At 65.2% G+C, this 109,775-nt stretch carries 116 protein-coding genes, 3 tRNA genes and 1 riboswitch (1 of these 120 running past the window's edge); of the genes, 61 read left to right on the top strand and 58 right to left on the bottom strand.

Annotated elements, in window-relative coordinates; all coding sequences use genetic code 11:
- Both X566_RS05460 and X566_RS05455 read left to right on the top strand, forming a co-directional pair.
- Positions 1 to 873, top strand: the 3' portion of a protein-coding gene (locus tag X566_RS05460) for a helix-turn-helix transcriptional regulator (protein ID WP_034464190.1). The gene continues 225 nt to the left of window position 1, outside the view; only the last 873 of its 1,098 coding nucleotides appear in the window; its start codon lies off the left edge, out of view; its stop codon occupies positions 871 to 873.
- Positions 874 to 985: 112 nt separating this feature from the next.
- Positions 986 to 1,192, top strand: a complete 207-nt coding sequence (locus tag X566_RS05455; protein ID WP_034464188.1) for a hypothetical protein — start codon at positions 986 to 988, stop codon at positions 1,190 to 1,192.
- A gap of 82 nt (positions 1,193 to 1,274) precedes the next feature.
- Here X566_RS05455 and X566_RS05450 read toward each other — a convergent pair.
- The 3 genes from X566_RS05450 to X566_RS05445 form a co-directional block, all read right to left on the bottom strand.
- Positions 1,275 to 1,349, bottom strand: a tRNA-Thr gene (locus X566_RS05450).
- Positions 1,340 to 1,564 carry a hypothetical protein gene (locus tag X566_RS24610; RefSeq protein WP_152539800.1) on the bottom strand — a complete coding sequence of 75 codons (225 nt, stop codon included), beginning with the start codon at positions 1,562 to 1,564 and terminating at the stop codon, positions 1,340 to 1,342. The genes X566_RS05450 and X566_RS24610 overlap by 10 nt, the downstream gene beginning before the upstream one ends.
- Positions 1,565 to 1,652: 88 nt before the next feature.
- Complete coding sequence (locus X566_RS05445) at positions 1,653 to 2,141, bottom strand: nuclear transport factor 2 family protein (protein WP_034464186.1); 489 nt, start codon at positions 2,139 to 2,141, stop codon at positions 1,653 to 1,655.
- Positions 2,142 to 2,210: 69 nt separating this feature from the next.
- Here X566_RS05445 and X566_RS23850 point away from each other — a divergent pair, with 69 nt between their 5' ends.
- The 7 genes from X566_RS23850 (at position 2,211) to murA (ending at position 6,757) form a co-directional block, all read left to right on the top strand.
- Positions 2,211 to 2,939: a GNAT family N-acetyltransferase gene (locus tag X566_RS23850; RefSeq protein WP_160170450.1), complete on the top strand. Its 729-nt coding sequence runs from the start codon at positions 2,211 to 2,213 to the stop codon at positions 2,937 to 2,939.
- Between the two features lie 121 nt (positions 2,940 to 3,060).
- A complete protein-coding gene (locus X566_RS05435) occupies positions 3,061 to 3,387 on the top strand; it encodes a helix-turn-helix transcriptional regulator (protein WP_034464184.1) in 327 nt (108 codons plus the stop codon).
- Complete coding sequence (locus tag X566_RS05430; RefSeq protein WP_034464182.1) at positions 3,384 to 3,815, top strand: SRPBCC domain-containing protein; 432 nt, start codon at positions 3,384 to 3,386, stop codon at positions 3,813 to 3,815. Before X566_RS05435 ends, X566_RS05430 begins: the two co-directional genes overlap by 4 nt.
- A 59-nt stretch (positions 3,816 to 3,874) precedes the next feature.
- Positions 3,875 to 4,096, top strand: a complete 222-nt coding sequence (locus X566_RS05425; protein WP_034464179.1) for a hypothetical protein — start codon at positions 3,875 to 3,877, stop codon at positions 4,094 to 4,096.
- A gap of 9 nt (positions 4,097 to 4,105) precedes the next feature.
- The gene (locus X566_RS05420) at positions 4,106 to 4,591 is read left to right on the top strand and encodes a DUF1801 domain-containing protein (protein WP_034464176.1); all 486 of its coding nucleotides are present in this window, start codon (positions 4,106 to 4,108) and stop codon (positions 4,589 to 4,591) included.
- A gap of 26 nt (positions 4,592 to 4,617) precedes the next feature.
- Positions 4,618 to 5,079 carry a DUF1801 domain-containing protein gene (locus X566_RS05415; protein ID WP_034464173.1) on the top strand — a complete coding sequence of 154 codons (462 nt, stop codon included), beginning with the start codon at positions 4,618 to 4,620 and terminating at the stop codon, positions 5,077 to 5,079.
- 388 nt (positions 5,080 to 5,467) lie between these two features.
- Entirely contained in the window at positions 5,468 to 6,757 is a 1,290-nt protein-coding gene (gene murA, locus X566_RS05410) for a UDP-N-acetylglucosamine 1-carboxyvinyltransferase (RefSeq protein WP_034464170.1), read from the top strand.
- A 232-nt stretch (positions 6,758 to 6,989) separates the two neighbouring features.
- Here murA and X566_RS05405 read toward each other — a convergent pair whose 3' ends face one another.
- A complete protein-coding gene (locus tag X566_RS05405) occupies positions 6,990 to 7,949 on the bottom strand; it encodes a hypothetical protein (RefSeq protein ID WP_034464167.1) in 960 nt (319 codons plus the stop codon).
- Positions 7,950 to 8,044: 95 nt separating this feature from the next.
- Between X566_RS05405 and hisD the strand changes: the two genes are divergently transcribed.
- The 3 genes from hisD (at position 8,045) to X566_RS05390 (ending at position 10,569) form a co-directional block, all read left to right on the top strand.
- Positions 8,045 to 9,340 carry a histidinol dehydrogenase gene (gene hisD / locus X566_RS05400; RefSeq protein WP_034464165.1) on the top strand — a complete coding sequence of 432 codons (1,296 nt, stop codon included), beginning with the start codon at positions 8,045 to 8,047 and terminating at the stop codon, positions 9,338 to 9,340.
- Positions 9,337 to 9,831, top strand: a complete 495-nt coding sequence (locus tag X566_RS05395; protein WP_034464163.1) for a UPF0262 family protein — start codon at positions 9,337 to 9,339, stop codon at positions 9,829 to 9,831. The genes hisD and X566_RS05395 overlap by 4 nt, the downstream gene beginning before the upstream one ends.
- Positions 9,832 to 10,110: 279 nt before the next feature.
- A complete protein-coding gene (locus X566_RS05390) occupies positions 10,111 to 10,569 on the top strand; it encodes an ArsC family transcriptional regulator (RefSeq protein WP_034467969.1) in 459 nt (152 codons plus the stop codon).
- 77 nt (positions 10,570 to 10,646) lie between these two features.
- Here the strand turns inward: X566_RS05390 and X566_RS05385 are convergent, their stop codons facing one another.
- Together X566_RS05385 and X566_RS05380 are read right to left on the bottom strand one after the other, a co-directional pair.
- Complete coding sequence (locus tag X566_RS05385; RefSeq protein ID WP_034464162.1) at positions 10,647 to 10,853, bottom strand: hypothetical protein; 207 nt, start codon at positions 10,851 to 10,853, stop codon at positions 10,647 to 10,649.
- A gap of 3 nt (positions 10,854 to 10,856) precedes the next feature.
- Positions 10,857 to 11,066, bottom strand: coding sequence for a hypothetical protein (locus X566_RS05380; RefSeq protein ID WP_034464160.1), 210 nt, complete (start codon positions 11,064 to 11,066; stop codon positions 10,857 to 10,859).
- Positions 11,067 to 11,409: 343 nt separating this feature from the next.
- Here X566_RS05380 and X566_RS05375 point away from each other — a divergent pair, with 343 nt between their 5' ends.
- Positions 11,410 to 11,619 (top strand): cold-shock protein, encoded by a 210-nt coding sequence (locus X566_RS05375; RefSeq protein ID WP_034464150.1) that lies wholly within the window; start codon positions 11,410 to 11,412, stop codon positions 11,617 to 11,619.
- A gap of 103 nt (positions 11,620 to 11,722) precedes the next feature.
- Here X566_RS05375 and X566_RS05370 read toward each other — a convergent pair whose 3' ends face one another.
- Complete coding sequence (locus X566_RS05370; RefSeq protein ID WP_244434683.1) at positions 11,723 to 11,917, bottom strand: hypothetical protein; 195 nt, start codon at positions 11,915 to 11,917, stop codon at positions 11,723 to 11,725.
- 384 nt (positions 11,918 to 12,301) lie between these two features.
- On the opposite strand from X566_RS05370, the gene X566_RS05365 reads away from it, so the two are divergent.
- Positions 12,302 to 12,655, top strand: a complete 354-nt coding sequence (locus tag X566_RS05365) for a hypothetical protein (protein WP_034467965.1) — start codon at positions 12,302 to 12,304, stop codon at positions 12,653 to 12,655.
- A gap of 178 nt (positions 12,656 to 12,833) precedes the next feature.
- Here X566_RS05365 and X566_RS05360 read toward each other — a convergent pair whose 3' ends face one another.
- Positions 12,834 to 13,115 (bottom strand): GIY-YIG nuclease family protein, encoded by a 282-nt coding sequence (locus X566_RS05360; protein WP_034464149.1) that lies wholly within the window; start codon positions 13,113 to 13,115, stop codon positions 12,834 to 12,836.
- 1,710 nt (positions 13,116 to 14,825) lie between these two features.
- Between X566_RS05360 and X566_RS05355 the strand changes: the two genes are divergently transcribed.
- From X566_RS05355 to X566_RS05300, 11 genes are all read left to right on the top strand, one after another.
- A complete protein-coding gene (locus tag X566_RS05355) occupies positions 14,826 to 15,458 on the top strand; it encodes a Maf-like protein (protein WP_034464148.1) in 633 nt (210 codons plus the stop codon).
- A gap of 117 nt (positions 15,459 to 15,575) precedes the next feature.
- Positions 15,576 to 15,767, top strand: coding sequence for a DNA gyrase inhibitor YacG (yacG, locus tag X566_RS05350; RefSeq protein ID WP_034467962.1), 192 nt, complete (start codon positions 15,576 to 15,578; stop codon positions 15,765 to 15,767).
- A 151-nt stretch (positions 15,768 to 15,918) separates the two neighbouring features.
- Positions 15,919 to 16,917 (top strand): tripartite tricarboxylate transporter substrate binding protein, encoded by a 999-nt coding sequence (locus tag X566_RS05345; RefSeq protein WP_160170449.1) that lies wholly within the window; start codon positions 15,919 to 15,921, stop codon positions 16,915 to 16,917.
- 118 nt (positions 16,918 to 17,035) lie between these two features.
- A complete protein-coding gene (locus tag X566_RS05340) occupies positions 17,036 to 18,019 on the top strand; it encodes a tripartite tricarboxylate transporter substrate binding protein (RefSeq protein ID WP_034464147.1) in 984 nt (327 codons plus the stop codon).
- Between the two features lie 204 nt (positions 18,020 to 18,223).
- A tRNA-Phe gene (locus X566_RS05335) sits at positions 18,224 to 18,299 on the top strand.
- Between the two features lie 856 nt (positions 18,300 to 19,155).
- Entirely contained in the window at positions 19,156 to 20,376 is a 1,221-nt protein-coding gene (locus X566_RS05325; RefSeq protein WP_206538689.1) for an ABC transporter substrate-binding protein, read from the top strand.
- A gap of 4 nt (positions 20,377 to 20,380) precedes the next feature.
- Positions 20,381 to 21,139: an ABC transporter ATP-binding protein gene (locus X566_RS05320; protein ID WP_034464138.1), complete on the top strand. Its 759-nt coding sequence runs from the start codon at positions 20,381 to 20,383 to the stop codon at positions 21,137 to 21,139.
- Positions 21,136 to 21,867, top strand: coding sequence for an ABC transporter ATP-binding protein (locus tag X566_RS05315; RefSeq protein WP_034464135.1), 732 nt, complete (start codon positions 21,136 to 21,138; stop codon positions 21,865 to 21,867). The genes X566_RS05320 and X566_RS05315 overlap by 4 nt, the downstream gene beginning before the upstream one ends.
- Positions 21,867 to 22,727: a branched-chain amino acid ABC transporter permease gene (locus tag X566_RS05310; RefSeq protein WP_034464133.1), complete on the top strand. Its 861-nt coding sequence runs from the start codon at positions 21,867 to 21,869 to the stop codon at positions 22,725 to 22,727. Before X566_RS05315 ends, X566_RS05310 begins: the two co-directional genes overlap by 1 nt.
- Complete coding sequence (locus tag X566_RS05305) at positions 22,724 to 23,638, top strand: branched-chain amino acid ABC transporter permease (protein WP_034464130.1); 915 nt, start codon at positions 22,724 to 22,726, stop codon at positions 23,636 to 23,638. The genes X566_RS05310 and X566_RS05305 overlap by 4 nt, the downstream gene beginning before the upstream one ends.
- Before the next feature lie 18 nt (positions 23,639 to 23,656).
- A complete protein-coding gene (locus tag X566_RS05300; protein WP_034464128.1) occupies positions 23,657 to 24,181 on the top strand; it encodes a carboxymuconolactone decarboxylase family protein in 525 nt (174 codons plus the stop codon).
- Positions 24,182 to 24,208: 27 nt separating this feature from the next.
- Here X566_RS05300 and X566_RS05295 read toward each other — a convergent pair whose 3' ends face one another.
- The 6 genes from X566_RS05295 to X566_RS05265 form a co-directional block, all read right to left on the bottom strand.
- The gene (locus tag X566_RS05295; RefSeq protein ID WP_034464126.1) at positions 24,209 to 25,582 is read right to left on the bottom strand and encodes an LLM class flavin-dependent oxidoreductase; all 1,374 of its coding nucleotides are present in this window, start codon (positions 25,580 to 25,582) and stop codon (positions 24,209 to 24,211) included.
- A gap of 213 nt (positions 25,583 to 25,795) precedes the next feature.
- Positions 25,796 to 25,993, bottom strand: a complete 198-nt coding sequence (locus X566_RS05290) for a hypothetical protein (RefSeq protein WP_034464125.1) — start codon at positions 25,991 to 25,993, stop codon at positions 25,796 to 25,798.
- A gap of 361 nt (positions 25,994 to 26,354) precedes the next feature.
- Entirely contained in the window at positions 26,355 to 28,571 is a 2,217-nt protein-coding gene (locus X566_RS05280; protein WP_034464120.1) for a xanthine dehydrogenase family protein molybdopterin-binding subunit, read from the bottom strand.
- Positions 28,572 to 28,573: 2 nt separating this feature from the next.
- Positions 28,574 to 29,584: a xanthine dehydrogenase family protein subunit M gene (locus X566_RS05275; protein ID WP_034464117.1), complete on the bottom strand. Its 1,011-nt coding sequence runs from the start codon at positions 29,582 to 29,584 to the stop codon at positions 28,574 to 28,576.
- A gap of 1 nt (position 29,585) precedes the next feature.
- Positions 29,586 to 30,083, bottom strand: a complete 498-nt coding sequence (locus tag X566_RS05270) for a (2Fe-2S)-binding protein (RefSeq protein ID WP_244434769.1) — start codon at positions 30,081 to 30,083, stop codon at positions 29,586 to 29,588.
- Between the two features lie 271 nt (positions 30,084 to 30,354).
- Positions 30,355 to 30,861: a ferritin-like domain-containing protein gene (locus X566_RS05265; protein WP_034464111.1), complete on the bottom strand. Its 507-nt coding sequence runs from the start codon at positions 30,859 to 30,861 to the stop codon at positions 30,355 to 30,357.
- Between the two features lie 172 nt (positions 30,862 to 31,033).
- On the opposite strand from X566_RS05265, the gene X566_RS05260 reads away from it, so the two are divergent.
- Positions 31,034 to 31,267 carry a hypothetical protein gene (locus tag X566_RS05260; protein ID WP_034464109.1) on the top strand — a complete coding sequence of 78 codons (234 nt, stop codon included), beginning with the start codon at positions 31,034 to 31,036 and terminating at the stop codon, positions 31,265 to 31,267.
- Positions 31,268 to 31,340: 73 nt separating this feature from the next.
- Here X566_RS05260 and X566_RS05255 read toward each other — a convergent pair whose 3' ends face one another.
- Entirely contained in the window at positions 31,341 to 31,949 is a 609-nt protein-coding gene (locus X566_RS05255; protein WP_034464106.1) for a phosphatase PAP2 family protein, read from the bottom strand.
- A 77-nt stretch (positions 31,950 to 32,026) separates the two neighbouring features.
- On the opposite strand from X566_RS05255, the gene X566_RS05250 reads away from it, so the two are divergent.
- The 4 genes from X566_RS05250 to X566_RS05235 all read left to right on the top strand — a co-directional run bounded on the left by X566_RS05250 (position 32,027) and on the right by X566_RS05235 (position 37,501).
- Positions 32,027 to 32,971 carry a DUF6328 family protein gene (locus X566_RS05250; RefSeq protein WP_051443890.1) on the top strand — a complete coding sequence of 315 codons (945 nt, stop codon included), beginning with the start codon at positions 32,027 to 32,029 and terminating at the stop codon, positions 32,969 to 32,971.
- Positions 32,972 to 33,125: 154 nt separating this feature from the next.
- Positions 33,126 to 34,412 (top strand): NAD(P)/FAD-dependent oxidoreductase, encoded by a 1,287-nt coding sequence (locus tag X566_RS05245; protein WP_034464104.1) that lies wholly within the window; start codon positions 33,126 to 33,128, stop codon positions 34,410 to 34,412.
- A 218-nt stretch (positions 34,413 to 34,630) separates the two neighbouring features.
- Positions 34,631 to 35,476, top strand: a complete 846-nt coding sequence (locus X566_RS05240) for a ParB/Srx family N-terminal domain-containing protein (protein ID WP_034467956.1) — start codon at positions 34,631 to 34,633, stop codon at positions 35,474 to 35,476.
- Positions 35,477 to 35,869: 393 nt separating this feature from the next.
- The gene (locus X566_RS05235) at positions 35,870 to 37,501 is read left to right on the top strand and encodes a glycosyltransferase family 39 protein (protein ID WP_034464101.1); all 1,632 of its coding nucleotides are present in this window, start codon (positions 35,870 to 35,872) and stop codon (positions 37,499 to 37,501) included.
- Between the two features lie 42 nt (positions 37,502 to 37,543).
- On the opposite strand, the gene X566_RS05230 is transcribed toward X566_RS05235, so the two are convergent.
- The gene (locus X566_RS05230; protein ID WP_244434682.1) at positions 37,544 to 38,617 is read right to left on the bottom strand and encodes a glycoside hydrolase family 5 protein; all 1,074 of its coding nucleotides are present in this window, start codon (positions 38,615 to 38,617) and stop codon (positions 37,544 to 37,546) included.
- Between the two features lie 244 nt (positions 38,618 to 38,861).
- Between X566_RS05230 and X566_RS05225 the strand changes: the two genes are divergently transcribed.
- Entirely contained in the window at positions 38,862 to 40,205 is a 1,344-nt protein-coding gene (locus X566_RS05225) for a GumC family protein (protein ID WP_160170448.1), read from the top strand.
- Between the two features lie 81 nt (positions 40,206 to 40,286).
- Here the strand turns inward: X566_RS05225 and X566_RS05220 are convergent, their stop codons facing one another.
- The 5 genes from X566_RS05220 to X566_RS05200 form a co-directional block, all read right to left on the bottom strand.
- A complete protein-coding gene (locus X566_RS05220; RefSeq protein WP_034464099.1) occupies positions 40,287 to 41,801 on the bottom strand; it encodes an NAD(P)/FAD-dependent oxidoreductase in 1,515 nt (504 codons plus the stop codon).
- 246 nt (positions 41,802 to 42,047) lie between these two features.
- Positions 42,048 to 43,457 carry an MFS transporter gene (locus X566_RS05215; protein WP_034464096.1) on the bottom strand — a complete coding sequence of 470 codons (1,410 nt, stop codon included), beginning with the start codon at positions 43,455 to 43,457 and terminating at the stop codon, positions 42,048 to 42,050.
- Between the two features lie 384 nt (positions 43,458 to 43,841).
- Positions 43,842 to 44,366 (bottom strand): carboxymuconolactone decarboxylase family protein, encoded by a 525-nt coding sequence (locus X566_RS05210; RefSeq protein ID WP_034464094.1) that lies wholly within the window; start codon positions 44,364 to 44,366, stop codon positions 43,842 to 43,844.
- 220 nt (positions 44,367 to 44,586) lie between these two features.
- On the bottom strand, positions 44,587 to 47,112 hold the full coding sequence (locus tag X566_RS05205; RefSeq protein ID WP_034467949.1) for a caspase domain-containing protein: 2,526 nt from the start codon (positions 47,110 to 47,112) through the stop codon (positions 44,587 to 44,589).
- A gap of 622 nt (positions 47,113 to 47,734) precedes the next feature.
- Positions 47,735 to 47,819, bottom strand: a tRNA-Leu gene (locus X566_RS05200).
- 222 nt (positions 47,820 to 48,041) lie between these two features.
- On the opposite strand from X566_RS05200, the gene X566_RS25425 reads away from it, so the two are divergent.
- Complete coding sequence (locus X566_RS25425) at positions 48,042 to 48,173, top strand: hypothetical protein (protein WP_275451013.1); 132 nt, start codon at positions 48,042 to 48,044, stop codon at positions 48,171 to 48,173.
- A gap of 139 nt (positions 48,174 to 48,312) precedes the next feature.
- Complete coding sequence (locus tag X566_RS05190) at positions 48,313 to 48,846, top strand: disulfide bond formation protein B (protein WP_034467946.1); 534 nt, start codon at positions 48,313 to 48,315, stop codon at positions 48,844 to 48,846.
- 2 nt (positions 48,847 to 48,848) lie between these two features.
- Here X566_RS05190 and X566_RS05185 read toward each other — a convergent pair whose 3' ends face one another.
- Together X566_RS05185 and X566_RS05175 are read right to left on the bottom strand one after the other, a co-directional pair.
- Positions 48,849 to 49,943 (bottom strand): AbrB family transcriptional regulator, encoded by a 1,095-nt coding sequence (locus X566_RS05185; RefSeq protein WP_051443888.1) that lies wholly within the window; start codon positions 49,941 to 49,943, stop codon positions 48,849 to 48,851.
- 718 nt (positions 49,944 to 50,661) lie between these two features.
- Positions 50,662 to 51,561 carry a LysR family transcriptional regulator gene (locus X566_RS05175; protein WP_034464086.1) on the bottom strand — a complete coding sequence of 300 codons (900 nt, stop codon included), beginning with the start codon at positions 51,559 to 51,561 and terminating at the stop codon, positions 50,662 to 50,664.
- Positions 51,562 to 51,819: 258 nt separating this feature from the next.
- On the opposite strand from X566_RS05175, the gene X566_RS05170 reads away from it, so the two are divergent.
- From X566_RS05170 to X566_RS05160, 3 genes are all read left to right on the top strand, one after another.
- A complete protein-coding gene (locus X566_RS05170) occupies positions 51,820 to 52,437 on the top strand; it encodes a GNAT family N-acetyltransferase (protein WP_081740215.1) in 618 nt (205 codons plus the stop codon).
- Position 52,438: 1 nt separating this feature from the next.
- On the top strand, positions 52,439 to 53,602 hold the full coding sequence (locus X566_RS05165) for an MFS transporter (protein ID WP_034464082.1): 1,164 nt from the start codon (positions 52,439 to 52,441) through the stop codon (positions 53,600 to 53,602).
- Positions 53,603 to 53,775: 173 nt separating this feature from the next.
- Positions 53,776 to 54,582, top strand: coding sequence for an alpha/beta fold hydrolase (locus X566_RS05160; RefSeq protein WP_051443887.1), 807 nt, complete (start codon positions 53,776 to 53,778; stop codon positions 54,580 to 54,582).
- Between the two features lie 275 nt (positions 54,583 to 54,857).
- On the opposite strand, the gene X566_RS05155 is transcribed toward X566_RS05160, so the two are convergent.
- From X566_RS05155 to X566_RS05145, 3 genes are all read right to left on the bottom strand, one after another.
- A complete protein-coding gene (locus X566_RS05155) occupies positions 54,858 to 55,430 on the bottom strand; it encodes an HNH endonuclease (RefSeq protein ID WP_034467935.1) in 573 nt (190 codons plus the stop codon).
- A 102-nt stretch (positions 55,431 to 55,532) separates the two neighbouring features.
- Positions 55,533 to 56,219 carry an alpha/beta hydrolase gene (locus tag X566_RS05150; protein WP_034464080.1) on the bottom strand — a complete coding sequence of 229 codons (687 nt, stop codon included), beginning with the start codon at positions 56,217 to 56,219 and terminating at the stop codon, positions 55,533 to 55,535.
- Positions 56,209 to 57,078, bottom strand: a complete 870-nt coding sequence (locus tag X566_RS05145; protein ID WP_409337812.1) for a DNA-3-methyladenine glycosylase family protein — start codon at positions 57,076 to 57,078, stop codon at positions 56,209 to 56,211. The genes X566_RS05150 and X566_RS05145 overlap by 11 nt, the downstream gene beginning before the upstream one ends.
- Before the next feature lie 93 nt (positions 57,079 to 57,171).
- Here X566_RS05145 and gluQRS point away from each other — a divergent pair, with 93 nt between their 5' ends.
- From gluQRS to X566_RS05130, 3 genes are all read left to right on the top strand, one after another.
- A complete protein-coding gene (gluQRS, locus tag X566_RS05140) occupies positions 57,172 to 58,047 on the top strand; it encodes a tRNA glutamyl-Q(34) synthetase GluQRS (RefSeq protein ID WP_034464077.1) in 876 nt (291 codons plus the stop codon).
- A 97-nt stretch (positions 58,048 to 58,144) separates the two neighbouring features.
- Positions 58,145 to 59,473 (top strand): ATP-binding protein, encoded by a 1,329-nt coding sequence (locus X566_RS05135; RefSeq protein WP_081740059.1) that lies wholly within the window; start codon positions 58,145 to 58,147, stop codon positions 59,471 to 59,473.
- Between the two features lie 175 nt (positions 59,474 to 59,648).
- Positions 59,649 to 61,439 carry a radical SAM protein gene (locus tag X566_RS05130; protein WP_034464075.1) on the top strand — a complete coding sequence of 597 codons (1,791 nt, stop codon included), beginning with the start codon at positions 59,649 to 59,651 and terminating at the stop codon, positions 61,437 to 61,439.
- A gap of 13 nt (positions 61,440 to 61,452) precedes the next feature.
- On the opposite strand, the gene X566_RS05125 is transcribed toward X566_RS05130, so the two are convergent.
- Positions 61,453 to 62,313, bottom strand: a complete 861-nt coding sequence (locus tag X566_RS05125; RefSeq protein ID WP_034464073.1) for a YihY/virulence factor BrkB family protein — start codon at positions 62,311 to 62,313, stop codon at positions 61,453 to 61,455.
- A gap of 214 nt (positions 62,314 to 62,527) precedes the next feature.
- Between X566_RS05125 and X566_RS05120 the strand changes: the two genes are divergently transcribed.
- From X566_RS05120 to X566_RS05090, 7 genes are all read left to right on the top strand, one after another.
- Entirely contained in the window at positions 62,528 to 62,722 is a 195-nt protein-coding gene (locus X566_RS05120; protein WP_034464071.1) for a twin transmembrane helix small protein, read from the top strand.
- Positions 62,723 to 62,780: 58 nt separating this feature from the next.
- Positions 62,781 to 63,353, top strand: a complete 573-nt coding sequence (locus tag X566_RS05115; protein WP_034464068.1) for a cob(I)yrinic acid a,c-diamide adenosyltransferase — start codon at positions 62,781 to 62,783, stop codon at positions 63,351 to 63,353.
- A 116-nt stretch (positions 63,354 to 63,469) separates the two neighbouring features.
- Complete coding sequence (locus X566_RS05110) at positions 63,470 to 64,219, top strand: electron transfer flavoprotein subunit beta/FixA family protein (RefSeq protein ID WP_034464065.1); 750 nt, start codon at positions 63,470 to 63,472, stop codon at positions 64,217 to 64,219.
- Positions 64,219 to 65,163: an electron transfer flavoprotein subunit alpha/FixB family protein gene (locus X566_RS05105; RefSeq protein ID WP_034464062.1), complete on the top strand. Its 945-nt coding sequence runs from the start codon at positions 64,219 to 64,221 to the stop codon at positions 65,161 to 65,163. The genes X566_RS05110 and X566_RS05105 overlap by 1 nt, the downstream gene beginning before the upstream one ends.
- A 189-nt stretch (positions 65,164 to 65,352) precedes the next feature.
- Complete coding sequence (locus X566_RS05100; protein WP_034464059.1) at positions 65,353 to 66,228, top strand: 3-hydroxybutyryl-CoA dehydrogenase; 876 nt, start codon at positions 65,353 to 65,355, stop codon at positions 66,226 to 66,228.
- A gap of 183 nt (positions 66,229 to 66,411) precedes the next feature.
- Complete coding sequence (locus X566_RS05095) at positions 66,412 to 66,609, top strand: putative motility protein (RefSeq protein WP_034464057.1); 198 nt, start codon at positions 66,412 to 66,414, stop codon at positions 66,607 to 66,609.
- A gap of 20 nt (positions 66,610 to 66,629) precedes the next feature.
- Positions 66,630 to 66,908: an acylphosphatase gene (locus tag X566_RS05090; RefSeq protein ID WP_034464055.1), complete on the top strand. Its 279-nt coding sequence runs from the start codon at positions 66,630 to 66,632 to the stop codon at positions 66,906 to 66,908.
- A 146-nt stretch (positions 66,909 to 67,054) separates the two neighbouring features.
- On the opposite strand, the gene X566_RS05085 is transcribed toward X566_RS05090, so the two are convergent.
- The 3 genes from X566_RS05085 to X566_RS05075 form a co-directional block, all read right to left on the bottom strand.
- On the bottom strand, positions 67,055 to 67,939 hold the full coding sequence (locus X566_RS05085) for a TauD/TfdA dioxygenase family protein (RefSeq protein ID WP_409337811.1): 885 nt from the start codon (positions 67,937 to 67,939) through the stop codon (positions 67,055 to 67,057).
- Between the two features lie 110 nt (positions 67,940 to 68,049).
- Complete coding sequence (locus X566_RS05080; RefSeq protein WP_034464051.1) at positions 68,050 to 68,703, bottom strand: glutathione S-transferase family protein; 654 nt, start codon at positions 68,701 to 68,703, stop codon at positions 68,050 to 68,052.
- A gap of 106 nt (positions 68,704 to 68,809) precedes the next feature.
- Entirely contained in the window at positions 68,810 to 69,352 is a 543-nt protein-coding gene (locus tag X566_RS05075; RefSeq protein WP_034464048.1) for a dihydrofolate reductase family protein, read from the bottom strand.
- A 118-nt stretch (positions 69,353 to 69,470) separates the two neighbouring features.
- On the opposite strand from X566_RS05075, the gene X566_RS05070 reads away from it, so the two are divergent.
- Complete coding sequence (locus X566_RS05070) at positions 69,471 to 69,980, top strand: helix-turn-helix domain-containing protein (protein ID WP_034464045.1); 510 nt, start codon at positions 69,471 to 69,473, stop codon at positions 69,978 to 69,980.
- A gap of 17 nt (positions 69,981 to 69,997) precedes the next feature.
- Here the strand turns inward: X566_RS05070 and X566_RS05065 are convergent, their stop codons facing one another.
- From X566_RS05065 to X566_RS05005, 13 genes are all read right to left on the bottom strand, one after another.
- Positions 69,998 to 70,477 (bottom strand): DUF1772 domain-containing protein, encoded by a 480-nt coding sequence (locus X566_RS05065; RefSeq protein ID WP_034464043.1) that lies wholly within the window; start codon positions 70,475 to 70,477, stop codon positions 69,998 to 70,000.
- A gap of 40 nt (positions 70,478 to 70,517) precedes the next feature.
- Positions 70,518 to 71,009, bottom strand: coding sequence for a DUF1579 domain-containing protein (locus X566_RS05060; protein WP_244434681.1), 492 nt, complete (start codon positions 71,007 to 71,009; stop codon positions 70,518 to 70,520).
- An 85-nt stretch (positions 71,010 to 71,094) separates the two neighbouring features.
- The gene (locus X566_RS05055; RefSeq protein WP_051443886.1) at positions 71,095 to 71,523 is read right to left on the bottom strand and encodes a DoxX family protein; all 429 of its coding nucleotides are present in this window, start codon (positions 71,521 to 71,523) and stop codon (positions 71,095 to 71,097) included.
- Positions 71,524 to 71,548: 25 nt separating this feature from the next.
- The gene (locus X566_RS05050) at positions 71,549 to 72,070 is read right to left on the bottom strand and encodes an SRPBCC domain-containing protein (RefSeq protein ID WP_034464042.1); all 522 of its coding nucleotides are present in this window, start codon (positions 72,068 to 72,070) and stop codon (positions 71,549 to 71,551) included.
- 91 nt (positions 72,071 to 72,161) lie between these two features.
- Positions 72,162 to 72,584 carry a VOC family protein gene (locus tag X566_RS05045; protein ID WP_034464040.1) on the bottom strand — a complete coding sequence of 141 codons (423 nt, stop codon included), beginning with the start codon at positions 72,582 to 72,584 and terminating at the stop codon, positions 72,162 to 72,164.
- A gap of 23 nt (positions 72,585 to 72,607) precedes the next feature.
- Positions 72,608 to 73,111: an SRPBCC family protein gene (locus X566_RS05040; protein WP_034464038.1), complete on the bottom strand. Its 504-nt coding sequence runs from the start codon at positions 73,109 to 73,111 to the stop codon at positions 72,608 to 72,610.
- The gene (locus X566_RS05035; RefSeq protein WP_409337810.1) at positions 73,095 to 73,484 is read right to left on the bottom strand and encodes an ArsR/SmtB family transcription factor; all 390 of its coding nucleotides are present in this window, start codon (positions 73,482 to 73,484) and stop codon (positions 73,095 to 73,097) included. Before X566_RS05035 ends, X566_RS05040 begins: the two co-directional genes overlap by 17 nt.
- A gap of 173 nt (positions 73,485 to 73,657) precedes the next feature.
- Complete coding sequence (locus tag X566_RS05030) at positions 73,658 to 74,017, bottom strand: DUF1428 domain-containing protein (protein WP_034464036.1); 360 nt, start codon at positions 74,015 to 74,017, stop codon at positions 73,658 to 73,660.
- A 35-nt stretch (positions 74,018 to 74,052) separates the two neighbouring features.
- Positions 74,053 to 74,781: a thioredoxin family protein gene (locus X566_RS05025; protein WP_034464033.1), complete on the bottom strand. Its 729-nt coding sequence runs from the start codon at positions 74,779 to 74,781 to the stop codon at positions 74,053 to 74,055.
- A 93-nt stretch (positions 74,782 to 74,874) separates the two neighbouring features.
- Complete coding sequence (locus X566_RS05020; protein WP_034464032.1) at positions 74,875 to 75,495, bottom strand: glutathione S-transferase family protein; 621 nt, start codon at positions 75,493 to 75,495, stop codon at positions 74,875 to 74,877.
- Positions 75,496 to 75,518: 23 nt separating this feature from the next.
- A complete protein-coding gene (locus tag X566_RS05015) occupies positions 75,519 to 75,866 on the bottom strand; it encodes an SRPBCC domain-containing protein (RefSeq protein WP_244434766.1) in 348 nt (115 codons plus the stop codon).
- On the bottom strand, positions 75,863 to 76,300 hold the full coding sequence (locus X566_RS05010; RefSeq protein WP_034464028.1) for a helix-turn-helix transcriptional regulator: 438 nt from the start codon (positions 76,298 to 76,300) through the stop codon (positions 75,863 to 75,865). Before X566_RS05010 ends, X566_RS05015 begins: the two co-directional genes overlap by 4 nt.
- A gap of 115 nt (positions 76,301 to 76,415) precedes the next feature.
- A complete protein-coding gene (locus X566_RS05005) occupies positions 76,416 to 77,027 on the bottom strand; it encodes a TetR/AcrR family transcriptional regulator (RefSeq protein WP_034464027.1) in 612 nt (203 codons plus the stop codon).
- 101 nt (positions 77,028 to 77,128) lie between these two features.
- On the opposite strand from X566_RS05005, the gene X566_RS05000 reads away from it, so the two are divergent.
- Both X566_RS05000 and X566_RS04995 read left to right on the top strand, forming a co-directional pair.
- Complete coding sequence (locus X566_RS05000; RefSeq protein ID WP_034464026.1) at positions 77,129 to 77,869, top strand: SDR family NAD(P)-dependent oxidoreductase; 741 nt, start codon at positions 77,129 to 77,131, stop codon at positions 77,867 to 77,869.
- Positions 77,866 to 79,086 carry an MFS transporter gene (locus X566_RS04995; protein WP_051443885.1) on the top strand — a complete coding sequence of 407 codons (1,221 nt, stop codon included), beginning with the start codon at positions 77,866 to 77,868 and terminating at the stop codon, positions 79,084 to 79,086. The genes X566_RS05000 and X566_RS04995 overlap by 4 nt, the downstream gene beginning before the upstream one ends.
- Here the strand turns inward: X566_RS04995 and tlpA are convergent.
- Positions 79,055 to 79,723, bottom strand: a complete 669-nt coding sequence (gene tlpA, locus X566_RS04990; RefSeq protein ID WP_051443884.1) for a thiol:disulfide interchange protein TlpA — start codon at positions 79,721 to 79,723, stop codon at positions 79,055 to 79,057. The genes X566_RS04995 and tlpA overlap by 32 nt on opposite strands.
- Positions 79,724 to 79,805: 82 nt before the next feature.
- Between tlpA and argH the strand changes: the two genes are divergently transcribed.
- The 3 genes from argH to lysA all read left to right on the top strand — a co-directional run bounded on the left by argH (position 79,806) and on the right by lysA (position 82,883).
- Positions 79,806 to 81,203, top strand: coding sequence for an argininosuccinate lyase (gene argH, locus X566_RS04985; protein ID WP_034464023.1), 1,398 nt, complete (start codon positions 79,806 to 79,808; stop codon positions 81,201 to 81,203).
- A 52-nt stretch (positions 81,204 to 81,255) separates the two neighbouring features.
- Complete coding sequence (locus tag X566_RS04980) at positions 81,256 to 81,546, top strand: lipoprotein (protein WP_034464020.1); 291 nt, start codon at positions 81,256 to 81,258, stop codon at positions 81,544 to 81,546.
- Positions 81,547 to 81,608: 62 nt separating this feature from the next.
- The gene (gene lysA / locus X566_RS04975) at positions 81,609 to 82,883 is read left to right on the top strand and encodes a diaminopimelate decarboxylase (protein WP_034464017.1); all 1,275 of its coding nucleotides are present in this window, start codon (positions 81,609 to 81,611) and stop codon (positions 82,881 to 82,883) included.
- A 15-nt stretch (positions 82,884 to 82,898) separates the two neighbouring features.
- On the opposite strand, the gene X566_RS04970 is transcribed toward lysA, so the two are convergent.
- The 4 genes from X566_RS04970 to X566_RS04955 all read right to left on the bottom strand — a co-directional run bounded on the left by X566_RS04970 (position 82,899) and on the right by X566_RS04955 (position 85,984).
- Positions 82,899 to 83,708 (bottom strand): SDR family NAD(P)-dependent oxidoreductase, encoded by an 810-nt coding sequence (locus X566_RS04970; protein WP_034464015.1) that lies wholly within the window; start codon positions 83,706 to 83,708, stop codon positions 82,899 to 82,901.
- Positions 83,709 to 83,812: 104 nt separating this feature from the next.
- Positions 83,813 to 84,610, bottom strand: a complete 798-nt coding sequence (locus X566_RS04965; protein WP_034464013.1) for an N-acyl homoserine lactonase family protein — start codon at positions 84,608 to 84,610, stop codon at positions 83,813 to 83,815.
- 18 nt (positions 84,611 to 84,628) lie between these two features.
- Positions 84,629 to 85,537, bottom strand: coding sequence for an NAD(P)-dependent oxidoreductase (locus X566_RS04960; RefSeq protein ID WP_034464011.1), 909 nt, complete (start codon positions 85,535 to 85,537; stop codon positions 84,629 to 84,631).
- A 66-nt stretch (positions 85,538 to 85,603) separates the two neighbouring features.
- The gene (locus X566_RS04955) at positions 85,604 to 85,984 is read right to left on the bottom strand and encodes a carboxymuconolactone decarboxylase family protein (RefSeq protein ID WP_034464009.1); all 381 of its coding nucleotides are present in this window, start codon (positions 85,982 to 85,984) and stop codon (positions 85,604 to 85,606) included.
- 302 nt (positions 85,985 to 86,286) lie between these two features.
- Here X566_RS04955 and X566_RS04950 point away from each other — a divergent pair, with 302 nt between their 5' ends.
- On the top strand, positions 86,287 to 88,878 hold the full coding sequence (locus X566_RS04950) for a TIGR02302 family protein (RefSeq protein WP_034464006.1): 2,592 nt from the start codon (positions 86,287 to 86,289) through the stop codon (positions 88,876 to 88,878).
- Between the two features lie 13 nt (positions 88,879 to 88,891).
- Here the strand turns inward: X566_RS04950 and X566_RS04945 are convergent, their stop codons facing one another.
- On the bottom strand, positions 88,892 to 89,269 hold the full coding sequence (locus X566_RS04945; protein ID WP_034464003.1) for a response regulator: 378 nt from the start codon (positions 89,267 to 89,269) through the stop codon (positions 88,892 to 88,894).
- Complete coding sequence (locus X566_RS04940; protein WP_034463999.1) at positions 89,270 to 90,100, bottom strand: MJ0042-type zinc finger domain-containing protein; 831 nt, start codon at positions 90,098 to 90,100, stop codon at positions 89,270 to 89,272. It abuts the gene before it with no gap.
- Positions 90,101 to 90,294: 194 nt separating this feature from the next.
- On the opposite strand from X566_RS04940, the gene ftsE reads away from it, so the two are divergent.
- The 4 genes from ftsE to X566_RS04920 all read left to right on the top strand — a co-directional run bounded on the left by ftsE (position 90,295) and on the right by X566_RS04920 (position 93,514).
- Complete coding sequence (ftsE, locus tag X566_RS04935; protein WP_034463997.1) at positions 90,295 to 90,954, top strand: cell division ATP-binding protein FtsE; 660 nt, start codon at positions 90,295 to 90,297, stop codon at positions 90,952 to 90,954.
- Between the two features lie 28 nt (positions 90,955 to 90,982).
- Entirely contained in the window at positions 90,983 to 91,930 is a 948-nt protein-coding gene (locus tag X566_RS04930) for an ABC transporter permease (protein ID WP_034463994.1), read from the top strand.
- A gap of 114 nt (positions 91,931 to 92,044) precedes the next feature.
- Positions 92,045 to 92,725, top strand: a complete 681-nt coding sequence (locus X566_RS04925; RefSeq protein ID WP_244434765.1) for a YdcF family protein — start codon at positions 92,045 to 92,047, stop codon at positions 92,723 to 92,725.
- Between the two features lie 9 nt (positions 92,726 to 92,734).
- Complete coding sequence (locus tag X566_RS04920) at positions 92,735 to 93,514, top strand: 1-acyl-sn-glycerol-3-phosphate acyltransferase (RefSeq protein ID WP_034463990.1); 780 nt, start codon at positions 92,735 to 92,737, stop codon at positions 93,512 to 93,514.
- On the opposite strand, the gene X566_RS04915 is transcribed toward X566_RS04920, so the two are convergent.
- Positions 93,501 to 94,097, bottom strand: a complete 597-nt coding sequence (locus X566_RS04915) for a gamma-glutamylcyclotransferase (RefSeq protein WP_034463989.1) — start codon at positions 94,095 to 94,097, stop codon at positions 93,501 to 93,503. The two genes, X566_RS04920 and X566_RS04915, sit on opposite strands and share 14 nt — an antisense overlap.
- A gap of 114 nt (positions 94,098 to 94,211) precedes the next feature.
- Here X566_RS04915 and X566_RS04910 point away from each other — a divergent pair, with 114 nt between their 5' ends.
- Positions 94,212 to 95,396: a DUF2125 domain-containing protein gene (locus X566_RS04910; protein ID WP_034463987.1), complete on the top strand. Its 1,185-nt coding sequence runs from the start codon at positions 94,212 to 94,214 to the stop codon at positions 95,394 to 95,396.
- 21 nt (positions 95,397 to 95,417) lie between these two features.
- On the opposite strand, the gene X566_RS04905 is transcribed toward X566_RS04910, so the two are convergent.
- The 3 genes from X566_RS04905 to X566_RS04895 form a co-directional block, all read right to left on the bottom strand.
- Complete coding sequence (locus X566_RS04905) at positions 95,418 to 96,368, bottom strand: prephenate/arogenate dehydrogenase family protein (RefSeq protein ID WP_173402565.1); 951 nt, start codon at positions 96,366 to 96,368, stop codon at positions 95,418 to 95,420.
- Entirely contained in the window at positions 96,369 to 97,460 is a 1,092-nt protein-coding gene (gene hisC, locus X566_RS04900) for a histidinol-phosphate transaminase (RefSeq protein WP_034463986.1), read from the bottom strand. It abuts the gene before it with no gap.
- 80 nt (positions 97,461 to 97,540) lie between these two features.
- A complete protein-coding gene (locus X566_RS04895; RefSeq protein ID WP_051443883.1) occupies positions 97,541 to 98,416 on the bottom strand; it encodes a chorismate mutase in 876 nt (291 codons plus the stop codon).
- A gap of 180 nt (positions 98,417 to 98,596) precedes the next feature.
- Positions 98,597 to 98,676: riboswitch (SAM riboswitch) on the top strand.
- A 102-nt stretch (positions 98,677 to 98,778) separates the two neighbouring features.
- Here X566_RS04895 and X566_RS04890 point away from each other — a divergent pair.
- Positions 98,779 to 99,969: a homoserine O-acetyltransferase gene (locus X566_RS04890; RefSeq protein WP_034463982.1), complete on the top strand. Its 1,191-nt coding sequence runs from the start codon at positions 98,779 to 98,781 to the stop codon at positions 99,967 to 99,969.
- A 4-nt stretch (positions 99,970 to 99,973) separates the two neighbouring features.
- Complete coding sequence (gene metW / locus X566_RS04885; protein ID WP_034463980.1) at positions 99,974 to 100,669, top strand: methionine biosynthesis protein MetW; 696 nt, start codon at positions 99,974 to 99,976, stop codon at positions 100,667 to 100,669.
- Between the two features lie 182 nt (positions 100,670 to 100,851).
- On the opposite strand, the gene X566_RS04880 is transcribed toward metW, so the two are convergent.
- Both X566_RS04880 and X566_RS04875 read right to left on the bottom strand, forming a co-directional pair.
- Positions 100,852 to 101,715 (bottom strand): alpha/beta fold hydrolase, encoded by an 864-nt coding sequence (locus X566_RS04880; RefSeq protein ID WP_034463978.1) that lies wholly within the window; start codon positions 101,713 to 101,715, stop codon positions 100,852 to 100,854.
- 146 nt (positions 101,716 to 101,861) lie between these two features.
- Positions 101,862 to 102,641 (bottom strand): MOSC domain-containing protein, encoded by a 780-nt coding sequence (locus X566_RS04875; protein ID WP_034463975.1) that lies wholly within the window; start codon positions 102,639 to 102,641, stop codon positions 101,862 to 101,864.
- A 283-nt stretch (positions 102,642 to 102,924) separates the two neighbouring features.
- Between X566_RS04875 and clpB the strand changes: the two genes are divergently transcribed.
- The gene (clpB, locus tag X566_RS04870; protein WP_051443882.1) at positions 102,925 to 105,585 is read left to right on the top strand and encodes an ATP-dependent chaperone ClpB; all 2,661 of its coding nucleotides are present in this window, start codon (positions 102,925 to 102,927) and stop codon (positions 105,583 to 105,585) included.
- A gap of 83 nt (positions 105,586 to 105,668) precedes the next feature.
- Here clpB and X566_RS04865 read toward each other — a convergent pair whose 3' ends face one another.
- A complete protein-coding gene (locus X566_RS04865) occupies positions 105,669 to 107,324 on the bottom strand; it encodes a PQQ-binding-like beta-propeller repeat protein (protein ID WP_244434680.1) in 1,656 nt (551 codons plus the stop codon).
- Between the two features lie 150 nt (positions 107,325 to 107,474).
- Positions 107,475 to 109,520 carry a M23 family metallopeptidase gene (locus tag X566_RS04860; protein ID WP_051443881.1) on the bottom strand — a complete coding sequence of 682 codons (2,046 nt, stop codon included), beginning with the start codon at positions 109,518 to 109,520 and terminating at the stop codon, positions 107,475 to 107,477.
- Positions 109,521 to 109,775 lie beyond the last annotated feature (255 nt).

Raw genomic sequence — 109,775 nt, 5'->3', positions numbered from 1 at the left:
CAGCACTTCCTGGCCAGGCAGCACGCCGGCTTCCTGCGCGACGTGGATATATTCCCCTCGTGCGAGGCGGTGCAGGAGGACCCGCAGATCAAGGAGTTCTTCCGCCCGCGCGGCCTCGGCTGGGGCGTCGGTACGACGATTCCGGTGCCGAGCGGCGATTTTCTCGTCGTCAGCATCGAGCGTGATTATGTGCGCGGCCCGATTGAGAACGAGGTCGTGCCGCGGCTGGATGCGTTGCGCCCGCACCTGGCGCGTGCGGCCTTGATGTCCGCGCGTCTGCACATGGAGCGCGCCAAGGCGGCGGTGGAGACGATCGGGGCGATCGGGTTGCCCGCGGCCGTGGTCCGGCGCGGTGGCGCGTTGCTGACGGCCAACGCGCAGATGCAGGCGCTGGTGCCGCATGTGCTGCAGGACGGGCGTGATCGCGCCCGGCTGGTCTCGAAACCTGCGGATGCCTTGCTGGCCCGGGCGTTCGCGGCAATCGAGGGCGATGCCTTGACGAGCGAGGTGACGTCGATTCCCGTCGCCGCCACCGAGCAGCAGCCGCCGATGATCGTTCATCTCGTCCCGGTGCGCGGGCTTGCCAACGATATCTTCTCGCAGGGGCGCGTTGTCATGGTCGTGACGCCGGTGATTCCTGCGCAGGTGCCGGGTGCGGAGGTGCTGCAGGGGCTGTTCGATCTGTCGCCCGCCGAGGCGCGGGTCGCGCGCGGGATTGGCGGGGGATCGACGGTGGAGGAGATCGCCGGTGCGCACGGCATCTCGCGCGAGACGGTGCGCACGCAATTGAAATCGGTGCTGTCGAAGACAGGACTCGGCCGCCAGGTTGAACTGGCGCAGCTGCTCGCGGGCAAATCGCTGCCGCAGGTGTAGCCGGCATCCGCATTCGTAACGTCATGATGCGGCGGCAGGGTGATGTTGGTCACGGTCCGAACCGCCGGCCCTGAGCGACATTCACCCCGAGACGCAGGCGATGATACGGACCATGACACAGAGCTACACGGTGATCTTGTTCGAACTGCGGGCGAACCGGCGTGAGGTGTTCGCGCCGGCCTTCGGGCGCTTCCAGTCGGTCCGTGAAGCCAGGACGATGGCTACGCTGCGGCTGGCGCTCGGCTGCCCGCGGGCCTATCCGGTCGGCTGGACGATCGTCGATGCCGACGGCCGCGCCATCGAGAGCTGGGTGCCGTGAGGCACGCCATGACGAAGCCTGGGGACCGACCGTGCGCGATTGATCATCGTGGAAGAGGCAATTCAGCCGACCGATGCGAGGCTGGTGCTGCTGGACAGGATTGAACTGTCGACCTCTTCATTACCAATGAAGTGCTCTACCACTGAGCTACAGCAGCGAAACCGCAAAATCTAAAAACCGATCGCGGGAATCAACGGCGGCTGGGTGCGCCGGACGCGGGCGATCCTTGCCATAAGGGGGCTGGAGACGCAAGCGCGGATCGCAGCCGTCGTGCGACGCCCGTCTTGCCGCGAACAGCTTGAAAGATCGGTTGAATTTCCCTTTTTCGGCTCTGGCTCCGCCGTTTTCTCTTTCCATGATGCTCAAAGCCATGGATGCGCGGCACAGGCCGGGCGTGACACCAGAGGTGAGAGCCCGTTTCCTTTGGCGTCCTCCCTGGCGTCCTTTTCCGTCGGCCGCCTCAGGAGGCGGCGACCGCGAGCCGCGCCAGATGCACCTTCGCCTCGGCGGTCGCGTTCTGCCGGGCGGCGAGCTTGAGCAGCACCTTCTTGATCCGCTCGGCGGAAAAATCCTGCTGCGCCAGCGCCATGCCGCGGTCGAACACCTCTGAGTAGCGCGCGATCAGGCCGTCGCGGAACTGGAAATGCCCGGTCCCCTCGAACACCACCGGCTTTCCCTCGGAGCCTGGCATGCGTGAGGTATAGCTGAAGCGGTAGCGGGCGTAGCCCTGGCGGGCATCGGCGAGGGCGCTGAAGAAGTCCCAGCGATAGTTCGTTCCGGTGTCGTGGAAGTGCTGCAGCATGGTGGCGATGGCGCCGCGGCCGGCAAATTCGCCGAAGAAGCCGTCGTCGTAGATGCCGTCGGCGGTGAACAGCGCGGTGAGGGCGCGGCCGTCATTGGCGGCGACGGCGGCGGCGAAGCGCTCAAGGATTTTCTCGAAAGCGGTCATGGTGATGGTCCTGGCTGGCTCTCGTACCCGGCGGCCAGATATCCTATCTAACGCCGCATGACGCCGATCATGGAACAGACCGACACGTCCGGCAATCCGGCCACCTTCATCATCCGCCCGGCGCGGCTGGAGGAGGCGGCGGCGATTTGTGCCGTGCTGCGCCGGTCCATCACCGAACTGTGCGTCGCCGACCACCAGAACAATCCGGACTGGCTCGATGAGTGGCTGGCCAACAAGCAGCCGGAGATCGTGGCGGGCTGGATCGCCGATCCGGAGAACTGCCTGCTGGTGGCGGTGGCGGGGGAGCGCGTGCTCGCCGCCGGCTGCATCAAGCGCTCCGGTGCCATCATGCTGAACTATGTCTCGCCGGATGCGCGCTTCCGCGGCGTCAGCCGGGCGATGCTGCGGGCGTTGGAGGCGGTGGCGCGGCGCAACGGCTGCCGGGAGGTGACGCTGACCTCCACGCTGACCGCCCATGATTTCTATCTCGCGGCGGGCTACACCGACCGCGACGATGCGCTGGCGCGCGGCGACTCGCCGCTGATGGGCAAGGTGCTTGAGCCGGACGACACGAACCGCCCCGCCGCTGGCGCTGCGCCGGCCCGCACGTCAGCTGCAAACGCGGCTCCCAAGCCCCCGGCACAATCCGATCGTCGCCAGCGGCTGGGTCAGGCGCTGCGGGAAAACCTGAAGCGGCGCAAGCAGCAGATTCGGGGCCGCGCCAGCCAAGGGGCAAGCCAGGAAGCCCGCGATGCTGCGGCGGAAGCCGCCGGGGTGGCGGTGCCGGAGCGCGACTGAGGCGGATGGACGGATCCCGTGGTCCGACAGCTTGACGAACCGATAACTCCAGGGTTATACGTCAATCAATAACCCGCTAGTTATTGATGTGGGTGGATGAAACCGAAGCAGAGCACCCTTTATGACGACGGAGGCCCACGATCGGCTGTTCAGGACGCTCGCCGATCCGACTCGGCGGGCGATCTTCGAGCGGCTGTGCCGCGGGGGCGAGCAGACCGTCGGTGCGCTGACGGCGCAGGCCGGGGTCTCGCAGCCAGCGGTGTCGAAGCATCTCGGCGTGCTGAAGCAGGCCGGCCTGGTGCGCGACCGTCATGAGGGCCGCCAGACCCATTACAGCGCACATCTTGGCGCCCTGGCGCCGCTGATCGATTGGACGACCCGGATGGCCGGTTTCTGGGAGAGCCGGTTCGACGATCTCGAGGATCTGCTGAAGAGGATGGATCAATGATCGAAGCTTCGACCGAAACCCGCGCCGTCGTGGTCGAGCGTGAGTTTGCTCATCCGCCGGAGAAGCTTTGGCGGGCGCTGACGCAGCCGCATCTGATCGAGGCGTGGCTGATGCAGAACGACTTCAAGCCGGCGGTCGGCCACCGCTTCAACCTGCGCGGCGAGTGGGGCGGCGTGCTCGATTGCGAGGTGCTGGCCATCGAGCCGCACAAGACGCTGGCCTACACATGGAATTTCACCCACGCCGACGCGGCTTACGATTTGCAGAGCGTGGTCACCTTCACGCTGACGCCGACGCGGACCGGCACGCATCTGCGCATGGAGCAGTCGGGCTTCCGGCCAACGCAGAAGCAGGCGTTCGGCGGCGCGAAGGCCGGTTGGCAGCAGTTCCTCGTCAAGCTCGACGCGTTGCTGGCGCGAACGGAATGAGCGCTGGCGCGTTGCGTGTCGGCAAGCGGTGAGAACGAGAAACGAGCAAGGAGGCTCGGTTGACCTGGACCCCATGGATTCGGCAAGTGCATCGCTGGTTGTCGATCGCCTTCACCCTGGCGGTGATCGCCAACGTCGTCGCGATGGCGCGGGGCGAGCCTCCCTTCTGGGTCGGTCTGCTGGCGCTGGCGCCGCTGGTGCTGCTGCTGCTCACGGGGCTCTACATGTTCGTGCTGCCGTATGCCGCCGCGTGGCGCGGCGCGCGGCATCGGGGCGGTTAGGGGCGCGCGATGGCAGGCAAGACACCGAAGGTTTCCACCAAGGGAGCTGGCAAAGTTGCTGGAAAGAAGACCGAGGTGAAGCCTGCGTCTGCCGCGCCGGTGCTGCTCTCCGGCGGCAATCCGCAGATCGCCAAGGGTGACGGCGACGCGCCGGTGCAGGCCTATATCGCGGCGATGCCGGGCTGGAAGCGCGATCTCGGCCGCCGTCTTGATGCGGTGATCGTGCGTGCGCTCCCGACCGTGCGCAAGGCGGTGAAGTGGAATTCGCCGTTCTATGGCGTGGATGGTGAAGGCTGGTTCCTCTCCTTTCACTGCTTCGCCAAGTACGTCAAAGTGGCGTTCTTCCGCGGCGCGCAGCTCAGTCCCGTTCCGCCCGGCACGTCGAAGCAGAAGGACGTGCGCTATCTCGACATTTACGAAGACGACGTGTTCGACGAAGCGCAGTTCGCGGCCTGGGTGAAGCAGGCGAGCCGCCTGCCCGGCGAGCGGATGTGAGCGCGCGAAGACGAGACAGGACGGCCATGACGAAAGCTGCGACCACGAGGGCGAGCGGCGCGAAGGCAAGCGGCGCCAAGGCAAAGACAAAGGTTAGCGCTGCGAAGGCGACGGGCGGACAGTCCGCATCGGCGCTGATCGATGCGCGGATCGCGGCGCTTGCGGACTGGCGCGGCGAGACACTGGCGCGCGTCCGCGCCATCATCCGGCGGGCCGATCCGGACGTGGTCGAGGAATGGAAGTGGCGCGGCATCCCGGTCTGGTCGCATGCGGGGATCATTTGCACCGGCGAGACCTACAAGGGCGCGGTGAAGCTGACGTTCGCCAAAGGCGCGTCGCTGCCGGACCCGACAGGCTTGTTCAATGCCAGCCTCGAGGGTAACACCCGCCGCGCCATCGATATCCATGAGGGCGAGACGATTAATGAAAAGGCGCTGACTGCGCTCATTCGCGCCGCCGTGACGCTGAACACGGTCAAGAAGGTCTGAGCCGCGCCCGGCCAGGTGCCCGCTGCTGGCGGAGGCCATCCGCTGCGCGGCGGGCCGGCAGCCTGAGAGGCGTTAACCCTTTTTTCGCCGTATTGCCCGGGAACCCTCTCCTCGGGTCTGAGGCGTGATCTGCGGCTCGCGGGGAACCGGGGCGGATCGGGCCAAAGATCAAGGGCCGTGAAGGGCGTTCGTCCGCTCCCTCGGCGCTCGGTGCGTTTTTCATCAAGAAAACGCGTCAAAACACATGTCAGAGCGCCGGTTCCGATTCCATCGGCAGCAGAAGGGCTCTAAGGCTTTCGCAACGCCTGTCGTGTAGACAAGCAGGCTCGTCTGGACCTCCCGGTGCGGGACGTCCAGGTTTGCTCTGGCGCAGATTTTTGGGGGCATCATGGACCGTATTCGCATCTCCGGCGGCAACCAGCTGAACGGGACCATCGTGATCTCCGGTGCGAAGAACGCCGCATTGCCGCTGATGACGGCGGCGCTCCTGACCGACGAGACCCTGATCCTCGACAACGTGCCGCGGCTTGCGGATGTCGCGCAGTTGCAGCGGATCCTCGGCAACCACGGCGTCGATATCATGACCAGCGGCAAGCGCCCTGGCGACAGCGAGTATCAGGGCCAGACCCTGCACATCTCGGCCAAGACCATCATCGACACCAAGGCGCCGTACGAACTGGTCTCGAAAATGCGCGCGAGCTTCTGGGTGATCGCGCCGCTGATCGCCCGCATGGGCGAGGCAACCGTGTCGTTGCCGGGCGGCTGCGCCATCGGCACGCGTCCGGTGGACCTTCTGATCATGGCGCTGGAGAAGCTCGGCGCGTCGATCCAGATCGATGGCGGCTATGTCATCTGCAAGGCGCCGCAAGGCTTGAAGGGTGCCGTCGTCGAATTTCCCAAGGTCACTGTCAGCGGCACCCACGTCGCGATGATGGCGGCGACGCTCGCCAAGGGCACGACGATTATCGAGAACGCCGCGCGCGAGCCGGAGATCGTCGATGTCGCCGACTGCCTGAACAAGATGGGCGCGAAGATTTCCGGCGCGGGCACCTCGCGCATCGTCATCGAAGGCGTGGCGAAGCTGCACGGCGCGCGTCACACCGTGCTGCCGGACCGGATCGAGACCGGCACCTATGCGATGGCGGTGGCGATGACCGGCGGCGACGTGCTGCTGTCCGGCGCGCGGCCTGAGCTGTTGCAGTCGGCGCTCGATGTGCTGGTGCAGGCGGGCGTGACCGTCACGCCGAACAACGAAGGCATCCGCGTCGCCCGCAACGGCGCCGGTATCAGTCCGGTGACCGTGACCACGGCGCCGTTCCCCGGCTTCCCGACCGACCTGCAGGCACAGCTGATGGCGCTGATGACCCGCGCCAAGGGCAAGTCGCGCATCACCGAGACGATCTTCGAGAACCGCTTCATGCATGTGCAGGAGCTGGCCCGGTTCGGCGCGCGCATCGCCCTCGATGGCGAGACGGCGATGATCGAGGGCACCGACCGGCTGCGCGGCGCGCCGGTGATGGCGACCGACCTGCGCGCCTCGGTGTCGCTGGTGATCGCGGCGTTGGCTGCGGAAGGCGAGACCATGGTCAACCGCATCTATCACCTCGACCGCGGCTTCGAGCGGCTGGAGGAGAAGCTGTCCGCCTGCGGCGCCGACATCGAGCGCATCAGCGGTTAACGCATCGGCTCGAAAAGTGAGCACCGGTTTTCGGACAAGCCGATGCGCGAGGAAAACGCATCGGCCCGAAAAGTGGACACCGGTTTTCGGATAAGCCGATGCGCAAGGAAAACGCATCGGCCCGAAAAGTGGACACCGGTTTTCGGATAAGCCGATGCGCGAGGAAAACACATCGGCCCGAAAAGTGGACACCGGTTCTCGGATAAGCCGATGCGCGAAGAGAACCTATATCTTAGCGCCGCGCGCGGCCCATCGCCTGCGCCATCCGGGTGAAGAAGTCCTGCAGCACCGCGATCGATTGGATCTGCAGGGTGGCGGCGAATTTCACGCCGGCGGCGTCGTTGCGCGCGGCCGCGTCGCGCAGCCCGCTCTGGATTTCGGAGAGCAGCACGCGCAGGTTGCCGTCGCGAAGGGTGCGGCGGGTGCCGATCCACGCTTTCTCCGCGTCCTTGGCGGTGGCGCGCACCGCCGCCCAGTCGATCTCCGTGGCGGACACGAGCACCGCGAGCCGCAACGCGGTGTAATGCAGCAGCGCCACATCGGACGGCATGCGGCGCATCTGCGGATCGATCGACGTCACCACGGTCTTGAAGGCCTCGGCGGCGGCTAGCCCGGTCGCGGTCAGGTCTTCCTTGGCGAGCGCGGTATCCATCGCGTTGCCGGCGCTGTCGAGGGCCGTATTGGCCTTGTCGTCGAGCAGTGGCCGCAGCCGCGGCTGCATCCGATGCGCCTCGGTCACGCCCGCCTGCACCGGAGCGATCTGCCCGCGCAGCGCCATCTCGATCACATGCCGGTAGGTTGCCGCCGCTTCGGCGATGGTATCGGCTGCGCGCATTGCCTCGCGATCGGGCCGGCCGCGGCCGCGCTGTTGCTGCTGCGCCAGTTGCGCGGCGTCGTCGGGCGCGAGGGCTGCGGTCTGCGCCCGAGTGGGCGCCGGCATCGCCAGCACCAAGAGGGCTGGCACGAGGATGGCCAGCGTCAAGGCTGCCGCCGACAGCCGCTTCATCGGTTCCTCCCGCATCTCCGCCTTCTGGCGCAGAAGACCGCGCCGGGCGATACCCGGGAGCAGAACGATCATAGGTATGCGCCGGTTCCCGGTCTGCGCGCCGTGCGCGGCTGCTCGCTCGCGGCGCAGCGCCCGGTGCGGCAGACTTGGGTCCGGATGCGGTCCGCTCTGGCCCGGCTCCTGCATGCGTGGCCGATGCCGCATGTGACGTTGAGAGGGTTGACGCCGTTTCCCGCGCACGCCATTGAGCGGTGAGCCGAATTTCCCCGGACCTTGAACGCATGCCGATCCGTCTCGACAGCCGCGCAGCGGATTTCCCAAGCCGTTTCGAAGACTTCCTGGGCCTCAAGCGCGAGGTCTCCGAGGATGTCGATACGGCCGTGCGGGCGATTGTCGCCGACGTGATGGCGCGCGGCGATGCCGCGCTGTTCGCGGCGACCGAAAAGTTCGACCGGCTGGCGCTGACGGCGGACACCGTACGGGTGCCGGCCGCCGAGATCGCCGCTGCCGTCACCGGCTGCGACCGGGCGACGCTGGACGCGCTGACGCTGGCGCGCGACCGCATCCAGGATTTCCACCGCCGGCAGTTGCCGAAGGACGATCGCATCACCGACGCGCTCGGGGTCGAGCTCGGCCATCGTTGGACGCCGATCGAGGCGGTCGGGTTGTATGTGCCGGGCGGCACCGCCGCCTATCCGTCGTCGGTGCTGATGAACGCGGTGCCGGCCGGGGTCGCCGGCGTGCCGCGCGTCGTCATGGTGGTGCCTGCGCCAGACGGCAAGCTCAACCCGTTGGTGCTGGCGGCGGCCCATCTGGGCGGCGTGTCCGAGATTTACCGCGTTGGCGGTGCGCAAGCGATTGCCGCCCTTGCCTACGGCACCGCGAGCATCAAGCCGGTGGCGAAGATCGTCGGTCCGGGCAATGCCTATGTCGCTGCCGCCAAGCGAATCGTCTTTGGCAAGGTCGGCATCGACATGATCGCCGGCCCCTCCGAGGTGCTGATCATCGCCGACAAGACCGCGAACGCCGAATGGATTGCCGCCGACCTGCTGGCGCAGGCCGAGCACGATACCGCGGCGCAGGCAATCCTGATCACCGACAGCGACGAACTCGCCGAAAGCGTCGTGGGCGCGGTCGCCGGCCAGCTCGCGACGCTGCCGCGCAAGGAGATCGCGACCGCCGCCTGGGACGGCTTCGGCGCCATTATCCGCGTCGCCGGCATGGACGAGGCGGCGCAGCTTGCCGATCGCATCGCCGCCGAGCATCTGGAGATCATGACCGCCGCGCCGGAGGCGCTGGCGGCCAAGATCCGCAACGCGGGCGCGATCTTCCTCGGCGGCCACACGCCGGAGGCGATCGGTGACTATGTCGGCGGCACCAACCATGTGCTGCCGACCGCGCGCTCGGCCCGCTTCTCCTCGGGGCTCGGCGTGTTGGATTTCATGAAGCGTACTTCGATCCTGAAGTGCGGGGCGGATCAGCTGCGCGCGCTCGGCCCTGCGGCCATTGCGCTCGGCCAGGCGGAAGGACTTCAGGCGCATGCGCGCTCGGTGTCGCTGCGTCTCAACATGCAATGAGCAAGCCCCCGCATAAGCAGGACAGCACCAGCCGCATCGTCGCGGTGACGCTCGACGAGGAGTCGATCGGCCGCTCCGGGCCGGACATCGAACACGAGCGCGCGATCGCGATCTACGACCTGATCGAGCAGAACCTGTTCCAGCCCGAGGGCGATCACGTCGGACCCTTCACGCTGCGTATCGGCATCACCGGCAACCGGCTGATGTTCGACATCCGCCGCCAGGATGGCCAGCCTGTGATCGTGCATCTGATGTCGCTGACGCCGTTCCGCCGCATCGTGAAGGATTACTTCATGATCTGCGACAGCTACTACCAGGCGATCCGCACCGCGACGCCGGATCGCATCGAGGCGCTCGACATGGGCCGCCGCGGCATTCACGACGAAGGCTCGCGCACGCTGATGGAGCGCCTCGACGGCAAGGTCCGGATCGACTTCGAGACCGCGCGCCGCCTGTTCACCTTGATCTCGGTGCTGCACTGGAAGGGGTAAGCGCATGCCCCCGAAAAGTGGGTACCGGTTTTCGGATCAGGGCATGCGCCCAGAAACCATGCCCCCGAAAAGTGGGTACCGGTTTTCGGATCAGGGCATGCGCAGAAGCGTCACGGCATTGCCTTTCGCTTCTCGTCATTCCGGGGCGCGAAGCGAGCCCGGAATCCATACCCCCTGTCTTCATGAAAGCAGGGAGTATGGATTCCGGACAGCCGCTGGCGCGGCTTCCGGAATGACGGCGATGGTCGGCGTATGCGCAAGCACGACAAGATAGACGACATGCCGTCGCGCGCGAAACATCCGCAAGCGGTGCTGTTCGCCTGTGGCCTGAACAGCGTGCGCTCGCCGATGGCGTCGGCGTTGATGCGCTCGATGTTTCCGGCGATCTACGCCGCCTCCGCCGGCGTGCGAAAGGGCGAGCTCGATCCCTTCGCCGTCGCGGTGATGGAGGAGATCGGCCGCGACATCGCCCGGCATCGGCCGATGACGTTCGAGGAGCTGGAGGACTGGGAGGGGATGAATTTCGACCTGATCGTCACGCTGTCGCCGGAGGCGCATCACAAGGCGCTGGAGCTGACGCGCACGCTCGCGGCCGACGTCGAATACTGGCCGACGCCCGATCCGGTCGGCCTCGACGGCTCGCGCGAGCAGCAGATGGAGGCCTACCGCGCCGTGCGCGATGGATTGATGGAGCGCATCCGCCATCGCTTCGGGGGCGGCGCCCGCGGCGGGGCGTAGTGCGCCGCGCTCCTATAACGCGCTTCCGACAAGACCGATAATCGTCGGCCGGCAGGGCGATACGCTGACGCCGGTGGTTACAGCGTATGCTGGGCCTGGCCGCATTCCTTGCAGGTGAATTTCACCCGCGTCTCGCCGCGCTCCGCGGCGACCCGGTTCGGCGCGCCGCACTTGCCGCACTTGGTCTCGATCCGGGTTTTGCCCTGCTTGATGGCGACGGTCTTCTTCTCGAGCGCCTCGCGGATCAGGCGTTCGGTCTCTTCGCGCATCGCTTGCTTGGACATCGGTTACACCAGCCGGCTGAGTTGGTCTTCCGTTACGATCCGCTCGATGTTTCCGGTCTTGCTCTTGATCCGATAGCGCAGCCGGCCGTCGGCTTCGATCGGCATGCACCGGACGATGGTATAGACCTCGGGCTCGCTGCCGCCGCCGGTGCGGCCTTGCGGTCCGCGGCTCTGGTGGTGGACTTCGTCGTCGATGGAATAGGTATGGGACATGAGCGTGCTTGTAGCCGGGAAGGGCGGGCGGAGCAATCGATGGAACGTGGATTCACCCACCCTGCCTGACCCGGCTGGCAGGATTGTGGTCGGAAGACGATACCAGGATGACAGCAGCCGCATTGCGGCGGACCGCCGCCGTTGTTCCGGCATTCGGCCGAGGCCCGCCCAAATGCCTTGCGTTTTCCGGCCCGGCGCGATACGGCCTTGGTATTCGATTTGTTAGCTCTGCCTTGTTGATTGCGCCTGAAGGCCCGTTCCCGAGACATCGCTGAGATTGAATGGGAACCTGCGCGGAAGTCGTGCAGGGGTGAAGACGCATCGCGTCAGGAGAGTGAGCAAAATGGCGACAGGTATCGTCAAGTGGTTCAATGCCACCAAGGGTTTCGGTTTCATTCAGCCGGTGGACGGCGGGGCCGACGTGTTCGTGCATATCAGCGCGGTTGAGCGCGCGGGCCTGAACGGGCTCGGCGAAGGACAGAAGGTGTCCTACGATCTGAAGACCGACAAAATGCGCGGAAAAACGAGCGCCGAGAATCTCGCCCTGGCCTGATCGGCGCGGGCGCATCTCAGCGATCGACTGACATCGTTGTCGATACACAAAACCCCGCCGGGCCCGGCGGGGTTTTTCGCATGCGCTTCTTGATGCTTCGGCTTTAGCCTTTGGCGGCGCGCTTTGCGGGTTTGGCCGGCGGTGGATTGTCCAGCCGTGCGGCGCGGTCGGCCGCTTCCTTCGCCAGTCGCAACGCCCGCAGACGAATGGTGTTCTGGGCAACGAAGGCTTCGCGGGCGGCGCGCTCCGCCATGGCGCTCTTGCCCTCAGCCGCCGCGCGCAGGCGCTTCTCCGTCACACTTTCTTTTGACGAACGTCCGGCGGGTGCCTTGTTCAAAGAGTTCAAAGAGGTCTCCTGCAACGATGTCTCGTTCAAAGGTGTCTTGCTCAAAATGAGTCCCTCCGCATCGCGCGTGGGTGCGCACCCTCGATATAGGAACGATTTCAGATATTTGTAGGGTTGACGGGCACATCCCCGCCGGGCCGCGGCGGTATCGTTGTCGGGAGCTTGTCCGACAAGTTCCTGCCTTGCGTTCCGGCTGTGCAGCCCTGCAGCGCTGCGGGCGCGGGAACTGGCACGAGACCTGCTTATTACATTCCGGTTGGGATGTTCGCCGCGTTGCTGCGCTGACGGATTCCTCGGCGGCGTGCAGGTCAACGCGTGCGGGGAAAGGTCAAACCGATGATGCTCAGATCCTTGACGCTGGTTTCGGTCTCGTTGCTGTGCGTGGGTATGGCGCTGGCGCGTGATGATGGCCGCTATGCCGGCACCAATCCCGAGCTGAAGAAGTGGTTCGACAGTCTGGCGAGCGGCCGCGGGCCGTGCTGCTCCGATGCCGACGGCTTTGCCGTCTCGGACGTCGATTGGGAGAGCAAGGATGGGCATTATCGGGTTCGTCTCGACGGGCAGTGGCTCGACATTCCCGACGACGCGGTGATCACGGCGCCGAACCGGGTCGGTCGCACCATGGTCTGGCCGATCAAGTATCCGGACGTGATCGTGATCCGCTGCTTCATGCCCGGCGCGATGATCTGATCAAGTGCAAGGATTCAGGTGCAAAGCATCAGGCGCAAGGATTCAGGTGCAAGGCTTCCACAATCTCCGCCGTCATTCCGGGGCGCGAGCAAAGCTCGCGAGCCCGGAATCCATAGCCCCGGTCTTGATGAGACCACAGACGCGCATGCCCTTCACGCGCATCGCCTTCAGGCGCACCTCAGCTTGCGATCCCTGGGTAAAGATCGTCCCAGTTCGGGTTGCTCTCCTCGATGAGCCGGACCTTCCAATCGCGCCGCCATTTCTTGAGCTCTTTCTCTCTTGCGATGGCAGTCGGCGCATCATCGTAGATTTCAAACCAGACAAGTTTGCTGACGCCATAGCGTTTGCTGAAACCGTCCGCATAGCCCGCCTTGTGCTCATATCCCCGCCGGACGAGATCGCTCGTCACGCCGAGATACAGCGTGCCGTGTTTTTTGCTCGCCAGGAGATAGACGTACATCGCAGGCACAGGGATATCGCAGACACAGGGGATATGGATTCCGGGCTCGCGCTACGCGCGCCCCGGAATGACGACTGAGCGTGCCGCTCTTTCTTACCACGACTTTGTTGGCCGGCACCAACCGGCGTCAACCTGTCGGCGCCGTTTCGCGTGAGCGGCCCGGATTGTTTGAGATGCGCGCGTGACGTCGCTGCACCTCCACAACCTCACCGTCATTCCGGGGCGCAGCACTCCGACCCCGCCGCCGTCATTCCGGGCTCGCTACGCGCGCCCCGGAATGACGGCTGAGCGTGTCGCTCTTTCTTACCACGACTTTGTTGGCCGGCACCAACCGGCGTCAACCTGTCGGCGCCGTTTCGCGTGAGCGGTCCGGATTGTTTGAGATGCGCGCGTGACGTCGCTGCACCTCCACAACCTCACCGTCATTCCGGGCAGCATTCCGACCCCGCCGCCGTCATTCCGGGGCGCGAGCAAAGCTCGCGAGCCCGGAATCCATAGCCCCGGTCTTGATGAGACCACAGACGCGCATGCCCTTCACACGCATCGCCTTCAGGCGCGTCTCAGCTTGTAGGTCTCGAGCAAAGCAACGGCGCGCGATGTTTCCTTCTCGCGGAGAGAGGCAACAGACACAGCAGGCCATCACGGGCACAGGGGATATGGATTCCGGGCTCGCGCTACGCGCGCCCCGGAATGACGACAAATGTGTTGATGCGCCCACCGAGCTTGCTGCCGTTGTTTCGAACTCGTGGGTTTCGCTCGCGCCCCGGAATGACGGCCGGGTTGTCGACAGGCCGCGTCACCAGTTGCTACTCCTCATCCTCATCCTGAGGAGCGCGGCACGCGTCTCGAAGGATGAGGCCCGTGGGGCAAACGCATGGGACCTCAGCAGCGCCTCGGCGTGCGTGCCGCCACGAGTGGTTTGTTTGCCGAGCGACTTGACATTATTCCTAAGTAGGATGATATTCCGAGCATCCCGCTCACCGAGGGGCGCTGTTGAGAGGCGTCTTGAAAGCGGAGCGGGATGCGGCGCCTGCGCCTCCGGTCACGCAGCCGGAGTCCCGGGAGGCTGAGGTTGCCCCGTCCGCCGCCACTATGGGCGGATGCCGCTTGCGGCGTGGGACGGAGCGGTCCAACGGCGGCGAAAGCCGCCGGAGCGCTGAACGTGTTCGCGCGAGCCCTGACCGGCCGCGCAGCGCGCGATGCGTCTCCCGCTCCCGAACAGCACGGGTCCTCGGCATCTCAAACGCCGCAAGCGGACGGGTGAGCGCGGCCGCGCCAGCCTGTCTGCGGTGGAGCGCCGCAAGGCGTTGCGCCGTCCGGCCACCGGTCCTCGCAAGGCCGGCGTCCAGATGGCGAGACTAAATCACGGTTGCGCCTTGCGGCGCTCCGCACCCCTCGTCTGTCGCGAGGGGCATGCCCCCGCGGACCTCGCGGGCAAAAGATTGCGGCGCACCCCGCGCCGACCAAACAACAGGGGCGATGGCGCGCGCCACGTTGACAGTGCCACCGCGCGCCGCGTTTTGCGCAGCACCGCCTGCCAGATACCGCCTGCCAAACGTCGTCTGCCGGCCACCCAGCCGTGCACCCGAGGAGGTCCCCACAAAGCCGCATAAGACGCTTCATAAATCGCCGCAATTTGTGTATCGCATCCCTAAACCTGTTCCGCTCCTTCCGCTTGCCGGACTTCAGCACCAGAGCCTTGATCCCTGCATGATTGGCCGTCCCAAACTCGTTCTCGCCTCCGGTTCGCCGCGCAGGCTCGCGCTGCTCAACCAGGCCGGCATCGAGCCCGATGCGCTGCGCCCGGCAGAGGTCGACGAGACGCCGATCCGCGGCGAGCTGCCGCGCGCCTGCGCCACGCGGCTTGCGCGGGCGAAGGCGGAGGCGGCGCTGCGCAACGTCAAGCTCGACGGCGAGCTGCGCGGGGCCTTCATCCTCGCCGCCGACACGGTGGTTGCGGTCGGCCGGCGCATCCTGCCGAAGGCGGAACTGGTGAACGAGGCCGAGCAGTGCCTGCGGCTGCTGTCGGGGCGCAACCATCGCGTCTACACCGGCATCTGCATCGTCACGCCGAAGGAGAGCTTCCGCCAGCGGCTGATCGAAACGCGGGTGCGCTTCAAGCGGCTGACCAACGAGGACATCCAGGGCTACATCGGCTCGGGGGAATGGCGCGGCAAGGCGGGCGGTTACGCGGTGCAGGGCATCGCCGGATCATTCGTGGTGAAGCTGGTCGGCTCCTACACCAACGTTGTCGGCCTGCCGCTCTACGAAAGCGTGACGCTGCTCGGCGGCGAGGGCTATCCGATCCGGTTCGGCTGGCTCAATGCGGGCGGGGGCCTGTGAGGCCGGCTGCATGGTCGGGGCGCGTTGCCGTGAAACCGGGTGGCGGATCGATGGTTATCGATGCGCGTCCCGGGTTCGCGGGGCTGCGGCAGAATGCGTCATCCGGATCGGGAGGTGATGATGGCAGATCAGGCCACGCCACGCGGCAAGCGCTGTCCGATCTGCGGCAAGCCTGCAGTGACGGCGTTCCGGCCGTTCTGTTCGGATCGCTGCAAGGACATCGACCTGCATCGCTGGCTTGCTGGCGCTTACGCGATTCCGGCCGCGAGCGACGACGAGGACGAGGACGGCAAGTCGTCCGGCGGTTGAGCGCGCTGCACGCGCCGATGCGGCGGTGCGGGATGGTGCGTGTTCCGCGAGCTCCGCAAGCATTGATTTTTCGCGCGCCCTCGGCAAAAATTTTTCGCAACAGACCTGAACAATCAGGCGTGGCACGTCGCGTGCCGGCGAGGACATGCCCATGATCAACCGTTTCATGATCAACCGCCGAACCGTTTTGGGTGCGGTCGCGTCACTGGCCGCGCCGGCGCTGCTGCCGCGGCGCGCTGATGCGGGCGCCTGGCCGTCGAAGCCGGTGCGCATCGTCGTTCCGTTCACCACCGGCGGCGCGACCGACCTGATCGCGCGCGTCATGGCCGCGCGACTGCAGGAAGTCTGGGGCCAGCCGGTCACGGTGCAGAACATTCCGGGCGCCGGCGGCAACGCCGCGGCTGAAGAGGTGGCGAAGTCTGCGCCCGACGGCTCGACGATTTTCATCGTCGGTCCGGGGCAGGCGATCAACAAGTTCATGTACGCGTCGTTGCGCTACGATCCGGTTGCCGACTTCGCGCCGGTGACGCAGCTGGTGGAGCAGCCGAACGTGATGGCCGTGCCGATCACGTCGCCGGTCCGCTCGGTGCAGGAGTTCATCGCCTACTGCAAGGCCAATCCGGGCCAGGTGCGGTACGCATCGGCGGGCGCGGGCACGACGTTGCATCTGTGCGGCGAATTGTTCAACCACATCACCGGCGTCCACATGCAGCATGTGCCGTATGCCGGCTCACAACCGGCGCTGAACGATTTTCTGCCTGGTGGCGTGATCGACGTCATCTTCGACAACGTCGTCTCGATCCTGCCGCAGGTGCTGACCGGCAACGCGCGCGGGCTCGCGGTGACGACGGCCAAGCGCATCGCGGTTGCGCCGAAGCTGCCGACGCTGATCGAGCAGGGCGTGCCGGGCTTCGATGTCGCGTCATGGTTCGCCTTCTTCGTGCCGGCGAAGACGCCGCCCGGCGTGGTGGACGCGATCTACAAGGATTCGATTGCCGCGCTCGCGCACGAGTCGGTTAAGCCGAAGCTGCAGCAGCTCGGCTGCGAGATCATCGGCTCGACGCCGCAGGCGCTCGGCGCCTATCTGAAATCGGAAATCGAGCGCTGGGGCCCGGTCATCATGGAGGCGCATATCCGGCTCGAGAACTGAGCGCCGCCTGCGCGCGGCCGAGAAGTTTCCAAGAAGATTTCAAAGACCCGATCAATCGGGCTGCGAATCATCATCAGCGCTGCGGTGGCATCGCGCAGCGAATTCGGGGAAACGTCCAATGCTCAATCGCCGTCACGTCATCGGTCTCACTGCGGCCTCGCTCGCCGCGCCCTCGGTTCTCGTCTCGCATGCGTTCGGCGCGGCCTGGCCGTCGAAGCCGGTACGGGTGATCGTGCCGTTTCCGCCGGGCGGCGCGACCGACGTGACCGCGCGGCTGGTCGGCAACCGGCTGCAGGAGGTTTGGGGCCAGGGCGTGGTGATCGAGAACAAGCCGGGCGCAGGCGGCAATATCGGGGCGGAAGCCGCCGCGCGCTCGGATCCGGACGGCTACACGCTGTTCATCGTCGGTCCGGGGCAGGCGACCAACAAATTCCTCTATCCGTCGCTGAGCTATGATCCAGTCGCAGACTTCGCGCCGGTGTCGCTATTGATCCTGCAGCCGAACATCATGTGCGTGCCGAATTCGTCGCCGGCGAAGTCGGTGCAGGAGTTCATCGCCCATTGCAAGGCCAATCCCGGCAAGGTCAGCTACGCCTCGTCCGGCAACGGCACCTCGCTGCATCTCGGCGGCGAACTGTTCAAGCGCCTGGCCAAGCTCGAGATGACTCACGTTCCCTATCGCGGCGCGGCGCCGGCGCTGAACGATCTGATTCCCGGCCGTGTCGATGTGATCTTCGACAACGCGCCCTCGATCCTGCCGCATGTGCAGTCCAACAGCGTGCGTGCGCTCGGGGCGACGACGGCGAAGCGGATTCCGGCGCTGCCGCAGTTGCCGACGATCGCCGAATCCGGCGTGCCGGGGTTCGATGTGGCGTCGTGGTTTGCCCTGTTCGTGCCTGTGAAGACGCCGAAGGACATCGTCGCCAAACTCAATGCCGACATCCGCGCGGCGCTGGAGCATCCGTCGGTGAAGCCGCGGCTGCTCGACCTCGGTGCGGAACCGGCGGGATCGACGCCTGAGGAACTGGCGCAGCACTTGAAGCGCGAGATGGACAAATGGGGGCCGGTGATCACCGAGGCGAAGATCCGAATCGAGAATTGAGCCCGCCCGGCCGTCTCGGCGGCGCATCCGGCGCGACGATTCTGTGGAGGCGCCGGGCGCGCTTTTTCCTCCGGGGAAAATCCGTCAATGACGACAAGGCCTTGGATGGATCGAGAAGGTTGCGTGGGACGGCTGGACAGCGCCGCGCGCTGCCCCTATAAACCGGCGCTCTCACCTTCCTTCGGCGCTCGCCGGAGGCCGGATGCCCAGGTAGCTCAGTTGGTAGAGCATGCGACTGAAAATCGCAGTGTCGGTGGTTCGATTCCGCCCCTGGGCACCATTCGTTAAGACCTCACGCACACATCCGTTGTCTGTCGACCTGCCTGCTGGCGGGCGCGGCCCATCGCGCCTTCGACGCCGATGATCCGGCCAGCGGTGATGCGCCGATCGTCTTCGTGCGATCGATCGGCAGGATCGTGGAATTGTCAGCGGCACGGGTTTGCGGTCTTGCCCCGACTTGGGCGCGCGATTGCGGCTCGCGGCATCGTGAGCTTTCCAACACCAATGCCGGCGCTGACGATCTCACGCGAACGCGGCGACACACCATCGCGTGCGGAGAGGCACCGGCGGCGTTTGCTGTGGCAGGGACCGGCGCGGCTGACCTGTGTCGTCCGTGACGCATTCGCCGCGCGCCGAGGCGTTCGCTGGATCGCTCGATCCATCGCTGAGCGAAAGCTGTCGATGGTCGGCTGCGAGCGATGAGATCGCCGCTCGTGTGAGCGGATCGGCGTCGAGCACGCTCATCGCCGGCGGATGCGCAATCTCGAGGCAGCAGGTTCTTTCGCGGCGACACGGCTTGCGAGATTGTCTTGCTATGGTGCAGATCTTCGATCTGCGGTGGTCTCCGGCACCACCGTCTGCGCAAGCGGAAAGCCGTGAAGCCGTCTCAGAGGAAAACATTTCCATCGGAGTGGATTTCGTGTAATTTTTTCTCTCCGTTGGTGGAGCTGGCAACCGAGAAAATCTTCTTTAGAAAGCTGTATTGACAAGCAGGGACGGCCGCGAGACGGCATTGCCGTGCGCCCGTCGAGGGCGTTTCCGAACAGGCCTTTGACCCCTTCAACGCGAGGCATGGACCGACATCTGCGGATCGCAGATGTTTCCCGTTTTGTCCGCGTCATGTCCTGGAGATGACCGTGCTGAAATCTTTCGTCCCGCGCCGTGCCCTGTTGGCCGCATCGCTCGCCATGGCCGCAGCGCTTGCGTGCCCCGCCATTGCCGCCGCGCAGGAGGGGCCGGTCCGCATCGGTTTGCTCGCGCCCTTGACCGGTACTGGCGGTCCATACGGGCAGGAAGAGGAGCAGGCCGCGCGCGCCGCGGTCAAGATCATCAACGATGCCGGCGGTGTGCTCGGCCGCAAGCTTGAGCTCGTCGTTGCCGACGATGAATCGCAGCCGACCGCGGGCGTCGCTGCTGCGCGCAAACTGATCGACGTGGACAAGGTGGTGTCGATCGGCGGCGTCTGGAGCAGTGCGGTGGCGCTCGCGATCAAGCCGATCGCGCTCGAAAGGGGCGTGCTGCTGAGCACGGTCGGCTCGGCCGACGAAATCACCGATGGCGACAACAAAAATCTGGTCTGGCGCTTCCAGACCAACGGCAAGAGCTGGGGCGAAGGCTTCAGCAAGGCGATGGTGAAGGACGGCGTGAAGTCGGCCTCGATCCTGGTGCTGCAGACGCCGTTTACCCAGAGCACCATCCAGCCGTTCCGCAAGGCCTTCACCGAAGCCGGCGGCAAGGTGCTGGACGAGGTGTCCTTCAATGCCGGTCAGCCCTCCTACCGCACCGAAGTCGAACGCGTCTTCGCCAAGAAGCCCGATGCCGTGTTCGTCGCCGCCTATATCAATGAGCTCAGCGCGATCGCCAAGGAGGCGTTCCGTTCCGGCTATGAGAGCAAGATCTACGCGTTCGGCAACGCCGCTGGCAGCAACGGCCAGTTCGTCAAGAATGTCGGCGCCAATGTCGCCGAGGGCGTGATCTGGACCCAGCAGGTCCCGGTCGGCAAGTCGGCCGCCTACAGCCGCTACCTGAAGGAGATCGGCAAGCCGGAGGGCACCATCATGACCTTCGGCGCGCAGGTGTTCGACCAGATCGTGCTCACAGCGCTCGCCATCGAGAAGGCGAAGAGCATCGATGCGACCAAGTTCGGCGGCGAATTTCCGTCGCTCGTGAATGGCGATGGCCCGTCGCTCGGCGATCCTGCCGAGGCGTTGAAGGCGCTGCGCGAGGGCAAGCCGTTCCGCTATTCCGGCGCGGCGTCGGACTTCCGTTTCGCCCAGAATGGCGACCAGACCAATCTGAGCTACGGTCACTTCGTCATCAAATCGGGCGAGAGCAAGCTGCTCGGCGAGATCCGCTGAGGCGATGCTCGAGGCCAACGACGTCAGCGTGGTTTACGAAGGCGGTTTCAAGGCGCTCGATGGTGCGTCGGTGAAACTCGCTGCCGGTGCGGTCACGGGCCTGATCGGCCCCAACGGCGCCGGCAAGTCGACGCTGTTCGGTGTGCTGGCCGGAGCCGTGCGGCCCGCCCAGGGTAATGTGCGCCTGGCCGGAGAAACGGTGACGCATCATGGCCCGGTGTGGCGGGCGCGCCGTGGGCTGGCGCGGACCTTCCAGCTCTCGCGCGAGCTCGCGAGTCTCTCCGTGCTGGAGAACGTTCTCGTCGCCGAGCCGCAGATGCGCGGTGAGCGGCTCGTGTCGCTGCTGCTGGCGCGCCGTGCCGTGAGACAGGAGGAGGAGGCGGCGCTGGAGAAGGCGCGCGCACTGCTCCAGCGTGTCGATCTGTGGAAGCTTGCGAATGCGCCGGCCGGCACGCTGTCCGGCGGGCAGAAGAAGCTGTTGGAGATCTGCCGGGCCTTGATGCTCGACCCGCGCATTGTGCTGATGGACGAGCCGAGCGCCGGCGTGAATCCGACGCGGATCGGTGAGATCGTCGCGTTCGTGCAGGCGTTGCGGCAGGAGGGAACGACCTTCGGTCTGGTCGAGCACAACATGGGCATGGTCCGCGCGCTCTGCGATCACGTCTATGTTCTCGCCGAGGGGCGGGTTCTGACCGAAGGCCGTTTCGACGAGGTCATCACCGACGCGCAAGTCGCTTCGGCCTATCTGGGCGCCCAGGCATGACCGCGCCCGCTGCTGGATTGGAGTTGCGCGAAGTGGTTGCCGGCTATGGCGGGCAGCCGATTCTGCACGGCGTCAGCCTCTCGGTGCAGCCGGGCGAGACTCTGGTGGTCGTCGGTCCGAATGGCTCCGGCAAATCGACGTTGATGAAGACGGCTGTCGGATTGCTGCGGCCGATGTCCGGCGCCGTGCGGCTTGGTGATGCCGACGTCACGGCGCTCGGCGCTCCGGCGCGCGCCGCGCGTGGCCTCGCCTACGTGCCGCAGGAAGCCAACGTGTTCCGCAACATGACCGTGCTGGAAAATCTGCACGTCGGTTACGAGTTCGTCGCGCCGGCGAAGGGGGCGGCCTTTGCCGAGCGGCTCGATGCGGTGCTCGCGCTCTTTCCCGAGATTCGCGTCAAGCTTCGCAGCACCGCGGGTCATCTCAGCGGCGGTCAGCGGCAGATGGTGGCGATGGCGGCGGCGCTGATGCCAGAGCCGACGGTGCTGGCGCTTGACGAGCCCTCGGCCGGACTGTCGCCGCGCAATGCCGAGTTGCTGTTCGAGGTCATCGGTCGCGTTGCTGCATCCGGCGTGACGATGCTGATCGTGGAGCAGAATACGCGGCTCGGTCTCGGCGCTGCCGATCACGGTGTCGTGCTGGTCAACGGCAATGTCCGCCTGGCTGCGCCTGCGGCGACGGTGCTCACCGATCCCGACATCCGCCGCCTCTATCTGGGGGGTGCCTGATGGGCCAGCTTCTCGTCAACGGCCTCGTCACGGGCCTGTTGCTCGCGCTCCCGGCGCTGGCGCTGTCGCTGACGTTCAGCGTGCTGCGCTTCGCCAATTACGCGATCGGCGCCTATCTCACCTGCGGGGCCTATCTCGTCTATGTCGGCAACGTGATGCTGGGCATGCCGCTCTGGTTGGCCGCGGCCGCCGGTGCGATGCTGTTCGCCGTGCTCGCGGTCGTGATCGACTGGCTGGTCTATCGTCCGCTGCGCGACCGCTCCGGGGTGACCCTGCTGGTGGCCTCGATGGGCGTCGCCATCGCGCTGGAGAACGTCATCCGCTTCTTCGCCGGCAATTCGCCGCGCGCCTATGATGTCGCCGTCGCCCGGCCGATCCGGATCGGCGACATCCGCCTCAATTACGAACAGCTGACCATCCTGATCGCGGTGATCGCCGCGCTCGCCATCGTCTGGATCGTGTTCCGCTTCACGCGGCTCGGCCGGATGATGCGCGCAGTGGCCGACAATCCGGATCTTGCCGCCGTGCGCGGCATCACGCGGTCACGGGTGGTCGCCTGTGTCTGGCTGATCTCGGGGACGCTGGTGGCGCTGTCCGGCGTCCTCGTCGGTCTCGACGCCAATGTCGAGCCGCAAATGGGCTGGACCTATCTGCTGCCGGTCTTCACGGCGGCGATCCTTGGCGGGATCGCCAATCCGATGGCGGCCGTCGCCGGCGCGTTGACGCTCGGCATCGCCGAGGAGCTGGCGACGCTGGTGATGCCGGTGCACTACCGGATGATCGTGACGTTTCTCGTGATGGTCGCGCTCCTGCTGTTGCGGCCGTGGGGTCTGTTCGGCACGCGCCAGGTGACGAAATGACGGTCTATCTGATTGCCACGCTCACGGTGGTCGCCATCGCCGCGCTCGTCGGCCTCGCGCTCAACCTGCAATGGGGCATGGGCGGGCTGGTGAACTTCGGCCTGTTCGGCTTCTACATGCTCGGCGCCTATATCGCCGGCCTGCTCACGGTGCAGGGCGTGCCGCCGCTGTTGGCGCTGGCTCTCGCCATGATCGGCGTCGCCGCGCTCAGCGCCGTGAGCGCGCTGATTTCGGTGCGGCTGTCGGAGGATTATCTCGCCATCGTCACGCTGGGGTTTGCCGAGTGCTTGCGGCTCGTCATCAGCTATGAGGGCTGGCTGACGCGCGGCATGCTGGGCGTGGCCGGCATCGAGCGGCCGTTCCAGGATTGGTGGCCGCGCGGCTTCGCCGACACTGGCTTTCTCATCCTGGCGCTGCTCGCGGTGCTTGCCGTCTATGCGGCGCTCCAGGGGCTGGCGCGTTCGCCGTTCGGTCGGCTGGTGCGCGCCACCCGCGACGATCCCGGCGTGGTCGAAGCGCTGGGCAAGTCGGTGCTCAATGTTCGCGTACGGGTGTTCGCGGTGGGCGGAGCCATTCTCGGCCTCGCCGGCGCATTGCATGCCTTCTACTACACCTATATCGATCCGACGCAGTTCGGGCCGATCATCACCGCCTACGGTTTCATGGCGGTGGTCGTCGGCGGCCGCGGCAGCAATCGCGGCGTTCTGGTCAGCGCCTTCACGCTGATCTTTCTGCTTGAGGGCAGCCGTTTCCTGATCGACTATGTCCCCGGCCTCGGCGCGTCCGAACTCGCCGCGATCCGCCTTTTCGTCGTTGGTGTCGGACTGATCGTGCTGCTGATCTTCAAGCCCGACGGCTTTGGCCGTGAGCCGCGCTCGGCGCTCGCAGACAAGTCATCCTCGCGTTTCTGATTATCCAGGAGTTTCATCATGGCTCGCGTCACCCTCCGCCGCAGGGACGATCTTCCGGAGCACCTCAAGCCGCTGTGGGATCGCATGACCGTGTACGGCCCGTTCGAAGGGCAGGCCGGCGCGATGGCCAACCGGCTGCCGATCTTCGAGCACATGTGGCGCCTCCTGACCCAGCTCGCCGACGACGGGGTGTTGCAGAAGCGCTATCTCGAACTTGCGATCGTCGCGACGTCGCTGGTCAATCAATGCGAGTTCTGCGTCGCCCAGCACTCGCCCAAGCTCGCAGTGGAGGGGATCTCGGCGGAGGGGGCCGCCAACCTGCTCGACTGGGAAAAGCATCCCGAACTGACCGAGGTCGATCGGCTGGTGGTGGAATATTCGATCGCCGTGACGGCGAACTGGAATCGGATTCGCGATGCCATGTTCGAGCGGCTGCGTGCGCATTTCAGCGAGGCACAGATCGTCGAGCTGACGTGGCGCATCGCGCTCTGCGGCGCATTCAACCGTTTCAACGACGTGCTGCAGGTCGAAGTCGACGTTTGAGCGCGGTCGGCGCTGTTGTGGCGTGCGTCAAGCCGGCTGCCGATACTGCGCCGCCGGGTGGCTCACCGGTAGCAGGGCCGCGGCGTTTGCAAACAGTTTCTCGCGCAGCGTGCCGTTGCGGTAGGCGGTCTTGTAGAGGCCGCGCGATTGCAGCTCCGGTACAACGAGATCGACGAACGCCGCGAGCGACTCGGGCGCGACCAGGCGGACGAGGTTGAAGCCGTCGATGTCGGTCTCGCGCGCCCAGTCGGCGAGTTCGTCGGCGACATCCTGCGGCGAGCCGACCACGAACGGCGCCCGCGCGCCGGCCGGGCTCAACGAGGCGAGATCGCCGATCCGCATCGGCACGTCGCTGCGCTTGGTCAGATTTTCCACCATCGACTGGATGGCGTTGCTCTCGACATATTGCAGCGCCTGGTCGGGCGCGAATTGCGAGAAATCGATGCCGGTCCAGCCCGACAACAGCGCCAGCTGGCCACGCTGATCGACATGACGGCTGTACTCCTCATGCAGGTCCCTGGCCTCGCCGCGGGTTGGCGCGACGATGATGTTGAGCCCTGCGAACAGCTTGATGTCGTCAGGCGCGCGTCCGAAATCCTTGGTTGCCAGGCGGATCGCCCGCACCGTCTCGGCCAGCATCGGCTTGGTCTGGCCGTTGAGGAAGATCGCTTCGGCGTGTTTCGCCGCGAAAGCGCGGCCGCGCTTCGATGCGCCGGCCTGATAGAGCAGGGGTGTTCGCTGCGGCGAAGGCTCGGACAGGTGGATGCCGTGGACGCGATAGTGCGGGCCGTCGTGATCGATCGCGCGCACCTTGGCCGGATCGGCGAACGTGCCGCTGATGCGGTCGCGTCGCACCGCGTCCTGGGCCCAGCTGCCTTCCCAGAGTTTATAGACGGCGGTCAGAAAATCGTCGGCGACGTCGTAGCGGTCGTCGTGGGCGCGGCTTGCGTCGAAGCCCATGCCGCGCGCGCCGCTTTCGAGATAGCCGGTCACGATGTTCCAGCCGATGCGCCCGCGCGTCAGATGGTCGAGCGTCGAGAACCGCCGCGCGAAGTGATAGGGGTGATCCAGCGTCAGATTGGCCGTGATGCCGAATCCAAGATGCTCGGTGACCAGCGCCATCGCCGAGACGACCAGTGTCGGGTCGGCATTGGGAATCTGGACGCCATGCCGGAGCGCGGTGTCGGCGCCGTCGCCGAACACGTCATAGACGCCGAACACGTCTGCGAGAAAGATGCCGTCGAGCAGCCCGCGTTCGGCCGTCTTCGCGAATTCGACCCAATAGTCCAGCGTGTTGTAGTTGATCGATGCATCGCGGGGATGGGACCACAACCCGGCCCAGTTGTGGCCTGGCGCGGTCATGTTGAACGCGTTGAAGCTGAGTTCTCGTTTCGAAGTCATCCGTTTCCGACGGTGTGAGGGACATCGGTCGCGCTGCGCGCACCGATGCCATAGCCCAACAGCCGGTCCTGAGGAAGCCTGCCGGGCGGGAAACGGAAACAGCTAGCGAGGAAGGCAATTCAGGGCTCGCGTCGGCAGAACGGGCATCCTGATATGCGCCGCGGGCTTCGAGCGTGGGAAGCTCGTAGGCAGGACTTTCTTGTTGCCGAGCGGCTAGCGCTCATCCGCTGACGGCTTCGCAGCGCCGACCCAGCGCTTCATCGCAGCATAGGTGCGGAACTTGGCGGCCTCGCGCAATGCGGATTGCCGTGCATCGCCGTCGGCGAAGGATTCGGCGCGCTGCTCCAGCCGCTTCACCTCGGCCTCGATCTGTTCGGCGGTTTGATATTCGACCTTCGGGCGTCGCTTCATAGGCGATCTCCTCTTAGTTCATGCCAGCGTCAGACGCACGCCTTCGACGCGGAGCTCCTCATATGCGGACGCCAGCATCGTGCGATCACCGGCGCGAGGCGTCCTTGTATCCCGGCGGATCGTTGCCGCGGTTCTCGCGGCTGACCTGTCGGGCGCGCTGCGCATCGATCGGCTGCTCCTGGCCCTTTTCGTCGCGGACGATGCCTTGACTTTGATCGGCTCGATCGCGATTGCGCGTGTCCGCTGCTTCCGAGCTCCCGCGGAAGGATTCGATGATGCGTCTGAAAAAGTTCTTTGCGGGCGCCATCGGCATCGCACCGGGTTGGAAGTATTCTTACGCCGCGGTCCATGCATCCATGCGTCAGACCAGCAGCTTTTCGATCCGCACCGGCAGCTTGCGAATGCGCACGCCGGTTGCGTGATAGACCGCGTTGGCAACGGCGGCCGCGGTGCCGACGTTGCCGAGTTCGCCAATGCCCTTGACGCCGACCGGGTTCACTGCATCGTCGGTCTCGGGCACCAGCAGCACGTCGATGTCCTGGATGTCGGCATTGACCGGAATCAGGTAGTCGGCCAGGTTGTCGTTGACGTAGCGGCCGAGCTTAGGATCGATCTCGGTCGCCTCGTGCAACGCCGATGCTATGCCCCAGATCATCGCGCCCATGTACTGGCTGCGCGCCGTGCGCGGATTGACGATGTGACCGGCGGCGAAGGCGCCGACCATGCGCGGCACACGGATTTCGCGCGTCAAGGCATGCACGCGCACTTCGACGAACTCGGCGCCAAGCGCATACATCAGCTTTTCGCCCTGGGAACCGCCGCCGAGGCTCGGTTTGCCTTCGTACAGCTTCTTGATCGCGTCCGCAGGTGCGCCCGGCGGAACGAACTCCGCGTATTCCTCGATCGCACCGACACCGAGCTTGCGGAAGCTCTCCTCGTACCAGTTGCTTCGTGCGGCCTGGCCGACGGTGACCGCCTCTGCTCCGGCGCCCGCGAGCTTGCCACGGATGGCATCGCAAGCCTTTGTGACGGCCGAGCAGGCGCTGGCGGTCGTATTCGATCCACCCGCGACCGGCGCAGGTGGCAGCTCGCTGTCGCCGAGCTCCACCTGGACCGCGGAGATCGGGATCGCCAGCCGCTCGGCAGCGGTCTGGGCAACGACTGTGTAGGCACCGGTGCCGAGATCATGGGCCGCGATCTGGACCAGCGCGTGCCCGTTCGCCTGCAGCTGCACCCGCGCGGCGGCGGCGCCCACATGGGTCGGATAACAGGCGCTGGCGCAGCCCCAGCCGACCAGCCAGTCGCCATCGCGCATCGAGCCCGGCTCCGCCGACCGCGCCGACCAGCCGAACCGTTCCGCCGCCTGATCGAAACAGGTCATCAACGAGCGGCTGGACCACGGCTTGCCGGTGGCATCGGTCATCGAATCGTTGATCCGGCGCAATTCGACCGGATCGAGCTTTAGTTCGATCGCGAGCTCGTCCATCGCGCTTTCCAGCGCGTAGATGTAAGGCACGACCGGCGGTGAACGCATGAAGCCGGGCGTGTTGCGGTCCGCATGCACCACCGAGACCCGCGTCTTGATCGCGCCGAACCCATAAAGGCGCGCGCTGTCCTCGGCACCCGAGACCGAATAGGGGTCCGGCCGCGATGTGATCTCCCATCCCTCATGGCTGAAGCTGACGATCTTGCCATCGCGCTGGGCGCCGATGCGGATGCGATGTTTGGTCTCCGCGCGATAGGTCTGCGCCGTGAAACCCTGGTCCCGCGTCATGACGAGCTTGACCGGCCGATTGAGGCGCCGCGCCGCCAGCGCGACCAGCGCCGTGCGCGGTGACTGCTGCGCCTTTGAGCCGAACGCGCCGCCGACGAACGGGCTGACGGCATGCACCCGCGCGGGATCGATGCCGAGCCGCTCGGCGGTGCGCGTCTTCAGCCCGTAAACAAACTGGCTCGGCTCGTAGACCACGAGCTTGTCGTCCTGCCAGACGCAGGTGGTGGTGAACAGTTCGATCGGATTGTGGTGCTGGGTCGGCGTTTCATACTCCAGGTCGAGCTTGACCTCGGCCGCCGCATAGGCGCCGTCAGCGTCGCCGGCTTGCGGCAGTCCTTCCTGCTCGGTGATGTCGTCGACGGTGACGCCAGGCGCGCCGAACGTTGCGCTCGGCGTCTCGCTCTCATATGCGGTCTCGATGCAGTAGGCGCCTTCGCGGGCTGCCTCGAAACTGTCCGCCACCACCATGGCGATGATCTGGCCATCGTGCCGAATGTCCGGTCCGAGGTCCTGAATGGACGTGGTCGGTCCGCCGCCACCCGCTTCATACTTGATCGATTTCAGATCGCCGGTGTTCTCGTGGGTGAGGATGTCCAGCACGCCGGGCACGGCCCGCGCGCGATCCAGTGTCATGGCGGCGATCCGGCCCTTGGCGATCGCGCTCGTCACCAGAAACGCGAACGCCGGCCGCGTCACCGGAAAATCCGAACCGTAGCGTGCGGCCCCCGTCACCTTCAGCCGGCCATCGACCCGCGGTTCGGGATTGCCCATGTTGTTCAGCGGAGCCGGAGCGGCGCGAGGCATGATCAGATCTCCATCGCCATCGCCTGTTGCAAGGCCCGTATCAGCGTGCGCTTGCCGAGGTCGATCTTGAATGCGTTATGTCGTCGTGGCTGAGCCGCCGCAAAGGCAGCGTCGGCCGCGCGGCGGAACAGGTCGTCATCGGCGAGCTGACCGGCGAGGATCGCCTCGGCTTCGCGCGCGCGCCACGGCATCGCCGCCATGCCGCCGAGCGCGATCCGCACCTGCTGTAGCCGGTCGCCGTCGCGGTCGATCGCCACCGCCGCCGACGCCAGTGCAAATTCGTAGGATTCGCGATCGCGGATCTTCAGGAACAGCGATCGTCTGGCGAAGGGGCTGGGCGGAATCCTGAACCCGCTGATGATCTCCCCGGCGGCGAGATTCACCTCGAGATGCGGTGTGGCACCGGGCGCGCGGTGCAGCTCGGCAAAGCGAATGCGGCGTTGTCCGGTCGCGCTCAGGATATCGACCGTCGCATCGAGAACCATGAGCGCCTGGGCGAAATCGCCCGGATAGGCCGCGATGCATTGATCGCTGGTCCCGAGCACCGCGTGGGCGCGGTTGAAACCTTCCAGCGCCGCGCAGCCTGAGCCTGGCTTGCGCTTGTTGCAGGCCTCATACGAGGTGTCGCGAAAATAGCTGCAGCGAGTCCTCTGCAGCACGTTGCCGCCGAGCGAGGCCATGTTGCGAATCTGCGGCGAAGCGGCGAGATCCAGTGATTGAGAGATTACGGGGAATTGCTCGCGGATCTGGATGTCATCGGCCGCTTCGGACATTCGGATCATTGCGCCGAGATAGAGTCCGTCGCCGTCGAGCCGAATTTCGCCAAGGTCGGAGGTGTCGAGCGCGTTGATGTCGATCACCTGCTCCGGCTGCATCACGTCGAGCTTCATCAAGTCGAGCAGGGTCGTGCCGCCTGCGAGAAATTGCGTATTCTCCGGCGCGGTCTGGGCGGCGAGCTGGGCGAGCAGCGCATGCGGATCGGCACTGGCGCGGTGGAATTCGAAAGCACGCATGTTACGTCTCTCCCATCCGCGACTTGGCTTGATTGATCGCATCGACGATGTTCGGGTAGGCCGCGCAGCGGCACAGATTGCCGCTCATGTATTCGCGGATCGCGGCGTCCGACCCGGCGTGGCCTTCCTTGACGCAGCCGATCGCCGACATGATCTGGCCCGGGGTGCAGTAGCCGCATTGAAATGCATCGTGATCGATGAACGCCTGCTGCATTGGATGCAGCTCGCCGTCGGTGCTCAGCCCTTCGATGGTGACGACGGCTGCCTCCTCGAGGCTGGCCGCGAGCGTCAGGCAGGACAGCACGCGGCGATCATCCACCAGAACCGTGCATGCGCCGCATTGGCCGTGGTCGCAACCCTTCTTCGTTCCGGTCAGGCCAATGTGTTCGCGCAACGCGTCGAGCAGCGTGGTGCGGATATCGATGCCGAGCTGATAATCCTGTCCATTGACGCGCAGCATAACGGGATGGGCGTGTCCGTTCTGCGGCGCCGGGCTCATGGTCTGCGGTTGCGCCTGCGTGCGCTCGAGAAGCGATGCTGACATGGTTGAAGCCACCGACGTAACGAGGAAGCTGCGGCGGTTCCAACCGCCGAGGTTTGAAGACGGCACGCGTCCTCACTTTCCCTATGCGTCCAAGACGCGGAACTCGCGCTGCGCATAGCATTGCTTTCGGATACTCTTCGCTCAACGCACGCTGGATGGGTCCGTTCCAAACGCGTTTCAGGGCGCCCTGCCATCGATAGCGGGCGCCCTGATCGTCGAGGGATTTTTACTCGGCGGCTTCGGCCATGGCCTCTGCGTTGATCGCTTCCTTGGCGAGTTCGGTCAGCGCTTCGTCGGTCGCTTCCTCTTCGGCGAGGGTTTCCTTGAGGATTGCGACGGCATCGTCGAGCCCAAGCTCTTTCGCCCAGGTGATAAGGGTTCCGTAGCGGCAGATCTCGTAGTGTTCCACGGCCTGTGCGGAGGCAAGAAGGCCCGCGTCCAGCGCCGGCGAGTCTTCGTAATCCTCCATGATTTCCTTCCCTTCCTCGATGATGCCGAGGATCGCCGGACAGGTCTTGCCCTGCGGCTTGGCGTCGATTTCGGCGAAAACCTGCTCCAGCCGTTCGACCTGCGCTTCGGTTTCGGCGCGGTGCTTGTCGAATGCGGCGCTCAGTTCCTCGCTCCGCGCGGCCTTAGACATTTTCGGCAACGCTGTGAGGATTTTCTTCTCGGCGAAATAAACGTCCTTCAAGGAATCATGAAACAGATCTTGCAGTGTCTTGACCTTAGGCATGGCGAACTCCCTTCGTATCTTGAGATGTCGTCAGAACACGCCAGAAACTGCAAAGTTCGATCCAAGCGGCAAGAATGGTCGTTTCCTGCTTGCTGTATATGCCGCATGAGCGCCGTGGGAACGTGTCGCCGCGGACGTGGTTGATTTGGGTTGCAAACCGAGGAGAGGGTCCATGGCGAGCGAACGAAAGGATCATCCGACCCATCGCGGCGATCGCGCATGCTCACCCGCTGACGCGCAGCCGGCGAGCGGCCTTACGACCGATGTGGGAGAAGGGGAGGCGTTGAACGATGGCGTTCTTGATCCGGCCGAGCCTGGTCATCCGACGCCGGAAGGGCTTGAGCGAAAGCGGCAAGGACCGCTGAACAAGACCTCGGGCCGGCGACCTGATCCCGATGCGGCATGAGATTGGTTACCGATGCCGGCCGTGTGGCCGCAATTGAGCGCCTTCTAAGCGCCTTGAATTAAGCGCCTTCAATTCAAAATGTGATTTTCTCTTTGCGGCGCGGCGATCGCCGTCGGACCCGCGGCGGGCGCGACGGAGGCCGAAGCGTGAAAGGGCGCAGCAGCCGCTCCGTGATCGCGCCGATCGCGAGCCCCGCCGCGACGTCGCTGACCCAATGGGCGAGCAGGACGACGCGGGTGGTGACGAGCAGACCGCTGAGCGCCCACGCGATCCGCCGTTGACCTCCCGGCAGCAGAGACGCTGCGGACGCCAGTGCGCCGATATGGACAGCATGTCCGGATGGGAAGGCATCGAGCCGGCGTCCGGACACCGGAATTCCATTCTTGTGGCCGATCGCGGTCTCGCGATCCGGCCGTTCCTGGTTGACGAGCTTTTTGAGCACGTGCGGCAGAACCGTACTGACGATCGTCGTCGCCAGAATGTGGTCGCCATAGCGCCGCTGGGGCGGATCGCGCCGGCGGCTGTGGAGCCACCAGGCGACGGCGGCTGCAAAAAGTACATGCTCGTCCGCGCCCCAGGTGAGCGTCTCAGTCACATTTTCCAGCGCTGCGTTGGTGTGCCGCGCGATCGTCTGGGCCACCCGCCGGTCGAGTTCTGTCGGCTGCACGGTGAAGAGCGCCATCGCACCTCCGGCTTTTTCGTTGCGCGTCTGTTGAGGAACTCTCCAAGCGTACAAAGGTTCTGTTTGGCGGAGGCTGTATGGAACTTGGACGCAAGCTGAAACTGGCACTCGATGAAACTCGTTTGCTGATCCTTGGCGCACAGGTGCTGTTCGGGTTTCAGTTCGAGGGCGTGTTTCAGGAGCTGTTTCCTCATCTGCCGGGTTACGCCAAGGCGGTGCATGGCCTCAGCCTCCTGCTGCTGCTGGTGACGATCGGCTGTCTGATCGCGCCATCGCTGTGCCATCAGATTGCCTATCGCGGCGAGGCCCGCGAAGGCGCGTTGCAGACCGCGACGTTGTTTGCGGCGGTTGCGCTTGCGCCGCTGACGCTCGGGCTTGGTGCGTCGGCGTTCGTGGTGTTCGATGCGATCGCAGGCTTTGCCGTAGGCGTGATCGCAGCGACCGGATTCGTGGCGGCCGGCGGCTTTCTGTTCTACGGGCTGGGCCTCGCGTTGATGCAGGCCGGAGGAGGAGCCATGCCGGAGGAGGAAGGATCGACGCCGCTCAAGACCAAGATCGAGCAGATGCTGACGGAGGCGCGGGTGATGATCCCCGGCGGTCAGGCGTTGCTGGGCTTTCAGTTCATCGCGACCTTGACGCGCTCGTTTCACGAGCTGCCGAGCGGCTGGCAGTATCTGCACGCGCTCGGTCTCTGCGCGGTGGCGATTGCGGTGATGTTGCTGATGACGCCGGCGGCGCTCCATCGCATGGCCTATCGCGGCGACGACAATGCGGCATTCCTCCGGATCGGATCGCGGCTCGTCATCGCGTCGGCGCTGCCGCTGGCGATCGGTATCGCACTCGATATCGCAATCGTCTTCTACAAGATCACGGATAGCGATGCCGCCGCCTGGACGGCCTGTATCGCCGCGCTGATCGTTCTGATCGGCCTTTGGTATGTCTATCCGCTGCAGCAGCGCGGTTTGATCGGCGCATGGACATCCCACACGCCCGAGGCCGAGCATAAGACGGTCCAGCATTGACGCGTGATCGCCGAAGATTTCTGAATTTGGGGATTTCTGAATCTGAACATCTCAGTGTCTCTTGGCAGACCGTTGAAGCCGGCGATCCATTCTTTCGAAGCGCTGTGCTATTAGCGGGGCCACCTGTTTCGCTGGGCAACGATCGGATACGTCAATGGCACCGGATGACGTGAAGCATGTTGTGATCGTCGGCGCTGGCTTTGGTGGCCTCGAGGTTGCGCGCCACCTTGCGGAAACGAACCTCCGCATCACGATCATCGATCAGCGCAATCACCACCTGTTCCAGCCGCTGCTCTATCAGGTCGCAACCGCATCGTTGGCGACGTCGGAAATCGCCTGGCCCGTTCGGTCGCTGCTGCGGACGTACAAGACCGTGACGACGCTGCTCGGCACGGTCGTCGGAGTGAACGCCGACGCCAAGACGGTGCTGCTGGAAGACGGCGAAGCCATCGTCTTCGACATCCTGGTGCTGGCGACCGGCGCGCAGCACGCCTATTTCGGTCATGACGAATGGGAGCCTTACGCGCCGGGCCTGAAGACGATCGAAGATGCCACCGCGATCAGGCGCAAAATCCTGTCCGCGTTCGAGCGCGCAGAGCGTGAACCGGATCCGGCCGAGCGCGCCAAATTGCTGACATTCGTCATCGTCGGCGGCGGGCCGACCGGTGTGGAGCTCGCGGGAACGATCGCCGAGCTGGCGCGCGATACGTTGCGAAACGATTTCCGCAACATCGATACCAGGAGCGCACGCGTCGTGCTTGTCGAGGCTGGTCCGCGGCTGCTCGCGGGCTTTCGCGAGAGCCTCTCCGCTTATGCGCAGCAGGCGCTCACCCGGCTTGGCGTGGAGGTCAGGCTGCAGCAGCCGGTCACGAATTGCACCGCCGATGGCGTGGTGATCGGTAGCGAAAACCTCGCTGCCAAAACCATCCTCTGGGCGGCTGGCGTCGCAGCGTCGCCCGCGGCCAGATGGTTGCAGGCGGCGGCCGATCGTGCCGGGCGCATCATGGTGCAGCCTGACCTTACGGTCGCGGGGCATCCGAACATTTTCGCGATCGGCGATACCGCTCATGTCACGACGGCGGAGAAGACGCCGGTCCCAGGCATCGCGCCCGCGGCGAAACAAGAGGGGCGTTATGTCGCCGAGACGATCAAGGCGCGGTTGCGCGGCGGTCCGACGTTGCCGCCGTTTCGCTACAAGGATGCAGGCAGCCTTGCGACCATCGGCAAGCGGGCCGCAGTCGTCGATTTCGGCTGGATCAAACTGACCGGGCGTCTCGCCTGGTGGCTGTGGGGATTGGCGCACATCTATTTCCTGATCGGCGTCCGGCATCGTCTGACCGTCGCCCTGAGCTGGCTGTGGATCTATGTCACCGGCCAGCGCAGCGCCCGCCTGATCACGCAAGGCCGCACGGCTCCCGCGCGGGATAAGACGCAGGCGTAAGGCAAAAGCGTTTTCTTGGTCTGCGGTCACTCGACTACGAACGTGCTCATGTGCGAATGAATCTAGAGCTCGGGCAGTCGTTTGAAACATTTATGATGTCCGCTACTTATGGACATGAATCTTCTTTGTGCATCTGAGCTTCTGTTGTTTGAGAATCGAGGAGTTTCGAGGCTCGATTTGTGAGTGCAGCATAAGTGCACGTCACAATGGAGGGTTCGATGCTGGTCTCGCTAACGACAAAGCGTTTCAGTGCACCCCAGTCTGAGTTTGCTCCCGGTCCTGCTCCATTTCTTGAATGGATAAAAGTGGATCGACTCGTTGTCGATGATGTCTATCAACGTGAAATCGGGAGACGGGGGACGATCAACGTTAATCAGATTGCAGAGTTCTTTGATTGGTCGAAATTCGCGCCAGTCATTGTTGCTCCAGTGGAAGGAGGCAAGTTTGCTATTGTTGATGGCCAGCATCGCACGACAGCAGCTATGTTGCGTGGCTTGGAGGAGGTCCCGTGTCAAGTCGTACAGGCAGATCGTGCACAGCAGGCGGCTGCCTATGCGGCGGTGAACGGCAGCATTACGAAGACGACTGCTCAGCAATTGTACCACGCCAAATTGGCTGCAAAGGACGCTACTGCTCTGGCTCTTGCTGCGGTTTGTTCGGCTGCTGGGGTCGAAATTCTACGCAAAAATCTCGTGCGATCTGACATCAAGGTCGGGCAGACTTATGCTGTGACAGCTCTTAGTCGATGCCTTGCAATCTATGGGCGCGATACACTCATCACTGCTCTGCAGTGTATTACTCAAACTGCGGATGGCAATCCAGGCTTCGTGAGGGCAACTATCGTCGAGGCTTTATGTGAAGTCTTGCACAACGTTCCAGAATGGAGAGATTCGGGCAGCGTGCTTCTGACAACAATGGATAAGTTCAAGTTTGCTGACGCTTGGGATCAGATCGCGGCAGGGCGCGATAAAATTTTCCCCGCAACAGCGGGCAAACTGATGGTCGAGAAAATCAGGAAATTCCTCACTCGACGGATGCCTCCTTTGCACGATAAGGCGGCATGATCAACTGGGCCAAAGCAGTAGCTTCCAGGTTGCTTTGGCCCAGTTTTCAGAGGGGATGTATTCGCGGGCTCTACGGGTTGTTTTGCAACTAGCGTTGAGCCGAGGGGAGGGTTGGTTCGCTGCGGCGGACGTTACGGTACGAGCCGGACCTAATGGCCGCACCGCTTGAAGGTTGATGCAGGCGCACGGTCTGCGAAGAACGATCAGGCGGAATTCCACCGAGCGGGCGTGTTGCGATCGGCGGGAATCCCCACCGTTATTCTGCAAAATCCACGACATCTCTAGCGTTGACAGAGGAAACCCGGCGCGCCAATCGGCTACGCGGCTGGCACGAGTGTTGCTGACCAGTCCCCGGCACGCGTGCCCGGAGCCATTTCCAGACCGTTTGATCTTATGTTGCAGTACTCCCAGTCCTACACGGGCAGTGCGTTCTCTCTCCGCCGCCTGTATCGCAGTGCGCTTCAACACTGGCTCGATGGGATCGAGCGCGGTTGGTCGATACCGCTGCTGCTGGTCGCCTTCGTCGCGACATGGGTGGTGGTGCTGATGCTGGCCTATAGCAATGCGGGCCTGCATCCGGACGTGCTGGAGACCTGGTCGCTCGGGCGGGATTTCGCCTGGGGTAGTGCTAAGCATCCGCCGCTGATGGGATGGATCGCGCGGGCCTGGACGGCACTCTTTCCCCTCACCGACTGGTCGTTCCAGCTGCTGGCGATGACCAACGCCGCGGTGGCGTTGTGGGCCGTCGACCTCACCACGCGGCGTTTCGTCAGCGGCGACAAGCGGGTGATCGTGCTTTTGCTGTTGATGCTGTTGCCCGCCTATCAATTCCATGCGCAGCGCTTCAACGCCAACTCGGTGCTGCTGGCGACGTGGCCGCTGGCGATCTACTGCTTCCTGCGCGCGTATGAGACGCGCGGCATCGGCTGGGCCGCGCTCAGCGGCGCGACCGCCGGGCTTGCGATGCTGGGAAAATACTACTCCATCTTCCTGATCGCGAGCATGGTCGCTGCGGCGCTGCTGCATCCGCAGCGGCGACAATATCTGCGTTCGGCCGCGCCATGGGTGACGGTGCTCGCCGGATTGGCTGTGATCGGCCCGCATCTCAGCTGGCTCGTGGCATCCGACTTTCCGCCGTTCTCCTACGCGATGCGGACGCATGGCGGCCTCGGCCTGTCGGGCGGCGCCAGCAAGGCAGTGATGTTCTCCGGCGGCGTGTTGGCCTGGCTGGTGATTCCGGTCGCGGCGTGGATGCTGCTAACCCGCTCGCGGATCGAGACGGCGCTGCGTGACCTTAGCAACGCCGACGGAGGATTGCTGCTGCTGTCGCTGGTGCTGCTCGGCACGCTGCTGATGCCGGCGCTGGTGGCGATCGTCCTCGGTACCAGCATGCCGGCGCTGTGGAACCTGCAAGGCTTGTTTCTGGCGGTGGTGGTGCTCGTCTGCACGTCGCGGGTGACGGATGTCCGGGAGCCGGCGATCAAGCTGACGACCGCGGTGTGCCTGTTCTCGCTCGTCATGATCGTGGCCGCGCCGCTGCATGCCTATGTCCGCAACGATCATCCGTTCAAGGAAGGCCGCTCGTTCTACAAGGGAGCGACGGCGGAATTGGTCCGGCGCTGGCGCAACGAGACGCGCGCGCCGCTGCTCGCGATCAGCGGCAATGACGATCTGGCGCTGGCGGCGGCGTTCTATGCCGAGGATCATCCCTATTACAACAAGATGTTCAATGTCGGCGGGCTGTCCACCAGCATTCCCGGCTGGGCATACAATGACGGCTGGGCGGCGATGTGCTTTGCCACAGACACCTTCTGCGTGACGTGGATCGAGAAGATGGCCGCCGCCGTCGATCGCCGGTCGGTGAGCGTCGCATTCGATGTGCCGACCGAGTATCTCGGTCAGGCGGGCGCGACGGCGCGCATCCAGGCGATCATGGTGCCGCCGGAGACCAAGCCGCAGGACGAGCCGGACAACGACGACGATGATGACATGGTTGAATACAGTTCGCAGCGCCGGCCGCAGTGATTCGACGAAGACGCCTTGGCGTTGACGCTCGATCCGGGTCTCTTAGTTCTTGGTCCTGCGCGGTGACGCCTTGGACGTGCTGCCGCGCATCAGCGCGTCGAGCACGGCCGTATTCCATTGCTGACGGACGCTGTCGAACAGCGCGAAGTCGTGGTCGAACTGCCAATAGGCCCACGGCCAGCCGAGGCTTTCGGCGGTGCGGGTGACGAAGGTGAGATAGCGCAGGCGATCGGCGAGCGGCGCGGCCTCGTAGACGCTGAACTCACCGAGATAGACCGGCCGGTTCTCCGCCTTGCCCCAGGCGGCGATCCGGTTGAAATCCTCCGTCAGCTTGCGGCGATCGGCATCGCTGCCCCAGCGAATGTCGCGGAGTGCCGCCAGCTGCGGCGACCACGGCGCGCCCTGGTGGGTGAACGGGAACGGCGCATAGTAGTGGATCGTCAGAATGATATTGCGATCGTCCTTCGGCAGTTGCGGGTGCTGGATCGCGGTGGTGTCGTCGGAGCTGATGGCGGCGACGATGACGGTGCGGTTCGGATTGGAGCGGCGGATGATCGCCAGCAGGCGTTGCGCGAGATTGCTCCAGGTCTGCGCCGGCATGTTGCCGCCGGGCTCGTTCAGCAGCTCGAAGATGAGGCTAGGATGCTTGCCCGCGTAGCGCGCGGCGATCTGCTCCCAGAAGGCGACGAGCTTGGTCTCGCAGGCGGAGATGCGCATCTGGCATTCGCCGTAGTCGTGTTCGTCGAGCACGGGGATGAGGCCTGCGTCGATGGTCTCCCAGATCACATCGTCGAGCCGCACCAGCACGGCGGGATCGATCTTGTTCTCGGCGTTCATGTGCTTGAAGGCGAAGAAATTGATGCGGACATGCTGAAAGCCGGCCTGACGGATCTGCCGCAGGTTCTGCATCCGGAACGGCGCATCGACGCCGCCCTCCCAGAGGCCGTCATAGCCGAGGATGTTGATCCCGCGTCCGAGCTTCGCCGCCTGTTCGAAGGCACGGTCCTGTGCGAGACAGGTGCCAGTGGCGAACAGGCCGAGACAAAAGATGAGGATGGCGGTCCAGCGTGCCCGGGCGCGGCCACCTGTGCTGTCGCGGATCGTCCGAAACGTCACGGCATTAGTTCCCTGCAGCCGGCTGTTTGCCCGCAGCGTCGCACGGCCGCCGGGTGCCTTTGAGCGAGAGGACATGATCATGGTTACCGGTGGGTTAATCCGCGTTGGCCGGCTGCAAAGACGCGCTGGTAACCCGAGTTTAACCGCGACTGTTTACGTTTCGCTAATTGCAGTCAGTGGCGGAACGCGTGTCATGTCCGGCGGGCAGGTGAGCACGAACCCGAACGGGTCGTGGCGGGAATCCATGCCCGCGATCGATCGCGCGCCAGGCGATGTCGTGGCTGCATCGTTATCTCCGCCGCGCATCGGCGTTTGCGACATCCTGTTGGAGCCCGGCCTGCTGTTTGCGGTCGTGCGCGAAGAAGGCAGACGCCTCGCTTTGATATTCCTCGGCGTGTTCCTGGCGGGTGTCGGCCTGTGGACGGTGTTGCCGGCGAAGTATACGGCCACTGCGCTGGTGATGGTCGACCCGCGCGAGCAACGCATCACCAGGGATCCCGGCGTTCTGCAACCTTACGGCAAGGATGCCTTCGCGCTGGAGAGCCTGGTCGAGATCGCCAAGTCCGATGGCTTCCTCGATACGCTGCTGTCGCGGCCCGATTTCCGGCGCATCAAGGAGTTCGCGCGCTATCGCGACGTGTCGGAGCTTCTCGATCACATGCATCGCGCGCTGACGATTTCCCGCCGCGGGTTGACCTACGTCATCGCGGTGACCTTCACGGCAAGCACGGCAGCCGATGCCGCCCAGGTCGCCAACATGGTGGCGAGCGCCTTCGTCAAGAGCCAGAGCGCTGTGCCCGCGGAGGTCGCGGGGGACGCTACCGCCTGGCTCGGCGAGCGGACGCGCAGCCTGCGCGAAGCTGTGCAGAAGTCCGACGAGGCGATCGCCGAATACAAGAGCCGGCGCAAGCTGGCCGACCTCGATCAGCAAACGACGATCCGGCAGCAGCAGATGGCCGATCTCACCCGCAAGGTTGCGCAGGCCCAGTTGCAGGCGGAAGCGGCGGACGCGCGTTACAGCCAGGCGCAGCGGGAGATCGCGACGGGTGAGGGGGCCGGGTTGCGATCGGAACTGCTGGAAACGCTGCGGCAGCAACGCACTCAGCTCTATGACACCATCGCGCAAAAGCGCGCGGTGCTTGGCGGTCGCCATCCCGAGCTCATGGTCCTCGATCAGCAGCTCGCCGAGATCAACCGGCAGATCGCACGCGAGAGTCAGGGCATCGTGACGCAGGCGAAGTCCGATCGCGATACCGCGCAGATGCATCTTGCGTCGCTGCAACAAGAGCAGAAGCGCCTCGAAGACCAGCTGATTGCCGATGAAGAGGCGTCGCCGGAATTGAAGCAGTGGCAGATCGAGGCCGCCGCGAACCAGACGATCTTCAATCAGTTCCTGGCGCGCTTCAAGCTGACCAGCGAATTGCGTTCACTGCGCGGCGCCGAAATCAGCCTCGTCTCGGCGGCCGAGCCGCCTGCGCGTTCGACCGCACCGCCTGCGCGGATGATACTGCTGATCATCACGCTTGCGGCGGCGACGCTGGCACTGATGGCGGTCGTGCTTGGGCGGTCGTCCCAGGATGCACGCTGACTGAGGCGCCAGCGGATGAAGGCTGCGCGCCCCGCTGCTGCAGGGCGCGTTCTCTCCTGGCCGTACTGATAGACGCCAGGCTTACTGATAGACGAACGTCTGATCGTTGAGGTCGATCGCCGGGAATTCATCCTTCTCGGCCCAGTAGTCCTGGGTGTGCTGCCATTCGCGCTTGTCGCCGCGCTTCGGCAGCAGGTGCATGTCGCGCATCAGATAGCCCGGGTTGAAATTCTCCGGATCGATCCACGACAGCACCGGCATATCCTTGTCCTCGGGACGCAGCGCGACCGTCACCGACTTGGCCTGCTTGTTCTTCATGTGCGGCAGCAGGCGACAGACGAAGTCGGCGACGAGGTCGGTGCGCAGCGTCCAGCTCGCGCGGAAATAACCGAACACCCAGACGAGGTTGGGGACGCCGGTGAACATCATGCCGCGATAGGTGACGGTCTCCGACCAGTCGAGCGGCTTGTTGTCCAGGGTGAAGGCGATGTCGCCCATCACGCTGAGATGGAAGCCGGTCGCGGTGATGATGATGTCGGCCGTCAATTCCTTGCCGGACTTCAACAGGATGCCGTTCTCGGTGAAGCGCTCGATCTCGTCGGTGACGACCGAGGCCTGACCGCTCTTGATCGCCTGGAACAGGTCGGCATCCGGCACGAAGGCGATGCGCTGCCGCCACGGCCGGTACTTCGGCGTGAAGTGCTTATCGACATCGTAGTCGGGGCCGAGCAGGTTGCGGATGTTGTTGAGCAGGTCCTGCCTCACCTTCTCCGGCTTCTCGAACGAGGCGCGGGTGAAGGCGTCCTGCTCGTACAGGATCTTGCGGCGGACGATCTCGTGGATCCACTCCTCGTTGACCTGCAGCTTGCGCAGCTCCTCGGCGAGCTCGATGGCATTGCGGCCGGTGCGGAAGTAGGTCGGCGAGCGCTGCAGCATGGTGATGTGGCTGCACTTGCCGGCGATCGCCGGCAGCAGCGTCGCCGCGGTCGCGCCGGAGCCGATGACGATGATGGTCTTGCCTTCGGTCTTCAGGTTCTCCGGCCAGGTCTGCGGGTGGACGATCTGCCCCTTGAACGCGTCCATGCCCTTCCACTCGGGCGTATAGCCGTGGTCGTGGCGGTAGTAGCCCTGGCACATCCAGAGGAAGTTGCAGGTGAAATACAGCGTCTCGCCGGTGTCGGTGCGCTGCGCTTCCACCGTCCACAGATTCTCGACGCTGGACCAGTTCGCCGACAGGATCTTGTGCTTGTAGCGGATGTGCGTGGCGAGGCCGTTCTCCTCGATCACCTCGCCCATGTAGGACTTGATCTCGGCGGCGGTGGCGATCGGCGGTCCGACCCATGGCTTGAAGCTGTAGCCGAAGGTGTGCAGGTCGCTGTCGGAGCGGATGCCGGGATAGCGATGGGTCAGCCAGGTGCCGCCGAAGCTCTCCTGGGTTTCCAGCACGACGTAAGACAGGTCCGGAAGCTGTTTCGTCAGTTGATAGGCACTGCCGATGCCGGAGATGCCGGCTCCGACGATCAGCACGTCGAAGTGCTCAGCCGTTTGGGGCTTGGAGGCCGTTTTGGGTGCGGTGCGGATTGCCGTTGCAGTCATGTGTTCTGATCTTCTTCCGGTTCCGATGGTGGCGCGACGAGCCGTCGCTCATGCCGCTTACAGGTACACGGCATTGAGCAAGGCGACACCCGCTTGTCTATAGGAGCAGGTCTGCGTCGGTCAAAAATGGGTGTGACACGGTTTTCGACAGGCGAAACTGCTGCGCTTGCGGCAGGAACACCCGTTAAAACAGAGGTGAGAGCCATGCTTTGGCCGGCGGGAGCATGCCGGCCGCGGCTTGAAACGTTATTTCGCGACTTCCTCCAGCACTCGCTCGGACTGATTGATGCCGAAGCTCTTGATCAGGATCGCCGGCAACAGCGCCCCCGGGATGACGATGAATAGAATCCAGCCGAGATGGTTTGGGCCGAGTTGATACAGCGGCCCGAGCGAGGTGACGCCGGCCCAGGCGCCGAGATGGCCGAGGCCGTCGGTCCAGGCGAACGCCGCCGAGCGGATGCGCGTCGGGAACGCGATGGCGGTGTAGTTGTACATGTTGAACAGGAACAGCGCCGTTCCGATCCGACTCAGGCAGATGCCGATGATGAACACGGCGGGGATCGGATAGAAATACATCATGATCCAGCCGACGGAGAACATGAGCGCCGAGACGAACAGCACGGTCTTGCGCTCGACCCGCTCGCCGAGCCGCGCATTGATCAGGAAGGCGAAGAAGGTAACGACCGCTGCGGCCATCAGCAGGCGGAAGGCGAACTCCGCGTCGGCGCCATGGTCGACCATATAGACATACATGAACGCGCCGGACCCGTAGACGATGCCCGGATAGGCGAGCAGCCAGCAGACCAGGATCAGGATGCTGCGACCGCGGTATTCCGGATTGGTGAGGATCTCGAGCAACTGTCCCTTGCCCGCGCGGCCGATGATGCGCGGCGTCGGATCCGGCGCGGGCAGCGGTCCCGCGATCGCTGTGACCCGCCGTTCGAGATCGCTGACGACGCGATCGGCCTCGTCATGCCTGCCGTGGGTTTCGAGCCAGCGCGGCGATTCCGGCAAGCGGAAGTACAACAGCGGCAACAGCACGAAGGCCTGGATGATCACGCCGAGCCAGACGAATTCGCGCCAGTACTTCGGCATCATTACGCTGGCGACGCCGGCGATCAGCACACCGACGATGGCGGTGGAGGCCTGCGCCGTCAGCATCGTCCTGTTGCGCACCGCATGCGACGACATTTCCGACAGGTAGACCGCATGCGTTGCGACAATGCCGCCGACGCCGAGCGTCGACAGCACCGAGAAGATCACGAGCGGCACGAAGCTCGTCACGAACGCGAATGGCCACAGGCACAGTCCGGCGAGCGCGGTGGAGAGCAGGATTGCCGGCCTGCGGCCATAGCGATCGGCGACGAAGCTCATCAGATAGGTGCCGATCAGCACGCCGAGGCCGACCTGCAGCGCCTGGATCACCGCGTACTGGTTGTTGGTGATGGTGCCGAGCGGGCGCCACACGAAAGGATAAAGCCGCGCGCCGATGCCGTCGGTATCGACGACGATGAAGCCCCAGGTGATTTCCACCAGGATCGCGAGTTCCCACTGCACGCGCGTCAGCGGCAAACGATCGATGCGGCTTGAGATTTGGTAGCCGTCTGATTCCAGTTCGGCGGCAGGCAAAGCTTGGGCCTGACCTTGTACGGTCATGTGTCTCCCCCAGCAGTTCTTTTGCGTCACTGGAGAGCGACGGCCAGCGCGCTTCTTTCTTGATGAAGGAACTAAATGCTTGGCGTGAACGCGTGACAAGCGAAAGCATCGGAAGGCAGCCATGCCGTTCGTCGGGTTTCGAATTCACTGTTGCTGACGGCGCTTGCGCGCATCGTGTCGCGGAGCCACTGATGAAAACGGATCGTGGAATCGAATGCGATGCAGCGATTGCGGTGCAGGATAAATTGTCGGTGCGAGGTGTGGGGGAACGCGAGGTGTGGAGGAATATGTCAGGCCGACGAAGGTGGTCATGCTCGGCGCGCGGAATCGATTCGCGCGCCGAGGCTTTTATGTCCTGTCTATGTCCTGTCGCGTTGCGCCGTGTCAGACCACGTCGGTTACAGGCTGCAGGTCGATGCCGAACGTCTCGAGGAACTTCGACGTCATGACATAGAAGCCGATCGAGAGTTGAAGCTCGACCAGCGCCGCAGGCGTAAGCTTCGCGGCGATCGCATTGAAGGTCGCGTCGGTTGGGCGGTGCATCGTCACCACCTCGTCGGTGAAGGCGAGGGCCGCCCGCTGCACGTCGTTGAAGCAGGTCGCGGCCTTCCAGTCGTCGAGTGCGGCGTTCTGCTCGTCGGTGACGCCGACGCCCTTGCCGATACGCTTGTGGGCGACGACCTCATACGGCGCCTCGCACAGGATGCCGGTGCGGGTGATCGCAAGTTCGCGCACGACCGGATCGAGTTCGCCCTTGAAGCGGATCGCATTGCCGAGGCGGCAATACTGTTCGAAGTAGCTCGGCGAATGCGCCATCATCCGGAAGATATTGGCATTGCGGTTCTTGCCGAGAATCTCGCGGGTGCGTTCGCTTGCCTTGGCGGGGTCGCTGTAGTCGATGCGGGCCATTGGGCCTCCCTGGTTTTTCTTCGGATAGAGGTCCGGTTCTTACCCGCAGCACGCAGCGATTGGAAACGGTTCCTGCTGCGGCCGGTGAGCGCGTTTTCGAACGAAGCCCGCTCCCCGGCGTGATCCGGCTGGCATCAGCACGTGCGCAGAAAAACGCGCCGCACAAACGCAAGCCTCCGGTTCTCACCAGAACCGGAGGCTTCAAGCGATCAGCTTACGATCAGCGTTTGCACTTCTCGTTGCCGGGTGGGCAGGCCGGTCGGGCTGCCGCGGCCGGCTGCGGCCGTGGTGGTGGCGCCATGTGTGGCGGCGGCGCGGCCATGCGCGGCGGGGGCGGCGGTGGTGCTGCCCGGGGTGGCGGAGGAGGCGCCATCCGTGGTGGCGGCGAGGGCGCAGCCATCCGCGGTGGCGGTGGCGGCGCGACGCGCGGAGGTGGTGGGGCGATCCGCGGCGAAGGTGGGGTCGGCGTTGCCATGCGCGGCGGTGGCGCCGCGCGGGGAGCCGGCGGCGTTGGCGCGGGCCGGACGATGTTCGGCGGCGGCATGTTGGCCGGCGCATGCGCGACCGGCGGCGGTGTCGGACGCTGCATCGTCTTCGGGCCCGGCGGAGGTGCTGGTGGCTGCGGCGGCTGTCCCGGAGGTGGCGTCGATGCGACGGGCCGTCCACCCGCACCCTGCTTCGGCGTCTGCATGCCCGGCAGCGGTTTGACCGCAGGGCTGACAGACGCTGCGCCCGGCTGGGCTGGTTGCGCTGCTGGTCGCTGGCCTGGTTGTCCAGGCGCCGGCTGTCCATGACCCGGCGGGACGTTGGCAATGTTGGCCGCGGGCTTGGCGCCTGGGGCCGTCGTCGGCGGCGTGGCGGCGGATGGCGCCGCGCCCGGCGCGGGCGGTGCGCCCGGCGGCTGCTTCTGCATCGCAGCCGGATTGGTCGCGGCCGGCTTGCTTCCAGGCGGTACGTTCGGAGGCAGCGATGTCTGGTTCGTTTTCGGCAGCGGCTGGCCGCCCATTCCCGGCAGGGCGTGGGCATTGGGTGTCACCGCATTCGGATTCGGCGGCGCCGTCGCGGAGCCCGGTGCAGGTGGCGCCTGCTTCTGCATCGCGTTCGGCGGTGCTCCCGGCGGCAGCGAGGTGGGCGTGGCGCCCGGCCCGGGCGGGCGCTGCTGCCGCATCATATTTACTTTCTGCATCGCCGCAGGCGGCAGCGCGGCTGCGGCGGCGGGCAGGGCAACGGCCGCCGCTGCTGCGGCCGCCGCGGTCGCGGCCTTCAAGCCGCCGCCCGCGACAGGAGGCGCTCCGGGCGGGCCGGGCGGATGCTCCACCGGCGCCGGATTGTTGATGACGGTGTTGATGACCGTCGTGTTGTGGATGTTGGCGAAGATGATGTTGTTCGGTGGCGGCGCCACATAGGCCGGCGCGCTGACATAGGTCGGTATCGGCACGAAGGCGGGGGTCGGCAGCACGTAGATGCCGACCGGTGGCGGCGGTGGCGGCAGCACGACGAAATCCGGCGGCGGCGGTGGCAGGAAGAACACCGGCGGCGGCGGTGGCGGGGCGAAGGCGAACACCGGATCGTCGAAGGCGAGCACCGGGCGATCGACATAGACGATCTCGTCCGGTGGCGGTGGCGGCACGTCATAGACGATGCGCTCGTAGGATGGCGGCGGCTCCAGCGCGGCGGCGAGGATCGCCAGCCGGCGGCGCGCATCGGCCGCGTGCGGCCCGCGTGGATAGCGGTCGAGATAAGACCAGTAGGCGGGCGGCGTATCGGTGCGATAGGTGCGGCGCCAGACGATGGCCTCCCGCCGCGCGGCGACGATGGCGCGCACGCGCTTTGCCAGTGGATCGCTCGGATAGGCAGCGAGGAAGTCCTCGTAGCCCTGCATGGTGTCGCGCTCGACTGCGGCGACGAACGCCTCCCGTGCGTCGAACTCGCGAATCGGCTTGCTGCGCAGTGCAGCACTCTGGTCCTGCACTTGCGGCGCATCCGGACCACGCTCGAAGAACACGAACCTGCCATCCAGCTTCTCCGCATTCCATGGAATCTGCGCGCCCTTGGTAACGTCGGTGACGCGCAGGCGCACCCGGTCGAACACCTCGGGCAGCGTCAGCCCGCCGGTGCGGATCATCTCCGCCAGGGCCTGGGCATAGGCGCCGTAGGGCGGCGCGCCCTCGGGGGCGACCGTGCCGGGCGCGGCGTTGAAGGCGATCAGTGTCTTCGGGTCAGGCTCCACCAGCGCGAGTCCGCCGGCCAGCGGCTGGCCGTCCTTGGCGAACGGGTTGGCGCGGGCGGCATCGAGGACGACGATCGATGCCTTGAGCGGCAGCGCGGCGAGCTGGCGCATGTAGTCGGACACCCGCAGCGCCTCGACCGGCACGTCGGTGTCGCGGGCGATCGCGGCGTCGGTGGGGGCGAAGTAGTTCTCGCCGGTGAGCTGCATGCCGTAACCGGCGAGATAGACGAAGGCGACGGTGTCGGGGCCGGAGGCTTGCGCCTTCTGAATGAAGTCGCGGAACGAACGCCGCAGCGTTTCGCCATCGAGATCGCGGGCGCCGACCACATCGAAGCCGGCCGCCTGCAGCGTCTGGGCGATCAGGCCCGCGTCATTGGCGGCGGTCGGCAATGGATCTTTCTGGTAGGCGGCATTGCCGACGACGAAGGCGATCCGTTTTTCCTGGCCCTGGGCATGCGACGATGTCCATGCTCCGGAGCCGACGATCACCACGAGTGCAAACAGGATGCGCCGCATCATGACGATGTTTCCCTGTCCTGATGAAATGGCAGCGATCAGAGGCGGTCGCGCCTGAACGTTGTCTGAATGATAACTGCGAACGAAGGCCGCCAAAATAAGGCGGAATGCGTCGATTCGCTCGCGCAAACGCTTGCTGGCGACGGCGTTGGCGCTTTGCCGCCAAGTGGAAGACGAGGAGGTGGCGAACTTCCGCCACTTGGCGACCGAGCTGAGCGCGTGTCCGGTGCGGATCGGGAATAAGCCGCGGCCTCAGCGTTTGAGGATCGTGCAGATGCCGTCGGTTTCCGGCTCGGCGGCATTGCGGCGTCGGGCGTGCTGAAGCTGATGCGTAGCTTCCGCGTCGCATCGACCAAGCCGATGGTCCACTCTTCTCATAGAGAGGCCAGGCGGTGATCTCGCCCATGATCGGAAACGTCTCTCGCATCCCTTGGCGACAGCGATCTCCGAGCCGCCGATGGTCAGCTCCGGCTTGAAGATGATGCGACAGCGCTTCTTGCTGGATTTGTCGATAACGTCCCAGGCTCCGGACACACCACTCGTCAGCGGGCCGGCTCCATGAGTGAAAAGTGTGTTGGAAAGGTCGGGAAGAGATCGTTTGGAAGATAGAAGCCGGGGAGAATGGTGCCCCTGGCCGGAATCGAACCAGCACTCCTTGCGGAACTCGATTTTGAGTCGAGCGCGTCTACCAGTTCCGCCACAGGGGCATTCGCGGGACGTGCATGCTGATCCTGGACGGATTGGCGGCGCAGCCCCTCGAAGCGGGCGGACTATAGCGGCCAGCCGGTCGCGGTCAACGCCAAAGGCTGCCGGCCGGGCCCCGATCCGGGAATAAATCGCGCACGGGCTGAGTCTCTCTCGGTCAAGTTTTGGACCGGCGAGGCTGGCGATGCGCGGCCGCGCTTGCGGGTGCGGAGACGATCGCGCCTGTGACGATCGCGGGATATCACGCGATCAGCTGGCGCGATGGCGGAGCGACCTATGTTGCGGCGTCGGACTTGCCGGAGGCCGATCTCACCGCGTTCCAGCGCGCCTTCGTTGCCGGGCTGCAAAGCCTCTGATCCGTCGATCCGTCGGCCGGCTTGCGTTTCGATCCGCGCGGCCGGGAGGGCACACACCCAAGCGTTCGTGAACGACCCCTGCCTCGACAGGTCACAGGGGTCGCGTTACCACGCTGAAAACGGAGTGAATGCCTTGCTGATGCAGACCCACCCGCCGAGGTTCATCAACAGCGGTTCGCGCGCCGCCGCGCAGGCCGCCGGCACGATCGCGGCGATTGCCATTGCCACGCTTGGCGGGGCCCTCTTCTTTGAGCATGTGCTGGACATCAAGCCTTGTCCGATGTGCCTCGAGCAGCGCTACGCCTATTACCTCGCGATCGTGCTTGGCGCCGTGCTGGCGCTGTCGGCGCAGCGGTTGCCGCGCGGCGTGGCGGTGGCGGGGCTCGCGGTGCTGGCCCTGGCGGCGTTCGCCAACATGATCTTCGGAGCGTTTCATGCGGGCGTCGAGTGGGGATTCTGGCCCGGACCTGCGACCTGCAGTGGGCCGGTCAGTGATCTTGGCAGTGCGGGAAGCCTGCTGCAGCGGCTCGATACCGTGAAGGTGATCCGCTGCGACGAGGTGCAGTGGCGCTTCCTCGGTCTCTCGCTCGCCGGCTACAACGCGCTGATCTCCGGGTTGATGATGCTGATCGCCCTTTGGGGGATTACGCGGACGCGCGGCCACGCGGCCTGACGTCAGATCTCGTTCTCCGGGATTTCCGTCGATTTCGGCGCCACCGTCCGCACCACCAGCGGCATCAGCAAGGACACGCCGATGAAGCGGAACAGGTGGTGGGCGCTGATGAAGATCGGGTCGAGGTGCAGGGTCAGCGCGACCGCCATCATCACGTCCATCGCGCCGGGCGCGAACGCCATCGTCGCGTCTTGAACCGGCACACCGGCGAGCCAGATGGTCAGGCCGAGGAAGGCGACCATCAGCACCAGCGCCACCACCAGCGAGCCGATGCCGGCGGCGAGATAGCGCAGGAACGCATCGAGGCCGATGGTCGCGAAGCGGGTACCGACCATCGAGCCGATGCCGATCATCGCGGTGTTCACCACCCACAAGGGCAGGCCGCCGTGAACGATGCCGAATGCATGCAGCACGCCGGAGCCGATCATCGCGCCGAACATCCAGCCGCCGGGGAATTTCATCCGATAGAACAGATAGCCCGAGGCGAACGAAACGCCGACCAGGAGTGGCAGTGACGCGGTGTCGGCGACCGCGAGCCGGCCGGCGCCGGGTCCGGTCACCGACAGGCCGGCGAGCGCCAGCCCCATCGGCAGGAACACCGCCAGCAGGACGACCCGCAGCGTCTGCACGATCGCGACGCCCGCCTGGTCCGACTTGGTTTCCAACGCCATCGCCACCATCTGCGACAGCGCGCCGGGGGCAGCGCCAAGCAGCGCCGACAGTGCACTCCAGCCGTGGACATACCGCAGATACAGCATCGAGCCGAGTGTGACGCAGACGGTGCCGATCCCGAGCAGCGTCAGGCTGATCGGGTAGGTCGTCATGCCGTGCATCATTTCCGGCGTCGCCACCGAGCCGAGGGTGATGCCGAGCGTCGCGGTCGTCACATGCATCAGCGGCTGCGGCATCGCCAGCGGCCGGCCCGCCAGCGCCAGGATGGCCACCGCCAGCATGGCGCCGGAGAGGAACCCGGCGGGCAAGCCGAGCCAATGGAAGATGGTGCCGCCACAGGCGCCGATCGCCAGCGCTTCGGCGGTCCGGACCAGCGCGATGCGTCGGCTGGAGGCGGCGGTGGAGGAGGAAAGGGGCTGATGCAAAGCCGTGCGTCGTCCGGTCGGAGGGCGCGGGCCATTCAGCCGCGCAAACTGTCGGACCGCAAATTACTGCTGTGCAGCAAACGAGGGAAGCGCGGCAGGCGCATGCCTACATGCCGCCGCAAACAGGGGAGCGCCGGCTTGTTCCGGCAGATGGACGAATCCGCCAGCCGCATCTGCTTGCGTTGACTTCAGTGGTGTCGGTAAGGCCGGACAGGAACAGCGCGGCCGTTATGCCGCGCGCGTACGCCGCGGAGCCGTCACACCGTCTGCGAGACGCGTGCGCTCGAACAGTCGTCGGCGGATTCACCCTCGGCAAGCCAACCTCCGCAGTGGACGCAGATCGCGACCGCTTTGATGTCCTCGCATTGGATCGCGAGCGGCGCACGGTCGTCGCGCCGCCGGAATACGAGGACATTGCTTCGCGCGTCTTGCTGTTTGGATTTTGCCGCCATTTGAACCCTCAATCAGATCGTGCGGCAGCATGTCAGCAACGTCGTACCGGTTCGTTCAGGGGAACGCTCGAATTTTAGCATTAACGAACGCCTGGATTCTGCGACCGCGCTTACGAAACGGCAACGCCTATGGCGGCGGCGACAGGAACCCTTTGATCCAGCACTGGTGTTGCGGATCGACTGTGGCGAACGTCGCGCTTGCAGCGTATTGCGTGACGCGCGAGTCATCTGAAATTTTTTGAGTCGCGTAATTGTGCGGGTGTGAATCATTTTGCATGCGCAGGGCGCGCCACGTTCTTGAGTGCAAGAACCACGTCTTTCAGGCCGCGGTGTAAGGGCTTGTCGCGGCGAATCACCAGTGCGAGCGTCCTGTGCAGCTTCGGCGTGAGCGGGCGCACGATCAGCTCCTTGCGATGTTTCGCCTGCTGTACGGCCATGCCGGGCAGCACGGCGCAGCCGAGGCCTGCGCGCACCAGTTCCTTGATCGCCTCGACGCTGCCGAGCGACATCACCGGCTTCAGCGCGATGCCGCTCTGTCTGAACCAGTCATCGGAGATCCGCCGCGTGTTGCCGCCGGGCTCGAACAGCAAAATGGGAAGCGCGGCCAGCGCCTGCGGCGTGAGCCGCTGTGGCAATTGCATCGTCCGCGGTGCGATGACGACGAACTCGTCGTCGAGGACCGGTGTGATCTCGAGCATCCGGCCCGCGGCGGGCAGCGTCACCAGCGCGACGTCGATGCTGTTCTCGTCCACGGCCTTGACGATGTCGGCGGTGTTGCCGGTGGAGACCGTGATCTGCAACGCAGGAAATTTGCGCCGCAAGTCGCGCAGGATCGGCGGCAGGAGAAAGATGCAGGCGGTGGCGCCGGTGCCGATCCGCACCCGGCCGGCTACGCCCTTCGCGTGGCGCGCGACCTCCTCGATCGCGCGCGCGCTCAACGCGTCGATCTCGCTCGCATAGCCGGCGAGCGCGGCGCCGGCGGCGGTCGGCTGGGCGCGGCGGCCGATCCGTTCGATCAATCGCACGCCGAGCCGTTGCTCGAGCTGACGGATCTGCAGACTGACCGCCGGCTGGGTCAGCGATAATCGTTCGGCGGCGGCTGAGAAGCTGCCCAGTTCGAGCACGTCGAGGAAGGTGCGCAGATAGTCGAGGTTGAGCGACTTCATGCATAAGAAAGTCTCATGCCAAGCATAATTTGTAAAATCTTCCTTTATGAGTCTGAACGGCTACTTTTGAACGCGAACCATAAAGGACGCTGGCCGAGGCCCTTGGAACGTTGGACCATGCTGTGGCGCCTGCTTGCCCGTCTGCTGCACGAGGCTTCGCAGGACTGCGCGTTGCGTATGCGTGACGACCGGCTCCTGAACGATGTTGGCTTTGTCCGGCGCGGCCGGCATATTGAACGGATCGAGGACGGCATCGCAATGAAACCGGGATGGAATGCGGAGACCGGACAGCGTGCGGGCGTGAAGTGCGCTGCTGGCGCAGCGCCCCAGGTGCGTGACGCGCAGGACGCTGACATGGCTGCCGTGCAGGCGATCTATGCCCATCATGTGCTGCATGGTCTGGCGACATTTGAGCTGACGCCGCCGTCGCGCGATGAGATGTTGGAACGCCGCGCCGCGGTGTTGAGGCAGGGGCTGCCGTATCTGGTGGCTGAGCTGGATGGGCAGGTCGCCGGCTACTGTTACGCATCGGCGTATCGGCCGCGGCCCGCCTATCGCCACACTATCGAGGATTCGATCTACGTGGCCGAGGGCTTGATCGGGAAGGGGGTCGGCACGGTGCTGTTGACGCAGCTGATCGCGCGCTGCGAGCAGGGGCCGTGGCGGCAGATGATCGCGGTGATCGGCGACAGCGGCAATGCCGGATCGATCGCGCTGCATGCGGCGCAGGGATTCCAGCCGGTCGGCACGTTCAAGTCCGCCGGGTTCAAGTTCGGCCGCTGGGTCGACAGCGTTTTGATGCAGCGGCCGCTCGGGCCGGGCGATACCACGCTCCCTGACGACACCGGGACATCGTCCGCCGCGTCGGTCCGGTGAGATGATGCGGCTGCGGTTGTCGATCGTCATTCCGCTCGGCATCACCCAGACGCTGGCTTGGGCCTCCAGCTATTATCTCCCTGCGATCCTTGCCGGTCCGATCGCGCGCGACCTCGGCCTATCGGAGACGTGGTTGTTCGCGGCGTTCTCCGCGGCCCTGGTGTTGTCCGGCTTGCTTGGTCCGCGCGTTGGTCGCTGGATCGATCGCTCGGGCGGCCGGCAGGTGCTATCGCTCTCCAGTCTGGCGTTCGCTTTGGGCCTTGTCCTGCTCGGCGCATCGCAGACGGCGTCGATGATGGCGCTGGCTTGGCTGCTGCTCGGCGTAGGCATGGGGCTTGGTCTTTACGATGCCGCGTTCGCGGCCCTCGGGCGCATCTATGGCGACACGGCGCGCGGACCGATCACCGGCATCACGCTGATCGCTGGCTTCGCCAGCACGGTCGGCTGGCCACTCAGTGCGCTGGGGCTCGACATGCTCGGCTGGCGCGGCACCTGCTACGGATGGGCGCTCGCGCATGTGCTGATCGGTTTGCCGCTCAACCTGCTGTTCCTGCCGCGCACGGATGCGAAGCCGGTGCCGATGACGTCGAACGTCAAGCCGCACATCGCGATCGACCGGACCATGCTGCTGCTGGCGATTGCCTTCGCTGCGGCCTGGACGGTGACATCGGCGATGGCGGCGCACCTGCCGCGCATCGTCGAGGCCTTCGGCGCGTCGCCGGCGCAGGCGGTGTTCGCCGGCGCGATGATCGGTCCCGCGCAAGTCGCCGCGCGCCTGCTCGAGGCCAGCGTGCTCAGCCGTTATCATCCGGTCGTTTCCACGCGGCTCGCGTGTTTTACGCATCCGCTCGGGGCCGCCGTGATCGCGCTGTTCGGCGGCGGTGCCGCGGCGGTGTTCGCGCTGCTGCATGGCGCCGGCAACGGCATCCTGACGATCGCGCGCGGCACGCTGCCGCTGGCGATCTACGGTCCGGACAATTACGGCTACCGGCTCGGCCTGCTGGGCGCGCCCTCGCGCATCTGCCAGGCGCTCGCGCCGCTCGGCTTCGCCCTCGTCATGGAGCGGATGGGTGGCGCGGTGCTGATCGTGTCGTCGGCGCTGAGCCTGATCGCGCTCGTGACACTGCTGGCGGTGCGGCGGTCGGTGCGAACAGGTGAGGTTTGACGGTGTGCTGCCGTCGCGTTGTTCTCCAGTGCGGTACGAACATCGGCTCGGTCGCATGCAGCGATCGCGCATGCCGTCGCGTTTGGGGACATGCGCTTTGTCGCGCTTGATCTTTTCGTCGATCGTCTGATTGTGGGAGCGATCCGCTGCGCTCTGATATGATTGTGTAGGCCATGATGACGTCTTCGATCTCCGCCACCCCGCAACCGAACCATGCGAGCCTGCCCGGCGTCAGGCTGTGCTATCGCGACAGCGGCGGCGAGGGTGTGCCGCTCGTCCTGCTGCATGCCAACACCGGCACCAGCCTGAGCTGGGAGCCACAGTTCGCGGCATTCACGGCGGCGGGCTATCGGGTGATCGCCTTCGATCGCCGCGGCTGGGGCGGCAGCATCGCCGATGCCGCGAGCGGACCGCAGCCCGGCAGCGTCGCCGAAGACCTCGCCGCCCTGGTCGATCATCTGCGGCTGCCGCCGTTCCATCTGCTCGGCGTTGCCGGCGGCGGCTTCGTCGCGCTGGACTATGGATCGTGGCGGCAGCAGACCTTGCGCAGCCTGACCGTTGCCGCCAGCACCGGCTCGTTCAGCGAGCCCGAGATGGAGCAGGTGCGGCAGAACCTGATGTTTCCAGGGTTCTACGACCTGCCCGAATTGTTCCGCGAGATCGGCCCGTCGTTCCGTGCCGCCGAGCCGGAGCGCACCGCCGCCTGGGCCCATGCGCAGGAGCAGGCGCGTCAGCCCGATGCGCCGGCGCAACCGCTGCGCACGCCAAACACATTCGCCAAGATCGCGCAGATTCGCTCGCCGATGCTGGCCATCACCGCCAGTGCCGACCTGTATGCGCCGCCGACACTGATGGCGCGATGGCTGCGGCACATTCCACAGGCGGAGGTCGTGGCGATCGCCGACGCCGGGCATTCGGTGCCGATGGAGCAGCCGGAGCTTTTCAACCGCGCAGTGCTGGATTTCATCGGCCGCCACTAGAGCGCGATGAGATTTGGATGAATCATTCCCGCGCTTTAGCTCACTGTTGAAGCCTGATCGTTTCGGAAAACCGCTTCACACTTTTCCAGATCATGCTTAGCCATTTCGGCAAAGTCGCCCACTGCAGATGACGGAATGTGAGATTGTGCTGGCAGCGCGCGTGAGGCGCCGCACTGCGGCTCTCCGGCTGAGCGTTGCTCAGCGCGTCATGCGGCGAGCCGATGTGGGGTGTAGGATGCGAGGCGAGTATCCGTGGCGATGGCAGCCGCGCGGGATCACGGATCGAGCTCGGTGTCCCAGTAGAGATAGTCCATCCAGCTGTCGTGCAGGTAGTTCGGCGGGAACAGCCTGCCGTTGCGATGCAGCTGATGCACCGTCGGCTGGTAAGGCGCTTGCGTCGGGAACATGTGCGCCTGTTGCGGCGTCATGTTGCCCTTCCTCAGGTTGCACGGCGAGCACGCGGCAACGACATTCTCCCATGTCGTCTGGCCGCCCTTCGAACGCGGAATGATGTGATCGAAGGTCAGGTCGCTGCCGTCACCGCAGTACTGGCAGGAAAACTTGTCGCGCAGGAAGACGTTGAAGCGCGTGAAGGCGGGATGGGTCGTCGGCTTCACGAACGACTTGAGCGAGACGACACTCGGCAGCAGCATCTCGAACGACGGGCTGCGGACAGCGTGATCGTAATTGGCGACGATGTTGACGCGGTCGAGGAACACCGCCTTGATGGCGTCCTGCCAGGACCAGAGCGAGAGGGGGTAATAGCTGAGCGGACGAAAATCCGCATTCAGCACCAGTGCCGGGAATCCACTCGCCGGATGTCCGTGGTGTGACACGTGCACGTTCAAGTAACGCTCCAAACTCCTTTGAGATTCGGAAGCAATTCCTTAAGCATAGTCTACAAGGACCGTGACATGCTTGTGAAGAGGGTTCGGGCGCCGGCCCGAACTCTATTCACGGGCCGCGGCAAAGGCGCGTGCGAGAAATTGTCCGCCGAGCCGCAGTCCTTCTTCATCGATCCCATGGCCAATGCCGTGGGACATATGGGTTTCCGGTGTGATCCCGAGTGTCTTCAAGCCGGTTGCGGAGAATTCCAGCGAGGCAGGCGGAACGACCTCGTCCATATCGCCATGGATCAGCAGCGCCGGTGGTCGGCTCGTGACCTCGGCCTGCATGGCGGCGAAGTCGGTCTGATTCGGCGCGGTCAGCCGCCCGGAATAGCCGACGATGGCGAGCGGTGGAGTGCTCCGGCGCAGACCCACATGCAATGCCATCATCGTTCCCTGGCTGAAGCCGACCAGGGCGAGCGCCGTTGGTGGCAGTTGGTGCCGTTGCAACGTGTCGTCGAGGAAGCGATGCAGGACGGGGGCGGCGGAGGTGACGCCGTTCCAACGGGCGGCGGGATTGCTGCGGTCGATCGCAAACCACTGCCGGCCGATCGGCATCTCCGCACACGGCTCGGGAGCATCCGGAGAGATGAAAGTCGCATCCGGCAGCAGCGCGCGCCATGCGTAGCCGATGTCGATCAGGTCGTTTCCGTCGGCGCCGTAACCATGCAGGAACACGACGAGCTGTCGCGTCGTGCCGGAGAGTGGCGGGATGCTTGGGCCGTCCAGGCGGGACCGTTCAGCGTCCATGACGTGCGGCTCCTTTGCGAGGCTTCTGGGATGTTGCGAACTTCGCCGGTTTGCGCGTTGCCGCGGATGAGGGCTTGCGCGTTTTCGCAGCCGTTCGCGCCTTCGTGGTGGCCTTCGCCGGAGCTGCGGGCCTGACCTTTTTCTCCGGCGGCATCGGATCGAATCCGGACGCCTTGACGACTTTATAGTAGCTCCAGAACAGGTGGGCGGCGGCGCCACGATACGGCCGCCAGGCTTCGCCGAGGGTTGCCATCTCCTTCACCGTCGGCCGCGCGCGCAGGCCGAGGCCGATCCGGACCGCCTCCTGTATGGCGAGGTCTCCCGCGGGCCAGGCGTCGCCATGGCCGAGGCAGAACAGCAGGTAGATGTCGGCGGTCCATGGACCGATGCCGTGCAGCTTCGTCAGCGCCGCGTGCGCCGCGTCTGCGGGCGCGTCGGCGAGGGCTGCGAGATCGAGGCGGCCTGCGGCGATCTCGCCGGCGATGAATTTCAGCGTCTTGATCTTGGCGACGGAAAGGCCCAGGCGGCGCAGCTTGTCGGCGCGGGCCTGGCGAATGTGGTCGTGGTGCAACTCGTCATAGGCCTCCACCATCCGCGCCCAGATCGCGGCCGCCGCGAAGGTCGAGAGCTGCTGGCCACAGATGGTCGAGGCGAGGCCGGCAAAACCTGGCGCGCGGCGGCGCAGGGCAGGCGGTCCTGCCGCTTGCAGCACCATCTCGAAGATGGGGTCGAGCCGGCGATCCTGGCTGCGGAGCGCCTGCAAAGCGCGATCGAGATCCGCCTGGGTTTCGAGGTGGAACGGCATGGCGGAGGGTTGCTGCGACGTTCGGTTCGGATTGTTGTGCAGTCCGTCTTGCATGATGAACTTTCACGGGAGATGGATTGCCGGGTCAACCCCGGCAATGGCAGATGAGGTGTGACAGCGGCGTGCCTGTCACCACGAGCGAGAGCGATGCCACCCGTTTTCCGTTTTGCACCGAGCCCGAACGGCTATCTCCATCTCGGCCACGCGCTGTCCGCGCTGCTGAACTTCGAGGCCGCGCGTGCGTCGGGCGGCCGTTTCCTGCTGCGGATCGAGGATATCGACGGCGCGCGCAGCCGCGCGGACTACGAAGCCGCGATCTATGAAGACCTCGCCTGGCTCGGCATCGCCTGGGAACAGCCGGTGCGGCGCCAGTCCGAGCACATGTCCGTTTACGGCGAAGCGGTGCAGCGGCTGCAGCAGGCGGGGCTGGTGTATCCGGCCTTCGAGAGCCGCGCCGACATCACACGCCTGGTGGCGGAACGGGAACGACAGGGGCCATGGCCTCGCGATCCCGATGGCGCGCCGCTCTATCCCGGTGCGGCGCGAACGATGGATGCGGATGCGCGTGCGGCATTGATCACAAGCGACGCGCCCTATGCGTTGCGGCTCGACACGGCGGCAGCGGTGGCAAGAACGGGACCGCTCTCCTGGCAGGAGCAGGGCACGGGTCCAGCCGGTGAGACCGGTACGATGGTTGCCACGCCCGAGCGCTGGGGCGACGTGATCGTCGCGCGCAAGGAAACGCCGACGAGCTATCACCTGTCGGTGGTGATCGACGATGCCCTGCAGGGGGTGACGCATGTGATTCGCGGCCAGGACCTGTTCTGGTCGACCAGCGTCCATCGCCTGCTGCAGGGATTGCTGGATTTGCCGGCGCCGCTGTATCGCCACCACCCACTCGTGCGCGACGAGCATGGGCGGAAGCTGTCGAAATCGACCCATGCGACGTCGCTGCGTGCGTTGCGTGCTGCGGGTCTCACCGCGGACGATATTCGTGCGCGGATCGGATTGCCGCGTGCGTGACTCGCGAGCGCGCTTCGTGCCAAGGTGCCGCCGGGCAGGGTGACGGATGATAGCGAAGCGACAGACAGGACGCGCAAGGGCAGGGCAGGGGTCGGCCATGCCGCGCAAGCGCACGCCGGGGCACTCCGGCGCGCGGACAGTGCCGCCGTCCAAGCCGTTTCGAAAGAAGACATCTGGAAAAAAGACGCCACGAAAGAAGGCGCTCAAGAGTCCTGCAAGCAAGAACAAGAGCCTCACTACCAAGAAGAAGACGCTGCACGCGCCGGTGAGCGGGCGAGGATCGTCGGCGCAACTGCCGGTGATCGAGGCGGTGCTCGCCACCTTTGCGCATGAGGTGCGCACGCCGCTGACCGGCGTGCTGGCGATCAGCGATCTGCTTGCGACCTCCGACCTCGGCGAGCGCGAGCGCCGCTGGGTCGAGACCATCAAGGCGAGCGCCGAGCACCTGTCGGCACTGGCGACGCTGTTCGTCGATGCGGCGCGCAGCAAGGCGTCTGCACTGACGTTGCGCCATGACGTGTTCGATCTGCGCGCGCTGTTGCGGACCGCAGCCGATTCGCTGGTTGGCCGCGCCGCGGCGAAAGGTCTTTCGACCACCATCGCGGTCGCCGAGGATCTGCCGCTCTTCGTGCTGGGCGATGCGGTGCGGTTGCGGGCGGCGCTGGAGAACCTGATCGACAATGCCGTGAAGTTCACCGCCGCCGGCGCCATCGTCATGACCGTGCATCGCGCCCGCGCGCCGAAAGGCAAGGCTGGCATTCACTTTGCGCTGGCCGACTCCGGCATCGGCATTTCCGCCGCCGAGCTTCGCCGCCTGTTCCGCCCGTTCTCGCAGGCCAACGTCTCGATCGCGCAGCGGTTTGGCGGGGCCGGGCTCGGTCTGTCGTCAGTGCGGCAGCTCGCGCGTGCCATGGGAGGCGATGTCACCGTTGCGGCTCAGCGGACCGGCGGTGCCGTGTTCACGCTCACGGCGATGCTGGACCTCGCGCCGGAGGCCGAGGATGCAGCCGATGACATTGCATTCGAGTCGCCGCGGGCGCTCCGCATCCTGTCGGTCGAAGATAATCCGTTCGGTCGTGTCGTGCTGAACGCCATTCTGCAGGAACTCGGGCACCAGACCGAGTTCATCGGCCGCGGCGAGGATGCGGGCGATCGCCTGGCGCAAGGCGGTTTCGATCTGGTGTTGATGGATATGGTGCTGCCGGGGATTAACGGCGTCGAGGCGATCCGACGGATTCGCGCCCGGACCGGAGGGTTAGGGCGCATTCCGATCATCGGCGTGTCGGGGCGCGACAGCGACGAGAAGCCGGCGCTGGCTGCGGGGGCCGATGCTTTCCTCCTCAAACCGGTGTCACCGCGGGCGCTCGCCCAGACGGTGGCCAGAATTCTGCGCAGTCGTCATGCATCTGCGATACCCCGGTCATGATGACGGCAGCTTGAAGGCGGAATGCGGGCATTTGCGAGTCGCGGGCTGAAACAATTCCAATCGGCCGGCCGAAACAGCCCGGATTGTGCCTTGCGGCAAGCGGGTGCATGGGCCACCATGACCCAATGTCACGTTATCTGATATCACGTCATCTCCAGTCGATTGGACGACAAGCATGCAGCCGCAACGGCGTTTTTGTCTCGTGCTTGTCAAACCCTCGCATTACGACGACGACGGCTACGTCATCCAATGGATGCGCTCGCCGATCCCCTCCAATTCACTAGCGGCGCTATACGGCATCGCCCAGGACTGCGACGAGCGGGCGGCGCTCGGCGCCGATGTCCGCATCGAGATCCATGCGCTCGATGAGACCAACACCAGGATCAGGCCGAAGCAACTCGCCCGCATGATCCGCGCCGCCGGCAGCGGCATGGTGCTGATGGTCGGCGTGCAGTCGAACCAGTTTCCGCGCGCGCTCGATCTCGCCGGCGCGCTGCGCGATCTCGGCATCGACGTCTGCATCGGCGGTTTCCACGTTTCGGGCGTGCACAGCATGCTGAAAGGGGTCGATGCGGATCTTGATCGGGCGCGCGCCATGGGCGTGTCGTTGTTCGCGGGCGAGGCTGAAGGACGGCTCGACGAGGTGCTGCAGGACGCGATGGCCTCGAAGCTCAAGCCGCTCTACAACTTCATCAACGACCTGCCGCCGATCGAGGGAGCGCCGATCCCGTTGATGGCGGCGCAGCGGGCGCTGCGCACGGCCGGAGGCGTCACCAGCTTCGACGCCGGGCGCGGCTGTCCTTACCAGTGCTCGTTCTGCACCATCATCAACGTGCAGGGGCGCAAGTCGCGCCGCCGCTCGCCGGACGACATCGAGAAGATCGTCCGGGTCAACTATGCCCAGGGCCTGCGCAGCTTCTTCATCACCGACGACAACTTCGCCCGCAATAAGGATTGGGAGGCAATTCTCGATCGCCTGATCCATCTGCGCGAGGTGGAGAAGCTCAACATCGGCTTCATCATCCAGGTCGATACGCTCTGCTACAAGCTGCCGAACTTCGTCGCGAAATGCGCGCGGGCGGGCGTGCGCCGCGTGTTCATCGGGCTCGAGAACATCAACCCGCAGAACCTGATGGGAGCCAAGAAGAAGCAGAACAAGATCACTGAGTACCGGCAGATGCTGCTGGCCTGGAAATCCGCGCGGGTCATCACCTATGCCGGTTACATCCTGGGCTTTCCCAACGATACGCCCGAGTCGATCATGCACGACATCGACGTGATCAAGCGCGAGCTGCCCGTCGATCTGCTCGAGTTCTTCTGCCTGACGCCGTTGCCGGGCTCGGAGGATCACCAGACGCTGGTGCGGGCGGGTGCGCCGCTCGATGCCGATTTGAACCGCTACGACACCAATCACGTCTGCACCACGCACGCGAAAATGTCGGCGGAGGAATGGCACCGTGCCTACCGGATGGCATGGCAGCGCTACTATACGACGGAACACATCACGACGATCATGCGCCGCGTGGCCTCCAGCGGCGGCAATGCCAGCAACGCGCTGTTCTTGATCACCTGGTTCAAGGGCAGCATCGACTTCGAGAACATCCACCCGCTCGAAACCGGATTTCTGCGGCGGAAATTCCGCAAGGATCGTCGGCCGGGCCAGCCGCTGGAGCCGGTCTGGCGGTTCTATCCACGTTACTACGGCGAGACCGCGGTCAAGCTGGTGCGCTGGGGTGCACTCTATCTACGCTTGCGCAAGATCTATCTCGGCATCAAGCGCGACCCCAAGCGCTTCGCCTACACCGATCTGGCGATGACGCCCTGGAGCGAAGACGACAGCTCCGGCGAGTTGTTCTCGAGCGAGGCGGCGAAGCTCTATGTCGGACAGCAGCGGCGGCTGCAGGACATCCGCGCGGCCTCCGGCCAGGCCGGGGTCTTGCCGGCGTCTGCGCGGGCGGCGCCGTGACCGCGCAACGCGCCTATGTCGGCTTGCTGTCGCTGTCGGGCAGTTTGGTCTTCATGATCGCGGCGTTGAACTCGCCGCCATAAACGAAGATCGAGGCGATGAAATACAGGAACACCAGCGCGATGATGACCGACGCGAGACCTGCATAGGTCGTCACGTAGTTGTTGGCGAATTCCTCGAGATATTTGCCGAACAGGGTGCCGGAGGCGAGCGAGCCGACGATCGTCAGCAGGATGCCGGGCACGATGTCACACAGTTTGCGAGTCCCTGCGGGCAGCCACATGTGGACGATGAACAGCGCGACGATCATCGACAGCGTCGCCAGCCCGAGCCGCGCGAAGGTGATGAACGACTCGTTGATTTCCATCTCGATCGGGAAGTAGTGCCGCGCGGCGGCGATGAGCAGCGGCGCCAGCACGATCAGGAAGGCGAGCGACAGCAGCGACACCGCCGCGAGCAGCGTATAACCGATCGATTCCAGCCGCAGCCAGTACCAGGCCCGCGTTTCCACCACGCCATAGGCGCGGTTCAGGCCGACACGCAGGCTCTCGACCCCGTTGGAGGCGAAGTAGATCGCCAGGACGAGGCCGATGGTCAGCACGCCCCCCTGCGCGCGGGTGAGGACGTTGTGAATTTCGCCGGCGATGGCATTGGCGACGCGCTCGGGCCAGGTGTCGAGGATGAGCTCGGCCGCCTGGTCGGCGAGCTGCGCCGAGCCGAAGAAGCCGGCCAGCGCCGTGATGACGATCAGAAACGGAAACAGCGCCATCAAGGCCGACAGCGCGATGTGGCTGGCGATCGCCCAGCCGTCATCGATCAGGAACTTTTCGAAGGCGTGCATCGAAACGCGATAGATGTAGCGGACGTATTTCACGGCCGACTCGCCCGCATCGTTCCAAGGTCCTTCCCGTTCGGAAGGCCCTCGCGACGCCATTCGCGGGCCTTCGACTTCGATATGTGCCACGCCTGTCCATGCAGTTCAGACGTGCAGCCGCTCCGCAACGGCCGATCCTAACCCGGAGCCGCCTGCATGGCGACTCGGCAATCCAGATGTTAGATAGATTGAAAGAGGATATGGTTGAATCGGCATGGCAGGTTTTCTGAGCAACTTTCTGGTCCCGGTCGCGATCGCTGCGGTTGCGGTGGTGCTACTGCTGGGGCTGCTCAACATGATGCGCGGCGGCTCGCCGGACACCTCGCAGCGGCTGATGCGGCTGCGCGTGCTGTTGCAGTTCGTCGCGATCATCGTGGCGATGGCCGCGCTGTGGGCGATGGGGCGCTGACGCGGCGGCGTTGGCGTCGGGTTGCGAGCGGGAAGGCGAATATCCGGGAGATGACGTGATGGTGGTCCTCAATCGCATCTATACCCGCACCGGCGATGACGGAACGACAGCGCTGGGCTCCGGCGAGCGCCGGCCGAAGTATGACCTGCGCGTTTCATCATATGGAACTGTTGACGAGACCAACGCGGCGATCGGCGTCGCCCGGCTGCATATCGATGCTGCGTCCCGGCTCGGCACGATGCTGGCCGCCATTCAGAACGACCTGTTCGATGTCGGCGCCGACCTCGCAGTTCCCGACCGGCCGGGCAAGGCCGAGCGGCTGCGGATCGTGCAATCGCAGGTGGACCGGCTGGAGCGCGATATCGATGAGCTGAACGCGAACCTGGCGCCGCTGACCTCGTTCGTATTGCCCGGCGGTCATGCCGGGGCGGCGTATCTGCATGTCGCCCGGACGATTTGCCGCCGCGCCGAGCGGCTGATGGCCGAACTTGCGGCGCGCAGCGACGAGCCGGTGAGCCCCGCTGCGCTTAAGTATATGAACCGTTTGTCTGACTTTCTGTTTGTCGCCGCCCGCGCGATGAACGATAACGGAAGGGCGGACGTGCTGTGGGTGCCCGGTCAGAACCGTTGAGGCTGGAACGCCCCCAAACCGTCCAAAAAACCCCTTTGCCGCGTTGACCGCGCTAGACGGGGCCAGTAGGTTCCGCGCCCATCAGCCACCATTGCCATGAAGACGAAAGGGGACCGATGAAGGTTCTTGTGCCAGTGAAGCGGGTCGTTGATTACAACGTTAAAATCCGCGTCAAGAGTGACGGTTCGGGTGTTGAGCTCGCCAACGTCAAGATGTCGATGAACCCGTTCGACGAAATTGCCGTTGAGGAAGCGCTCCGCCTCAAGGAGGCCGGCAAGGCGACCGAGGTCGTCTGCGTTTCGATCGGCCCGGCGCAGTGCACCGAGACGATCCGTACCGGTCTCGCCATGGGCGCCGACCGCGGCATCCTGGTCAAGGCCGAGGGAACCGTCGAGCCGCTCGCGGTCGCGAAGATTCTCAAGGCCGTCGCCGACGAAGAGAAGCCGGGCCTGATCATCCTCGGCAAGCAGGCGATCGACGACGACTCCAACCAGACCGGCCAGATGCTGGCCGCGCTGCTCGGCTGGTCGCAGGCGACCTTCGCTTCGAAGGTCGTGATCGACGGGTCCGACGTGACGGTGACGCGTGAGGTCGATGGCGGTCTGCAGACCGTGAAGTTGAAGGGGCCGGCGATCGTCACCACCGACCTGCGCCTGAACGAGCCGCGTTATGCGAGCCTGCCCAACATCATGAAGGCCAAGAAGAAGCCGATCGGCGAGAAGACCGCCGCTGACTACGGTGTCGACCTGACGCCGCGTCAGGAAGTCCTGAAGACCACCGAGCCGCCGGGCCGCAAGGCTGGCGTCAAGGTCAAGGACGTCGCCGAGCTTGTGTCGAAACTGAAGAATGAGGCCGGGGTTATCTGATGGCTACGCTGCTGATTGCCGAACACGACAACGCGTCGGTCAAGGACGCGACCAACAAGGCGCTCACGGCGGCTGCGGCACTCGGAGCCGACGTCGATGTGCTCGTCGCCGGACAGGACGCCAAGGGCGCGGCCGATGCGGCCGCCAAGCTCTCGGGCGTGAAGAAGGTGCTGCTCGCCGACAACGCGCTCTATGCGCACGACCTCGCCGAGCCGCTCGCCGCGCTGATCGTCTCGCTCGCCGACAAGTATGACGCGATCGTTGCGCCCGCGACCTCGCGCTACAAGAACGTGATGCCGCGTGTCGCCGCATTGCTCGACGTGATGCAGGTGTCGGAGGTGATCAAGGTGGTCTCGCCGGACACCTTCGAACGTCCGATCTATGCCGGCAACGCGATCCAGACCGTGAAGTCGAACGACAAGAAGAAGGTCATCACCGTTCGCACCTCGACCTTCGCTGCGGCCGGCAACGACGGCAGCGCCACGGTGGAGAACGCGAACGCGGCGGCCGACCCGGGCCTGTCGACCTTCGTCGGCGAGGAAGTCGCCAAGAGCGATCGTCCCGAGCTCACTTCGGCGAAGATCATCGTCTCCGGTGGCCGTGCCATGCAGAGCCGCGAGAACTTCACCAAGTACATCGAGCCGCTCGCCGACAAGCTCGGCGCAGGCGTCGGTGCATCGCGCGCTGCGGTCGATGCGGGTTATGCTCCGAACGACTGGCAGGTCGGCCAGACCGGCAAGGTGGTCGCTCCGGAACTTTATATCGCCGTCGGCATTTCCGGTGCGATCCAGCATCTCGCCGGTATGAAGGACTCCAAGGTGATCGTTGCGATCAACAAGGACGAAGAGGCGCCGATCTTCCAGGTTGCGGATTACGGCCTGGTCGCGGACCTCTATCAGGCAGTGCCTGAATTGACGGCAGAGCTGGCGAAGGCCGGCAAGTAACCCGCCCCGCTCCACCCTCGGACGGATCCGGAGGGTGGGTGCGGCGGTACGATAGGGCATCCGGTCCGACGTGACCGGATCGCCACGCGAAGACGGCATCGGGCGGATGACACATTCCCGCCCGGTGTTAAGATCGGGGCAGCAGGGCGACGCGGGACGGCCCCGCCTTACGAAACCAAACGGACGGCCATGAACATCAGAAAAGTCGGGGTAATCGGCGCAGGCCAGATGGGTAACGGCATTGCCCATGTCGCGGCGATGGCGGGGTACGACGTCGCGCTGAACGACGTCGCCGAAGATCGCGTCAAATCGGCGCTCGCGACCATCGAAGGCAATTTGAAGCGTCTGGTGGTGAAGAGTGCGATCACTGACGAGGCGCGCAAGGCGGCGATGGCACGCATCGCGCCGGCGACGAGCCTCGATCAACTCGCCGACTGCGACCTCGTCATCGAGAGCGCGGCTGAAAAGGAAGAGATCAAGCGCAAGATCTTCCATGATCTCTGCGCGGTACTGAAGCCGACTGCGATCATCGGTTCCAACACATCGTCGATTTCGATCACGCGCCTGGCGGCGACGACGGACCGCCCCGAGCGCTTTATCGGCATTCATTTCATGAATCCGGTGCCGCGCATGGAGCTGGTCGAACTGATCCGTGGCATCGCCACCGAGGATGCGACCTTCGAGGCATCGAAGGAATTCGTCACCTCGCTCGGCAAGCAGATCGCCGTCTCGGAGGATTTCCCGGCGTTCATCGTCAACCGCATTCTGCTGCCGATGATCAACGAGGCGATCTACACGCTGTACGAGGGCGTCGGCAACGTCGAGGCGATCGACGCGGCGATGAAGCTCGGCGCACATCATCCGATGGGGCCGCTGGAACTTGCGGACTTCATCGGCCTCGATACCTGCCTCGCCATCATGCAGGTACTGCACGAGGGACTCGCAGACTCTAAGTATCGCCCTTGCCCGCTGCTCGTGAAGTATGTCGAGGCCGGCTGGCTCGGCCGCAAATCGCAGCGCGGCTTTTACGACTACCGCGGCGAGAAGCCGGTGCCGACCCGCTGACGGTTGCGGCGTGGTGTCCCGTAAAGCGGGCTGCGAGGATTCGTTAACTGCTGCCCGCTAAAGCATGATCCGGAAACGTGTGAAGTGGTTTTCCGAAAAGATCATGTTTAAACAATAAGCTAAAGCGCGAGGATGATTCATCTCAATCTCGTCGCGCTTTAGTGTCGGAGACGGAGATCGCTTATGGATGTCGCAGCGCTCGCAGCAAGCTTGGTCACGATGCAGGCCGGGGCAACCCAGCAGGCGGTGGCAACACGCATGCTGAAGATGAACCTGAATGCGCAGGCGGACGCCGTAAACGTGCTGCTCGGCACGCCCGCGGCAACGTCATCGGCCAATCTCGCAACCGGCGTCGGCGGCAAGCTCGACATGTCGGTGTAAGTGCATTCGGGGAGGCCCGAATGACCGACCAGCGCTCCATCCTCGTTCGTATCTCGGGTCGCGTTCAGGGTGTCGGTTACCGCGACTGGACCCGGCACAAGGCCGCGAGCCTTGGCCTGTCTGGTTGGGTGCGCAATCTTTCCACTGGCGAGGTCGAGGCGGTCTTCAGCGGTCCGGCGGAAACCGTCGAGAGGATGCTCGCGGCATGCCGGCGTGGGCCGCCGCTGGCGCAGGTTGACGCGGTCGCGATCGTTGGTCCGGCCGAGCCCGTGACGGGCCCGTTCTCCGTGCGCTTCTGAGACATACGCACCCGAGACATACGCATCCCAGACGTATGCGCCGAACCATCTCGCCGCGTTTCAGCCGCGGGGATAAAAGGCGAGGCGCAACTCCGCCGCAGGGCGCGGGCGGAGTTCGCCGGTCAGCACGACCACGTCGGAACACGTCAATAGGGCTTGTCGCCCTGCACGGTGACGCGGAAGCCCGAGCGCGTATGCGGCCAGTAGTCCCACATCGCGCGATGCTGGGCGCAGCGGTTGTCCCAGAACGCCAGCGAGTTCTCGCGCCAGCGGAAGCGGCACTGGAACAGCGGATGCGCCATGTGTTCGTAGAGATAGCGCAGGATGCCATCGCTCTCGTCGCGCGGAAGGCCGACGATGTAGCGGGTGAAGCCGCGGTTCACGAACAGCGCCTTGCGTTTGGTGACCGGATGGATGCGGATCACTGGATGCTCGGCGCGGGGGTAGACCGGGCGGTCCTTGACGCCGAAGTTAGCATAGGTGCCGCGATAATTGTCCTCGCCGTCATGGACCGCGGTCAGACCTTCGAGGTACTGCTTCATGCGATCGGAGAGCGCGTCGTAGGCCGCGTACATGTTGGCGAACAGCGTGTCGCCGCCCTTCGGCGGGCAGGTCTTGATGTAGAGGATGCTGCCCATCGGCGGCGCCTCGTCGCAGGACACATCGCTGTGCCACCCCTCGCCGTTGGCGCGCGGCGAATTCCTGTCGGCGTGGATGATCATCAGCTCGGGATGGTCCGGCGCATGCGGCGCGGCCGGATGGATGTGCAGGTCACCGAACATGCGGCCGAAGGCGAGGTGCTGCTCTTCGGTCAGGTGCTGGTCGCGGAAGAAGATGACGAGGTTCTCGGCAAGCGCGCGATGGATTTCGTCGGCCGCTTTGTTGCTCAGCGGCTGCGACAGATCGATGCCGCCGATCTCGGCGCCGATGATCGGCGTCAGCTTGTCGACGGTGAGCGTTGCATAAGGCGCTTCCTCGTCGACGATGTGCTTGTAACGGGGGCCGGGGACCCTCTGCATACCTGTCGCCATTGCCATTCCTCCCTGTTGCCTCGCGGGCTTGGACGGCGGATTGTGCGGCAGGAGAGCGTCGGGGCGCCAGCCGGATACGCAATTTTTCCGTATTACGGAATTGGCTCAGTTCAGTCGGTTTGCGGAAACAGCGACATGAAGGGTCTGGCCTCTGCGACGGCGCGGGCGAAAGACGGACGCTGCATCAGCCGCTCGAAGTAGACGGCAACATGCTTGTGCGCGGTTTTGAAGGGATGAACTTTCTCGGCATAGAACAGCGCGGGTGCGGCGGCGCAGTCGGCCATGGTGAAGGTATCGCCGCAAGCCCATGGTCGTTCGGATAGCTCCCTGTCGAGTTGCGCATAGACGCCGGAAAGCCGTTCTCGCGCTCGCGCCACGCCGAGCGGGTCTTTCTGGTCCGCTGGACGCAGCCGGTTGCCGACGATCGCCTGCATCGGCTCGTTGACGTAGAGATCGAAGAAGCGATCGCGCAGGCGGACGTCGAGCGCCGCCTCCGTATCGTCCGGGATGAACGTCGTCTTTCCCGGATAGAAGCGCTGCAGATACTCGATGATGACGCTGGTCTCCGGAATGATGCGGCCGCGCGCATCGTCTTGCAGCACCGGCATCTTCAGGATCGGCCACAGCTTGGCGAACTCCGCACGCGCGGAGTCGCTGCCGAGGTCGATCAGCTTCTGGGTGAACGGCGTGTCGTTCTCGTAGAGCGCGATCAGCACCTTCTGACAGAACGAGGAGAGCGGGTGGGCGTGCAGCGTGAGCGACATAGATGACTCCCGAATGGATGTGCGGGGATCGCAGCTCGTCGGCTGCTGTTCGAGCCGACGGCGAAGCGGATGCGGGCGGCCGTGGCCGACAGCTCGAGCCCCTTGGTCAGGCAGGGGCGTAGCGCAGGATCACCGCACCGTTCGACAGCGGCCTTGCATCGAGCCGTCGCAATTTGGCGGTGCGGCCCGGCTTGAACAGGGGTGTGCCCTTGCCGAGGAACAGCGGCGTTACACAGATGCGGTACTCGTCGATCAGCCCCTCCTCGGTGAGACCCGCGGACAGATCGGCGCTGCCGAAGATGAAGATATCCTTCGGAATTTCGCGCTTCAGCCGGACGATCGCATCGTTCACCCCGCTATTGATGAGCTGCGTATTGGTCCAGCCCGGCTGCGTGAGGCTGCGCGAGGCGACGTATTTCGGCAGCGCATTCATGAAGTCGGCGATCTCGCCGGTTTCGGTCGGCCAGTGACTGGCCATCAGCTCGTAGGTGACGCGACCGAACAGCAGCGCACCAGCGCTCCTTCCCTGCTCGATCGACAGTTGCTCCAGATCCTCGCCCCAGAACGCGTTCAGCCAGGAGATGTCGCGACCGGGCCCTTCCATGTAGCCGTCGAGCGTCACCAGATTCCACATGATCAGCTTGGCCATGAGCACTCCTTTACTGATTGCAATTTGCAACTGGTTGCAAGGTATCGAAACCGATGCGAAAATGCAAGCAGTTTAATTTGCGAAGCGCAGCAGAGCTCTGCGCGCAGAGAAAGCAGCGATGAACGAGCAGATCCGATCTGGATGTCCGATCAATCTCACCCTGGAGGTGCTCGGCGACAAGTGGAGCCTGCTGATCATTCGCGACATGATGTTCGGCAACCGCCGGCATTTTCGCGAACTGTTGACGAAGTCGGAGGAGGGCATCTCCTCCAACATACTGGCCGATCGCCTGAAGACGCTGACGGAGCAGGGCATCATCACCCGGGCCGACGATCCGACCCACAAGCAAAAAGGCATTTACAGCCTGACCGAACGCGGCATCACGCTGCTGCCGGTGCTGGCGCAGATGGCGGCGTGGGGACGCAAACACCTGCCGGTGACGGAGGCATTGTCGATCCGCGCGCAGCTTCTGGAGGAAGGTGGGCCGAAGCTGTGGGCCGAGTTTCAGGACGAACTGCGGGAGACCCATCTCGGCATACGGGCGCGCAAGCGAAAAGGGCCGACCGTGTCCGAGACGTTGCAGAAGGCCTATGAGGATGTGGTCAGGCGCAAGGCGCAGGCGGGCTGAACGCGTCTTGCCGCCCATCAGTCCCGTAACGCCAGGGCGAACAGCGCCGTCGCCGTCAGCGCGGCAACCGTGCGAACGTGATTCCACCAGACCCAGTCGGACAGATAGCGGGTCCAGACCTGTCGGCCCTGCGGACTGTCCGGTCCGACCTTGGCCAGCGCGTCGTTGAGCGGGACGTTGCAGCGCATGGTCACCAGGAAGGTGCCGAGGCCATAGCTGAGGCCGCCCGCCAGCGCAAAGATCGCGCCGGTCTCCGGCAACCGGAACAGGGCGGCAAGCGCGATCCCGATCCCGAGTGCGGCCGTGCCGACGAAGATCGCGAGGAAGATCGGATTGATCACGACGACGTTGATCGACTGCATCGCCGCGATGGCGGCCGTCGGTGCGATCTTCGCCAACGCCTTCATAATGAAAGCCGAGAAAGCGAAGAACGTGCCGGCGATCAAGGCTGCTCCGAGCAGGGCGGCGAAGACTGCGATCGCAAACAGATCCGCCATGTCGTCCTCCGCTCTCTCGTCGCGCCAGCACCACGATAGCTTATTTCTTGCGCCGGTAATTGGCCGTCATGAAGTGGTTCCAGGTGCCGTCGGCGCCGAGCACCTGGGATTTCATGATCCGGTGATCGTCGGACACCCACTCGACGATATCCTGATACTTCGCCAACGTGCCGTCGCCTGCGAAGCTTGGGCCCTCGCTGTCGAGCGTGAGCACCCGGCCGTTGGCGTCGAGCGTGCCGTCATAAAGCCAGAGGTTCGGCATCAAGGATGCGATGAAGGTGCCGACGAAACGGTTCTTTTGCGGATCGAAGCCGAGCGTGATCCGCGACACCGCATGAGCGTTGCACGGCGTTTCGCCTTCGCCTTCGCCCAAGACCCACAGATCGCCGATCGGCTTGACCTGCTCGATGCTTTTGGTCGTCACCGGCGGCTCCCCGGGGGCCATCACGCACTCGGTCTCGATCTCCCAGGCGCCGACCATGCGTTGCAGCCACTGGTGCTCCTTGAGCGGTGTCGGTGTCATCGCGTCCATAACAATCTCCTTGGTTGGATGGGATTCGTGGGTGGTGGAGGTGATTGCGGTCGCCGCACCCGCACCGGGTGGCCGGCGAACGGGTTCAATCGCGAAACGGAATGAGGGCACGCACCCGGGCATCCCGCAGCCAGAGTCCGCCCCAGATCAGCAGCGCCAGATAGACCCCGAACAGGGTGTGCGTGAGCAGCGGGCTGTCCGCGCGCACATGCACGTAGATCGCGCCGCCGATGTAGCCGGTCAGCAGGATCGCGCCGAGGACGGACGTGCGCGGCACGGCATAGAGGAGCGTGCAGGCGAGCGTCAGCACGCCCAGCGTCCGCGCGAGATGGGTTGGGATGCCGAGCTGCAGCGATGTGTCCGTGACCACTTGCAGCGGGACGAGCTTGATGGCGCCGTCGAACAGCAGGAACATTACGACGAGACCGCTGATGATGCGGCCGGTCCAAAGCGCGCCCGACGAAACCTGCTGGTCGCGCAGGGGCGGGGAGGAAGGTTCGGCGATGACCGTCATGGGGGTGCTCCTTGTGTCGGGGCCGTCAGGCCAGAGCTTGTGTCAGATAGCTGTCGAGCTGCTCGAAGGTGCCGGCAAAGCCCTGCTGCATCGACGGGAACATGCCGAGGAAGATCTCGTACTCGGCGTCGGTCGGATCAACCGGGCCGCCGCGCAAGGTCAGCGCGGTCTGATCGCCTGTTTCGGTCAGCGTCAGCGTGTTGTGGACGCCGAGCGGCCACGTCTCGCTGAAGGGGGCGCGGATCACGCTGCCGGCTGCGTCGGCAAACGAGGTGACGAAAACAAGCTTTTCGGGCGCGGTCACCTCGCGATAGACGAAGCGGCCGAACATCGCCGGCGCTCCGCCGAATTCCATCGCATAGTGGAAGATGCCGCCCGGCCTCACGTCGAGGGCGATGACGCGAAGCGTGCATCCCTTCGGTCCCCACCATCGCGCGAGCGCATCGGCGTCGGTCCACGCCCGCCACACTTGCGCGCGCGGCGCGTTGAAGGTTCGCGACACGACGAATTCCTGGCGCGCATCTTGGAGTGTTTCGGTTACGGACATGGCGACTTCTCGATGGTGGATGTCATACGGGCTTCGGATGAATCGGATTCCGCACGGCGCGCGGATGGCGGGCGCGCCGCGCGGAGGCGTGTCACTTCGGCGGCAGCGGCGCGTGCATGATCCAGCGGTGGTTGAACGGATCGATCACCCCGGCAAAGCGGCCGCCCCAGAACATGTCCGCGGGCTCCGTCATCACCCGCGCCCCGGCGTCGGCGGCACGCTTGAAGGCCGCGTCCAGTTCCGCCGGCGTCTTGAAATGCAGGGCGATCGCCACGGGTGAGGAGGCTTCGCTCGGCGGCGCACTGGAAGCGTCGTATTCGGGGAAGGCGTCCGACATCAGCACGCGTCCACCGTAGATGGAGATGTCGGCGTGCATCAGCCGCTTGCCGTCTTCGGCCGGCAGGCGCGCATTCTCAGTGGCGCCGAAAGCCTTTGCGTAAAAGGCGATCGCCTCGTTCGCCCCCTTGACGGTGAGATAGGGGGTGATCGGCGGCATGTCGTTTTGATCGGCCATGGTCTGGTCCTTTCGATGCGAGATCAGGTGCGTTCGGCGACGAGGGTTTCGAGCAAGGCCGCGAGCCGGTCGAAAGTTTCGTTGGCGCCGTGTTCGACACCGGAGTTGAGATGCGCGTCGCGATTGTCCTGGTTGGCATGCTCGACCACGGTGTGCAGCCGGGTCTTGCTGGCCTGCTCGGTCAGCGTCATCGTCACCAGGGCGTACGGCGTGATCAGGTTAGTGGTCTCGTAACGCTCGGTGTGAACGATCCGCTCGGGCCTGACGATCTCGCGATAGACCCCGGTCATCGTGTGGTCGACGCCGTCGGCCCCGCGCATGGTGTAGCGATACGTTCCGCCGACGCGCAGGTCGATGTCGCAGACGGCGAGGGTGAACTGCGCACAGCCGTACCAGCGCCGGACATGATCGGGATTCGTCACCGCCTCCCACACCAGGTCGCGCGGCGCATTGAAACTGCGGCTCAGCGCAAATGCACGCTCCGACGGGGTGGTGATGAACAGGGTTTGATCATTTCTTGCGTCCATGAGGTCTCTCCTTTGCTGATGGTTTGCGCGCCCGCTTCCCCGTCGTGCTCGTCTGTATCCCGGTGAGAAAATCCTCGAGCCGGTCGAGCCGCTCCTCCCAGAACTGCCGGTAGCGATCGAGCCAGTCGTCGATGCCTTTCAAGGCTTGCGGCTCGATCCGGCATGGGCGCCACTGGGCCGCGCGGCCACGCGTGATCAGGCCGGCATTCTCCAGCACCCGCAGATGCTTCGACACCGCCGGGCCGCTCATGGCGAATGGCCTTGCGAGATCGTTGACCGTGGTTTCTCCCATCGCCAGCCGCGCCAGGATCGCACGCCGGGTCGGATCGGCGAGGGCTGCGAAGGTCCTGGTCAGGCGGTCGGGCATGTTCATAGAACCAATCGGTTAAATAACCTTTTGGTTAAGTACAGGCCTGCGCGTCCGGAGTCAACCGGCAAAGCGCATGCGGCCCGTTCTTTTTGCGCGTTCTCTGTTGCGGCAGGATGGCAAGAAAAAATGCCCGTGCGGCGGCACGGGCATTTGCAGGCAAACGATGGTCTGGCTCGTCAGCTGTCGATGCTGACCTTGAAGCCGCCGAAGATCATGCGCTTGCCGTCGAACGGCATGGCTTCACCGGCCATCATCTTATCGAGACGCGGGTCCTTCATCACCTTGGCATTGACCCGGTCGCGATGGGCGCGCGACTTGTAGACGATGTAGGAGAAGAACACGGTTTCGCTCGGCTTCAGCTTGACGCTGCGCGGGAACGAGGTCCATTTGCCGACCTTCACGTCATCGGCAATACACTCGCGGAATTCGAGCGCGCCATGCTCCTTCCAGACCTTCGCAGCCTTCTTGGAAATTCTGAGATAGTCTTTCACTTTCTTCTTCGGAACCGGAACGATGAAGCCGTCGACGTAAGGCACCAGATGTCTCCTTGCTTACGGGGGTGATGAAAGGTTCAGCCGGCTGCGGCATGGCAGCACGACGCACTCTTCGGACTTTCGTATTCGTCGTTGCGCTTGACCCAATCCATGATCGTGGTCTCGTTGCGGCCCTTGGGCGTGATGTCGAGATAGATGAACGCGCCGATCACCTCTTCGTTGCCGCGCGCATAGGACGAATAGGTGTGAAACACGTCGCCGCTTGCGTCCTTGTAGAACACGCTGAGGCCCGGCAGTTCGTCGAAGCCCTCCACCAGGTCGTAGTTGTAGTCGACCTTGCCTTGCGCGAGCTGGTCCTTGGTGAAGGAGACATGAAAATCATAGTTGAAGTCGCTGTTCCAGGACGAGACCCAGTCGGCGCTCCAACCGAGGCGTTTCTTGTAGGCGAGCAGTTTCTCCAGCGGCGCGCGGGAGACGCGGACATAGGACACGTCGTGATTGCGCAGGTGGACCAATGCGCCCTCGGCATGGTCCGCCTCGAGCGAGCAACTGGCGCAACCTTGGTCCAGGTCGTGCCGCCACATGAAGTGATGCACGATCAGCTGGCTGTTGTTCCCGAACAGCTCGGCCAACTCCTTCTGCCCGTGCTCGGTGTCGAAGACGTAGGTCTTGTCCAGCTTCACCCAGGGCAAAGCGCGCCGCTCGGCGGCGACAAGATCGCGCATGCGCGTCAGCGCCTTCTCGTTCTTCAGATGGGCCTTGCGGGCGGCGAGCCACTCGTCGCGGGATACGATGGCATGTTGCATGGTCGTCAACTCCCTTGAAAGATCCCAGCCCGTTTCGTCGGTCTCGGTGTTTGGCGTTGCGTCGTGTGGGTGCGGCCGCGCTGCGGCTTAGCGTTAGGCCGCCGCCGCCGGGAACGGATCGCGCCACGCCGCCAGCGCGTTCAGCCGATCGTGCCAGCGCACGATCTCGGGGAATTCATCGACCGGGATTTTCGCCCGTTCGGCATAGGGCAGCGTGACCGCCACGGCGAAGTCGGCGATCGTCAGCGCATCGCCGAGCAGGTAGCGCCTGCCGCGCAAATGATCGTTGAGGACGCGGCCGTACTGGCGGAACGCGGCGGTGGCTTGCGTCACCGCTGCGGTGTTGAGGTCGCCGAGGGCAAACTGTGGCTTGATGATGTACTCGAAATACAGGTCGCCGGTATGGCGGGAGAAGTGCTCCGCATCCCAGCTCAGCCAGCGCAACACCTCGACCTGCTTGCCGCCGTCGTCGGGCCAGAGGTCGGAGGATGCGGCGCGGGCGAGGTAGGCCATGATCGCGTTGGCCTCCCACAGCGTCGTGTCGCCATCCTGCAGCACCGGGACCTTGCCATTGGGATTGAGCGCGAGAAAGTCCGGGGTCTGGTGCTCGCCCTTGCCGAGGCGGATATGCACATAGGCGAGGGGAGCGCCGACATGCTTCGCCAGTGCGCACACCTTTCGCGGATTCATCGTCACGTCGTAGTAGAGCTTCATGACCGTGCTCCTCGTCGGATGCGTCAGGCAAACATCGCTTCCAGCTTGTCCATCGATCCTGTCCAGCCGCGGGTGTGGCCCGCCTTCGTGGCCTCGTCGAACAGCTGCTCATGCAACAACGTCAGCAGGGTGTGATCGCCCTCGCGCTTCAGCGTGACGGTGACGAGCGATTCCCGCTCCGGCGTCGTGTACCAGGCCCAGCTGAAGACGAGCCGCTGGTTGGGCACGACCTCGCGATAGACGCCGCCGACCCGGTGGTACTCGCCGTCCTCGCTGTTGAAGGAGACCTGGAAGCTGCCCCCGGGGCGGACGTCCATCGTCGCCTCGACAGTGTCCTGCAGCACCACGCTCGGTCCGAACCAGCGGGCTATTTTTTCCGGTTCGGTCCAGGCGGCGTAGACCCTTTCGGGCGCGGCGTTGAGCCGCCGTTGGAGGGTGAGGCTGGGTTTGACGGCTGCGGGAGCGGCTCGCATGGATCGTCCTCTTCGAGAAATGCAACGAGCTTGTCGAGCTTCTCATTCCAGAAGCGCGCGTAGCGATTGAGCCAACCGGCGGCGGCCTGCATGGCGGCGGCATTGAGGTTGCAGGTCACCTTCCGGCCGATCTTGGTGCGGGTCATCAGCCCGGCATCGGTCAGCACGTCGATGTGCTTCATCACCGCCGGCAGCGACATCGCGAACGGCTTCGCCAGTTCGCTGATCGACAGCCCGTCGGTCGCCTCCAGCCGCGCCAGCAGCGCGCGCCGGGTAGGATCGGACAGCGCCGCAAACGTCTTATCGAGCGGGTCGGCTTGATAGTAAACCATACGGTTAAGTATAGACCCGGCATCGGCCGCGTCAAGAGAGCCGCAGGATCACCGCAAGCCGGCATGGCCCGCGCGACTGAAGCGGGAACCCGAACCTCTGGACGTCAGCCGCCTGTCATGCGGCGGCAGCCGCGAAACCGTCCCACGCAAGCATCGCGTTGTCGGCCACGGCGAGCAGCGATTTGCGTGACGCGCCATCGCGCGCCAGGATCGACATGCCGTGCTGGACGCTCGCATAGAACGTGGCGATGGCGCGCGCGTCGGCTGTGACCGGCAGTTCACCCGCGGCGATGGCGCGCTCGATGCGCTGCCGCAGTTGCCGTATGTTGCCGGTGCGCTGCTCGCGCAAGGCTTCGCAGACCGCGGCGTTACCCTCGTCGGCGTTGAGCGCGCTGAGCACGATCATGCAGCCGCGCGGCTTGCCGGGCCGCGAAAAGCTCTCGGCACTGGCACGCAGCATGGTGGCGATCGCTTCGCGCGCGGTCGGCGCCTGATCGAGGCCGGACCAGATGTCACAGCCCTCGCTGCCGCTGTAGAGTGCGACCGCCTCGCGGAACAGGTTCTCCTTGCTGCCGAACGCGGCGTACAGGCTCGGCGGATTGATCCCCATGGCGCGCGTCAGATCCGCAAGCGACGTGCCGTCATATCCCTTGGCCCAGAATACAGTCATCGCCTGCCGCAGCGCGGCCTGCCGATCGAAACTGCGCGGGCGGCCCCGTTCCGCCATGATCGTTCCTTTCTGTAATATTCAATAAATAAATCTCTTGACCTCGGCTGACAAGCGCATCATCTGTTTATGTATCGATTGATACATAAAAGGAGAGGCCGATGTCTCGTCTCGAAAACAAGGTTGCACTGGTCACTGGCGGTAGCCGCGGCATGGGGGCGGCAATCGCCCGGCGGCTGGCGAAGGATGGTGCCAATGTCGCGGTGACCTATGTGCGTGCTGCGGACAAAGGGCGTGGAACGGTCGCCGAGATCGAGCGCGCCGGCCGGCGGGGTCTGGCGATCGCGGCCGACAACACCGATCCCAAGGCGGTGCAGGCTGCGGTGGAGCAGACCGCGGCGACCTTCGGCAGGCTCGATATCCTGGTGAACAACGCAGGCATCTTCGTCGCCAAGCCGATCGATGCGCTGACGCTGGAGGAGTACGACGAGACGCTCGCGGTCAACGTGAAGTCCGTGTTCGTCGCATCGCAGGCGGCCGCACGGCACATGCGTGAAGGTGGCCGCATCATCACCATCGGCAGCAATCTCGCCGCACGCGTGCCGGGCGCAGGGCTCAGCCTTTACAGCCTGAGCAAGGCGGCGCTGGTCGGTCTCACCAAGGGCCTTGCGCGCGATCTCGGACCGCGCGGCATCACGGCCAACATCGTCCAGCCGGGCTCGACCGACACCGACATGAATCCGGCCAATGGCGATCACGCGGATGCGCAGCGCAGCCTGATGGCGATTCCGCGCTTCGCCGAACCCGGCGACATCGCCAGCATCGTCGCTTGGCTCGCAAGCGAGGAGAGTCGCTTTGCCACCGGCGCGGCCTTCACCCTGGACGGCGGCGCCAACGTATGAGCGGCAGTGCCATAGGCACCGCTGCGCCGGACCGAGGTTCGCCGACGCTGGCCATTGCCGTGCTTGCCGTCGCGATGTTCATGGCGGTGACCACGGAGTTCTCCGTGGTCGGGCTGTTGCCGGTGCTGGCCCGCGACTTCGACATCTCGCTGGCCCGCGCCGGCTGGTTCGTCACCGCATTCGCGGTCGCGGCCGCCGTGCTGGGGCCGCTGCTGACCATGGCCGCCTCGCGCTACGCGCCGCGCCGTGTCCTGGTGGTCGCCGTCCTGGTGTTTGCGCTGGGCAATGCGGTTGCGGCGCTGACACGAAGCGGCACGGTGGTGCTGGCCGTACGGATCGTCCAGGGTGGCCTGCTGCCGGTGCTCGCCAGCATCGCCATTGTCAGCGCAGCGCGGCTTGCGGGGCATAGCCGCGAGGGCTGGGCGTCGGCGCGTGTCAATCAGGGGGTGGTCGCGACTGCGGTGCTCGGTGTGCCGCTGACGGCAATGGTCGCGGAGCGGCTCGGCTGGCCCGCGAGCTTTGGCGGGCTGGCGATGCTCGGGCTTGTCGCCGCAGGGCTGATCGGAACGCTGTTCCCGCGGCTTGCAGGCGATCCGCCGGCATCGTCACGGGCCGCCGTCTCGCTCCTGGCGCGACCGCGCTTTCTGGCGCAGCTTGCGTTGGCCGGTGTCCTGTTCACGGCGATGTTTGCGGCTTACACCTATATCGCACCGCTGTTGTCGCTGGTCGGAACGCTCGATGGCGTCGCTGTCGGTTGGATGTTGATGTTGTTCGGCTTTGCGGGCGTCATCGGCAACGCGATCGCGGGACGGGTTGCGCGTTCCGATCCGGTGCGCGTCTCAGCGATCGGGTCCGGTGCGCTCGCGCTGGTCATGACGCTGCTGCCGTCGGCGGGCGGGCATCGGCTTGCGCTCGTTGTTCTCGTCATCGTCTGGGGAGCGGCCCACACCGCTGCGTTCGTGTTCTGTCAGGTCGGCGCCATGGTAGCCGGACGCGATGCACCCGCCTTCGCGATGGCGCTGAACATCTCCGTCTGCAACCTCGGCATCGCGCTCGGCGCGCTTGCCGGCGGCGCGGCGGCGGATCGTTTCGGCACAGTGGCTGCCGGTTATGCGGGAGCGGCGTTGGCGGTTGTCGCCGTGCTTGTCGCCGGCGCGATCATCATCGTCCGGCCGCAGGCCGCCCTCAGCGGCCGAGAGCTGCCTTCACCAGATTGACGGCATCGTCGCTGGCCCATTCGGCCGGCCCGGCCAGGGTGCCGATCTCGCAGCCGTTGGGGTCGATCAGCAGCGAGGTGGGCATGCCAAAGGCCTTGCCGACCATTTTAAGATCTTGGAAAACCTTTGCTTTCTGGTCGCTGAAATAGCCGAGCGCGGTGATTCCAGTCTCCTTCAGGAAGCTTTTCGGCTTGTCGAGGTCGCGGGTGTCGATGTTGACCGCCACCACCTCGAAATCGGTGCCGCCGAGCTTGGCCTGCAGCGCATCGAGGGCGGGCATCTCCTTGCGGCACGGCACGCACCAGGTCGCCCACAGATTCAGCAGTACGGTCTTGCCGCGCCAGTCGGACAGCTTCTTCTGGGCGCCGGAGCCGTCCTGGAAGGTCAGGTCAGGAACCAGCAACGGCTTGCTGGCGGGAGTGACGGCGGCGACTTCGCCCTTGGCGAAGGGGGCGACCTTGCGGGCCAGATCGAACGAGGCGCGGCAGACGGGATCGCCTGCATTGCGCGTCAGGCCCTTCATCCCGTATACCCCGGCCACGCCAGCAACGATGCCGACAGCGAGAGCGCCCGCAACGATCGCAACCCGGCGCGATGCTGAACGCGGTGTTTCGGGAGTCTGGCCGTTCACTGTCATGATCGCTGTCGTGCTCGCTTTCGGTTGAGCGTTACGGGGATGCTGGCATACGGTTTAGCAGGTGAGGCGTGAGCAGCAAATTATGAGCAACAAGATGTGGGGTGGCCGCTTCGAGGGCGGTCCCGACGCGATCATGGAAGCGATCAACGTCTCCATCGACGTCGATCGCCACCTCTACGCGCAGGATATCGCCGCGTCGAAGGCGCACGCCGCAATGCTGTCCGCCCAGGGAATTATCGCGGCGGACGATGCAAAAAACATCGCCCAGGGTCTAGACACGATTCTGTCAGAAATCACGCAGGGAACCTTCACGTTCAAGCGAGCGCTGGAAGACATTCATATGAATGTCGAGAGCCGGCTTGCGGAGCTGATCGGTCCCGGCGCGGGGCGCCTGCATACGGCGCGGTCGCGCAACGACCAGGTGGCGACCGATTTCAAGCTCTGGGTGCGCGACACCATCGATGCGCTCGACACAGCGCTGGCCGAGTATCAGCGGGCGCTGGTGGAGCGCGCGCTGGAGCACGCCGACACGGTGATGCCGGGCTTCACGCATCTGCAGACCGCGCAGCCGGTGACCTTCGGCCATCATCTGCTGGCCTATGTGGAGATGGCGGCCCGCGATCGCGGCCGCTTTGCGGATGCGCGCAAGCGGCTGAACGAAAGCCCGCTCGGCTCGGCGGCGTTGGCGGGGACATCGTTCCCGATCGACCGCTTCGCCACGGCGAAGGCGCTCGGCTTCGATCGGCCAACCGCGAACTCCCTCGACGCGGTGTCGGATCGCGACTTCGTGCTGGAGACGTTGTCCGCGGCGGCGATCGCTTCCGTACACTTGTCGCGCTTCGCCGAGGAGATCGTGATCTGGACCTCGCCGCTGGTCGGGCTCATCCGTCTGTCGGACAAGTTCACCACCGGCTCCTCGATCATGCCGCAGAAGCGTAATCCGGACGCCGCCGAACTGGTCCGGGCCAAGACCGGCCGCATCATCGGTTCGCTCAACGCGCTCTTGATCGTCATGAAGGGGCTGCCGCTCGCCTATCAGAAGGACATGCAGGAGGACAAGGAAGGGGCGATGGATGCGCTCGGCGCGCTGGCGTTGGCGATCAATGCGATGACCGGCATGGTGCGCGATCTGATCGCCGATAAAGCGCGGATGGAGCAGGCGGCGGGTGACGGCTATGCGACGGCGACGGACCTGGCCGACTGGCTGGTGCGGACGCTGAAGATGCCGTTCCGCGAGGCACATCACGTCACCGGCCGGATCGTCGCCAAGGCGGCGGAAGCCGGCGTCGCCCTCGATGCCCTGCCGCTGGCCACCATGCAGGTGGTCGAGCCGCGCATCACGGCGGAGGCGCTGGCGGTGCTGTCGGTGCAGAGCTCGGTCGCCAGCCGGACCAGCTTTGGCGGCACGGCCCCGAAAAATGTCCGTGAACAAGCCGAAGCCTGGCGCAAACGCCTGGAAAATGACGCGATTTCCCGGTGAAGGGAAGCTCGGACGGCATTTTCGGGGCTCGCTATCGCAGCGCAACCTTTGTATGGTGCCGCTGCAACTTGGGGATTTTGGCGTGAGTGGCATGGTGGGATCCGGAAAGCTAGCGCTGGTTGGCATGGCGCTGATCGCGCTCGCGTTGGGCGGCTGCGGCCGCAAGAGCGGTCTTGACCTGCCGCCCCAGGCGGCCGCGCAACCGGCAGCGGCTGGCGACACGGTGCAGGCGCCGCGGTCGTCGAATCCCTTGAGCGTGTTCGACACGGAAGACGACGACAGGCCGGCTGCCGCTCCTCAAGGGCAGAAACGGCGTATCTTCCTCGACAATATTCTCGACTAGACACTCTCGGCTGGACATTCTCGACGCGATTTCGATCGCTCCAGAACCTTACAAGTTCGACCATGCACCATTTCGACTACCGCGACGGCGAACTGCACGCCGAAGGGGTCAATCTGAGCAGCCTTGCGCGCACCGTTGGCACGCCGTTCTACTGCTATGCGACGGCGACGCTCGAGCGGCACTACCGTGTGTTCGCGGAGGCCTTTGCCGATGTGAACGCGGTGATCTGCTACGCCATGAAGGCGAATTCGAACCAGTCGGTGCTGAAGACGTTCGCCCGGCTCGGTGCCGGCGCCGACGTGGTCTCGGGCGGCGAATTGAAGCGGGCACTGGCGGCGGGCATCTCGCCGGACAAGATTCTGTTCTCCGGCGTCGGCAAGACCGCATCCGAACTGCGGATGGCGCTGGAAGTCGGCATTCTGTCGATCAACGTCGAGTCGGAAAGCGAGCTTGCGCTGCTGTCGATGCTGGCCGCCAACGAAGGGCGCACCGCGCGCATTTCGCTGCGGGTCAATCCCGACGTCGATGCCAAGACGCACGCGAAGATTTCGACCGGCAAATCCGAGAACAAGTTCGGCATTCCGCTCAGCCGCGCGCGCGAGGTCTATGCCCGCGCCGCCAAGCTGCCGAACATTCGCGTCACCGGCGTCGACATGCATATCGGCAGCCAGATCACCGATCTGGAGCCTCTGGAGAATGCGTTCACCGTGCTCGCCGACTTCGTGCGCGTGCTGCGCAGCGACGGGCATGCGATCTCGCATATCGATTTCGGCGGCGGGCTCGGCATTCCCTACCATGCGGATCGCGAGGCGCCGCCGGAGCCGAAGGCCTATGCGGACGTGGTCAAGCGCGCGGTGAAGGGCCTCGATTGCACGCTGCTGTTCGAGCCGGGCCGTTTGCTGGTTGGCAATGCGGGCATCCTGGTGACGCGCGTGCTCTACATGAAGCCCGGCGAGGCGAAGAACTTCGTCATCGTCGATGCGGCGATGAATGATCTGGTGCGGCCGACGCTGTACGAGGCCCACCACGATATCCTTCCCGTGCGGCAGCCGCCGGCGGGAACGCCGATGCTGATCGCCGACGTCGTTGGTCCGGTCTGCGAGAGCGGCGACTACATGGCGCAGGATCGCAGCATGCCCGAGCCCAAGGAGGGCGACCTGCTGGCGATCATGAGCGCGGGCGCCTACGGCGCGGTGCAAGCCGGCACCTACAACACGCGCGCGCTGGTTCCAGAAGTTCTGGTCAATGGCGCCCAGTATGCGGTGGTGCGGCCGCGGTTCGAGGCCGAAGACATCATCGCGCTCGATCGCGTCGCGCCCTGGCTGAGCAACCAGTAACCCGCACAGCACGAATCACCGCAGCATGCCGCCGTCGATCGGGATGACCGTGCCGGTCACGTAATCCGACAGGTCGGTGCAGAGGAACTCCACCACCTTTGCGCAATCCTCCACGGTGCCTTGGCGACGCAGGGCGATGCGCGCGGCGGGATCGCGATTGGCGCCAACGCTTCCCGGAATGACGATGGCCATGATCCGCCCGGTGGCGATCGAGCCGGGCGCAATGCAGTTGGCGGTGATGCCGAATGGACCCAACTCCTGCGCGAGATAGCGCGTGTAGTGGGCGATCGCGGCCTTGGCCGCACCATAATGCGCATAGCCGCCGTCGCGCGATGGGCTCAGTCCTGCGGTGGAACTGACCGTGACGATGCGGCCCGAGCGCTGTTCCTTCATGTGCGGCGCGACCGCGTTGACGAAGTAGACGGTGCCGTAGAGGTTCATGCCGACGACGAGATGCAGCAGCGCCGGATCGAGCGTGCTGGCCTTGGTTTCGACCGGCTTGCCGCGCCCGCCGCCGGCATTGCAGACGAGGATATCGATGCGGCCCCACCTCTTGGCGACATCGGCGACCATGGCATTCACCGCGGTTTGATCGTTGGCGTCGAGTTCGTAGCCCAGCGCGCTGCCGCCGGCCGCCTCGATCTCCGCCACCGTGCTTTCGCCGGTCATGTCTTTCGCTTCGGCTTCGAACTCGGCGTAGGATTTCAGGCTGAGGTCGCAGAGCGCGACCTTCGCGCCGAGCGATGCGAGCCTGCGTGCATAGGCGCGGCCCAGTCCGCGCGCAGCTCCGGTGACGATGGCGACCTTGCCGTCGAGCTTGCCCATGAATTCCCCCGATGTCGCTTGTTGTTGTGAGCTACCTGTAGCAGGCAGCGCCATCCGTCAGTGTTGCGAAATCGGGTCAGTCCCTTGCGTATCGGACAGGACGCCTACGCGTTGGGCTCGACGTCGAGCCGCGCCACCCACCCCTTCAACGCAGCGTTCGGCGCGGGATAGCGCTCCAGCACCTTCGGATCGTGTCCCGGCACGATGTGCTTCACCGACGACGCGAGCGCCTTCAGTTTGCCGTAGCCGGCGATCGCCTCCTCGGCGTTGTAGGTGATCGGAAACACCTTGTTCTGCTCGAAGTGCTCGTAAAGATGGATGCCGTCGGAGGCGAGCACGACATCGCCGCGGGCGGTCTTCACCCGCACCGCCTGCAAGCCTTTCGAATGCCCGCCGATGTGATGCACGGTGATGCCCGGCGCGACCTGGTCCTCGCCGTCGTGAAACGTCATACGTCCGGCGTACACCTTGCGCACCAGCGCCGTGACATCGTCCGCTTCGAAGGCAATCCGCATCTTTTCATCGCACATGCAGCGCCCGGTGGCGAACGCCATTTCGCAGTCCTGCAGATGATAGCGGGCGTTCGGAAAGGCGTCGTAGTTGCCGGAGTGGTCGTAGTGCAGGTGGGTGATGATGACGTCGTTGACGCGGTCGGGGGCGAAACCCGCCGCCTTCAGCGCCTCCGGCACGGGCTTCAGGATCGTGCGCTCGCGCCGCTTCGCCATCGCTTCGTCGAAGCCGGTGTCGACGACGACGATGCGATCCTTGTTGGCGACCGCCCAGACGTAGAAATCGAGCGGTTGCGATGGTTCGTGCGGGTCACCATCGATGAAGTTCAATGCCGCGCTGCGCGGGCCATGGTGGGCATATTTGACGGCAAAGACTTCGTAGGTATCGCTCATTGCTGTCGCCCCCGCGCGCTACTTGGATAGGCCTTGCGGCTTGATGCCGTTGACCTCGACGCCCGCCGCCTTCTCGATCGGCTTGATCGCGGCGGTGAAGTCGGAGTCCGGTCCCATCTCGCGGATCACCGTCTCCCAGAGCCGGCCGACGGCTTCGGCCACCTCCATCGACAAGCCCATGCCTTTCATCTCTTCCAGGCACAGCCGCACGTCCTTCACCATCAATCCGGTGGCGAAACCGAAATCGAAGGTGCGCGGCAGCACCGACTTCGGAAACTTGTCACGGCTTGCGGTGTTGAGGCCGGAGCCGGCGTTGATCACGTCGATCATCACGTTCGGGTCGAGGCCTGCCTTGACGCCCATCACCACCGCTTCCGAGGTGGCGACGATCGCGGTCGCCGACAGGTAGTTGTTGGCGAGTTTCATGGTCTGGCCGGCGCCCGGCTTCTCCGAGATGAAGAACACCTTGCCGATCACGTCGAGCGCGGGCTTCAGCCGATCGAACTCCGCACGCGGGCCAGACACCATCACCGCCAGCGTGCCTTTCTCGGCGCCGCCGACACCGCCGCTCACCGGACTGTCGATCTGCACGATGTTCTTCTGCGCCAGAAGGTCGTGGATTTTCACGGCCATTCGCGAGCCGGTGGTCGACAGATCGACCAGCCGCTTGACCCGCTTGCCTTCGATCACGCCGTCCTTGCCAGTCGCGACCGCCAGCGAGATGTCGAGCGACGGCAGGCTCGCCATCACGGTTTCGGTGCGGTCGGCGACGTCCTTCGGCGAACTCGCCGCCTGCGCGCCAAGCGCGACCAGCGTGTCCACCGCTTCGCGGCGGGTGTCATAGACGGTCAGCGTATGGCCGGCCGCGACGAGGCGGCGGGCCATGGGCAGGCCCATCTTGCCGAGGCCGATGAATCCGATGTCCATGGGTCTTCTCTGTTTCTTGTTTGTTTGGAGGGTTGGATTGGCTTGCGCTGCCGACAAACCTGACGGTCAGGCTTTCTCGAGCTCGGCGAAGGCTTCGCGGGCAAGGCGGAAGCTGTCCACGGCCGCGGGCACACCGGCATAGATCGCCACCTGCATCAGGATTTCGCGGATCTCATCCTTGCTGACGCCGTTGGTCAGTGCCCCCTTGATGTGCAGCTTGAACTCGTGCGGCCGGTTCAGGATCGCGATCATGGCGATGTTCAGCATGCTGCGGGTCTTGCGCGGCAGCTCGTCGCGGCCCCAGACGGCGCCCCAGCAGTATTCCGTCACGAGCTCCTGGAACGGGCGGTTGAAATCGTCCACGTTCTTCAGCGCGTTCTCGACATACTGCTTGCCGAGAACGGCGGTGCGGACTTCCACGCCCTTGTCGAAAGTCTTCTTATCCATGTGACGTTTTCCTCCTGTGTTCGTGGTGGTTTGGGCCGCGCCGAACTTAGGACGTCTTGCTGCATCCGTCACGCATTCGTGAAACTAAGAGCTTGATCGCGGTGACAAAAACGTTCTGAGAGGCAGAATTGACGATAGGATCGTTCCGCCCAGCTGGTTCCCCATGCTGTCGTATCGGATGAATTGGTGTGGGGCCGATCGGCGTCGGGCGGGATTGCCGCAGTGTTGGCCGTGCCTCAGCGTCGCCACCGTGTTAGGCTTTGATTGTCGGTGAGCCCTTCCGGCGAGCCAAGGAGAGCGCATTGAACGGCCGCAGTCCTGATCCCGCCAAGACGCCGGCGCCAGCCGATCCGCTGGCGCGCCTGCAGCTCGACCAGGCTCTTCGGCGCGCGACCTATGCGATCGCCTGGGAGCGGCTGTGGCCGATCCTGGCGCGGCTGCTGACGGTCGGCGGTCTGTTTCTCGCGGTCTCGTGGGCCGGACTCTGGCTGGCGCTTCCGTCGGTGGCGCGGGTGGTGGCGCTCGGCCTGTTCGCGGTGCTCGGCATCGCCGCTCTCGTCCCGCTGATTTGGTTTCGCTGGCCGAGTCGCAACGAGGCCCTGCTGCGGCTCGATCGCGGAACGGGCGTCAGGCATCGGCCTGCGACGGCCTTAACCGACACGCTGACCTCGCAGGATCCGCTGACGCAGGCGTTGTGGCGCGAGCAGCGCGAACGCACGCTGGCGTCGATCAAGCGCATCAAGGCCGGTTTGCCATCGCCGCGGCTGGCGATCCACGACCCCTGGGCGTTGCGCGCGCTGGTGATCGTGCTGATGGTGGTGACGGCGATTGCCGCCGGCGAAGACCGCCGGGCGCGGGTGGCGGCCGCATTCGACTGGAACGGTGTGCTGGCAACGGCCAATGCGCGCCTCGATGCCTGGGTCGCTCCGCCGGCCTATACCGGCCGGCCGCCGATCATCCTGACGGCCGCTGCCAACAACCCCGCGCATCCGGCGGCTGCGGATCAGGGCGTGCTGTCTGTGCCGGCCGGTTCGACGCTGGTGGTGCGCGCGAGCGGGGGGCGGCTTGATGTCGCAACCACGGGCGGCATCGCCGAGTCGGAACCGGGCGACAAGCCGCCGCCGACCGGCACCGAGGAGCGCCGCTACACCATCACTGCCGACGGTTCCGTGCATGTGCGCGCCCCGTCGGGGCTATCCCCATGGCGGTTCGCTGCAGTTGCCGACAAGGCGCCTTCGATCTCGCTCGCGAAGGACCCGGAGCGGCAGGCGCGCGGCTCGCTGCTGATGTCCTACAAGCTCGAGGACGATTACGGCGTCACCGAAGCGCATGCGACCTTCATCGCCCGCAACACCGAGCCGAGCGCTGCCGCACGCCCGCTGTTCACGCCGCCGGACTTCCCGTTGGCGTTGCCGAACGCCCGCACGCGCAACGGGGTTGGTCAGACCGTGAAGGATCTGACCGAGCACCCTTATGCAGGCGCCGATGTGACGTTGACGCTGACCGCCAAGGACGAAGCCGGCAATGAGGGGCGCAGCGCGCCGTTCGAGATGCGGATGCCGGAGCGGCTGTTCGTCAAGCCCCTGGCCCGTGCCCTGATCGAGCAGCGTCGCAACCTCGCGCTCGACGCTAACAAGCAGGACGACGTTCGCGAGGCGATCGATGCTTTCATGGTCGAGCCCGAGTTGTTCACGCCGGAGCTCGGCCAGTATCTCGGCCTGCGCACCGTCTACGATCAGATCGAGCGCGCGAAGTCCGACGACGATCTGCGCGAGGTGGTCGGCAACCTGTGGGCGCTGGCCGTCACCATCGAGGACGGCGACATCAGCGACGTCGAACGGGCGCTGCGTGCCGCACAGGAGGCGTTGCGCCAGGCGCTCGAACGCGGCGCTTCCGACGAGGAGATCAAGAAGCTGACCGAGCAGCTGCGCGCGGCGCTCGATAACTTCATGCGCCAGCTCGCCGAGCAGCTCCGCAACAACCCGCAGCAGCTCGCTCGCCCGCTCGATCCGAATACGCGCGTGATGCGCCAGGACGATCTGCGCAACATGATCGACCGCATGGAGCGGCTGTCGCGCTCGGGTGACAAGGACGCCGCGCGGCAACTGCTCGATCAGTTGCAGCAGATGCTGGAGAACCTGCAGATGGCGCAGCCCGGGCAGGGCGGCGACGACGAGATGGAGCAGGCGCTGAACGAGCTTGGCGACGTGATCCGCAAGCAGCAGCAGTTGCGGGACCGCACGTTCCGCGAAGGGCAGGACTCGCGGCAGCAACGGGGCCGGCGCGGCGACCAGCAGAACCCGCAGAACGGGATGGGCGATCTGCAGCAGGATCAGCAGGCACTGCGCGATCGGTTGCAGAAGCTGCTCGACCAGATGGCGAAGCAGGGCATGGGTCCGCGCCAGCGCGGTCAGGGGCAGCAGGGCCAACAGGATCAGCAGGGCGAGCCGGGGCAGCAAGGCCAGCAGGGGCAGGGCGACGGGGATGAGAGCCTCGGCGATGCGGACAGCGCGATGGGCGACGCCGGCGACCAGCTCGGCGATGGCAACGCCGATGGTGCGGTCGGCTCGCAAGGCCGCGCCCTGGAAGCCTTGCGGCGCGGCGCGCAGAATCTCGCGCAGCAGATGCAGCAGGGCCAGGGCGACGGCAATCCGAACGACAACGGTCCTTCCAACCGCGCCGGCCGGCAGCAGAACAGCGGCGCCAATGCCGATCCGCTCGGCCGGCCGTTGCGCGGCCGCGAATTCGGCGACGACCTGACCGTGAAGATTCCGGGCGAGATCGACGTGCAGCGTGTGCGTCGCATCCTTGAGGAGCTGCGCCGGCGCTTCTCCGATCCGCAGCGGCCGCAGCTCGAACTGGACTATCTCGAACGACTGCTGAAGGATTATTGAGGCTGGCGAGCGCTCAGGCGGCGCGGCGGGTCGCGAGCGCGTCGGCCACGGCGGCGCGGATGTCGGCCACTGCGAACGGCTTGGTGACGACGTCATGCACGATCGCGTCGAGCCCGGAGGCGCGCTCGCGCTGGTCGGCAAAGCCGGTCATCAGCAAGATGGTCAGTTGCGGGAAGTCGCGGGCAGCGGCGAGCGCCAGCGCGATCCCGTCCATCACCGGCATCTTGATGTCGGTCAGCAGCAGGTCGTAGCTGCCGTCGTCGCGCAGCAGGATCTCCAGCGCCTCAGCGCCGTCTTCGGCGGTGGTGATGTCGTGGCCGTCCATGGCAATCGCGCGCCCGACCAGCAGGCGCATCGATTCCTCATCGTCGGCGATCAGAATGCGAGCCATTCAAGCACGTCCCGAAGCGATGTCGCGTTTGTTGAAGAAGCGGACGACGATGTTGCGCGCGTCCGCAGGCGGCGAGGCGAGGCGCGAGCGGAACGCAAGCCGTTCGCCGGGTTGCAGCACCGTCTGTTCGAGCACCGTGTTCCAGGCGTAGATGTCGGCGCCGCGCTCGTCCTGCACCACGAAGCGCAGCCGCGGCAGTTCGACCGGTTTGCGCGCCGTGGCGGCGATCTCGCCTTCGATGACGAAGACGCGGCTGCCGTTCACCATCTCCGCCATCACTCGGACGTCCTGGAAGGCCAGGTCGCGCAGGTTGACGCCGAGGCCGATGCTCTGGAAGAAGGCCGCCGTCTGCGGCATCAGCCGGACCACGTCCTTGCGCCAGATCAGCAGCGCCACCGCCAGCGCGGCCATGGCGCCGACCGCCATCGGCGGGGTGATCCGGAAACGTCCGGCTTGGCGCGATCCGAACGTGAATCTCCGCAGCGTCCAGCCGCCGGCCCGGGGCGGGCGCGGACGGACAGCGGCGTCCTGGTGGGCGAGCACGGTCCAGTTGTGCTCGGTCGTGCCGGTGTCGGCAATCGGCGGGCTGTCGATCCGCGGCACCGGCGCCTCGTCGGCCGCTCCGGTCCGGAAGGAGATCGCGTCGGCAGGGGAACCGCCGACGGAGCGGAATCCGTCGGCCGCGGCCATCGCCTCGATCCGCATGCCGTCATCGATGCGCGCGTGCCAGGTCTGACGGCAGCGGACGCAGCGAACGGTCCGTCCGGCCGGGCCGAGGGTTTCCGGGGCGATGTCGTAGGAGGTCTCGCAATTCGGGCAAACGATGGTCATGGCGCTGCGTAAAGCCGATTCGTCCTTAAGGTGCCGGCAAGCTATCAGCCGTCTGTTAACGAATCGGAAACCATAACGGCCGCAAAACCGCTATGGATGGATGGCGCAGAGGGGACCGGGCGATATGCGCCGGCCGCCTGCTGCATTGGAAAGCCATCTTGTTGCGTTCGTGTCACGTCGAACGGAGCTGACTCATGGTCCGGTTCGAGAATGTCGGTTTGCGCTACGGGCTCGGCCCGGAGGTGTTGCGCGACCTCAGTTTCGAGATCAAGGCTCAGTCGTTCCAATTCCTGACCGGCCCTTCGGGCGCGGGCAAGACCTCGCTGCTGCGCCTGTTGTTCCTGTCGCACCGGCCGACCCGCGGATTGGTCAACCTGTTCGGCCACGAGGTGTCGCGCCTGAACAAGGATGCGATCGCCAATCTCCGCAAGCGGATCGGGATCGTGCTGCAGGACTTCCGGCTGCTCGACCATATGACAACGTACGAAAACGTCGCGCTGCCGTTCCGGGTCATGGGACGCGAGGAATCGAGCTATCGTCGGGAAGTGATCGACCTCCTGCACTGGGTCGGGCTCGGCCATCGCATGGACGCATTGCCGCCTATCATGTCCGGCGGCGAGAAGCAGCGTGCGGCCATCGCGCGGGCGGTCATCGCGCGGCCGAACCTGCTGCTCGCGGACGAGCCGACCGGCAACGTCGATCCGACATTGGCAAGACGGCTGCTGCGTCTCTTTATCGAACTGAACAAATCCGGGACCGCGGTCGTGATCGCCACCCACGATATCGCGTTGATGGACCAGTATCCGGCCAGGCGCATGGTGCTGCACGAAGGACGGCTGCATATCTATGAGTGAGATGCCGTTATCCAGGCCGCCGCCGCCGATGGGGCCCGCCTTCGAAGCGGCGCCGGGCCGGCCGCTGCCGCCGACCACGCGCAACATGGCGCCGATCGTGCCGCGCGCGACGATAGCGGGCCGCGCGTTGATCGCCGTGGTGGCGATCATGACATTCCTTGCGTCGGTGACGACCGGCGCGGTGCTGCTGGTGCGCGCCGCCGCCGCCGAGTGGCAGTCGGACATCGCGAGCGAGATGACGATCCAGGTGCGCCCGGCGGAAGGGCGGAATCTGGATCGCGACGTGCGCACCGTGGTCGATACGGTGGCGGCGACCGACGGCATTCTCGACGTCCGCCCGTTCACCGAGCAGGAATCGGGCAAGTTGCTGGAGCCGTGGCTCGGAACCGGGCTCTCGCTTGGCGATCTGCCGGTGCCGCGGGTGATCGTCGCCCGTGTGGTGCCCGGCGCTTCGCTCGATCTCGCCACCTTGCGCAGCCGGCTGGCGCAATCGGCGCCCTCGGCGACGGTGGACGATCATCGCGCCTGGATCGAGCGCATGCGGACCATGACCAACGCCATCGTCCTTGCCGGGCTCGGGATCCTGGCACTGGTCATCATCGCCACCATCATTTCGGTGTCGTTCGCGACGCGCGGCGCAATGGCATCGAACCGGCCGATCGTCGAAGTGCTGCATTTCGTCGGCGCCGGCGACCGCTACATCGCCAATCATTTCCTGCGGCATTTCCTGCGGCTCGGTCTGGAGGGTGGCTTGATCGGTGCCGGCGCCGCGGTGCTTCTGTTCGGCTTCGCCGAATCGATCGGCAGCTGGTTCTCGGGGACGCCGGTGGGCGATCAATTCGCGGCGCTGCTCGGAACGTTCTCGCTGCGGCCGTCGGGCTATCTGGTACTGGTGCTGCAGGCGGTCGTCATCGCCATGATCACGGCCTGGTCGTCACGTCATACCTTGCTGGCGACGCTGGCGGAGATCGACTGACGCTTGACAATTGTGCCCCGGCAAGGCCCGATTTTGCGCTAATCTGGACCAAACGAGGATAATCCGCCGAACATGTCACTGGATGCCGGTCAGCCAAGGAAGCGCTGGACGCTGATGCCGCTGTTGCGAGGCGCGCATGTGCTGCTGCGCGTGATGGCGGTGGCCGTGGTCGTCGTTGCCGGTGGCTTCTTCTGGTTTCTGGCGCAGCTGGAGTCGGACGAGGCGCAGCCGAAGTCGAAGGCGGACGGCATCGTCGTGCTGACCGGCGGTTCGTCGCGGGTCTCGGATGCGGTGGAGCTTCTGGCCAACGGCTACGGCAAGCGGCTGCTGATCTCCGGCGTGCACTGGTCCAACGGCGCCGGCGAGATTTCGCGCTCGCTGCCGGACAACCGCGCCTGGCTCGCCTGCTGCATTGATCTCGATTATTCGGCGGTCAACACCCGCAGCAACGCCACCGAGACGCGGCGCTGGGTGCAGGAGCGCGGTTTTCGCTCGCTGATCGTCGTCACGTCGAACTATCACATGCCGCGTGCGCTCAACGAGCTGTCGCACACCATGCCCGATACGCAGTTGATCCCGTTCGCGGTGATCGGCGAGAAATGGCGCGATGAGCCGTGGTGGTCGAGCGGCGCCGCGGCGCGGCTGTTGCTGACCGAGTACGCGAAGTTTCTGGTCGCGGGCTTGCGGATGCATCTCGACGACTGGCTCGACCCGCCGGAGTTCTCGTCAGGCGACGGCGTGACGCAGAGTCCGGTCGTAAGCTCGCGCAAGCCGGCTTCCGGCGTCGCCAACTGACGGGCTCCGATGGTCGCCATCTTCTTTCGATCGCTCGCCTTCAACGTCGGATTTTATCTGTCACTGCTGGTGCACATGGTGCTGGCGATCCCGTCATTCGTGCTGCCGAAGCAGGTGCTGTTCGAGCTGGCGAAATCGTGGGCGCGCAGCATGATCTGGATGCTGCGCGTGTTCTGCAACATCAAGGTCGAGTATCGCGGGTTGGAGAACATCCCGCAGGGGCCGCTGCTGGTCGCGGCCAAGCATCAATCGGCCTGGGAGACGATCGCGCTCCTGCCGCTCTTCCGCCAGCCGCTGTTCATCCTCAAGCGTGAACTGACCTGGATTCCGCTGTTCGGTCTGTTTCTGCTGAAGGGGCAGATGATCCCGGTCAATCGTTCGTCCGGCGCCCGCGCGCTCTCGAAGATGACGGAGCTCGCGCGGCTCCGCGTGCGCGAGGATCGGCAGTTGATCATCTTCCCGGAGGGCACGCGGCGCCCGGTGGGAGCCGAGCCGCGCTACAAATTCGGCGTCGCTCAGGTCTATGTGGACTGCGGCGTGCAATGCCTGCCCGTGGCGCTGAACTCGGGATTGTTCTGGCCGCGCCGCACGTTCATGCGCTATCCGGGCACGATCATCGTCGAGTTTCTCGAGGTGGTGCCGCCCGGTCTGTCGCGCGACGACTTCCTGGCCCGCGTCAGCGCGGCGATCGAGGCTTCGACGGCGCGGCTGGTGGAGGAAGGCCGAAGCGAGCAGGCGCGGCTGCTGGGCGCCCTCGCACCCCGCAGCGAGCCCGTCACGGAGAAATAGTCTCGTTGTGATGCACCGGCGTCTGCTGCCGCAGGGCGGCGGCAAGGCGATGCAGGTTGGCGTCGACATAGCCCTCGCGCTCCAGCGCGGCGACGGTCTCGATCACGTAATCGGTGTTGGCGCCGGAGTGCCCGTGTCCCTGCCGGATCAGGTGCAGCTGCTGCTCGGCGGACAGCCGCCCGGCATATTGGACGTGGCTGCGGTCGGTGACATAGACCAGCGCGCTGACCCGCTCGCGCGGGTCCGAACCGAGCCACACCGTCCGCAACACCTCGCGGTAGACGCTGGTCACCTGCTCGCGTTCGCGCAAATAGGCAATGGTCGCCAGCCGCTCCTTCTCCGCCACGCGGAAGGCAACGCCCTGGCAGGCGCCGCCACGATCGAGGCCCAGCACCAGGCCCGGTTTCTCGGCGGTGCCGCGATGGACGAAGGAGTAGATGCACAGCGAGCGATGCTCGCCGATCAGCTTGGCTTGCCGCTTTTCCAGATAGTCGAACCCCGGCCGCCACATCAGCGAGCCGTAGCCGAAAATCCACAGATCGCCGTGCGGAAGGTCCTGTTCCGGGACGGTTTTTGCTGTCATGACGGACGCTTAACAGCAGTCCTCCGGCGGTGCAACGCTCCGGCGTGATCGCAATTTCGGCACAGATTGCGCCGACAAGCGCTGTAAAGACGTCGTCTCAACATAAGGGTTTCCATGGCAGATTATTCCACCCCACCCGTCAGGCGCTCGCGCTGGCCGCTGTTCGTGATGCCTGGGTTGCTCGTCCTGCTCGGCATCGGCTGGAGCGGCTTCTGGTTCTACGCGTCAGGGCAGGTCGGGGCCCAGTTCGACCAGTGGCGCGCCCGCGAGGCGCAAGCCGGCCGCGTCTACAACTGCGGCAAGCTCGGCGTCGGCGGTTATCCGTTCCGCTTCGAGGTCACCTGCGACAACGCCAATGTCGAGCTGATCTCGCAGACCGCGAGCCGCAAGCTCGGCAAGGCCGAGCTGAACCAGATTCTCGCCGTCGCGCAGATCTATAGCCCGCAGCGCCTGATCGCCGAGTTCACCTCGCCGCTGACGTTGACCCAGGAGGGCGAGCAGCAGGCGCTGATCCTCAGCTGGAAGGAATCGCAGGCCAGCGTCTACGGCCTGCCGCAGTCGCCGCAGCGCGCGTCGTTCGTGATGGATGATCCGGTGCTGGAGCGCAGCGCGGGCGCGGTGCGCACGCCGTTCGGCCGTGCCAAGCACATCGAACTGCACGGCCGGATCGCCGAAGGCTCAGTCGCCGACAATCCGGTGCTGGATGTGGCCTGGCAGCTCGTGCAGGCGAGCGCCGATGCGCTGCATCCGGTGCTCGGCGAGGCATTCGACATGACCACCCAGGCGCGGTTGCGGGGTCTGAAGGATTTCCGCCCGAAGCCGTGGCCGGAGCGCTTCCGCGAGATTCAGGCTGCCGACGGGCGGATCGAGGTCGTGCAGTCGCGCTTGCAGCAGGGGACGTTGCTCGCGGTCGCGACCGGTTCGCTCGGGATCTCGCCGCAAGGCTTCCTCGACGGTGAGCTGCAGATGACCGTGGCCGGTCTCGACAAGATCGTGCCGGCGCTGGGACTCGACAAGATTCTCGAGCAGGGCGTGCCGCAGGCGACGCTGGATCAGCTTGCGCCGGGGCTGAAGGCCGAGCAGGTCGACAGGGCGATGGGGGCGCTGGACAAGATGATCCCTGGGCTCGGCAATCTCGTGCGCCAGAAGGCGCCGGCAGCATTGCAGGCCGGCATCGGCATGCTCGGGCAGAAGACCGAGTTGGAGGGGCGGCCCGCGCAATCCTTCCCGCTGCGCTTCAGCGAGGGGGCCGTCTTCCTCGGGCCGATCCGGTTCGCGCAGAGCCCGGCGCTGTTCTGAGCGGGCCCTGCGCCATCGGTCTCAGGACTTGCCGTCGTCCTTCGGCGGCAGGTGCGGATGCGGGCGGCCGAAGTCGGCGCCCGCCGCATCCTGACCGATGTTGACGATGCCGCGACGGATCGCGCGGGTGCGGGTGAAGTGATCGAACAGCGCTTCGCCGTCGCCGCGGCGGATCGCACGGGTCAGCTTCGACAGGTCTTCCTGGAATTCGCCGAGCATTTCCAGCACGGCGTCCTTGTTGTTCAGGAACACGTCGCGCCACATGGTCGGATCGGAGGCGGCGATGCGGGTGAAGTCGCGGAAGCCGCCGGCGGAGAATTTCAGCACTTCCGATTCGGTGACGCCTTCGAGCTCTTCCGCCGTACCGACGATGGTGTAGGCGATCAGGTGCGGCAGGTGGCTGGTGATGGCGAGCACCAGGTCGTGGTGCTCGGCCGTCATCGTCTCCACATTGGCGCCGAGCGCCTGCCAGAACGCCTTCAGCCGCTCCACCGCCTCCGGTGCAGCTTGCTCCGACGGTGTCAGAATGCACCAGCGGTTGACGAACAGTTCGGCAAAGCCGGCATCGGGACCGGAGTGCTCGGTGCCGGCCACCGGATGCGCCGGGATGAAGTCGACCGTATCGGGCAGATACTGCGCCATGTCCTTCAGCACGGCGGTCTTCACCGAGCCGACATCGGACACGATCGCGCCGGCTTTCAGATGCGGCGCGATCTCCTTGGCGACCGCGCCGCAGGCGCCGACCGGCACGCAGGCGATCACCAGATCGGCATCGTTAGCGGCTTCCGCGCTCGAGCCGGCGATACGATGGCCGAGGCCAAGCTCCGCCGCACGTTGCCGGACATCGGCGGATGCGTCGGTGGTGACGAGCTCCGTCGCAAGTCCGAGCGCCATGGCGCCGCGGACGATCGACGAGCCGATCAGGCCGAGGCCGATGATCGCGACGCGGTTGAACAGCGGCGTTCTCGTCACTCAGGCCCCCACGAATTCGCGCAGAGCCGCAACCACGAGGCGGTTCGCCTCCTCGGTGCCGACGGTCAGACGCAGCGCATGCGGCAGCTTGTAGTTCTTCAAGGCACGCAGGATCAGCCCGCGCTTGGTCAGGAAGGCGTCGGCATCGTCGGCGGTCCTGCCCTTCTCCTGCGGGAAGTGGATCAGCACGAAGTTGGCGACGCTCGGCGTCACCTTCAGCCCGAGCTTGCTGATCTCTTCGGTGAGCCAGTTGAGCCACTGGTCGTTGTGCGCGCGCGCCCTGGCGATGTAGTCGGTATCGGCGAGCGAGGCGATCGCCGCCTGCATCGCTGGCGTCGAGACGTTGAACGGCCCGCGGATCCGGTTGACCGCGTCGATCAGGTGGCCGGGACCGTACATCCAGCCGACCCGCAGCGATGCAAGCCCGTGAATCTTCGAGAACGTCCGGCACATCACCGTGTTCTCGGTGGTGGCCACGAGTTCGATGCCGGCCTCGTAGTCGTTGCGCGAGACGTACTCCGAATAGGCCGCATCGATCACCAGCAGCACATGCGGCGGCAGGTTGCGTTGCAGCCGCTTCAATTCATCGAACGGCACGTAGGTTCCGGTCGGGTTGTTCGGGTTCGCGACCCAGACGATCTTCGTGCGCGGCGTGACGGCGGCGAGGATCGCATCCACGTCGGTCACGAAGTCCTTCACCGGCACGACGATGCTCTTGCCGCCGTTCGCCATAGTGGCGATCGGATAGACCAGGAAGCAGTGGTCGGTCATGATCGCTTCGTCGCCCGGCCCGAGATAGGTGTGGGCGAGCAGGTTCAGCAGCTCATCGGAGCCGGCGCCGCAGATGATCCGATCCGGATCGAGGCCGAAGCCCTTGCCGATCGCCTCGCGCAAGACCCGGGAAGAGCCTTCCGGATAGTCCTCAAGATGGGCCGCACAGTCCCGGTACGCGGCGATCGCCTTTGGCGAGGGGCCGAGTGGGGTCTCGTTGGCGGACAGCTTGTAGACTTTGGCGACGCCCGGAGCTTCGCTCTTGCCCGGAACATAGGGGGCAATATCGAGAACGCCAGGACGCGGCATCGGACGGGACATGGACTTGAACTCCGGACTTGCTCTTGAAGGCGCAGGGCCTCGACATCGGTTGGGTTATGAAAGCGGTCTGTCGGCAGCGGTCAGACGTGTCGATGGACGCCGTTGGCCGGCACCCTATAGCGGCTCGCATGGCTGCCGACGAGGGCACTCGAGCGCAACGAGGCCCCCGCTCCGATCAGGGCTGATTTCAGCCGTTCCAGCCCGTCGGGCGTGGTGATGGAGACGAGCAGCACGGCACCGTCGAAAGCGGTATCGGGCACCGCCACCACTTCGGCGATCGGCGAGATCGCGCGGGCCACCTCGGCGCTCCAGCCGGACACACGGATCGAAACCATCTCGACCTCGGTGACGAAGGCGTCGTCGGCGACCCGCGAAATCACGAACACCGGCAGCGCGGCCGGATGGTCGGCGCGCTCCAGGAACGGCAGCCGGGCGATGATCTTCGGCGCGTTCGCAGGCTCGAGCGCGGTCCACCATGCGGCGCGACTGTCGGTCGCCGACACCAGCGCGAGATCGCCCTTGGACTTTGCGACAGCCTCGACCGCGGCCGCGGCGCTGAAATGCGGCACGAACGGCACGGTGAAGCCGAAATGGAAGCGGGCGGAATCGCGCATCGCCGAGTCGCCCGCAGACAGGTCGGCATGCATCGAGAACGGCGCCTGGACATAAGTGAAGGTGGAGATGATGACGCGCCAGATGCTCTCGACCGTGTCAAGCGGCAGCATGCCTTTGTGGCGCTCCACCAGCCGGCGCATCATGCCCGCCTCGCGTGCGGGGCGGAAGGCGGAGCCGACCTCCTCGGTCTTCTTCACCGCGATCAGGCGGTCGATGATCTGGCCGCGCTCCATCAAAAGACCGTGCATCGCCTCGTCGATGCGATCGATCTCCTGGCGCAGGTCCTGCAACGAAACCTGCGTGTCCTGCTGTTGAGGCGCGGGGGCCGGCGATTTCGACATGGAAACCCTCAAAAGCGCGGCAATGGCGTCGGAGCCCGAGCCGCGCTGGCCGCATTGATAGGAAAGACGGACGGCGAAAGCAAAGAAAACATTGATAAATTTACGCCGGACGGAGGCGGCGGCACCCGCTGCGCGCGCGGGCCTTGCCTTGACGCGGTGGCGGACGAAGACTAAAACCCTAACCCACTCCGTGGTCATTTGAGCCGGCCGGCTTGCAGCCACGTTAAATAACTCGCTAAACAGGCCGGGGAACGTGATCCCGGCCGAACCTCCCGTTCAGGCCGGTTTTTTATTGGCTTGGCGGGGGCTGACGACGACAAGGGTGCGCGCCGGATGGCGCGACCACCCCCGAAGAGGCCGAGATGGTGACTGTGCAGCCGTTACCGAGTTCGAGAGCGACGCCGCGTCGCGAGGCGGACGATCCGTCGTCGCTGGTGATGACGTTCGGGCCCGATCAGCCGCTGCAACTCGACTGCGGCGTGGCGCTGGCGCCGTTTCAACTCGCCTACCAGACCTACGGCACGCTCAATGCCGACAAGACCAATGCCATCCTGATCTGTCACTGGCTGACCGGCGACCAGCATGTCGCCAATGTGCATCCCGTCACCGGCAAGCCCGGCTCCTGGGACGTGATGATCGGTCCCGGCAAGCCGATCGATACCGACCGCTATTTCGTGATCTGCTCGAACGTGCTCGGCGGCTGCATGGGCTCGAGCGGGCCGTTCTCGACCAACCCGAGCACGGGCGAACTGTGGGGCCTGGATTTTCCGGTCATCACGATCCCCGACATGGTGCGCGCGCAGGCGATGCTGCTCGATCGCCTCGGCATCGACACGTTGTTCGCCGTCGTCGGCGGCTCGATGGGCGGCATGCAGGTGCTGCAATGGGCGTCCGCCTATCCGCAGCGGGTGTTCTCGGCCTTGCCGGTAGCCTGCAGCACGCGGCATTCGGCGCAGAACATCGCCTTCCACGAGGTCGGCCGTCAGGCGGTGATGGCCGATCCGGACTGGCGCGGCGGCCGCTATTTCGCCGAAGGCATCGTGCCGCGTCGCGGGCTGAGCGTCGCTCGCATGGCCGCGCACATCACCTACCTGTCGGATCCGGCGCTGCACCGGAAATTCGGGCGGAAGCTGCAGGATCGGGCGATGCCGACGTTTTCGTTCGATGCGGATTTCGAGGTCGAGAGCTATCTGCGCCACCAGGGCTCGTCGTTCGTCGATCGCTTCGATGCCAACACCTATCTCTACCTGACGCGGGCGATGGACTATTTCGACATCGCTGCCGATCATGACGGGGTGCTGGCGGAGGCCTTCCGCAATACGCGGACGCGATTCTGCGTGGTGTCGTTCACCAGCGACTGGCTGTTTCCGACGTCGGAGTCGCGGGCGATCGTGCATGCCCTCAATGCCGGCGGTGCGCGCGTGTCGTTCGCGGAGATCGAGACCGACAAGGGCCATGACGCGTTCCTGCTCGATCTGCCGGAGTTCTTCGACATCGTCCGCGCCTTCCTCGAATCCGGCGCGGCTGCACGCGGCCTGCCGCGGAAAGGGTGAGGCGATGGCGGTGACCGAGACGACTGCGCTGCGCGAGGCAGCGGCGAAGGCCGGCGCGACTGTGCCGCCGGCGGACGCTGCGCAGAAGCCGCACCGCGCCGACCATCTGCTGGTGGCGGCAATGGTCGAATCCGGCTCGCGCGTGCTCGATGTCGGCTGCGGCGACGGTGATCTGCTGCGGCTTCTGGAGACGCGCGGCGTCGATGGACGCGGCATCGAGCTGTCACGCGAGGGCGTCAACCGCTGCGTGGCGAAGGGGCTTGCCGTCATCCAGGGCGACGCCGACACCGACCTTGCGGATTATCCCGACGATGCCTTCGATTATGTGATCCTGTCGCAGACGCTGCAGGCGACGCGGCAGCCGCGGGTGGTGCTCGAGCACATGCTGCGGATCGGCCGGCACGGCATCGTCTCGTTCCCGAATTTCGGCCACTGGCGGATGCGGCTGCAATTGCTGTTCAAGGGCCAGATGCCGCGCACCGACAATCTGCCGGCGAGCTGGTACGACACCGCCAACATCCATTTCTGCACGATCAAGGATTTCGTGCAGCTCTGCGATGAGATCGACGCGTCGATGGACCGCGCCGTCGCGCTCGACGGCTGGGGCACGCCGCTGCGCCTGAACGCGCCGTGGTGGTTCTGGAATCTGTTCGGCGAGCAGGGCGTGTTCCTGCTCAGCCGTGCCGGCAAGATGCGCTAAATCGTGATTGTTTCAGACTGAAGTGGATCGCGTGCGCCCTCTTCCCAGCGGGAGAGGGTTGGGGTGAGGGATCGAACCTCTCGGCCGTGAGTGACACCCTCACCCGGCGCGCCGCGCGACCTCTCCCTTGAGGGAGAGGTAAAGAGCGCTTCACCATATAGGTTCGATGTCAAGCGATCATGCTAGGCGCGCACCGATCGTGGATCGCGCGGCGGCCAGTGCCCGGCCTCGACGAGGCCGATGAAGCGGTCGAGCGTCTCGTTGAACAGCGACGGCTCTTCCAGGTTCAGCACGTGGCCGGACTTCGGGAACATCGCGAGGCCCGAGGCCGGGATCGTCTTCTTCAGGAAGAGGCTCGGCGCGACGCAGTGATCGTCCTCGTCGCCACAGATAATCAGGGTTGGCGTCGGGATCGTCCGGATGGCATCTTCCAGGGTGTACATGGATGGCCGTCCGCCCTGGAAGCTGCGCATGGTGTTGCCCGAGCCCCGCGAGTCGTGGCGCGCTAGCGAATCGTAGAAATCCTTGTGGCCGCGCGGGTCTTTCAGCAGGAACGGAATACGGCTCGGCGCTTCGCGGGTCGCCTTGGCGACTTCGGTCGCGCCGATCGAATGGTACTGGTCGGCATTGGCCTGGCATTGCTCGCGATAGGCGTCGAGAGCGGCGAGATCGGAGCCCGAGCCGACGCCCGCGAGCGTCAGCGATCGCGCCCGCTGCGGCGCGTTGATGCCGATCTGCAGCGACGAATACGCGCCCATCGACAGCCCGACGAAATGCGCGGTGTCGATCTTGAGATGATCGAGCACGGCGAGCGCGTCGCTGTAGAAATGCGTGTAGGTGTAGACCTCGTGCGAGGCAGGCACGTCCGACGGCGTATAGCCGCGCGCCGAATAGGCGATGCACCGGTGCCGCCGCGAGAAATAGCGCATCTGCGGCTCCCAATTGGTGTGGTCGGCCGCGAACTCGTGCAGGAAGATGATCGGCGTTCCGGAGCCTGCCTCCTCGAAATAGAGCCGGACGTTGTCGCTGCTCGTGGCGTAGGGCATGGCCGTCTCCCTTGATGTTTCTTCTTGACGTTATGGCGTGACGTTCATCGCTCCATGGGGGCGATCAGGCTGACGTTCGACTGCGCGATCGTGTTGAGCGGCTGGCGATCCATGTCTGTGTCATGGGATTCGGCCCGCTCCAGAGCTCAGATCAAGGCGGGTTCGCTTTCGGCGATGGCGTCGCCTATGGCGATCCGGCCGTCGGCGATGACCTCCGCATAGATGCCGCAGTCGGCATGGTCGAGCGCGCGCATCATCGTCTGCGGCAGATTGAGGTCACGGGCGCCGGTTTCCGGATCGACGTTGACGGCGGCGCAGCGGACGATCCGCTTGACCACCGACAGCCTCGCGTCGCCGATCGCCAGGGTCTTGCCGAGCAGGTCGAATTCCGCCCACGCCGGCCAGCCGCGGACGTAGAGGTTGGCGCGAAAGCGGCGGGGATCGACCGGCTGGCCGACCAGGTCTTCCAGGGCGGCTACACTTGCGAGATTGATGATCGAGACCACCTTCTTGGCGACGTCCGAGAAGCTATGCTCGCCGCCGCTGAGCACCTTGGGCGGGCCCTTCAGGTCGCCGGCCGAATAGCTGGCGAAGAACGCCTCGATCGCCGCCCGGCCCTCGGCCGTTTCCAGGTTGCCGCGCGCGGCCTCCGCACCGTCGTGGTGGACGGTCAGGACGCGGCTGTCATCGTCGAAGCGGGTGCGCAGCGCAGCCAGCCGCTCGTTTCGCATCAGCATCAGGAAATAGGCCTTGGGGAAATACTTCGGATCGGCCGGATCGAACCCGCTCGGTCCGTTTTCGATGGCATAGGCGCGGTCGTTCGGCAGCGGCCGGCCCTTGGTCAGGGCGACGGCGTCGAGCGGTTCGGGCGTCAGTCCCTTCACCGGATAGCGGTAGATGCTCTGGATGGTGGCTTGCGCGATCATGGCTGTTTCTAGTCGTTCCTGACGTTCAGGGCCAGCGCGGCGATGTGGTGCCGGCGTCAGCCAGGCCGGACGGGCTTGGAGCTTACTCAAACGCGAGCGAATTCGAAAACCGGGCCTTCAAATTCCTGCGATGCCATCCCACATCACTCACAAGCCGGGCCCAGACGGGACGGTGACGGCCGCGCCGGGCTGACGGACATCAGCGCCGGGCGTGGAAACCCAATGACGATGCGGGTTCCGTGCTTTCGGGGCGGACTCGCAGGCCGAGGGAAGGGCAGTTTTTATGAATATAGAAAAGTACACCGAGCGTTCGCGCGGCTTCATCCAGTCGGCGCAGACGCTGGCGACCCGCGAGGGCCACCAGCAGTTCACCCCACTTCACATCCTCAAAGTGTTGCTCGACGACCCGGAAGGGCTCGCCGGCGGTCTGATCGACCGCTCCGGCGGCAATTCGCGCGCCATCCTCAAGGCGACCGAAGATGCGTTGAACCGCCTGCCGAAGGTCTCCGGCAGCGGCGCGGGTCAGGTCTATCTGGCGCCGGCGACCGCGCGTCTGTTCGATGCCGCCGAGAAGGCGGCCGAGAAGGGCGGTGACGGGTTCGTCACGGTCGAGCGCCTGTTGCTGGCGCTGACCTTGGACAAGGATTCGGAGGCCGGTCAGATTCTCACCAAGGGTGGCGTCTCGCCGCAGAACCTCAATGCCGCGATCAACGCGTTGCGCAAGGGCCGCACGGCGGACAGCCCGACGGCCGAGAACGCTTATGACGCGCTGAAGAAATATGCGCGCGACCTGACGCAGGCGGCGCGCGACGGCAAGATCGACCCGGTGATCGGCCGCGATGAGGAGATCCGCCGCACCATCCAGGTGCTGTCGCGCCGGACCAAGAACAATCCGGTGCTGATCGGCGAACCCGGCGTCGGCAAGACCGCCATCGTCGAGGGCCTCGCCCAGCGGATCGTCAATGGCGACGTGCCGGAGAGCCTGAAGGACAAGAAGCTCTTGTCGCTCGACATGGGCGCGCTGATCGCCGGCGCGAAGTACCGTGGCGAGTTCGAGGAGCGGCTGAAGTCCGTGCTGCAGGAGGTCACCAGCGCCGAGGGCGGCATCATCCTGTTCATCGACGAGATGCACACGCTGATCGGCGCCGGCAAGGCGGACGGCGCGATGGATGCGTCGAACCTGCTGAAGCCTGCGCTGGCGCGTGGCGAGTTGCACTGCATCGGCGCAACCACGCTCGACGAGTATCGCAAGCATGTGGAGAAGGATGCAGCGCTCGCGCGACGCTTCCAGCCCGTGTTCGTGTCGGAGCCGACGGTCGAGGACACCATCTCGATCCTGCGCGGGCTGAAGGACAAGTACGAGCAGCACCACGGCGTGCGCATCACCGACAGCGCGCTGGTGGCGGCCACAACGTTGTCGAACCGCTACATCACTGATCGCTTCCTGCCGGACAAGGCCATCGACCTGGTGGACGAGGCGGCGGCCCGGCTGAAGATGCAGGTCGATTCCAAGCCTGAGGAGCTCGATTCGATCGATCGCGAGATCGTGCGTCTGCGCATCGAGCAGGAGGCGCTGAAGAAGGAATCGGACGCGGGCTCGAAGAGCCGGTTGCAGAACCTGGAGCAGGAGCTGGCCGAGCTCGAGAAGAAATCGGCCGACCTGACCTCGCGCTGGCGCGCAGAGAAGAGCAAGCTCTCGGATGCGCAGAAGCTGAAGACCGAGCTGGATCAGCTGCGGATCGAGCTCGCCAATGCGCAGCGCAAGGGCGAATATCAGCGCGCGGGCGAATTGGCCTATGGCCGCATCCCCGAGCTCGAGAAGAAGCTCGCCAGCATCGAGGCCAACGAGGACAAGGGCGCCATGGTGGAAGAGGCGGTCACCGCCGACCACGTCGCCCAGGTCGTCTCGCGGTGGACCGGCGTGCCGGTCGACAAGATGCTGGAAGGCGAGAAGGAGAAGCTGCTCAAGATGGAGCACCAGCTCGCCAAGCGCGTCATCGGTCAGGCCGAGGCCGTGAAGGCGGTTTCGACCGCGGTACGCCGCGCGCGCGCCGGCCTGCAGGACCCGAACCGGCCGATCGGCTCGTTCATGTTCTTAGGTCCGACCGGCGTCGGCAAAACCGAGCTGACCAAGGCGTTGGCCGAGTATCTGTTCGACGACGAGACCGCGCTGATCCGCATGGATATGTCCGAGTACATGGAGAAGCACTCCGTGGCTCGGCTGATCGGCGCGCCTCCGGGCTATGTCGGCTACGACGAGGGCGGCGCGCTGACGGAAGCCGTGCGGCGCAGGCCGTATCAGGTGGTCCTGTTCGACGAGATCGAGAAGGCGCATCCGGACGTGTTCAACGTGCTGCTGCAGGTGCTCGACGACGGTCGCCTGACCGACGGTCAGGGCCGCACGGTCGATTTCCGCAACACGCTGATCATCATGACGTCGAACCTCGGCGCCGAATTCCTGGTCAACCAGCCGGAAGGCGAGGATACCGAGGCGGTGCGCGATCAGGTGATGACGGTGGTGCGGGCGAGCTTCCGCCCCGAATTCCTCAACCGCGTCGACGAGATCATCCTGTTCCACCGCTTGCAGAAGAGCGAGATGGGCAAGATCGTCGATATCCAGATGAGGCGGCTGTCGAAGCTGTTGGAGGAGCGCAAGATCGTGCTCGACCTGGAGCCGGCTGCGCGCGACTGGCTCGCAGAGAAGGGATGGGACCCGGCCTATGGCGCCCGTCCGCTGAAGCGGGTGATCCAGCGCAGCGTGCAGGATCCGCTGGCCGAGTTGATCCTTGCGGGCGACGTCAAGGACGGCGAGACGGTGACGATCGATGCCGGGCGCAGCGGCCTCAGCTTCAACGGCGAGACCGTCGCGCACGCCGACGACGATACTTTCGAGCGGCAGGCGACGGTCAAGGCTGCCGTCGGCGGCAAGCGCACCAAGCACTGAGCTTGCGATGTTGCCTGGCTGAAACAACGACGGGTGCCCGTTTCCGGCGCCCGTCGTCATCTACGGCCGCCCACGCGGGCGGCCTATTTCTTCGTTAGCTTGTAGATCGCGTTTTCGACATCCAAGGAGACGTAGATCGCACCCGAGGCGCCGACCCCGACGCCGGTCGGAATGTTGGTCGGCAGGCCGCCCGGCGTTGCGGCAAGTCCGATCGGCAGGTTGCCGGCCAGTTCGGTGACGGTGCCGGTTTGCGGATCGATCGCGACCACGCGCCTGGCGCCGACCTCCGCGACGATGAGCCTGCCGTCCGGCGCGAGCGCGATCCCCTCCGGTGCCTTCAACTCCTTCGCCACCACGGTCTTGGTGCCGCTCGTCAGATCGACCCGCGACACCTGGCCGGCGAACGCCTCGGTGAGGTAGACGCTGTTGTTCGGCCCCTCGACCAGGCCGATTGGTCCGGCCAGGTCGCCGATCACGGTCTTGCGGTCCTTGCCGTGCGCGCCGCTCGCGCGCACCAGCGACTTGGTGCCGAGCTCGTTGACCAGGATGCTGCCGTCGGCGAGGCGGATCGCATCGTGCGGCGCCTTGAAGTCGTGCAGCATCTCCAGCGTCTTGTGGGTCTTGCGGTCGATCACCTGCACGGTGCCGGTGAACCAGCTCGACAGCACCACGACGTCGCCCCTCGCCGTGGCGCTCATCGGATATTCCAGCACGGTGCCGTCGGCGTGCATGCGCGCCGGTTCGCTGACCTCGCCGGTGTCGCCGTTGATCGTGCGATAGGCGAAGACGTCGGCGACGTAGACGGTGTCCTTCGCCCCGTCGGATACCACGGCGATGCCGCCCGGCAGCGCCAGCTTGCCGATGATGATCTGCTTGACGGCGCCCGTCGCCGGATCGATCTCCTGGATGCCGTTGTCGGCCATGTTGGACACGAGAATGCGGTCGTTCGCATCGATGGCGAGATTGTCGAGCGACGCTTTCAGCTGCGCCACCACGGTCTTCGCGCCGGTCTTGGGATCGACGCGGACAAGCTGGCCGACAGCGGTGTCGACCACCCAGAGGTTGCCCTTGGAATCGAAGTTGACGGCGGCCGGGACCTTGAAGCCGTCCGCCACCACCGTCAGCTCGGGCTTGTCGACATCGACCTTGACCACCTGGCCCTTGAACCACAACGGACCGTAGAGCAGGCCATCGGGGCCGAACTCGAAGCCGTTCAGGCCGCCCATCTTGTCCATGATCTTGCGTGGCGGCTGCGTGCCTTCGACGTCGATCTCATAGAGCGCATCGCCGAGGAACACCTGGGTCGCATACAGCCGGCCATCCTTGCGGAAGGCCAGCGAGTTGATGCCGGGCAGGCCGGACGCCAGCTTTTTCACTGGCCCATTGTCCTTGCGGGCGTAGATGTCGCCGATCAGGAACGCGGTCCAGGCCATCGTCCCGTCGGGGGCGAAGGCGATGTCGTCGGCCATGCCCTCGGGCGAGGGGACGGCGATTTTCGCGGTGCCGGCGGCGCGATCAACCTCGTACAGCGCGGCGCCGGCGACGCTGCCGGCGAACAGCCGTCCGCTCTTGTCGATGCCAAGGCCGTGCACGCCATGGAAGGCCGAACCCGGCACCAGCCGGGTCGCTTCGTAGCTTTGCGCAAGCACAGGACTGGAGGGACTAGCGAAAGCCGCAGCAGACAGCGCCGCGCAGAACGTCAAACAACGCACCATCGGCAATCCCATCGGCAACTCCATGGGCAACCTCCCGGAAGGCTTGTTTTCGTTGGCCGAGTATTCGCGCGCGCTGCGGCGATGGCAAGCCGGATCGCAGCGCGAACGGGCTCACGCCGCTGCCAATCGCCGGCGGCGCGGAGTCGCTAAGACCCTTATGGAGGAGGACTCAGATCAGCGCGGCGTGATGCTGCGGGTGATCGGCGTATCGGCCTGGCCTTGTGCCAGGCGCGGGCTGCTGCCGCGGTTGTTCATGATGCCTTCGAGGCGATCGCGCTCCTGCTCGAAGGCGGTGAGCATCGTGCCTTCGAGCGAGCGGCCGCGCGGCAGGCGGACGCGCATCGGATCGACGAAGCGGCCGTTCACCAGGATTTCGTAGTGGACGTGAGCGCCGGTCGAGAGGCCGGTGGAGCCGACATAGCCGATCACCTGGCCCTGGCGGACGCGCTTGCCGACTTCCATCCCCTTGGCGAACGCGGACATGTGGCCGTAGGCGGTCTCATAGCCGTTCGGATGCTTGATGCGGATGTATTTGCCGTAGCCGCCTTCCCAGCCGATCTTCTCGATCGCGCCGTTGCCGGAGGCGAAAATGGGGGTGCCGTAGCCCGTGGCCCAATCGACGCCGGTGTGCATGCGGGAGAAGCCGAGGATCGGGTGACGGCGCGAGCCGAAGCCTGAGCGCATCGTCGCGTTGTTGACCGGCTTGCGCACCAGGAATTTCTTCGCGCTCTTTCCGGTCTCGTCATAGTAATCGACGATGCCGTCGTCCGGCGTCTGGAAGCGATAATATTTCTTGGTTTCGCCACCGACCGTGAGCGAGGCGAACAGCACTTCGTTCTTGGCGTCGGGGGTCGGCGTTTCGTCTTCGCCGGCGAAGAAGACTTCGAACGAATCGCCGGCCTGCACCCGGCGCTGGAAGTCGACGTCGTAGGAATAGACGCGAATCATGTCCTCGATGACGGGCGCGGGGACCTTGTTGCGCAGCGCCGTCTCGTAAATGCTCTGGTAGAGGCGGATGCCGGTGCCGTCATCCTCCTCGTCGTCATCGGTGCTCGCTTCTGCCGTGGCCGTCGGCATGTTGAGGCTGGAGACATCGACATTGACGTATTTGCCGAGGTCGGAGAGGGCGACCACCGCCTCCACGGCGGTTTCGTTGGCGATCACGACGCGGCAGGCCTGCGGCTTGCGGCCTGGCCCCGGCGGCATCATCAGGATCCGCAGTTTCTGGCCTTCCTTGAGGCCGCCGTCTTTGCCGCGGGCGCCGAGCTGGGCCACGATGGCCTTGATCTCTTCCGGCGAAGCGCCCTGATCGCGCAGAATGCTGGCGACGCTTTCACCCTTCTTGACGAGATGGACGCGCTCGGTGGACGGGTTGCCGCCGGTGACCTGATCCTTGGTCTTGCCGAGCAGCGTCACGTTCTCCGGCACCACCCGTGCCTCGAAGCCGGCGTAAGGATCGATCTGACCTTCGGCCGCGTACGCCATCCGCATGTCGGCAGGCGAGGCGGCCGCGGCATAACGGACGCCCGAGGTGCTGCCGTTGTTGCGCCAGTTCGAGGCCTCGCGCACCCGCATGACGACATCGTCGATCGCAATCGCGGTGGCGATCTTCGCCTTTGGCAGCAGCGGCGCGAGATCGCGCGTGACGAACGAGACTTCGGCGTCGGGCTCGGCGCTCTCCGCGCTCTGCTGCTCCTCGCCGGAGGCCGACGACGGCGAGCCGACATCGGTCAGCAGCCGCTGCGCATTGAAGGCCGGGATCTTCGACGACAACTCGCTGCTGGCAAGCGACAGGTTGCCGGAAATCCTGATGAAGGGACGCACCCGCATGATGTCGCGGTTGCCGGCGCGGGCGACCGTCGAGACCCGGATCACCTGGCGCGCGGCGGAGCTTTCGCTCGGCGGCGGCAGCCGGTCGGTCTTGCGGGTGGTGCCGCGCTCGTTGGCGCTAAAGGCGCCGCGCAGCGCGCCCTCCAGACGTTCAGGCACGTGCGCGAAGGTGGTTTCGCCGTCGAGGGCTGTGAAAACGGCGCCGCCAATCAAGGCCGCGCCGCAGAGACCGGTCAGGATCGTGCCGCTGAACCACTGCACCGACACGCGGCGGCGGTCGATGAAGGTCGCATCGGTGCCGTTGACGGAGAGCGGCGGCTCATGACCGAGATCGATCGTCCCGGTTGCCGCGCGTCCGTGGTTGCCCCCGCCTTGCGTGCCGTGGCTCAAACCGCCATCCCCTTCAACAACCCCATCATCGTCTGCCCCGTTCTTCTCCGAGGAGAAGGGCGGGGCCCACAAGTAGACCGGGCGCCTGCATCAAAGCAAATCATTCACGCCGGCCAGTATCGCTGGCCGTGGACGACCGCCTCTCGATGTTACGCGACCCCTCCGGACGCAAGACGATCGAACAAAAAGGTGCGCAGCGCCATGACGACCTCGTTCGACTTTGCGATTTTCGACATCATGCGGTGTGGACAACCA

The organism is Afipia sp. P52-10, assembly GCF_000516555.1.
Classification (GTDB): domain Bacteria; phylum Pseudomonadota; class Alphaproteobacteria; order Rhizobiales; family Xanthobacteraceae; genus P52-10.
Note: the sequence above shows the minus strand (reverse complement) of the source record. Positions and strands in the feature narration are given on the sequence as shown.

Excerpts from the sequence above, each read along its gene's own strand:
- X566_RS04980 (WP_034464020.1), top strand. The coding sequence starts at position 81,256 with ATGGTGCCGCTGCAACTTGGGGATTTTGGCGTGAGTGGCATGGTGGGA.
- X566_RS05235 (WP_034464101.1), top strand. The coding sequence starts at position 35,870 with ATGTTGCAGTACTCCCAGTCCTACACGGGCAGTGCGTTCTCTCTCCGC.
- X566_RS05215 (WP_034464096.1), bottom strand. The coding sequence starts at position 43,457 with ATGACCGTACAAGGTCAGGCCCAAGCTTTGCCTGCCGCCGAACTGGAA.
- X566_RS05160 (WP_051443887.1), top strand. The coding sequence starts at position 53,776 with ATGATGACGTCTTCGATCTCCGCCACCCCGCAACCGAACCATGCGAGC.
- X566_RS05260 (WP_034464109.1), top strand. The coding sequence starts at position 31,034 with ATGGCGAGCGAACGAAAGGATCATCCGACCCATCGCGGCGATCGCGCA.
- gluQRS (WP_034464077.1), top strand. The coding sequence starts at position 57,172 with ATGCCACCCGTTTTCCGTTTTGCACCGAGCCCGAACGGCTATCTCCAT.
- X566_RS05170 (WP_081740215.1), top strand. The coding sequence starts at position 51,820 with ATGAAACCGGGATGGAATGCGGAGACCGGACAGCGTGCGGGCGTGAAG.
- X566_RS05360 (WP_034464149.1), bottom strand. The coding sequence starts at position 13,115 with ATGTACGTCTATCTCCTGGCGAGCAAAAAACACGGCACGCTGTATCTC.
- hisC (WP_034463986.1), bottom strand. The coding sequence starts at position 97,460 with ATGTCCCGTCCGATGCCGCGTCCTGGCGTTCTCGATATTGCCCCCTAT.
- X566_RS05270 (WP_244434769.1), bottom strand. The coding sequence starts at position 30,083 with ATGAGCCCGGCGCCGCAGAACGGACACGCCCATCCCGTTATGCTGCGC.
- X566_RS05315 (WP_034464135.1), top strand. The coding sequence starts at position 21,136 with ATGACCGCGCCCGCTGCTGGATTGGAGTTGCGCGAAGTGGTTGCCGGC.
- X566_RS05085 (WP_409337811.1), bottom strand. The coding sequence starts at position 67,939 with ATGGCGACAGGTATGCAGAGGGTCCCCGGCCCCCGTTACAAGCACATC.
- X566_RS05025 (WP_034464033.1), bottom strand. The coding sequence starts at position 74,781 with ATGCAACATGCCATCGTATCCCGCGACGAGTGGCTCGCCGCCCGCAAG.
- X566_RS04930 (WP_034463994.1), top strand. The coding sequence starts at position 90,983 with ATGGGGCCCGCCTTCGAAGCGGCGCCGGGCCGGCCGCTGCCGCCGACC.
- X566_RS05055 (WP_051443886.1), bottom strand. The coding sequence starts at position 71,523 with ATGACGGTCATCGCCGAACCTTCCTCCCCGCCCCTGCGCGACCAGCAG.
- X566_RS04965 (WP_034464013.1), bottom strand. The coding sequence starts at position 84,610 with ATGAGCGATACCTACGAAGTCTTTGCCGTCAAATATGCCCACCATGGC.
- X566_RS04880 (WP_034463978.1), bottom strand. The coding sequence starts at position 101,715 with ATGCCCTACGCCACGAGCAGCGACAACGTCCGGCTCTATTTCGAGGAG.
- X566_RS05415 (WP_034464173.1), top strand. The coding sequence starts at position 4,618 with ATGACGAAAGCTGCGACCACGAGGGCGAGCGGCGCGAAGGCAAGCGGC.
- X566_RS24610 (WP_152539800.1), bottom strand. The coding sequence starts at position 1,564 with ATGGCTTTGAGCATCATGGAAAGAGAAAACGGCGGAGCCAGAGCCGAA.
- X566_RS05205 (WP_034467949.1), bottom strand. The coding sequence starts at position 47,112 with ATGCGGCGCATCCTGTTTGCACTCGTGGTGATCGTCGGCTCCGGAGCA.
- X566_RS05135 (WP_081740059.1), top strand. The coding sequence starts at position 58,145 with ATGCCGCGCAAGCGCACGCCGGGGCACTCCGGCGCGCGGACAGTGCCG.
- X566_RS05175 (WP_034464086.1), bottom strand. The coding sequence starts at position 51,561 with ATGAAGTCGCTCAACCTCGACTATCTGCGCACCTTCCTCGACGTGCTC.
- X566_RS04960 (WP_034464011.1), bottom strand. The coding sequence starts at position 85,537 with ATGGACATCGGATTCATCGGCCTCGGCAAGATGGGCCTGCCCATGGCC.
- X566_RS05060 (WP_244434681.1), bottom strand. The coding sequence starts at position 71,009 with ATGGACGCGATGACACCGACACCGCTCAAGGAGCACCAGTGGCTGCAA.
- X566_RS05245 (WP_034464104.1), top strand. The coding sequence starts at position 33,126 with ATGGCACCGGATGACGTGAAGCATGTTGTGATCGTCGGCGCTGGCTTT.
- X566_RS05375 (WP_034464150.1), top strand. The coding sequence starts at position 11,410 with ATGGCGACAGGTATCGTCAAGTGGTTCAATGCCACCAAGGGTTTCGGT.
- X566_RS04995 (WP_051443885.1), top strand. The coding sequence starts at position 77,866 with ATGAGCGGCAGTGCCATAGGCACCGCTGCGCCGGACCGAGGTTCGCCG.
- clpB (WP_051443882.1), top strand. The coding sequence starts at position 102,925 with ATGAATATAGAAAAGTACACCGAGCGTTCGCGCGGCTTCATCCAGTCG.
- X566_RS05220 (WP_034464099.1), bottom strand. The coding sequence starts at position 41,801 with ATGACTGCAACGGCAATCCGCACCGCACCCAAAACGGCCTCCAAGCCC.
- X566_RS05435 (WP_034464184.1), top strand. The coding sequence starts at position 3,061 with ATGACGACGGAGGCCCACGATCGGCTGTTCAGGACGCTCGCCGATCCG.
- X566_RS05355 (WP_034464148.1), top strand. The coding sequence starts at position 14,826 with ATGATTGGCCGTCCCAAACTCGTTCTCGCCTCCGGTTCGCCGCGCAGG.
- X566_RS04945 (WP_034464003.1), bottom strand. The coding sequence starts at position 89,269 with ATGGCTCGCATTCTGATCGCCGACGATGAGGAATCGATGCGCCTGCTG.
- X566_RS05130 (WP_034464075.1), top strand. The coding sequence starts at position 59,649 with ATGCAGCCGCAACGGCGTTTTTGTCTCGTGCTTGTCAAACCCTCGCAT.
- X566_RS05165 (WP_034464082.1), top strand. The coding sequence starts at position 52,439 with ATGATGCGGCTGCGGTTGTCGATCGTCATTCCGCTCGGCATCACCCAG.
- X566_RS05120 (WP_034464071.1), top strand. The coding sequence starts at position 62,528 with ATGGCAGGTTTTCTGAGCAACTTTCTGGTCCCGGTCGCGATCGCTGCG.
- X566_RS05105 (WP_034464062.1), top strand. The coding sequence starts at position 64,219 with ATGGCTACGCTGCTGATTGCCGAACACGACAACGCGTCGGTCAAGGAC.
- X566_RS05445 (WP_034464186.1), bottom strand. The coding sequence starts at position 2,141 with ATGACCGCTTTCGAGAAAATCCTTGAGCGCTTCGCCGCCGCCGTCGCC.
- X566_RS04915 (WP_034463989.1), bottom strand. The coding sequence starts at position 94,097 with ATGACAGCAAAAACCGTCCCGGAACAGGACCTTCCGCACGGCGATCTG.
- X566_RS05065 (WP_034464043.1), bottom strand. The coding sequence starts at position 70,477 with ATGGCGGATCTGTTTGCGATCGCAGTCTTCGCCGCCCTGCTCGGAGCA.
- X566_RS05385 (WP_034464162.1), bottom strand. The coding sequence starts at position 10,853 with ATGTCCAAGCAAGCGATGCGCGAAGAGACCGAACGCCTGATCCGCGAG.
- X566_RS05045 (WP_034464040.1), bottom strand. The coding sequence starts at position 72,584 with ATGGCCGATCAAAACGACATGCCGCCGATCACCCCCTATCTCACCGTC.
- lysA (WP_034464017.1), top strand. The coding sequence starts at position 81,609 with ATGCACCATTTCGACTACCGCGACGGCGAACTGCACGCCGAAGGGGTC.
- X566_RS05265 (WP_034464111.1), bottom strand. The coding sequence starts at position 30,861 with ATGCCTAAGGTCAAGACACTGCAAGATCTGTTTCATGATTCCTTGAAG.
- X566_RS05115 (WP_034464068.1), top strand. The coding sequence starts at position 62,781 with ATGGTGGTCCTCAATCGCATCTATACCCGCACCGGCGATGACGGAACG.
- tlpA (WP_051443884.1), bottom strand. The coding sequence starts at position 79,723 with ATGACAGTGAACGGCCAGACTCCCGAAACACCGCGTTCAGCATCGCGC.
- X566_RS05420 (WP_034464176.1), top strand. The coding sequence starts at position 4,106 with ATGGCAGGCAAGACACCGAAGGTTTCCACCAAGGGAGCTGGCAAAGTT.
- X566_RS05050 (WP_034464042.1), bottom strand. The coding sequence starts at position 72,070 with ATGTCCGTAACCGAAACACTCCAAGATGCGCGCCAGGAATTCGTCGTG.
- X566_RS05340 (WP_034464147.1), top strand. The coding sequence starts at position 17,036 with ATGCTCAATCGCCGTCACGTCATCGGTCTCACTGCGGCCTCGCTCGCC.
- X566_RS05210 (WP_034464094.1), bottom strand. The coding sequence starts at position 44,366 with ATGGCCCGCATCGACTACAGCGACCCCGCCAAGGCAAGCGAACGCACC.
- X566_RS05380 (WP_034464160.1), bottom strand. The coding sequence starts at position 11,066 with ATGTCCCATACCTATTCCATCGACGACGAAGTCCACCACCAGAGCCGC.
- X566_RS05240 (WP_034467956.1), top strand. The coding sequence starts at position 34,631 with ATGCTGGTCTCGCTAACGACAAAGCGTTTCAGTGCACCCCAGTCTGAG.
- X566_RS05405 (WP_034464167.1), bottom strand. The coding sequence starts at position 7,949 with ATGCAGGAGCCGGGCCAGAGCGGACCGCATCCGGACCCAAGTCTGCCG.
- X566_RS05035 (WP_409337810.1), bottom strand. The coding sequence starts at position 73,484 with ATGAACATGCCCGACCGCCTGACCAGGACCTTCGCAGCCCTCGCCGAT.
- X566_RS05455 (WP_034464188.1), top strand. The coding sequence starts at position 986 with ATGACACAGAGCTACACGGTGATCTTGTTCGAACTGCGGGCGAACCGG.
- X566_RS23850 (WP_160170450.1), top strand. The coding sequence starts at position 2,211 with ATGGAACAGACCGACACGTCCGGCAATCCGGCCACCTTCATCATCCGC.
- X566_RS05310 (WP_034464133.1), top strand. The coding sequence starts at position 21,867 with ATGGGCCAGCTTCTCGTCAACGGCCTCGTCACGGGCCTGTTGCTCGCG.
- X566_RS05225 (WP_160170448.1), top strand. The coding sequence starts at position 38,862 with ATGCCCGCGATCGATCGCGCGCCAGGCGATGTCGTGGCTGCATCGTTA.
- X566_RS04895 (WP_051443883.1), bottom strand. The coding sequence starts at position 98,416 with ATGTCGAAATCGCCGGCCCCCGCGCCTCAACAGCAGGACACGCAGGTT.
- X566_RS05020 (WP_034464032.1), bottom strand. The coding sequence starts at position 75,495 with ATGAAGCTCTACTACGACGTGACGATGAATCCGCGAAAGGTGTGCGCA.
- X566_RS05070 (WP_034464045.1), top strand. The coding sequence starts at position 69,471 with ATGAACGAGCAGATCCGATCTGGATGTCCGATCAATCTCACCCTGGAG.
- X566_RS05305 (WP_034464130.1), top strand. The coding sequence starts at position 22,724 with ATGACGGTCTATCTGATTGCCACGCTCACGGTGGTCGCCATCGCCGCG.
- X566_RS05110 (WP_034464065.1), top strand. The coding sequence starts at position 63,470 with ATGAAGGTTCTTGTGCCAGTGAAGCGGGTCGTTGATTACAACGTTAAA.
- X566_RS05040 (WP_034464038.1), bottom strand. The coding sequence starts at position 73,111 with ATGGACGCAAGAAATGATCAAACCCTGTTCATCACCACCCCGTCGGAG.
- yacG (WP_034467962.1), top strand. The coding sequence starts at position 15,576 with ATGATGGCAGATCAGGCCACGCCACGCGGCAAGCGCTGTCCGATCTGC.
- X566_RS05150 (WP_034464080.1), bottom strand. The coding sequence starts at position 56,219 with ATGGACGCTGAACGGTCCCGCCTGGACGGCCCAAGCATCCCGCCACTC.
- X566_RS05395 (WP_034464163.1), top strand. The coding sequence starts at position 9,337 with ATGAGCAAGCCCCCGCATAAGCAGGACAGCACCAGCCGCATCGTCGCG.
- X566_RS05090 (WP_034464055.1), top strand. The coding sequence starts at position 66,630 with ATGACCGACCAGCGCTCCATCCTCGTTCGTATCTCGGGTCGCGTTCAG.
- X566_RS05290 (WP_034464125.1), bottom strand. The coding sequence starts at position 25,993 with ATGAAGCGACGCCCGAAGGTCGAATATCAAACCGCCGAACAGATCGAG.
- X566_RS05295 (WP_034464126.1), bottom strand. The coding sequence starts at position 25,582 with ATGACTTCGAAACGAGAACTCAGCTTCAACGCGTTCAACATGACCGCG.
- X566_RS05095 (WP_034464057.1), top strand. The coding sequence starts at position 66,412 with ATGGATGTCGCAGCGCTCGCAGCAAGCTTGGTCACGATGCAGGCCGGG.
- X566_RS05250 (WP_051443890.1), top strand. The coding sequence starts at position 32,027 with ATGGAACTTGGACGCAAGCTGAAACTGGCACTCGATGAAACTCGTTTG.
- X566_RS04865 (WP_244434680.1), bottom strand. The coding sequence starts at position 107,324 with ATGGAGTTGCCGATGGGATTGCCGATGGTGCGTTGTTTGACGTTCTGC.
- X566_RS05190 (WP_034467946.1), top strand. The coding sequence starts at position 48,313 with ATGCAGACCCACCCGCCGAGGTTCATCAACAGCGGTTCGCGCGCCGCC.
- X566_RS04920 (WP_034463990.1), top strand. The coding sequence starts at position 92,735 with ATGGTCGCCATCTTCTTTCGATCGCTCGCCTTCAACGTCGGATTTTAT.
- hisD (WP_034464165.1), top strand. The coding sequence starts at position 8,045 with ATGCCGATCCGTCTCGACAGCCGCGCAGCGGATTTCCCAAGCCGTTTC.
- X566_RS05000 (WP_034464026.1), top strand. The coding sequence starts at position 77,129 with ATGTCTCGTCTCGAAAACAAGGTTGCACTGGTCACTGGCGGTAGCCGC.
- X566_RS04970 (WP_034464015.1), bottom strand. The coding sequence starts at position 83,708 with ATGGGCAAGCTCGACGGCAAGGTCGCCATCGTCACCGGAGCTGCGCGC.
- X566_RS05300 (WP_034464128.1), top strand. The coding sequence starts at position 23,657 with ATGGCTCGCGTCACCCTCCGCCGCAGGGACGATCTTCCGGAGCACCTC.
- X566_RS05280 (WP_034464120.1), bottom strand. The coding sequence starts at position 28,571 with ATGCCTCGCGCCGCTCCGGCTCCGCTGAACAACATGGGCAATCCCGAA.
- ftsE (WP_034463997.1), top strand. The coding sequence starts at position 90,295 with ATGGTCCGGTTCGAGAATGTCGGTTTGCGCTACGGGCTCGGCCCGGAG.
- X566_RS05100 (WP_034464059.1), top strand. The coding sequence starts at position 65,353 with ATGAACATCAGAAAAGTCGGGGTAATCGGCGCAGGCCAGATGGGTAAC.
- X566_RS04875 (WP_034463975.1), bottom strand. The coding sequence starts at position 102,641 with ATGATCGCGCAAGCCACCATCCAGAGCATCTACCGCTATCCGGTGAAG.
- murA (WP_034464170.1), top strand. The coding sequence starts at position 5,468 with ATGGACCGTATTCGCATCTCCGGCGGCAACCAGCTGAACGGGACCATC.
- X566_RS04955 (WP_034464009.1), bottom strand. The coding sequence starts at position 85,984 with ATGGATAAGAAGACTTTCGACAAGGGCGTGGAAGTCCGCACCGCCGTT.
- X566_RS04890 (WP_034463982.1), top strand. The coding sequence starts at position 98,779 with ATGGTGACTGTGCAGCCGTTACCGAGTTCGAGAGCGACGCCGCGTCGC.
- X566_RS05005 (WP_034464027.1), bottom strand. The coding sequence starts at position 77,027 with ATGGCGGAACGGGGCCGCCCGCGCAGTTTCGATCGGCAGGCCGCGCTG.
- X566_RS05275 (WP_034464117.1), bottom strand. The coding sequence starts at position 29,584 with ATGCGTGCTTTCGAATTCCACCGCGCCAGTGCCGATCCGCATGCGCTG.
- X566_RS04910 (WP_034463987.1), top strand. The coding sequence starts at position 94,212 with ATGGCAGATTATTCCACCCCACCCGTCAGGCGCTCGCGCTGGCCGCTG.
- X566_RS05320 (WP_034464138.1), top strand. The coding sequence starts at position 20,381 with ATGCTCGAGGCCAACGACGTCAGCGTGGTTTACGAAGGCGGTTTCAAG.
- argH (WP_034464023.1), top strand. The coding sequence starts at position 79,806 with ATGAGCAACAAGATGTGGGGTGGCCGCTTCGAGGGCGGTCCCGACGCG.
- X566_RS04925 (WP_244434765.1), top strand. The coding sequence starts at position 92,045 with ATGCCGCTGTTGCGAGGCGCGCATGTGCTGCTGCGCGTGATGGCGGTG.
- X566_RS04940 (WP_034463999.1), bottom strand. The coding sequence starts at position 90,100 with ATGACCATCGTTTGCCCGAATTGCGAGACCTCCTACGACATCGCCCCG.
- X566_RS05080 (WP_034464051.1), bottom strand. The coding sequence starts at position 68,703 with ATGTCGCTCACGCTGCACGCCCACCCGCTCTCCTCGTTCTGTCAGAAG.
- metW (WP_034463980.1), top strand. The coding sequence starts at position 99,974 with ATGGCGGTGACCGAGACGACTGCGCTGCGCGAGGCAGCGGCGAAGGCC.
- X566_RS05145 (WP_409337812.1), bottom strand. The coding sequence starts at position 57,078 with ATGCAAGACGGACTGCACAACAATCCGAACCGAACGTCGCAGCAACCC.
- X566_RS05075 (WP_034464048.1), bottom strand. The coding sequence starts at position 69,352 with ATGGCCAAGCTGATCATGTGGAATCTGGTGACGCTCGACGGCTACATG.
- X566_RS05365 (WP_034467965.1), top strand. The coding sequence starts at position 12,302 with ATGATGCTCAGATCCTTGACGCTGGTTTCGGTCTCGTTGCTGTGCGTG.
- X566_RS05390 (WP_034467969.1), top strand. The coding sequence starts at position 10,111 with ATGCCGTCGCGCGCGAAACATCCGCAAGCGGTGCTGTTCGCCTGTGGC.
- X566_RS05345 (WP_160170449.1), top strand. The coding sequence starts at position 15,919 with ATGATCAACCGTTTCATGATCAACCGCCGAACCGTTTTGGGTGCGGTC.
- X566_RS05430 (WP_034464182.1), top strand. The coding sequence starts at position 3,384 with ATGATCGAAGCTTCGACCGAAACCCGCGCCGTCGTGGTCGAGCGTGAG.
- X566_RS05010 (WP_034464028.1), bottom strand. The coding sequence starts at position 76,300 with ATGGTTTACTATCAAGCCGACCCGCTCGATAAGACGTTTGCGGCGCTG.
- X566_RS05255 (WP_034464106.1), bottom strand. The coding sequence starts at position 31,949 with ATGGCGCTCTTCACCGTGCAGCCGACAGAACTCGACCGGCGGGTGGCC.